Origin of the sequence: Pseudomonas sp. NPDC077186 (assembly GCF_044543505.1) — a bacterium.
Taxonomy (GTDB): domain Bacteria; phylum Pseudomonadota; class Gammaproteobacteria; order Pseudomonadales; family Pseudomonadaceae; genus Aquipseudomonas.
Genome location: NZ_JBITWE010000001.1, coordinates 339,025 through 450,978, shown reverse-complemented (window position 1 = coordinate 450,978; position 111,954 = coordinate 339,025). Strand labels below are relative to the sequence as shown.

Here is a 111,954-nt window from a genome sequence, read left to right as displayed (position 1 = left end):
CGAGGCCACGGCGAAGGCGATCAGCGCCTTGCGGTTCCAGCCGCCGTCGAAGTAGTAGGCCGAACCGACCTCGGCGCTGAACAGCTGCTGCAGGTCGAGCTTGCCGCGGCGCACCAGGTAGTAGTCGGCGACGATGATGCCGTACAGCGGGGCCAGCACGGCGCCCAAGGTGTCGACGAAGGCGGCGATGCCGACATTGCTGATGAAGGCCACCCACAGCGCGCCGATGAAGAAGGCGATGGCCGCGGTGATGAAACCTCCGGTGCGTGCGCTGATATGCGCCGGCGCCAGGTTGGCCAGGTCGTAGGCCGGCGGGATGAAGTTGGCCACCAGGTTGATGCCCACGGTGGCGGCGAAGAAGGTCAGCGCGGCAATGATGGTCAGGCTCAGGTTGTCCACCCGCGCGACGATGTCGGTGGGGTTGGTCAGCGTCTCGCCGAACACCACCACGGTGCCAGCGGTGATCACCAGGGCGATCAGCGAGAAGATCGCCAGGCTCACCGGCAGGCCGAGGAAGTTGCCGATGGTCATCTGCTTCTCGCTTTTGACGAAGCGGGCGAAGTCGCCGTAGTTGATCACCACCGCGGCGAAGTAGGCGACCATGGTGCCGACCACGGCGAAGAAGGCGGCCACCGGGCCGGCGGCATACTCGCCGCTGCCGTCGAAGATGTTGCCCAGCTCGCCGAGCAGGCTGGGGCCGGCCTGGTACCAGATCATCGCCATCAGCGCGATCATCACCACGTAGACCAGTGGCCCGGCCCAGTTGAGGAACTTGGTGATCCAGTCGATGCCACGGATGAACAGCGCCACCTGGAACACGCAGACGATCAGGTAGGACAGCCAGCCGATGGCGGTCATGCCGAGGAAGGTGGCCGGTGCCTCGGGCTGCAGCAGCGAGTTGAGCAGCAGCGCCACCGCGGTGGAGGCGAAGTAGGTCTGCACGCCGTACCAGAAGATCGCGACTATGCCGCGCACCAGGGCCGGGAAGTTGGCGCCGCGCACGCCCATGCTGGCACGGGCGAACACCGGGAAGGGAATGCCGTACTTCACGCTCGGCTTGCCGGTCAGCTGCACCAGGCCCATGACGATGAAGCCGGCGAGGACGATGCCGGCCAGCACCGCCCAGCCGTTGAGCCCGTAGGAAATGAACAGGGTGGCGGCCAGGGTGTAGCCGAACAGGCTCTGGATGTCGTTGGACCAGACGTTGAAGATCTCGAACCAGCCCCATTTGCGTTTCTCCGGGGCGAGCGGGGCGAGGTCCTCGTTGTGCAGCGAGGTATCGATGTGCTTGATGCGGAATTCTTCGGCGTTGGACATGGACAGCTCCCAATGTTGTTCTTGCGCCTTGGCGGCGTATGAGGAGATTTGTCTGCAGGTTCCGTTCCGTTTTTGTGGACGCTGCTCGGCCGATCTTGTGTATACAGCCGTTTCGGCAAAATTTCAGAAGGAACCTGATTGCCTTGTACACATAAAATACGCCGCTGAATATGGCTTTCTGACAAATTGCACACAAAAATAGTGTTTTTTGTGTGCAAAAACTTGACCTTGTGGTCAATTGTGTGGTTGCAAGTAGTTGATGGAGAAGCCGGATAGGACGGCCAGATCCTGCACCGATGCGGTGCCGGGGCTGGTGCGCAGCGCCCGGTTGGTGCGCTGGTTGAAGCCGCTTCGATAGCGGCAGTGCGTGCGTGGAGCGGGCAACATCCGTAGGGTGCGCCATGCGCACCAGGCATTTATCGATCCAAAGAAAAAGGGGGAAGGGCGCAAGGCCCATCCCCCTTTTTACCCGGCCGCCGTCCCTACCCGACGTCGGCCAAGTGCGGTGCGGCAGCGGTCAGAAGTGGTACTTGACCAGTGCCTGGACGGCGGTCTGGTCGAAGCCGTCGGTGGAACCGTCCACCGGCTTCACGCCGTACTTGTTGTGCCACATGTTCACTTCGGTGCCGACGTAGAGCTGGCGCTCCTTGCCGAACAGCGCCTTGCCGGCGTCCCACTTGACCTGGATCGAGGAGCCCACCGAGGTCTGGGTGCCGGCGTCGCTGGACGGCGAGCGCCAGTCGACGAAACCGTCGACGACGAAATCCTGCTCGCCCAGGCTGAAGGGGTAGGCGGCGGAGACGGTCAGCTGAGTGGCGTAGCCGTTGCTGTCGCTGTCGGCGAAGAAGGTGTGGTTGTTGATCTTCACCCGGTACAGGTTGGTCTTGAAGAAGGCGAAGCCGGGCACGTCCCAGTCCAGGCCGACGCCGTACAGGTAGTTCTCCGGGCCGGGGCCGCCTTCACCCTTCTCGTAGGTGAAGGCGGCGTAGACGTCCTTGATCGGGCCGGCGGCCAGCTTCTGCCCGGTCAGCCAGCTCAGGCTGACGCGCGGGGAGAACTCCATGTAGTAGAAGGAATCCTTGTCGTGCTGGCGGAAGGTGCCGTTGTCGAAGCTGCCGCGCGACTGCACGTTGTCGGCGCGGATGTAGTCGAGGAAGTAGAACACGTCGCCCCAGGCCCAGCCGCTGGCGTGCTCGAAGGTGAAGGTGGTCTGGGTGCGCTGCTCCTCGCCATTGAAGTTCATGCGCTGGAAATTTTCGCCGTAGAGGTAGGACAGGCTGTTGTCCTGCCAGTAGAGCAGGTCGCCGGCGAGCGCCTGCTGGCCGGAGAACAGTCCGGCGGAGAGGGCGAGGCAGTGAGGCAGATGCTTGAGTTTCATGGGTTTTCCTTATTGTTGGAGTGCAAGCGGGTGGCTCCCGGCGGCGCGCCGCCGGGAGGGGAAGCGAGGTTGGCGGTCAGCTCGGTCGCGCGTCCGGGGTCAGGTCGCGGCTGAGGGTCTTGAGGCTGCCGTCGTCGACGGCCTCGTCGTCCTGGCGGTTCTGCAGCACGGTGTGCAGGTGCGCCTCGGGGTCGTAGTCGTCTTCCTCGACCTCGTGGGTCTCGTCGGGCAGGAAGATGTTCAGCACGATGGCGCTGAAGGCGCCGATGGTGATCGGCGAGCCGAAGATGTTCTTCAGCACGTCGGGCATGTGCGACAGCACGTCCGGCACGCCGGCCACGCCCAGGCCCAGGCCCAGGGAGATGGCCACGATCAGCACGTTGCGGCGGTGCAGGCCGGCTTCGCTGAGGATCTTGATGCCGGCCACGGCGACGGTGCCGAACATGATCAGGGTGGCGCCGCCGAGCACCGGCTTGGGCATCAGCTGCAGCACCGCGCCGACCACCGGGAACAGGCCGAGCAGCACCAGGATGCCGGCGATGTAGAAACCCACGTGGCGGCTGGCCACGCCGGTGAGCTGGATCACCCCGTTGTTCTGGCTGAAGGTGGTCATCGGCAGGCTGTTGAACATGGCGGCGACCGCCGAGTTGCAGCCGTCGGCCAGCACCCCGGACTTGATCCGGCGCATGTACAGCGGGCCCTTGACCGGCTGCTTGGAGATGATCGAGTTGGCGGTCAGGTCGCCGGCGGTTTCCAGCGGGGTGATCAGGAAGATCACCGCGATCGGCACGAAGGCGATCCAGTCGAAGCCGAAGCCGTACTTGAACGGCTGCGGCACGCTGATCAGCGGCACTTCGGCCATGTTGGCGAAGTCCACCCGGCCGGTGAACCAGGCCACCGCGAAGCCGAGCGTCAGGCCGATGATCACCGCCGACAGGCGCAGCACCTGCGAGGAGGCGCGGTTGAGCAGGACGATGGTGCCCAGCACCAGGCCGCCGAGGGCCAGGTGATGCAGGGCGCCGAGGTCCGGCGCGCCGTAGCCGCCGGCCAGGTCGGTCATGCCCACCTTGATCAGCGACAGGCCCATCAGGCAGATGATGGTGCCGGTGACCACCGGGGTGATCACCTTGCGCAGCTTGTTGATGAACTGGCTGAAGGCGATCTCGACGAAGGCGGCGCAGAAGCAGATGCCGAACAGCGTGGCGAGTATCTCCTCCTCGCTGGCGCCGCGGCCCTTGACGATGAAGCCGGCGCTGAGCACCACGCTGAGAAAGCCGAAGCTGGTGCCCTGCAGGCACAGCAGGCCGGAGCCGATCGGGCCGATGCGCTTGGCCTGGACGAAGGTGCCGAGGCCGGAGACGAACAGCGCCATGCTCACCAGGTAGGGCACGTGGGCGCCGAGGCCGAGGGCGCTGCCGACGATCAGGGTGGGGGTGATGATGCCGACGAAGCTGGCCAGCACATGCTGCAGCGCCGCGAAGATGGCAGGGGCGAAGGCTGGGGTGTCGTCCAGCTGGTAGATCAGGTCGCTGTTGCCGGACGGCGCAGCTGGGGCTTGGGTGTTGCGGTCTGTGGTCATGTCATAGCCTGCCAGTTGTTTTTATATGGTCATGGGCTTACACGAGGCTTCACGGCACCTCTGCTCTGCTCGAAGGAAAACTGTCCAATCGGTCAGAATGTGTCGACTATACAACTTGTGGACATGGTTAAAAACAATTTATTTATGGATTGTGCACAAAAAACTGAACCGCCGGTCAGCTTGCGCTGCCGGCGGTTCGGCGGGGTGTAGGGTTTGCGCTTGAGTCGTTCCGGCGCGAAGCAGGGGCCTAGGGTGGACATGGCGCAGCCTTGTCCGCCAATGTCCTTTCGCGGCGCGGCGGTGGACAAGCCTTGGGCATGTCCACCCCTCCGGGTCGGCGCGCTTCCAGCGCATTCTTGTGGAGCCGCGGCCCGCAGGGGCCACTGATGGCAGGCTATAAAAAAATGCCGCGCCCAGTCACGGGCGCGGCATGTGTGGCAATCAGTTGGTCTGGGCGCCCTGGGCGATCCAGCTGCCGATCAAATCGCGCTCGTCCTGGGTCATCTGGGTGATGTTGCCCAGCGGCATGATCTGCGTGGCCACGGTCTGCGCATGGATCTTGGCCGCCTGCGCCTTCATCTGCTCGGGGGTGTCGAGCATGAAGCCGGCCGGCGCGGTGCTGAACATCGGGCTGCTCGGGGTGGCCGAGTGGCAGACGGTGCAGCGCTCGTGGATCACGCTCTCGACCTTGGCGAAGTCGGCGCTGCCAGTGCTCGCGGTTGCGTCGGCTGCGGCGCTTTCGCTGGCGGCGGGCGCTGCGGGGGCGGCTTCGCTGACTTCCTCGACCTTGGCCAGGGTTTCGCTGGCGGCCTGTTCGACCACGGCCACCGGAGCGGCGGTCGGCGCCTGGCGCACCGGGGCGGTGACGTAGGCCAGGCAAATCATGCCCAGTGCCGCGGCCGGCAGGGTCCAGACGTACTTGCTGCTGTCGTGGCGGGTGTTGAAGTAGTGGCGTACCAGTACGGCCAGGATCGCGATACCGGCCAGGATCAGCCAGTTGTACTGGCTGCCGTAGGTGCTCGGGAAGTGGTTGCTGATCATGATGAACAGCACCGGCAGGGTGAAATAGTTGTTGTGGCGCGAGCGCAGCAGGCCTTTGGCCGGCAGGGTCGGGTCAGGCGTGGTGTTGTCTTCGATCGCCTTAACCAGCGCGCGCTGGGCCGGCATGATGGTGAAGAACACGTTGCCGACCATGATGGTGCCGATGATGGCGCCGACATGGATGTACGCCGCGCGGCCGCTGAATATCTGGCTGAAGCCATAGGCGGCGGCGATGATCAGCACGAACAGCACGGCGCCGAGCAGGGCCGGGCGCTTGCCCAGCGGCGAGTCGCAGAGGAAGTGATAGGCCACGTAGCCGGCGATCATCGAGCCGAAGCCGATGACGATGCCCATGGCCGGTGCCAGTTCGACGCCCGGCTTGATCAGGTACAGGCTGGGGTTGAGGTAGTACACCACCAGCATCAGGGCGATGCCCGACAGCCAGGTGGCATAGGCCTCCCATTTGAACCAGTGCAGGTTCTCCGGCATTTTCGGCGGAGCCAGCTTGTACTTTTCCAGGTGGTAGATACCGCCGCCGTGAATCGCCCAGAGGTCGCCCGACAGGCCCTCGCGGGGATTGCTGCGGTTGAGGTTGTTCTCCAGCCAGACGAAATAGAAGGATGCGCCGATCCAGGCGATGCCGGTGATCATATGGATCCAGCGGATGCCCAGGTTTAGCCATTCGGTGAAATGTGCTTCCACGATCTGTACCTCTTTCCCGGGGGAGGCACGCCAGCCCCGGGCTTCTCTTATTGGTGGGGGTTGAGGAGAAGGAGCTCGTCCTCATTGAAGAAATGCTCATCGCAGTTGTTGCCGGAACCACTGCGATCAACCACCAGGAAGTCATCCCGCTTTTCGATCGTCAGCACCGGGTGGTGCCAGACGCCGCGATGGTAATTGATGCCCTGCCTGCCATTGCTGAGGAAGGCACGGACGGACCCTGATACAGGTACATCGCCAACGGGCGCGACCACGATCAGAAAGGGGTTGCCGAGCAGCGGAATGAAGGCCTGGCTGCCCAGCGGATGGCGTTCCAGCATGCGGATGGTCAAGGGCATCTGCAGCGCCTCGGCGCTGAAGATGCTGATGATGGCCTGATCCTCCGGCTGCGCGGTCTGCACCGTGGCCAGCTTGTGATAGCGGCGGGTGGAGCCGTTGTTGATCATGAAGAAGTCGCTGCCGTTGGTTTCGATCACGTCACCGAAAGGGGCGAAGGCTTCTTTGCTCAGGGGCTCGATGGTCAGGCTACGCATGGCTGTTCTACTTGTTCTGCTCGGTTGAATGGGACTGCGGCCTTACAGCTGCTGCAGGCGGAACATGGCGATCTTGTTGATCTCGGCCAGGGCGGTCTGGAATTCCTGCTCCGGCGTGTTGTGAATGCGCTCCTCGAAGGCGGCCAGTATCTGATGGCGGTTGCTGCCCTTGACGGCCTTGATGAAGGGGAAGCCGAACTTGGCCTTGTAGGCGTCGTTGAGTTCGGTGAAACGGGCGAACTCCTCGGCGCTGCATTCGTGGATGCCGGCGCCGGACTGCTCGGCGGTGCTGGAGGCGGTCAGCTCGCCGCGCACGGCAGCCTTGCCGGCCAGGTCCGGGTGCGCGTTGATCAGCGCCAGCTGCGCCTCATGGCTGGCGGACAGGAGGATGTCGGCCATGCGCTGCTGCAGGCCGTCGATCTCGTCGACGGCTGCGTCCAGGCCGAGATCGTAGGCCTTCTCGGCGACCCAGGGCGAGTGCTCGTAGATGTCGGCGAAGGCGGCAACGAAGGCCTCGCGGCTCAGCTGGGACGGGGTCAGGGTCTGGAAACGGCTCATTTGCTGCTCTCTTGTTCGGCGGTCGCACGGAAGGGGTGGGTGGCGTGCCAGTGCTTGGCGATGTCGACGCGGCGGGCGCACCAGACCTTGTCGTGGCTCTTCACGTAATCGAGGAAGCGTGCCAGCGAAGCCAGGCGCGCCGGGCGGCCGAGCAGGCGGCAGTGCATGCCGATCGACAGCATCTTCGGCGCGCCGGCCTCGCCCTCGGCGTAGAGCACGTCGAAGGCGTCCTTGAGGTATTCGAAGAAGTCGTCGCCCTTGTTGAAGCCCTGCACCTGGGTGAAGCGCATGTCGTTGGTGTCCAGGGTGTAGGGAATCACCAGGTGCGGTTTCTCCGCGGTGCTGGCCGGGTCCCAGTAGGGCAGGTCGTCGTCGTAGGTGTCGGAGTCGTAGAGGAAACCGCCTTCCTCGCGCACGATGCGCCGGGTGTTCGGACCCAGGCGGCCGGTGTACCAGCCCAGCGGGCGCTCGCCGGTCAGCTCGGTGAGGATGCGGATGGCCTCGAGCATGTGCTCGCGCTCGGTGGCCTCGTCCATGTTCTGGTAATCGATCCAGCGGTAGCCGTGGCTGCAGATCTCGTGACCGGCGGCGACCATCTGGCGGATCGCCTCGGGATGACGCTGGGCGGCCATGGCCACGGCGAACACGGTCAGCGGAATGTCGTGTTTCTTGAACAGGGTGAGCAGACGCCACACGCCGGCGCGGCTGCCGTACTCGTAGAGCGACTCCATGCACAGGTTGCGCTGGCCCTGCAGCGGCTGGGCGGCGACCATCTCGGAGAGAAAGGCCTCGGATTCCTTGTCGCCATGGAGGATGTTGCGCTCGCCGCCTTCCTCGTAGTTGAGCACGAAGGACAAGGCGATGCGGGCATCGCCCGGCCAGTGCGGATGCGGAGGGGTGTCGCCGTAGCCGATCAAATCGCGTGGGTAATCAGCGCTCACTGCAGTCTTCCTATCTGGAACGTTGCGGTCACTGCGCGCCTCGGGATCGGATGGCCGCGCGACCGGGATGGCTAATTGTATACAAAGTTAGTTGCCGTTTGTAAATCGACTTTTCGTCATTTTCTTCCCTGCTCGAGCAAGCAAGAAACTTGCCTGATTGGTCAGCTATGTGCTCCGCTGCTGGCGCGGCTGCTGAGTTGCATGCCGATAGGATGTGAGCGGGTCGGTTGTCGGGTCGGGCCTTTCACTGGATTTATTGTGTACAATTTTTGTGTAAAGTGTTTTATATTCGTCCTGCGTGCTATCCTGCCAGAGCGTCGGAGCACTGCGACGAGCCGATTTCAACAGAGTAGAGGAGGTGTGGTGTCCGTGTAGCCGCAGGCCGCGACGGGCGCCCGAGAGCCATGGGACGTTTGACTACGCATGTACTGGACGCCGCGCACGGTTGTCCGGGGAGTGACATCAAGGTCGAGCTGTACCGCGTCGAAGGCGCGCAGCTGGAGCTGATCAACAGCGTTACCACCAACCACGACGGCCGTTGTGATGCGCCGGTGCTGCAGGGCGAGGACTATCGCACGGGCGTCTACCAGCTGCACTTCCACGCCGGCGACTACTACCGCGCCCGCGGCGTGAAACTGCCGGATACGGCGTTCCTCGATGTAGTGGTGCTGCGCTTCGGCATCGACGCCGGCCAGGAGCACTATCACGTGCCGCTACTGATTTCCCCCTACAGCTACTCCACCTACCGCGGTAGCTGAGTGACTGGCGGGCCAACTGCCCGTCAGACGAATGCTTGTCACCCTCAGACTCGTTCGAGTCCTTACGCCCGCTCACACTGCGGGCTTTTTTTTTTGCTCGCGTGTAGGGTGCGCCGTGCGCACCGGAACCCCACGCGGCAGGCTGCAGCGCGTCGAATCCGGTGCGCATGGCGCACCCTGCCGAGCGACCCGTCGCCCGGACGAAATCCGGGGCCGGCGATATGCTTGCAACGAGCGCGCCTACCTGCGGTTGACGGGCCAAACGAAAAACCCCGGCACGCCGGTAATACTGTTCACTTAAGGTCGTGCGCGCTTTGCTCCTCTCTCACATTTATGGGAGAGGGGCCGGGGGAGAGGGCTGAAAACACCGCGAAACTGCCAGTTTTCCCCTCTCCGAACGCGGCCCGCCCTAACCCTCTCCCCAGAGAGGCGAGGGGACTGATCGTGTCCGTCCGATGCTTAATTGAACAGCTTTACCGCATGCCGGGTTTCTTTATGGCCATGTCTCCGTTGGCCATTGCACCTCTGTAGGAGCGGCTTCAGCCGCGAAATTCGCGGATAAATCCGCTCCCGTAGCATCGACCCGTAACGGGGGCATCGCCTTCTTCATGGGAGCAACTGGTCGAAACCGCTCTCGATCATCCTGGGCGCGAGTGCTTCAGGCCTGCGCCAGCTCGCGATCCATGGCGGCGATGCAGTCGCTCATCGCCTGCTGGCAGCGTTCGATCAGCGCCGGCATGTCGTCCAGGCTGAGGCCGGCGGTGGGGATCGCCGGCAGCGAACGGATCAGGATGCGGCCGCTGTCCCAGCGGTTCAGGCGCATGGCTTGGGCATAGTTGCTGACGCACACCGGGATGATCGGCACGCCGGCGGCGATGGCCATCTGGAATGCGCCTTTCTTGAACGGCAGCAGGCCGTGCCCCAGGTTGCGCGTGCCTTCGGGGAATACCCAGATCGAGGTGTCGCGCTGGCGCAGGGTTTCGGTGGTGGTCAGCATGGCGCGCTTGGCGGCGGCCGGGTTGCTGCGGTCGATCAGCACGTTGCCGGACAGCCAGTACAGCTGGCCGAAGAGGGGCAGCCACTTCAGGCTCTGTTTGCCGATGCTCACGGTGCGTCGCGGCACCACGCGACCGAGCACGTAGAGGTCGTAGTTGGACTGGTGGTTGGCGATGATCACGCAGGCGCGCCGATGCTCCCGCAGTGGGCGCACCTCGGTTTTAAGCTTAAGGCGCAGCAGGCACAGGGCCGGCAGGGAATAGAGGCGGGCACAGAGGCGGCTGTTGTCCGGGTTGAACGGTCGGCACAGGCCGATCAGCAGGCCGACCAGCCCGGCGAGGATGAAATGCACGCCCATCAGCAGCATGCGCAGAACGAAGAGCATTATTGGTACGACCGTCAGGGAAAAAGGCCGCGCAGTGTACGGGCGTTCACTCTGTCGGGCAATTGCGCCGAACGGCCGGCTGGCGAGCGGCAATATCCGGGAATGTCGGCCTCGCGCGCGCCCCTTGGCTCGGCGCGGTCTCCATCGTGTTCGTGCGGGGGCTGCAGCCCCGGCGGTCATCGCCCGGCAACGACAAGCCGGCGGCAAAGCGATTAAACTCGTCGGGTTTTTGCCGACCCGGATTCCCCGTCATGCAGCACCCCGCCGAACACTCCCCGCTGGGCAAGTCCAGCCAGTACATCGCCGAATACAGCCCCGCGCTGCTGTTCCCCATCCCGCGTGCGGCGAAATGGGCCGAGCTGGGCCTGGATGGCGAGCACTTGCCGTATCGCGGCGTGGACTACTGGAACTGCTACGAGCTGTCCTGGCTGCTGCCCTCGGGCAAGCCGGTGGTGGCCATCGGCGAATTCGCCATCCCGGCCGACTCGCCGCACATCATCGAATCGAAATCCTTCAAGCTCTACCTCAACTCGCTGAACCAGACGCCCTTCGCCACCTGGGACGAGGTGCAGGCGACCCTGGTGCGCGATCTCTCTGCGGTGGCCGGCAAGCCGGTGGCGGTCCGCCTGCGCAGCCTGGCCGAGGTGGCCGACGAGGGCGTGGCGGCCTTGCCCGGCGTCTGTATCGACGAGCTGGACATCAGCGTCAGCCAGTACGATCAGCCGCAACCCGAACTGCTGCGTTGCGACCCGGAACGCGTGGTGGAGGAGAGCCTGCATAGCCACCTGCTGAAGTCCAACTGCCCGGTCACCGGCCAACCGGACTGGGGCAGCCTGGTGGTGCAGTACCGCGGCGCGGCGCTGGATCACGCCAGCCTGCTGGCCTATCTGGTGAGCTTTCGCCAGCACGCCGACTTTCACGAGCAGTGCGTCGAGCGCATCTTCCTCGACCTGCAGCGCCTGCTGCAGCCGCAGAGCCTGACGGTCTACGCGCGCTACGTGCGTCGCGGTGGGCTGGATATCAATCCCTACCGCAGCAGCGAGGCGCTCGCCGCGGACAATGCCCGCCTGGTGCGTCAGTAGTCGACGGCAGGAACGGCTGCAGTGCGCGTGCCCGGTAAAACCCAGTGACGAAAAATGCCGCTGCCCCGGCAGCGGGCGAGCGGCATTCGGCGTCGTAGCCCGGATGCAATCCGGGTTGCGGTCTGGGCGATGTTCCTGACCAGGGGCGTGGGCGTTCAGATGCCCATATTGGCCAGGCTCTGCATGATATTGCGCAGGGTGCCGGCGAGGGTCGGGTGGCTGGCTTCGAAGCGCTCCACCGCGAGGTTGACGCCGTCGACCAGGGTGGCGTCCGGTGCGGCCGCCGCCTGGCGCGCCAGTTGCAATTCGATCTCCTGGGTCAGGACGTAGAGCGATGCCCGTTCTTCCTCGCTGAGCGGTGGATCCTGGGCCAGTTGGTCGCGCAGGGTTTCCAGTTGCTGCTGCAGGTCGCGTGCTGGCATGGGGTTCTCCCTTGTCTGAAGACATAGGCATTGACCTCGGACTGCCGTCGAAGGTTTCGGCCTGAGTTCAAGGGTACTCCAAGCCTGCCGGCTTTGCCTGATCTCGATCAAACCGCTTCAGGGCTTTTCCCCCTTGCGGCGGCGCATGCCGATATCGGCCAGGCTTGGGCCGATTTCGCCGAGGTGGTCGATCACCGAGTGGCTGCCCAGGCGATACAGCTGCAGCGTGGCCTGCGCCCGCAGGTGTTCGCGCTCGCCGTCGCTCAGGGCTTGCCAGTCGGCCGGCGCCAGGCCGCACAGCGGGCCGCAGGCGGCCAGGCCGATAGTCCAGCAGCCGGCATTGAGCCCGGCGCGCAGCAGCAGCGGGTTACCGCTGACCAGGATGCAGCCGTCGAGGCGCTCGACCTGCAACTGGCTGAGTGCCTGCCAGCAGGCGTCCGGCGCCGGCCAGGGACGGGCGCTGCGCCCGCTGCCGGCCGCCAGCGGCGCGGGCAGGGCCTCGGCCAGGCGCGCACTGGCGTCCGCGGGCAGGCTGTCCAGCCAGGCGCAGGGCGTGCCCTGAGCCTGCAGTTGCTGCAGCAACGGCGCGGCGCCGGGGGTAAGTTCGGCGTGCTCGTCGGCGACGGCCGCCAGCATCTGCTGCAGCGCCTGCCGTTCCTGGGCCTGCGGCGCCCGGCCGAGCAGTTCGCTCAGGGCCTGCTCGGGGTAGTGGGCGCCGGCGGGCAGCTCGACATCGGGGTGCAGGCGCTGCAGGGCGACCGGCAGGGTGCGGGCGCCGAAGTCGACCAGGCCGCCCGAGAGTTCGAACAACACCGCGGTAGGCGGTGCGAGGGTGGGGCTGGTGTGTGGCATGAGGTGCATCCCTGGCAATGGTCTAGGCCACTCTAGGGCGCACAGATGACCAAAGGATGACCGGGCGATGACGCCGCTCAGCCTCCGCCGAGCAGGGCGCGCAGGTGCTCGGGCAGGGGCACCGCGCGTTCGCGGGCATGCTCGACCCAGACCAGCTTGCAATAGCCCTCGCCATAGCAGCGCTGCGGATCTTCCAGGGTCGACAGGCGGTGTTCGAGCACCAGGCTGCTGCGCCCCAGGGCCCCGGCGTAAAGCTCTACCACCACGGTGGCGGGGTGAACCACGGGTTTCAGGTAGGTGTGCTGCGTCTGCAGCACCACCGGGCCCTGCGGGGCGTCGCTCATCGCCACGCCGACGCGTTCGAACCAGGCGACCCGCGCTTCTTCCAGGTATTGCATATAAAGGCTGTTGTTGACGTGCCCGTAGCTATCCATGTCGCCCCAGCGCACGGGGATGTGGGCGGTGTGCAGAAGCATTTTCTCGATCATCGGGGTTGTCCGCTATGCTGCCATCAGGGGGCTCAGGCTATATACTGCGCGGCCTCGGCGACCGCTGGCGGGTCGCCACACTACTTTTCTCAAGGAGAGACTGCAATGCATGTGATCGGTGCTCGCTGGATCGTGCGCCTCGGCGGCCTGATGGTGCTCGTCGGCCTGGGTCTGCTGCCTGCGATGGCGCAGGCCGCCTCGGAGGACGATCCCTGGGAAGGCTTCAACCGCGCCATGTTCCGCTTCAACGACACCCTCGACACCTATGCGCTCAAGCCCGTGGCGCAGGGGTATCAGGCGGTCACCCCGCAGTTTCTGGAGGACGGCGTGCACAACGTGTTCGGCAACCTGGGCGATGTCGGCAACCTGGCCAACAACCTGCTGCAGGGCAAGCTGCACGACGCCGGGGTGGATACCGGGCGCCTGATCTTCAACACCACCTTCGGCCTGCTCGGCTTCTTCGACGTGGCCACGCCGATGGGGCTGCAGAAGAACGACGAGGACTTCGGCCAGACCCTCGGCGCCTGGGGCCTGGGCAGCGGCCCCTACCTGGTGATTCCGTTCCTCGGCCCGAGCAGCGTGCGCGACGCCACCGGCAAGCTGCCGGACAGCTTCCTCGAGCCCTATCCCTATATGGGCCACGTGCCGACGCGCAACGTCACCCGCGCCGTGGATGTGGTCGATACCCGCGCCAGCCTGCTGTCGGCGGAGAAGCTGATCAGCGGCGACAAGTACATCTTCATCCGCAACGCCTACCTGCAGAACCGCGAGTTCAAGGTGCAGGACGGCCAGGTCGAAGACGACTTCTGAGTTTGGCGGGCATGAAAAAGGCGGCCCTTGGCCGCCTTTTTCGTAAGTGCAGATGTCAGCTCATCGACAGAATGGCCAGGCCCAGCGACTGGCGGCCGTCGCCCAGATCGGCGATACGCACCACCTCGGCCTGGGCGTCGAGGCCGGCCAGCTCGCTGTGTTCGGAGGGGATGTGGACCTTGACCCGCTCGCCCATGCTCAGCGCGACCTCGGCCTCGAGTTGCATGCCGGTACTGGACAGATCCAGGCACAGCGCGGAAATTTCCCGCCCGCCATGGTGCAGGGTGACTGGCGCTTCCAGTCGCATGCGGATGTAGTCGCGTTTCTCGCTGTACGCTCGATCACTCTGACTCATGGACGCCGTCCTCTTGTTATAGGGCTCTTCCGCGGTTCTTATAACCCTCGCCGATTTGCCCTGTAAAGTCGCCGAACGACGACAGGCGCCGGCTTGAATCGCTCGGCGGATGGGAGTACCGTCTGCCCCTTGAATTCGCCCTGGCGCCGCCTACGCGGCGCCGCGCCACGGGCCGTCACCCAATTGCCCCGGCGCAGTTTGCCTGGATACCCCATGCACAAAACCAGTGCCACTCTGCTGATCATCGATGACGACGAAGTCGTGCGTGCCAGCCTCGCGGCCTACCTCGAGGACAGCGGCTTCAAGGTGCTGCAGGCCAGCAACGGTCTGCAGGGGCTGGAAGTGTTCCAGCAGGCCAAGCCCGACCTGATGATCTGCGACCTGCGCATGCCGCAGGTCGATGGCCTCGAACTGATCCGCCGGATCAATGCCCTCGGCGTCGAGGTGCCGGTGATCGTGGTGTCCGGCGCCGGGGTCATGAACGATGCGGTGGAGGCCTTGCGCCTGGGCGCCGCCGACTATCTGATCAAGCCCCTGGAAGACCTGGCGGTGCTCGAGCACTCGGTGCGCCGCGCCCTCGATCGCTCGCGCCTGCGCCTGGAAAACCAGCGCTACCGCGAGAAGCTGGAAACCGCCAACCGCGAGCTGCAGGCCAGCCTGCACCTGTTGCAGGAAGACCAGAACGCCGGGCGCCAGGTGCAGATGAACATGCTGCCGGTGACGCCCTGGCACGCCGACAGCCTGACCTTCGCCCACCAGATCATTCCTTCGCTGTACCTGTCCGGCGACTTCGTCGACTACTTCCGCGTCGACGAGCGCCGCATCGCCTTCTACCTGGCCGACGTGTCCGGCCACGGCGCGTCCTCGGCCTTCGTCACCGTGCTGCTCAAGTTCATGACCACCCGGCTGCTCTACGAGTCGCGTCGCGGCGGCCTGCTGCCGGAGTTCAAGCCCTCGGAAGTGCTCGGCCACATCAACCGCGGGCTGATTAACTGCAAGCTGGGCAAGCACGTGACCATGCTCGGCGGGGTGATCGACGAGCAGAGCGGGCAGCTGACCTACAGCATTGGCGGCCACCTGCCGTTGCCGGTGTTGTTTGAGAAAGGCGAGGCCCGTTATCTGGAAGGCCGCGGGCTGCCGGTGGGCCTGTTCGAGGAGGCCGAATACGCCGATCACGTCATGCCGCTGCCTGAGTCGTTCAGCCTGACGCTGTTGTCGGACGGCATTCTCGACCTGTTGCCGGGCGAGACGCTGAAGGACAAGGAATTGGCGCTGCCACAACTGGTTAGCCAGGCTGGCGGCAGTCTAGACGGTTTGCGTCAAGTTCTCGGTCTGGCCAATCTGGGCGAGATGCCGGATGATATCGCCTTGCTGGTGTTAAGCAGGAACCTTGCATGAATCCTGGGATAAGCCCCGGTCGTATCCAATTCGCCGAGCAGGACGGGACCTTCGTCCTCAAATTCGTCGGCGAAGTGCGCCTGACGCTCTGTTCGGCGCTGGATGCCACGATTGAAAAGATCTTCACCGCGCTGAATTTCTCGGCCATCGTCATCGATCTGACCGAAACCCGCAGCATCGACAGCACCACCCTCGGCCTGCTGGCCAAGCTGTCGATCCTGTCGCGGCAGAAGGTCGGTCTGTTGCCCACCGTGGTCACCACTCACGACGACATCACCCGCCTGCTGCAGTCGATGGGCTTCGATCAGGTATTCAATATCGTCGACCGGCCGGTGCCGTGCCCGGAGGCGCTGGACGATCTGCCGTCGCAGGATCAGTCCGAAGAGGTGGTCAAGGCCAAGGTGCTGGAGGCCCACCGCATCCTTATGGGGCTCAACGACTCCAACCGCGAGGCTTTCCACGACCTGGTCAGCGCCCTCGAACGGCACTGACAGGCGAACAATGCAAAGGGGCGCCCGCATGCAGGCGCCCCTTTTTGTTGCCTGCCATCCATGGCGGCTACCCTTCGGGCCGTCGCAAGCGACGTCAAAAAACGCTCCTGGCGTTTTTTGCGTTTCAGGCCTTGGCGGCGAGCAGCGCTTCGAGCTTTTCCTGGTCGCGGGCGAACAGGCGGATGCCTTCGGCGAGTTTCTCGGTGGCCATGGCGTCTTCGTTCAGCGCCCAGCGGAAGGCACTCTCATCCAGGCTGCGGCGGGCTTCGCCGGCGGCGCCGGGGGCCAGTCGGCGGCTCAGCGGGCCCTGGTCGTCGGCCAGTTGCTGCAGCAGCTCCGGGCTGATGGTCAGGCGGTCGCAGCCGGCCAGTTGTTCGATCTGGCCCAGGTTGCGGAAGCTCGCCCCCATCACCACGGTCTGGTAGCCGTTGGCCTTGTAGTAGTCGTAGATGCGCGCCACCGACTGTACGCCGGGGTCCTCGGCGCCGACGAAGTCGCGGCCCTCGGCCTTCTTGTACCAGTCGTAGATGCGTCCGACGAAGGGCGAGATGAGGAATACCCCGGCATCGGCGCAGGCCTGGGCCTGGGCGAAGGCGAACAGCAGGGTCAGGTTGGTCTGCACGCCGGTTTTTTCCAGCTGTTCGGCGGCGCGAATGCCTTCCCAGGTCGAGGCGATCTTGATCAGCACCCGTTCACGGCCGATGCCGGCCTGCTGGTAGAGGTCGATCAGGCGCTCGGCGCGGCGCAGGGTGGCGTTGGTGTCGAAGGACAGGCGGGCGTCCACCTCGGTGGAGATACGCCCGGGAATCACCTTGAGGATTTCCTGGCCGACGGCCACGGCGAAGTGGTCGCAGGCCAGGCCGAGGTCGCCTTGGCCAGCAGCCACGGCGCGCTCCAGCAGCTCGGCGTAACGCGGCAGCGCGGCGGCCTTGAGCAGCAGCGAGGGGTTGGTGGTGGCATCCACCGGTTGCAGGCGGGCGATGGCGTCGAGGTCGCCGGTGTCGGCAACCACGGTGGTGAACTGCTTGAGTTGTTCCAGCTTGGAGGTCATGACGGAGCCTTGTCGTTGCGGATGTCACGACCTTACCCGAGGCGCCTGGGCGGCTCAACGGGCAGCGAGGGGCGTCGCGCTGACAATATTTACGCTTGCGGGCTGCGCTTTTTCCCATCTCATCCGTCTTACTAGATGAATCTCGGAAAACAGACCCGGTCGGTGGAGTCCGGCCGCGGACCCGTCATCAAGGAGCCAGTCCATGTCGCGCCCAGCCACAGCCCCGTCCACGCCGCACACCGCCCCCGATAGCCGCCAGTTCCGCCAGCTGCTGCAGGCGGTCGGGCTGCGCTGCAGCATGCCGCGGCTGAAGGTGGTCGAGGCGCTGTACGGCGCCGACGACGAGCAGGGGATATCCAGCCGCGAGTTGCATCGCCAACTGAGCGAGGCCGGCGAACCGCTGTCGCTGGTCAGCGTGCGCCAGGTGCTGCGGCGCATGCAGGACAAGGGCATGGTCCAGGTCGTGGGCCGCAGCCGCTACTGCCTGGCGCCGCTGGATCAGTGCCCGCGCAGCAGCTCGGCGGCCTGATCGAGCAGCGCCAGCGGATCCTTGACCTTGTGGATGTCCACCGATAGCCGCTGGCGGAAACGCCGCGCGCCGTGGAAACCCTGGGCCAGGCCGAGCACGTGGCGGGTGATGTGATGCAGGGTCCCGCCTTCGCGCAGGTGCTGCTCGACATAGGGGCGCAGGGCGAGCAGGGCGTCCATGCGGGTGATGTCGCTGTCCGCGGCGCCGAATAGACGGCTGTCCACCTGCGCCAGCAGGAAGGGATTGTGGTAGGCCTCGCGGCCGAGCATCACGCCGTCGAAGGTCTGCAGGTGCGCCTCGCATTCCTCCAGGGTCTTGATGCCGCCGTTGAGGACGATCTCCAGGTCGGGGAAATCCTGCTTGAGTTGGGCGGCGACTTCGTAGCGCAGCGGCGGCACCTCGCGGTTCTCCTTCGGCGACAGGCCTTCGAGAATGGCGATACGCGCGTGCACGGTGAAACTGCGGCAGCCGGCATCACGCACCTGGCCGACGAAGTCGCACAGCTCGGCATAGCTGTCGCGGCCGTTGATACCGATGCGGTGCTTGACCGTCACCGGGATGCTCACCGCGTCCTGCATGGCCTTGACGCAGTCGGCCACCAACCCCGGATGGCCCATCAGGCAGGCGCCGATCATGTTGTTCTGCACCCGGTCGCTGGGGCAGCCGACGTTGAGGTTGACCTCGTCGTAACCGTGCTGCTCGGCCATCTTGGCGCAGGCGGCGAGGTCCTGCGGATTGCTGCCGCCCAGTTGCAACGCCAGCGGATGCTCGCACTCGCTGTAGCGCAGGAAGCGCTGGCGATCGCCGTGAATCAGCGCACCGCTGGTGACCATCTCGGTGTAGAGCAGGGCATGGCGCGACAGCTGACGCAGAAAGAAGCGGCAATGGCGGTCGGTCCAGTCCATCATCGGGGCGACGGAGAAACGGCGGGACAGGGGAGGGCGCATGGTTTCTGGCTTTGAGGTTGATTCTAGAGGCATTGGTTCAGGTCGATTGAAGGCCGAAAAGGCTCGTTTTTGCCCGTTTTTGCGCATGTGGTGCTAAAATTTAGCACTGATAAATGCATTTTAAGCACTGGTGATGAGCGATATGGGAACGATCACTCGGCGCGTGAACAAAAGCGGGCAGACCAAGTACACGGTTCAGATTCGGCTGCGCCGCAAGGGAGTCATAGTCTACCAAGAAAGCCAGTCCTTCGATCGTAAGCCGGCTGCCCGCGCCTGGATGATGAGGAGGGAGGCCGAGCTTGCGTTGCCCGGTGCTCTCGAAAAGGCTTCGCGGGAAGATGTGCCGCTCAAGAAAATCATTGAGCGCTATCTGGAGGAGTACGAGCTGATCCGCCCGCTCGGAACAACGAAGCGAGCTACCTTGAAAGCGATCAGTGGAACTTGGCTAGGCCAGGTCGCTGATGTCGATCTGACAAGTCAGAAGCTGGTTGAGTATGCGCAATGGCGAATGGGCAAGGAGGGCGGCGGCGTTCAGGCCCAGACCGTTGGGAACGATCTCGCGCACCTTGGTGCGGTCCTGTCTGTCGCTAAGCCTGCCTGGGGGTATGAGATCGACGCGAGCGCCATGACTGATGCGCGCAAGGTGCTGCGTAAACTGGGTATGGTAACTCGGAGTCGAGAGCGTGATCGGAGACCGAGCGGGGATGAGTTGGACAAATTGCTTGCCTACTTTTTCGATCTCCAGGCACGCAGGCCTAGCGCGATACATATGCCCAAGGTCATAGCTTTTGCGATCTTCTCGACGCGTAGGCAGGAGGAAATCACGCGGATTCGCTGGGAGGATCTGGATGAGCGGCGGCAGGCGGTGCTTGTTCGGGATATGAAAAATCCTGGGCAGAAGATTGGCAATGATGTCTGGTGTCATCTGCCGGAGGAGGCTTGGCAGATTATTCAGAGCATGCCTAAGTCTTGCCGAGAGATATTCCCGTACTGCTCGGACTCAATTTCTGCGGCCTTCACTCGTGCCTGCAAGTTTCTGACTATCAAGGATCTGCACTTCCATGATCTGCGCCATGATGGCGTGAGTCGGCTCTTCGAGATGGATTGGGATATACCAAGGGTCGCGAGCGTATCAGGGCATCGCGACTGGAACTCCATGCGTCGTTATACCCATTTGAATGGGCGAGGAGACCCCTACAAGGATTGGCCTTGGCTGGAAAAAATCATTGGAGCCCCTGTAGTGCTGGGTGCGCGGGTGGCGCTTGGCCCTGCAGGAGATCGAGGGGGTGCGCTTCAGGCGAGGCGCCGTCGATCCATCAACTGATCCTGCTCTCTGATTGCAGCCTCTCGCTGTCTATCGATGTAGGCAGCGAGATCCTCCAAATGCACGCCGAGGTTGGCCTTCTGCGAATTCGCGCCCAGTCGTATCACGGGAAGGTCTATTTCTCCCATCAGGCGCTTGCGTTTGAACTTGTCTACCGAAAGGCCAAGGAAATCTCGGCAGACCCATTCGATAGGAATTACGGCCTGTCCGTCGTACTGAGCCATCAGCAAAAACAGTGTTTTCATTGCTCCATGCCATAGCACCATTCCAATGGATTCAGCCTATTGGCGTTAGGTCTGATGGCAAACAAGCTAAGTCGTAGATGGGCGCGGGGGAGCGGGTGACGCCTTGGACGGCGTCGGCACCGTTGGTGAAACGGCGCCAAGGGTCGGTAAATTGTTATTGCAGCCAGCTTTCGACGACGTCAGCGCCGAACTCTTCTTTCCAGGCTTTCAAGACTTTGTGGTTGCCACCTTTGGTTTCAACAACTTCGCCGGTCTTGGGGTTCTTGTAGCGTTTTACCTGGCGAGGACGACGCACTCCAGAGTCCTGTTTGCTGAGCTTGCCGACTTTGGTTTGCGGGTCGAGGATGGTGATGATGTCGCGCAGGCCTTTGTCGTACTTGGACATCAGGGCGCGGAGCTTTTCCTCGAACTCCATTTCTTTCTTCAGGCCATCATCCTTCTTGAGAGCTTCCAGCTCTGCCAGTTGAGCGGCCAGTTGCTGTTCAAGGGCACGAAATTCGGCAAGCTTCGACATTCTATGTGCTTCCTTTTATATGGCTGATCTGATTATTAACTATAACTCGATTCCACGACTGTTGCAGATAATAAAAGTGAGGGTTGCAGCGTGGGCAGAAATATCACCCTTGAGGAGGGGGCCGGCTGCTTCTATTGATGTCGTGTCTTCGGCACAATGCCAACTTGCATCCCAAATGGATTGAATACGCTGTTCAGGGTCTGCACGGTTGGATTTGATTCGTCATGCTCCAGTTGACGGAGGGCGCGCAGGGAGAGTTTGCACATTTGCGCGAAACGGGCCTGCTGCAATCCGGTGATTTCCTTCCGCAACTTGCGCACAGCCTGGCCGATGCTCATCTCGCCCGATGCCAGTTGGGTCTGTATTTCGCTCAGAATACGGTTGCGCTCGATGATGTCCATTCAGACAAGCCCCCATCGGCTGAGTCGTTGCTGGAGGTTTCGCAGTGCAATACGCGGATGATTCATGGTGGAGTCTGGTAGCCCCTGATCGCTCAGTAGGTCGGGAAGGGCGAGGAAGTTGTGCGCTGCGCCTCTGAGCCTTTCATATAGAACATCTGCGTCGGTCCATTGCCTTAATGCAGCACAGGCTTGGCGCCAGTTGACCTCGCCGGCAATCTCTATAGGTTGCGGCCATTTTGTAGTGCGAGTGATGCCTTCATCATCCATCACCATGGGGGCAAGGTCGTAGACGGGGGCGAGTTTCAGGCCCGTGCTGTTTCGCAAGATCGACGTATTGCGGCCATGGTTGTCCGAATTGCCAAGGATCTGGTTGAGTAAGTCGCGCTGTAGATACTCAAAGATCATGTCGTCAACCTGCGCGCCTTGCCCCGTCTGTTGCCACAGCCTGGCCAGGTGCTTCAGGGCGTCGGTATGCAGCAGGTAGCTGCCCGGCACGGTCACTCCTGCCAGTGAGTAAAGGGACTCCATGGCGCTGCGCTCCACACCCGCGGCGCTAAGATGACGGTCAAAACGACGCATCCACAGGCTAGGTTTACGGCCTTCCTCCAGAGCCAGGCCTTCGGCAGGTACAGTATCCAGGCCAAGTTGCTGAATGGCCCTGTAGAAGCAGAACTCGCTACGCAGGATGTCTTGGTCGGTCTGCCTAGCCTGGTTTCGCGCGAACTTCACGAACCAGTGGCAGGTTGCATAGGCATCCGGCAGAGCCGCATCTGGGTGCAAGGCACCTTCTCGGTCTTCAGTCAGCAACAGTTTGGGCGCTTCGCCACCCGCGCCAGTGGCGCCGCCGATAGCCGCACCCTGCTCGTAGGCGTATTCCAGAAAGCGCGAGTCGCGGTTGATTACTTCTTCGCGAGAGAAACCCAGCAGCGGACTTCCTTGAAGTGCTAATGCCGCCTCCTTGATGCGCAGGTTGCCCACTGGCGCCGGGGCGCATCGACTCAACAGAAATAGGTCCAGTTCCAGATTCTTGGGTTTCTGTTCGCCCAAACGCTGGAGTAGGAAACGGCGTGCGGCGCCTGCGGGCAATATGTCGTGCAGGAATGCGGGAGCAGCGGTGCCCCGATAGGAGTCCCAACCCAACGGCACTGTGGCGCTAACTGCATGCTCAAGGCGGCTGCCGATATGCTCCAGCGTCTCAAGCAGATATGTCTGCTCATAGCCAAAAGAGCACACCCCTGCCAGACCTGCCTCGGGCTGCTCGAAGTTGAGGTGCATGGCGTCATGCCAGGCATGGCCGCTGTACAGTTGCAGGGTGAGAGAGTGCATATAGGCTCCGGCACTTTAATGCCTTTAAAGCTACTGGTTGTCACAGATAAAGGCAATAAAATGCCGTAAATTACTCCTGGTCCAGATTTAAAGAGCACTTTAGTGCCGATTTGTGGGGTCTGATCAATAGCGATTTCCAGGCTTGATCGCAATGGCTGGCTTGCGACAAAGCGCTCAATCTCAAGAGGTGGATTCCGTGTTGGCCCTCCTGAACACTCGGTCCCTCGCCATAAACGCCTCCAGCATGTGCGGGATGAGCGCTAGCGCATCGACTTCTTCGCCATAGGTTTGCGAGTGCAGCGCCGCGTAGCGCTCGAGGTCAACCTTCAGGCTGGCCGGGCAGGTGAAGGTCAGCTTCAGGTTCTCGGTTTTCGGCAGCGGGCCGAGGCGCAGCTTGGTCGTGCTCATTGCGGGCTCCTCTGGTGGATGGAGAAAGGCTGATAGGGGGGCAGCACCAGATCTCGGTTGACGATCACGCGCAGGGGCAGTCCTGGGCGCTGGGTCAGCGTGGGTTGGATATCGAGGTTGCGACGGGTAACCTCCTGGCCAACCTGATTCACCGTGTCCTGCAGGCTGTCGCGCCCGGCGATGATGATGCGGTCGCCATCGGTGCGACTGGTCGGTGCCGCCAGCTCGGCGCCGATACCCAGCAGGCTGGTCATGGCCGCGCCGGCGACAATCCGATCCCAGTGCCAGTCGACGCCATCCTCGAGACCGGCATAGCCGGCAGCGTCGGTACCGATCAGGTTGTCGAGTTGGAAGGACGAGGTGTCCGGCAGGATCACCCGCTGCCACACCACCTGCACGCGGCTTTGCCCGAAGCTCACTTGGCTGTTGTAGCGACCCAGCAGGCGCGCACCTTGCGGAATCAGCACATGCTGGCCGGTGGCGCTGTCGTAGACCGGTTCGGTCACCGTGGCGATCACGTCGCCGGGTAGATCCGATTTGATACCGGTGACCAGCGCCGCCGCGATGACGGTTCCGGCCATCACCTGGTAGGGCGAGTCAGGCATCTGCAGCAAGCCGGAATTACGGATTTGTGCATTTACGGATTTACTGAGAAACGCCTCGTTCCGTTTCTGCCGGGTCGGCGCTCCTGCGGTTGCGGCTACCGCGCCTGACGAGGCCATACCCAGGATCATGGGATCGGGTTGGGCGCCCCCAGTGGGTACGACGTTCGATTTTCTCGCACCGCCGGTTTGGAAAAACACCGAGGACAGCGCCGCTTCCTCGGCCTCCTTGAGCCGCGCAAGGCGCTCGGCTTCAGCGGCATCCGGACCATGGCTGTAGCCCTGCGCTTGGTGCTCGGCCCTGAGGATAGGCCCGCCCAGATCGCCGGGCAGCGGCGGGCCTAGTTGCGGTATTTCGGGAGCAGGTGGACGCGGCAGCTGCGAGTAATCTGCCGGCAACTGCTCCAGCCCCTCGGAGCGCGCCACCCGGTCGACGTTGTATAGCTCGTTCGGCTCGGCGCCCTGGCGGTGCTGCTGCGGTTGTAGCGACCACAGCATGGCTCCGAGTACCGCAGCCGATAGGCCGCCGACCACTGCTGCCAGCATGCGCGGATTGAGTCGGGTGACCGGACGCGGCTTGGCGCGCAGCTCCAGCGACTCCGGCGCTTCCTTGGGCGGTAGCGAGTTAGCCGGGCTTTGGATGTCGTCCTTGGCCGTCATGCTCAGCGCCTCCGTAACACGCCATCGGTGCGCTCGATCCGCACCACGTCACCCTTGTCGGCGCCCAGGCGCAGCTCGGCCGCGCCGAACAGGCGGTCGACGATGTAGTAGGGCGAGCGGAAGCGGTAGTTAACCAGCTGTCCGTCGCCTTCGGGGCCAATTACGAACAGCGGCGGCAACTCGCCCTGGGCGATGCCAGCGGGGAACTGGATATACACCTTGCGGCCGTCGTCGAAGGCACGTAGCGGCTTCCAGGGCGGGTTGCTGCCGCTGATCGCATAGCGAAAGCGCAGCTGCTCCAGCGCCAGGCCGGTCTCCACCGGCGCTGCGGCCTGGGCGGTGCTGGCGTGGTGTTGCAGGGCAAGCATGCGATCCTTCGGATAGTCCCAGGACACCGACGCCATCCAGGCGTGCTCGGTGGAGGTCAGCTCGATCAGGTAGGTGCGGCGCGTGGTGGTGATCACCAGGTTGGTCTTGAGGTCGACCCGCGTCGGTTTGATCAGCACGCTGGTGCGTAGCTCGTCGCCGCTGCCACTGGAGGTATCACCGACGATCCAGCGCACCGTGTCGCCGGCGGCCACGGTGACCAGCTCCTCGCCGGGCTGCAGGTTGATTGCCGTCACCCGACCCGGGCTGGTGTACACCTGATACAGCGCGCCATCGGAGTAGGGCCAGACCTGGATGGCGTTGATATAGCCCTCCCGGCTCGGCGCCACACGTGCCTCGCGATTGGCACGCGAGACCCGCGCACGCTCATCAGCCGGTTCCTTGGCTGGCTTGCTGCGCTGAGTTTCCGGCAGTGGCTTGAGCTGGGCAGGCAGGGCCAGAGGCTTGGGGACTGCCACCACCTCGATCGGCTTGGGCGGCTCTGGTAGACGCTGCGCCTCGACAGGTTCGTCCAGGGCGATTACCGGTGGCTGCTGACTAGCGCAGCCGGCCAGTAGGCTCAGCAGCAGAGGGCAGATACAGAGCTTCAGGGCGGTTTTCATGGTTTCTTGGCTCCTTCCGTAGTGTCCAGCTCACGGCTCCAGGACAGGCCGTTGACGTAGATGCCGAGCGGGTTGCGGCGCAGTTTTTCCTCGGTGCGCGGAGGCTGCAGCACCAGCGAGATCACCGCGGTCCAGCGCTCCAGGCCGGCGGCTGAACCATTCACGAAACGGCGCTCGATCCAGCGCACCTGGAACGAGCTGTCGCTGGCACGCACCACACTGGTGACTTCCACCGATACCGACTCCTTGCCGACCCGAGTGAAGGGATCGTTGGCGCGGGCATAGTCGTTGAGGGTGGCCGCGCCGCGGTCGGTGGTGGAGTGATAGGCCTCCAGCCAGTTCTGCCGGACCACCACCGGATCGATTGATATCGAGCGCACCTGCTCGATAAAGCGCGCCAGGTGGTGCGCGATCTGCGCATCCTGGGGCTGGTAGGGGCTGGCGGCTTCGCCGAGGGCGCGTACCTGGCCGAGGTTGTCGACCTCCACCACGTAGGGCGTCACCATCGACTGCGCCGAACGCCAGACCAGCCCGCTGGCCATCAGCAGCGCCAGGCCCAAGCAACCGAAAGCCATCAGCCGCCAGTTACGTGCCTGCGCCAGGCTGCTGCCCATGCGTAGATCCCAGGCCTGTGCCGCGGCCTGGTAGGGCGTGATGGGTTGAGGGGTATCGCTGTAGCGCACCCGTGGACGTCTGAATCGCATCCTTGTACTCCTTTACGAACTCGATGGGTCGCGGATCTGCGGCCCGGGTGATGAGCCACCGCCATCGCCACCGCGCAGGGTGTGGACGACCGTATTGGTGGCCTGCGAGAGTTGTTGTCTGCGCTGCAGGCGCCTGGCCCAGTCGGGCTGTTTGGTCGGGGCAGTTGCAGGATCGGAAGCGGCGGGCGCGCCGCTAGCTGCAGCGCTGGAAGAGGCTCCTGCCAGAGAGCGAGCGCCACCCATTGCCAAGCGTGCTGCACCGGGCGCCATACGGGCGCCGGCCAATACCGCTCCGCCGACACCTGTTGCTACTGCAGCAGCACCTGCTGCCATACCCGCCGCGCCGAGTGCGGTACCGGCTGCTGCACCAGCACCCAGTTGTGGTGCGCCGGAGACCAGCCCGGTGGCGATGCCTGGGCCGAAGATGCCCAGGCCGAGCAAGGCCAGCGAGGCGAGCATTACCACCAGCGCATGGTCGATGGAGGGCTCGTCCGGCACAGCCTGGAACTCGGCGAACAGCCCGCTGCCAATGCCGACGATCACTGCCAGCACCAGCACCTTGATGCCGGACGCGACCACGTTGCCCAGCACCTTCTCGGCGAGAAAGGCGGTCTTGTTCCACAGCGCGAAGGGCACCAGCACGAAGCCGGCGAGGGTGGTCAGCTTGAATTCGACCAAGGTCACGAACAGCTGAATGGCCAGGAAGAAGAAACTGACGATCACCACCAGCCAGGCGAGAAACAGCACCAGGATGCTGTGCAGGTTGCTGAATACTTCGGGAAATCCACTGAGGGAGCTGATCTGCTCAAGCAGCGGCCCTCCGACATCAACCCCAATCGCGGCCAACCGCCCCGGCTGCAGAAACTCCGCATGACTCAACCCGGAACCTGAGGCCAGCAGACCCAACCCGGCGAAGGAGTTGAAGACGATCTTCGCCAGCACGTTGAAGTTGCCGATGATGAAGGCGAAGGCGCCTACATAGAGGACCTTGCGAATCAGCTTGGCGCTGACATCCTCACCGCCCATGGCCCAGAACAGCCCGGCCAGGGTCATGTCGATCACCACCAGGGTCATGGTGAGAAAGGCCACCTCACCGCCGAGCAGGCCGAAGCCCGTGTCGATGTACAACCCGAACACTTCGAGGAATCGGTCGATGACGCTGACGTCGTTCATTGTACGTTCTCGTCGAAGCTTGGCGGGATCGCGGGCAAGTCGGTAGGCCGGACAAACTCGCCAGGCCGGGCGCAGCCGGAGTAGAAGCGCTCAGCCGAATCGTCTTGCCGTGCCACGACGCCATCGTCGCCATGCCCGCAAGCAGCCAGCGCGAGCAGCGGCAGCAGTGCCAGGATTTTCATGTGGGGCCTCCCTACCGATAGAACTGCACGGGGTAGGGGGTGTAGGGCGTGCCGCTGCCCATAAAGCGCCGCCGCCGTTCGCGCGCCTCCTCGGCCGCGGCAGCCTGGCGGGCCAGCTCCAGGGCGATGGCCCGGTTCTGGGTGATCTGCAGCTGCTGTGCCTGGATCGACTGCTTGGCCTGCAGGGCCAGCAACTGGTTGGTGGCTTGGGCGGCCTGCAAGGCGCCACCCGCGGATTGGCTCTGCTGCACCAGCGCGGCCAGGGCGCTCTCGTCCTCGGCCAGGTTCTGCGTCACCTGCGCCTGCACGCGCAGGGCGGTGTGGAGCCCGTCGAGCCCCTGTTGCCAGCGCTCTCGGGCTTCCTCGGCCAGGCGCTGGCTGCTGACGTCGCCGGTGTACTCGGCCGGATAGAGGCGGGCGAACTCCTGATCCAGGCGCTGCACCTCGTAGGCCAGCCCCTGGGCCTCGGCCAGCAGCCGCTCGGTACTGGCCAGGCTCATGCGCAGGCGGTTGAGCACGTTGTAATCCAGGCGCGCCAGGTGGCGGCTCTGGTTCAGCAGCATCTGGGTCTCGTTCTGCAGTTGGCGAACCTGGTTGTTGACCATCTCCAGGGTGCGTACCGCGGTCAGGGTGTTCTGCGCCAGGTTGGTCGGGTCGATCACGGTGAAGGCGCTGGCCGGCTGCAATACCAGCAGGCCCAGCGTCAGCAGGGCGGCGGATGGATAACGGCGGATTCGGTGATTCATGGCAGGCACTCCTTGCGTGACGAGGGATAAGCGGTGAGCAGGTCGGCGGCCCAGTCCAGGCCGCGGTGACGCAACCAGGCAGGGGCGAAATCGGCGGTGCCGGACGCCTGCAGGATGCGGTCGATCTCGCGCTGCTCGGCCGGGCTTGCCGAGGCGGCGAAGGACAGCGTTACCGGCCCCAGGTCGAGGTCGAATAGGCGATTGCCCAGGCGCGACTGGTAGTAGTAATCACGCTTGGGCGTGGCCTGGGTGATGATCTCGATCTGCCGGTCGTTGAGGCCGAAGCCTTGGTAGATGCCGCGGACCTGCGGCTCGCCCGCCTGCGGGTTGGGCAGGAAGATGCGACTGGCGCAGCTCTCGATAATTGCCGCGGCGATGCTGGAGTCCTTGATGTCGGCCAGTGACTGGGTGGCGAAGATGACGCTGACGTTTTTCTTGCGCAGGGTCTTGAGCCACTGACGGATGCGCGCGGCGAACAGCGGGTCGTCGAGAAACAGCCACGCCTCGTCGAGGATCATTAGGGTCGGCTCGCCGTCGAAGCGCTCCTCGAAACGGGCGAACAGGTAGCTCAGCACGGCGGCCACCGCCGCCTTGCTGTGCATCAGTTCCTCCATCTCGAAGCACTGCACATCGGCGCTGCCCAGCCGATCCTGATCGGCATCCAGCAATGCGCCATGAGCACCGCCCAGCACGTAGGGTTGCAGCGCCTGGCGCAGGACGTTGTCCTGCAGCAGCACCGAAAAACCGGTCAGTGTGCGCTGCGCCTCGGGCGCGCCAGCCAGGCTGTCGAGTGCCGTCCACAGCGCAGCCTTCTGCTCGGGGCCGACGGCCACGCCTTCCTGCAGCAGTCGAGCCTCCAGCCACTCGGCGGCCCAGGTTCGGTATCCCGGCTGATCGATGCGCGCGAGGGGTTGGAAGGCCAGGTCGCCATCGCCTCCGAGGTCGTAGTGCTCGCCACCCAGGCCCAGCACCGTTGCGCGCAGCGAACGCCCCATATCGAACAGAAACAGGCGCGCGCCCGGGTAGCGGCGAAACTGCAGGGCCAGGGTCGCCAGCAACACCGACTTGCCCATGCCGGTAGGGCCGGCCACCAGGGTGTGGCCGACGTCGCCGACATGGGTGACCAGGCGAAACGGCGTCGCGCCATCGGTGCGGGTGATCACCAAAGGCGGGCCATCCAGATGTTCGTTGCGGGTGGGGCCGGCCCAGACCGCCGAGACCGGCATCAGGTGCGCCAGGTTGAGCGTGGAGATCAGCGGCTGGCGGACATTGGCATAGGCGTTGCCGGGGATCGACGACAGCCAGGCCTCCACCGCATTGAGGCTCTCGGCGATGGTGACGAAGCCGCGTCCCTGGATTACCCGCTCGACCCGGCGCAGCTTTTCGTCCGCGACCTGGGCGTCGTCATCGCTCACCGTCACGGTGGCCGTCACATAGCCGAATGCGACTTGGTCGGCGCCAAGCTCCTGCAGCGCCGCGTCGGCATCGCTGGCCTTGTTCGCCGCATCGCTGTCGAGCAGTGGGCTTTCCTGCTGGAAGATCGCTTCGCGCAGCAGTGCCAGGACGCCCTTGCGCTTTGCGAACCACTGCCGGCGTAGGCGCACCAGTTCCTTCTCGGCCTCGTCCTTGTCCAGGCAGATAAAGCGGGTCGACCAGCGATAGGCGAAGCCCAGGCGGTTGAGGTCATCCAGCACGCCGGGCCAGGTCGAGGTGGGGAAGCCACGTACCGACAGCGTGCGCAGGTGCTGCTCACCCAGGCGTGGCGCCAGGCCCGTGGTCAGGGGACTGTCGGCCAGCAGGGCATCGAGGTGGAAGGGCACCTCGGGCACCGCCACCCGCTGGCGAGGGGTCGAAATCGTGGCATGCAGGTAAGTCAGCGTCTGGCTGTCATCGAGCCAGGCTAACTCCGGCATCACTCCGTCCAGCAGGTCGAAGAAACGATCCGTCTCGGCGACGAAGGCGGCCAGCCGTTCGCGCCAGTCGACACCACGTTGCGCCCGGTGCTCGTAGAGCAGGCCGGCGGCGCGCGAGCGCGACTCCTCCGGCGGCAGGTAGAGCAGCGTCAGGTGGTAGGTACTCTCGAAGTGGCTACCCTGAGCCTCGAAGGCCGCGCGGCGCTCCTCGTCCACCAGCCAGGACAGTGGCTCGGGAAAGTCGCCGTTGGGGTAATGCGCCGCCGCCAGGCGCTCGGCCTCGACAAACAGCGCCCAGCCCGAGCCGAGGCGACGCAGGGCATTGTTCAGGCGCGCCGAGGTGGCCACCAGTTCGCCCTGGGTGGCACTGTCCAGGTCCGGCCCGCGAAAGCGCAAGCTGCGTTGGAACGAGCCGTCCTTGTTCAGCACCACGCCGGGCGCGACCAGGCCGGCCCAGGGCAGCCAGTCGGCGAGCTGGGCGGGGCGGCGCTGGTATTCGGTGAGGTTCAGCATGGCGGCGCTCCTCACACATCCAGCAGCGGGGGCTGCTTGATATGCCGGGCGAACACCTGGAGGAACTGCGGGTCCAGGCGGGCACCCCATACCGCCAGCGAGTGGCCGACCAGCCACAGCGCCAGGCCCGGCAGCCACAGCTGCAGGCCCAGACCGACCACGGCCGCCAGGGTACCGTTGAGGATCGCCACGTTGCGCGGCGCGCCGCCGAGCAGGATCTGCTCGGCCAGCGAGCGGTGCAGCGGCACCTCGAAGCCGGGGATGAGTTCGCGCTCGCCGTTCATGCGACCACCGCCCCGCCGGCAAAGCTGAAGAAGCTGAGGAAGAACGACGACGCGGCGAAGGCGATCGACAGGCCGAAGACGATCTGGATCAGCTTGCGAAAGCCGCCGCTGGTGTCGCCAAAGGCCAGCGTCAGGCCGGTGGAAATGATGATGATCACCGCGATGATGCGCGCCACCGGGCCCTGTACGGATTCGAGGACTGCTTGCAGCGGTCCCTCCCAAGGCATGCCGGAGCCAGCAGCGAGCACCGGCAGGGAGGCGCCTAGGCAGAGGGCTCCGAGCAACAAGGCGCCGATGAGGCGACGACGATTAGCAACGCGGGGATGGCAGGCAGTCATGGCTGTTTTCCTGAGTAAGCGAAGGAATGAATGCGGGGGCGATGGAGGTGAGTTGATAGCCGCGCTCGTCATAGCCGGTGACGCGGGCGATCTGCTGGACATAGCGCGCGCGGCCACGGCCGGCGAGAAACACCACCAGGTTGACCGCCTCGGCGATCAGCGCCCGCGGCGCTGTCAGGGCGACTTCCAGAATCAGTTGCTCCAGGCGCAGCAGTGCGCCCTGTGCAGAACCGGCATGAAGGGTGGCGATACCGCCGGGATGACCTGTGCCCCAGGCCTTGACCAGGTCCAGCGCTTCGCCGCCACGAACCTCGCCGACCACCACGCGATCGGGGCGCAGACGCAGCGTGCTGCGCACCAGATCAGCCATGGAGACCACGCCGGGCTTGGTGCGCAGAGCGACGTGATCGAGGGCCGGACATTGCAGCTCGACCGTGTCCTCCAGCACCAGCACGCGATCGCCGCTGTCGGCCACCTCGGCCAGCAGCGCGTTGGCCAGGGTGGTCTTGCCGCTGCTGGTGCCGCCGGCCACCAGGATGTTCTGTCGCTCGTGCACGGCCACGCGCAGGTGTTCTGCCTGCGCGGCGCTGAGGATGCCGTCGGCGACGTACTGCTGCAGCGGGATGACCCCGGCGGCGCGTTTGCGCAGGGCAAAGGTCGGCCCGGCTACCACCGGCGGCAGTATGCCCTCGAAGCGTTCGCCGGTTTCCGGCAACTCGGCGCTCAGCAGCGGCCGGCCACGATGTACTTCCGCGCCGACATGCGCGGCCACCAGGCGGATGATCCGCTCGCCGTCGGCCGCCGCCAGCGTGCCCAGGCGGGAGCGGCCGACTGACAGGCGATCCAGCCAGAGCACGCCGTCGGGGTTGAGCATCACCTCGACCACGTCTGGATCATCCAGGGCGGCAGCGATCAGCGGGCCCATCGCCGTGCGCAACATGCGTGTGCGACGATCCAAGGAGGTCGCCGCCGCGCTCAGCACGATGGAAGAGGAGCAGTTCATAGGCGCTCTCCAGTGGCCTGAGCCTCTGCCTGAACCTCCTCGTGCACCTCTCTGACCAGGCTGCGCCCGCGCTGCAGGTGACGCCCCAGTTGCTCGACGAATTGGCTGAAGCGCAGCTTGCCCTGCGCGCGCGCCGCCTCTTGGTGCGCTTCGGGCACCGGTGTGCTGACCGTGAGGAAGTAGCGCACGTAGAGCGCCATGGTCTCGATCAGGATGTGCTGGTCGCGTTCCAGGCGCTCGAACTGACGTGACAGGCGATCCAGGCGTTTGGCCATGGCCACCTCGCGCTGCTCGCCGGACTCGGGCGACAGCCAGGAGGCCAGCGCCGCGGCGATGATCGAGGACTTCGACACGCCCTTGGTGATCGCCAGTTCGTTCAGGCGCTTGGCATGCTCGGGTTGGATAAACAGGTTCAGGCGGGCTCGGCTCATAGGGCTATTCCATCGTCAGGGTCGAGGGCGGCCAGCCGCGCCACGCGCTGCAAGCGTGGATCCGGCTGGGTGGAGAAGGGCGCTGGGACGTCGTCCTCGTCGAGCAGCAGCAGGTCGCTGGCCAGCTCGTCGTGCTCCGGCAATTGGGCGAGTTCCGCCAGCTCGGGCTGACGACGCGGGCCGCCGTCCTCGACGGTCTCGTCCTCACTCAGGTCGGCCGGCGGCGCAACGACGGCCGCAGGCACGGCCAGGTCGCTCCAGTCGTCCACGCGTGGCGCCGGTGCGTCGGCGTAGTGGCCCGGCTGCAAGCGCGGTGCTGGCAGTACCCGACTCTGGAAGTTGGTATCGGTGTAGTAGCGCAGCTTCTTCGCGCGGATCGGTGCGAGTCCCGAAAGCATCACCACGGCCTCGTCGCTGGGCAGTTGCATTACCTCGCCCGGGGTCAGCAGTGGGCGGGCGGTTTCCTGGCGCGACACCATCAGATGGCCCAGCCAGGGCGCCAGACGGTGGCCGGCGTAGTTGCGCTGCGCGCGCAGTTCGGTGGCAGTGCCGAGGGTCTCGGAGATGCGCTTGGCGGTGCGTTCGTCGTTGGTGGCGAAAGTCACCCGCACGTGGCAGTTGTCGAGGATCGAGTGGTTCTGGCCGTAGGCCTTGTCGATCTGGTTCAGCGACTGCGAAATGAGGAAGGCGCGCAGTCCATAACCGGCCATGAAGGCCAGCGCCGTCTCGAAGAAGTCCAATCGCCCCAGCGCCGGAAACTCATCGAGCATCAGCAGCAGCTTGTGCCGACGTTCGATTCCGTCGGAGCCGTCGAGTGACTCGGTCAGACGCCGGCCGACCTGATTGAGGATCAGGCGGATCAGCGGCTTGGTGCGGCTGATATCCGAGGGCGGCACCACCAGATACAGCGACACCGGATGCTCGGCTGAGATCAGGTCGGCGATGCGCCAGTCGCAGCGCGAGGTGACCTCGGCCACCGTCGGGTCCCGATACAGTCCGAGGAAGGACATGGCCGTGGACAGCACACCCGAGCGCTCGTTGTCGCTCTTGTTCAGCACCTCCCGCGCCGCCGAGGCCACCACCGGATGCGGGGCATCGCCCAGGTGCGGCGTGCTCATCATCCGATGTAGGGTCAACTCGAAGGTGCAGGCCGGATCGGAAAGGAAGTTGGCGACGCCGCGCAGGGTCTTGTCCTGGCCTGCGTAGAGCACGTGCAGGATGGCACCGACCAGCAGCGCGTGACTGGTCTTCTCCCAGTGATTACGCCGCTCCAGCGCACCTTCCGGGTCGACCAGGATGTCGGCAATGTTCTGCACGTCGCGCACCTCGTGGGCGCCGCGACGCACTTCCAGCAACGGGTTGTAGGCGGCCGAGGCCAGGTCGGTGGGGTTGAACAACAGGCAGTGGGAGAAACGCGAACGCCACCCTGCGGTCAGGCTCCAGTTCTCGCCCTTGATATCGTGGATGACCGCCGAGGCCGGCCAGGAGAGCAGGGTGGGCACCACCAGGCCGACGCCTTTGCCCGAGCGCGTCGGCGCGAAGGTCAACACATGCTCGGGGCCTTCGTGGCGCAGGTACTGGTCGTCGAACTGGCCGAGGAACACACCCGCAGGCTGGGTCAGGCCGGCCTTGCGCACCTCATCAGAATCGGCCCAGCGCGCCGAGCCATAGGTGGTAACCCGCCGTGCCTGGCGCGCCCGCCAGATCGCCATGCAGATGGCCACCACCAATGCCAGTAGGCTGCTGCAAGCGGCGATGCTGCCGCCGACGTTGAAGATGTCCGGCGCATAGGCATCGAAGACGAACCACCACTCGAACAGACGCCAGGGGTGATAGACCGGTGTACCCAGCAACTCGAACCAGGGTGTCCCCAGGCGAGTCTGGTAGCCGAGCGCAGCAGCCGTCCACTGCGTGGCACCCCACACTCCGGACAGGGTAATGGCCAACACCACCAGCACCTGGCCGTACAGCACCGTCGTTGCATGCATCCCTGAACCCAACCTCCCTGGCAAAACGCACGGCACGCCGATGTGCCGCGGGCGAGAGGTTCGGTACTGGAGGAGTAGGGGTCAAAGACCGTTTCGAGGAAGATTGATGCTGGGGTGACAACAGTTCTGGCTGTGGCGATTGGAAGGCAAGCAATGCCTGATGCAGTGCACAGGTTTACCAAGGCGCAGAGGCGGGGCGAGGTTAGGCCTTGGCTATTCGCGCTGCGCCCTCCTGATACGATGGATGATGGTGCCCAGGACCAGTACCACCAGCGGCGCGGCATAGAGGCTGGCGTCTCGCGGCGAGAGGTCCAGGCCCATGCTGCGCGCGCCTTCGTAGAGCAGCTTGAAAAGGCTCAGCAGGTAGTAGCTGATGGCGATGATCGACAGCCCCTCGACCGCCTTCTGGATCTTGATCTGGGTGGTGGCGCGTTCGTTGAGGCTGTGCAGGATGGCGCAATTTTGCTCCTCCACCTCCACCTGCACGCGGGTCTGCAGCAGTTCGCCGAGGTTGGCCACGCTCTCGTTGACCCGCTCCAGGCGCTGCCGGGTGGCCGAGCAGTAGCGCACGGTCGGGCGGAAGCGCCGCTCGATGAACACGCCCAGACGTTGGCGGCCCTGGACATGCACCTCGCGCAGTTCGGCGATACGCTCGAAGACGATCTGCGCATAGGCCTCGGTGGCGCTGAAGCGCTGGCGGGTCCTGGCGGCCTGGCGGACGATGCGTGCCGAGAGGTGGGAGATGCTCTTCAATATCTGCCGGGCGTCGCTGCTGGAATGAGCGTTCTGGTCGGACAGTTCGGTGAGCTCGCGCTCGTAATCCCGCAGCACCCTCGCGAGGTCCTTGGCCACCGGCAGGGTGAGCGAGGCCATCATGCGGTAGGTCTCGATCTCCAGCAGACGGCGGACCATGCGCCCCAGGCGGTAGGCATTGAGGTTGTGGTTGACCAGGAGGATGCGGTTGACGCCGTCCGGCGTCAGGCGGAAATCACTCCAGATCACCGCGTCGCCGGCGCCGACCTGCGAGCCGCAGGGGTCCTTGAAACCGTAGCGCGCGGTGCTGCCTTCCCATTCCTCGGCGGACTCCACCAGCACCTGCGAGCATTCGATCAGCAGCTCCTCGTGCCCCTGGATTAGGGCGGCGAGGCTCTCCGGCAGCGGCGGCCAGAACTCCGCGCGAGCCTGCTTGGGCACGACCATGGTGAGGGAGAGGAACTCGGTGTGCCGCTCCCACTTGGTCGCGTATCCATCCAGGCTGACCAGCCCCTGCAGGGCGTCTGCGGCCTGGTCGTCGAGGGCCTCGACCAGGCGATCCAGCGCGTCACCGCGCTCCAGTAGTGTCAGGTGATAGACATGGGCCGGCTCGTTGAAATAGATCGAGGGGCGCGCGTGCAGCTCGTCATGCAACTCGCTGCGCATGGGATGCATCGTCTGGCTGGTGTTCACTGAACTCGGGTCCGGGCGGGTTGGCGGAATCGACGCGGGCCGCGGTCCAGGGTGATGCGCACGACCTAGGCGGCCCCGCGACACCCTACGGACCGCCGCTGTTATCTGGACGGACGCCGGATCGTGGCGAGACGGCACACTATGGCGCTGACCAGCGCCAAGGCATCAGGCCGCCGCTCCGGTAGGAGCCGCGCCCCGCGGCGAATAGGTCCGTTCAGGCGACTGAAAGGCGTCGCTCCGGGGCACCCAGCATCGCCCAGCCGATCCATCCGCCCGCTCCCGCCGGTTCTCTCGTAGGGTGGAGCGCGCTTTATCGATCCACCGCATGCGCCTGCGGTGGATGTAATAAGCGACATCCACCCGCCATTTAGAGCAGCGGCAGGCCGAGCACGGCGCGGCACTCATCGAGCGAGCGCTGCTCGGTGGCGGCATAGAGCTGCAGCTCGTCGAGCACCGTGGCGCCCAGGGCCGCCTGGAAGTCCGCTTGGTTGGAGCTGATTGCGTAGCTTGCCTGGGCGTTGTCGCCGAGGTTGGATTGGAAGATCCCCGCCGCGCTGACCGGCAGGAAGTCTTCGTACACCAGCGGATCGAAGCGGATATGGCCGGCGGCGATCAGCGCCTCCAGGGTCTGCGGACGCTCGCTGGCGACACGACCCTGCTCGGTGACGCGGTAGCGGAAGTAGGCCAGACCTTCGGTGCGCATCTGCGCGTAGCTGTCGGGGAAGGCGCGAAAGTGCTTTGCCAGCAGCTCGCCGTACAGCGCGGCATTGGGTTCGCTAGGCGCTTCCCCGAGTTCGGCGCGGGCGGCATTGAGCAATTGGTCGTAAAGGGCGCGGCCCTTCGGGGTCAGGGCCGCGCCGCGCTGTTCGATCTCGCCGAAGCGGGCGGTGTGGCTGCCGTCGGCGCCCTGCTGGTCGGTGAAGGCGACCTTCTCCTGCAGCGCCTTGAAGCTGGTCTGGCGCAGCAGGATCGGGCAACGGCGACGGGGCGGACCTTCGACCACGGCCTTCGGCGTGATGCCGCGGGTGGGCATGCTGGCCTGGATCTGGTCGATGTCCAGGGTACGCGGCGTCAGGTGATTGATATGCGGCCCCTTGAATGCCACCACGTCGGCGATCAAGCGGTGCTGGGCGTGCAGCTGGTCGTACTCGGCGGCACTGACGGTGGCCTGGGTGTGCCAGCGGAAGGTCTCCAGGGCCTGGGTCACGAACTCCCTGGCGTCCGCCTCATTCAGACCACCATCGGTCTCACACTGCTCGATCAGTTGCAGCGCTCGCGGCGTGAAGATATTGCGCTTGGCCAGCAGGCGCGCGGCCAGGTCGCGCAGCTCGGGGTTGTCGATCAGTTCCAGGCGCAGCAGTGAGGTGAACACGCGGAACGGGCTGTGCTGCAGGGCGGCCTCATGCACCGCGCGGAAGGCCGTGGAGTGGACCGGCACGCCAGCCGGACTGAGGTCGTAGTATCCCACCGGCTGCATGCCCATTACGGCGAATAGACGGCCGATGGTGGCCAGCTCACTGGCGGTGCCGACACGGATGGCGCCGTGACGCTCCATGGCCAGGCGCTCCAGTTCGCCGCTGTGTTGCAACTGTTCGGCGATTTCGGGGCTGTCTTGCAGCAGCTGCTGGTTGACTTGTTCGACCAATTGCAGGAGATCGCCATAGAGCGGGACTTCTGCCTTGTACATATCGGACATGGCACGAGAGAACTGCGCGCGAATCTCGGATGGATCGATGAACGCCGGTTTGCTCATGATCAAGCAATCTCCTGGAAGGCATGGGTGGGTTGAAGCCTGGGCATGGATCGGATTTTGGGCAGCGGCGCGGCGCGGTACAAACGACATCTTCTCAGTACTTCATTCGCTGGGGGAATGAATGATCGCTGTAGATGGAGTCACTGCTGCAACGAGCAAGGCATCTATTCCAACAGGTGCGTAGGGCTATAAAAAACAACCCCCGGCAAGCTGGGCCGGGGGCTTAGAGCAAAGGGGGTCAGGGCCGGCACAAGTGCCGTTTCAACGCCTGGATGGGGTGGGGCAGCGATAGCGCGCTGAGGCGCTCGGCCTGGCTGCGGCAGGAGTAGCCGTTGGCCAGCAGGCGTGCGGGGTCGATGTCGCCTTCGACCCGCTCGCGCCAGGACAGGTCGTAGATCCGCTCGGAGGTCTGCCGGTTCGCCGCCTCGTGCCCATAGGTGCCGGACATGCCGCAGCAGCCCAGCGGCAGGCTCCTGAGGTTCAGGCCCAGGTGCTGGAACACCTGGGCCCACAGTGCCGTCGCGGCCGGAGCGTTGGTCTTCTCTGTGCAGTGGCCCAGCAGATAGTAGTCCGCGCCGGGGTTGGCCATGTTGACGTCCAGCCTGTCCAGATTCTGCGCCAGCCATTCCTGCGGCAGCAGCACTTCGGGCGCCGCATCGCCCAGGAGCTTGTGGTACTCCTGGCGGTAGACCAGGGTCATGGCCGGGTCCAGGCCCACCAGTTGCACGCCATGGCCAGACAGCGCGTTGAGCATTGCTGCATTCCGGCGCGCGGCCTTGTCGAAGGCGCCAAGGAAACCCAGCACCTGCTGCGGCTTGCCGTTGGGCAGAAAGGGCGCGAGCAACACCAGGAAGCCTAGGCGCGAGAGCACCTCGATCAGATCCGCCAGTACCTCGGTGTCGAAGTAGCGGGTAAAGGCGTCCTGCACCAGGATCACGCTGCGTTCGCGTTGCGCTGCGGTCAGTCGGCGCAGGTTTTCCGGCGTGGCCTCAAGCACGTCCCAGCGCTCTAGCGTCGCCTTCAGGTCGAAGCGACTGAGCAGCGGGCTGTCGACCATGCCGGCGTAGCGGCGCAGCACGGCCTGGCTCAAGCCCAGCTGCATCAGGCCGTTGTACAGCCAGGGCAGCTTGGCGAAATAGGGGATGCTGTACTCCAGCGAGCCGATCAGATAGTCCTTCAACGGGCGCAGGTAGCGGCTGTGGTACAGCTCGAGGAAGCGCGAGCGGAATTCCGGCACGTTGACCTTGACCGGGCATTGCCCTGCACAGGATTTGCACGCCAGGCAGCCCGACATGGCCTCGAACACCTCGTGGGAAAAGTCCGCCTCGCCGCGGCGCTTGCCCAGGCTATTACGGATGCGCGCCGGCAGCGTGCGCAGGGTCGCCAGGCCACGGCTGCGCTCGGCCGCCTGCAACACATCGACCCCGGCCTGGCCCTGCAGGCGCAGCCATTCGCGCAGCAGCGAGGCGCGGCCCTTGGGCGACTGGGTGCGTTCGCGGGTGGCCTTCCACGACGGGCACATGGCGTCGTTGGGGTCATAGTTGTAGCAGGCGCCGTTGCCGTTGCAGTGCATGGCCGCGCCGTAGCTGCTCCACACGCGCTCGTCGATCTGCCGGTCGAGGTCGCCGCGCAGCGGCACTTCGTCGACCTTGGTCAGCTCGCTGCCAGCCGCCAGCGGCGTGGCGATCTTGCCGGGGTTGAGCTGGTTGTCCGGGTCGAAGGCGCTCTTGATCGCCTGCAGCGCCGGGTACAGCTCGCCGAAGAAGCGCGGCGCGTACTCCGAACGCAGGCCCTTGCCGTGCTCGCCCCAGAGCAGGCCGCCGTATTTGTGGGTGAGGGTGGCCACGCCATCGCTGATCGGGCGGACCAGCGCCGTCTGGGCGGGGTCTTTCATGTCCAGCATCGGGCGTACGTGCAGCACGCCGGCATCGACGTGACCGAACATGCCGTACTGCAGCTGATAGCCGTCGAGCAGGGCACGGAATTCGGCGATGTAGTCGGCAAGTGCCTCGGGCGGCACGGCTGTGTCTTCGACGAAGGGTTGCGGGCGCACTTCGCCGTCCACGTTGCCCAGCAGGCCTACCGAACGTTTGCGCATGGTGTATACGCGCGCCACGGCAGCGGCGCCACGGGCGATGGTGTGGCCGATGCGCTGCACGCTGGCATCGCTGCTCAGGTGGGCGGTGAAACGCTCGACCTGCTCATCCAGCGCCGCGGCGTCGTCACCGCTGAACTCCACCAGGTTGATGCCTTGTGTCGGGATGGCCGGATTGGCCGGGAAGTACTCGGCCACGTCATGCCAGACGATGTCCTTCATCGCCAGATTGAGCACCCGCGAGTCCACCGTTTCGATGGACAGCGGTGCCATGGCCATCAGCGCCTGGGCATCTCTGAGCGCGTCCATAAAGCTGGCGTAGGACACATTCACCAGCACCGAGTGCTTGGGGATTGGCAGCACGTTGAGGGTCGCTTCGACGATGAAGCCGAGCGAACCTTCCGAGCCGCAGAGAATGTTGTTGAGGTTGAAGCGGCCGTCGGCGTCGCGGATGTGCGCCAGGTCGTAGCCGGTCAGGCAGCGGTTGAGCTTGGGGAAGCGCTGTTCGATCAGCCCGGCGTGTTGCTCGTGTACCTGCAGCACGGCGCGGTGCACGTCGCCGAGGCGGCTGTCGTCCTGCAGCGCCTGTTGCAGCGCGTCCTCGCTGAGCGGGGCGCTGTGCAGGCGCTCGCCGCCGAGCAGGATGGTCTGCAGTTGCAGCACGTGATCGCGGGTCTTGCCGTAGGTGCAGCTGCCCTGGCCGCTGGCGTCGGTGTTGATCATGCCGCCGATGGTGGCGCGGTTGGAGGTCGACAGCTCCGGGGCGAAGAACAGCCCGTGCGGCTTGAGCGCGGCGTTGAGCTGATCCTTGACCACGCCGGCCTGCACGCGCACGCGGCGCCGCTCGGGGTCGATCTCGAGGATGCGGTTCATATGCCGCGACAGGTCCACCACCAGGCCGTGGGTCAGCGACTGGCCGTTGGTGCCGGTGCCGCCGCCGCGCGCGGTGAGGACGATGTCGCGGTACTGCGCTTGCGCGGCCAGGCTGGCCAGCAGGCGCACGTCTTCGTCGTGCAGGGGAAACAGCGCCGCTTGTGGCAGGCGCTGGTAGATCGAGTTGTCGGTCGCCAGCACGGTGCGGCTGCCGTGGTCGGGGGCGATTTCCCCCTGGAAGCCAGCCTGCATGAGCGAGTCGAGAAAGGCGCGGTAGTGCCTCGTGAGCGCTGCCGGTGGAGCTACTTGGGCAATCATGGTGCTAGCGGATACCTGCCAGGCAGTCTTCGATAATGTCCAGGCCCTGCTCGAACAGCGCCGGCTCGATGGTCAACGGCGCCAGCAGGCGCACGATATGCCGGCTCTTGCCGCTGGGCATCAGCAGCAGGCCGCGCTCGCGGGCCGACTCCAGCAAGGCGGCGAGTTGCGTGGTGCCGGGCTTGCCGTCGGTCGTCAGCAGTTCGATGCCGCGCATCGCCCCGGTGCCGGTCAGCCGGCCCAGGCAGGGCGAGATCGCCCGTTCGCGCCAGCTGGCGTAGCGGCGCACGATGGCCTGCTCCTGCGCCTCGCCCCAGGTCGCCAGGTTGGCATCGCTCATCGCCTCCAGGCTGGCCAGCGCGGCGGCGCAGGCCAGCGGGTTGCCCGAGTAGGTGCCGCCGAGGCCGCCCTTGGGCAGGGTGTCGAGCAAGTCCTTGCGGCCGACCACCGCACCAAGCGGCAGGCCGCCGGCGATGCTCTTGCCGAGCAGCAGCAGGTCCGGCTCGATGCCCAGACGGCTGAAGGCGAAGCGCTGCCCGGTGCGACCGAAGCCGGACTGGATCTCGTCGGCGATCAGCAGGATGCCGTTGGCGTCGCATAGCGCGCGCAGGCGCTGGGCGAACTCGGCGTCCATGGCCAGGAAACCGCCTTCGCCCTGTACCGGCTCGAAGACGATGCAGGCGACTTCGTTGATATCGACCTCAACGCTGAACAGCCGCTCCAGCGCCTGCAAGCCTTGCTCGGCGCTGACGCCGGTATCCGCGCTGGGGTAGGGCAGGTGGTAGACCGGGCCGGGCAGCACGCCGACGCGCTGCTTGTACGGGGCGACCTTGCCGTTGAGGTTGAGCGTGGCCAGGGTGCGACCATGGAAGCCGCCGTCGAAGGCGATCACCACGCTGCGTCCGGTGGCGGCGCGGACGATCTTCAGTGCGTTCTCCGCCGCCTCCGCGCCGCTGTTGGTGAGCATGCCGGCCAGCGGGTAGCTGAGCGGGATGAACGCGGCGAGGGCGTCCATCAGCTGGCGGTAGCCGCTGTGCGGAACTGCGTTGAAGGCCGAGTGGGTCAAGCGCTGGGCCTGCGCGCCGATGGCCGCGACCACGCCAGGGTGGCAGTGGCCGAGGTTGAGTACGCCGATGCCGCCGACGAAATCGATGTAGCGCTTGCCCTCGGTGTCCCAGACCTCGGCGTTGCGGCCGTGACTGAGGGTGATCGGGTGCACGATGGACAGCGAGGCACTGATGGGCGACGTGCTCATGCGCGGCCCTCGGGCAGCGCGGAGGCATGAAATGACATTGCGGCGTTCCTCGTCGAAGGGGGGATTTCCTTCTATGAAAACGAGGAAGGCCGAGGCTGCACAAACGAAAAAAAATTACCGGGTCATTCCAAGGATTCAGGAACTAGCATGCCCCTGCCGGCCATGCGCCTTGTCCAGTATCCAATCGACAAAGCTTCTGACCTTGGGAATATCGATCGACTGCTCGGCATAGGCCATGTAGTGCGAGCCTTCGCTGGGCTTGTGATGCACCCAGGGAATCACCAGCTTGGCGTCGTCCAATTCGTCCTCGACCAGAAAACGCGGAACCAGGGCGATGCCGCAGCCCGCGCGAGCGGCGCGGATGCACATGTAGAAAGTGTCGAAACGCGGCCCGTGGTAGCTGTGCTCGGTGTCGATGCCCTGTTCCTCGAACCATTCGTGCCAGGCCTCGGGGCGCGACGTGCACTGCAGCAGGACGAACTCGGCCAGCTCTGCGGCGCCTCGTAGCGAACGTCCCTGCAACACGTCCGGCGAGCACACCGGCACCACCTCCTCGCCGAACAGCTCGATGCAGGTAGCCCCCGGCCAGGAACCCTGGCCGTAGAAGAAGGCCACGTCCGCCTTGGCCTGCACCAGATCGAAAGGCTCCAGTTCGCTCCTGATGTCGAGGTGGATATTGGGGTGGCGCTTGGAGAAGCCCTTGAGGTTGCTGATCAGCCAGCGCGCGCCGAAGGTCGGTTGGGTGGCCACCCGCAGCACCTCGGTTTCGCCGCCGTAGGAGAGGATGTAGCGGCTGGAGATATCCACCTGGGTAAGGATCTTGTTGACCTCGGCCAGGTACAGCTCGCCTGCCGGGGTCAGCTGCAGGCGCCGGCGCACGCGGTGGAACAGCAAGTGCTGGAGCATGTCCTCGAGTTGGGCGACCTGTTTGCTCACCGCGCTCTGGGTCAGGAACAGCTCTTCGGCGGCGCGGGTGAAGCTCATGTGACGGGCGGCGGCCTCGAAGCACTGCAGGGCGGTCATGGTGGGCAGCAGGCGCTTGGGCATGGTGGTCTCGCGGGCAGGTGGACGGTGAGTTCATTCTGCTGGGGAATGATGTGGTGCGTAAAGGTCGTTTGTTGGCCTGCGCAAATCGGTTCGATACTGACCCCCGTCAATGAACCCCAGCGCTCAGCGGATGTAGGAGAACAACATGGTTGGCGAGCTGCTCAACACCCTCGGCGTGCAAGCCCACGCGTACCAAGGCGGCGATCATGCCGTGCACAGTCCCATCGATGGCAGCCTGATCGCCTCGATCAGCCTGGAAAGCGCCGACGCCGTACCGGCCAAGGTGGCGGCGGCGCATCAGGCCTACCTTAGCTGGCGCGACGTCCCCGCCCCACGCCGTGGCGAACTGGTGCGCCTGTTCGGCGAAGTGCTGCGCGAATACAAGACCCAGCTCGGCGAGCTGGTGTCGATCGAAGCCGGCAAGATCACCCAGGAAGGCCTGGGCGAAGTGCAGGAGATGATCGATATCTGCGACTTCGCCGTCGGCCTGTCGCGCCAGCTGTACGGCCTGACCATCGCATCCGAGCGTCCGGGCCACCACATGCGCGAGTCCTGGCACCCGCTGGGCGTGGTCGGAGTGATCAGCGCCTTCAACTTCCCGGTCGCGGTCTGGGCTTGGAACACCTCGCTGGCGCTGGTGTGTGGCAACTCCGTGATCTGGAAACCGTCGGAGAAGACCCCGTTGACCGCGCTGGCCTGCCAGGCGCTGTTCGACAAGGCGCTGGCGCGTTTCGGCGATGCACCGGCGAACCTCAGCCAGCTGATCGTCGGCGATGCCAAGGCCGGCGAGGCGTTGGTGGACGATGCGCGCGTACCGCTGGTCAGTGCCACCGGCAGCACCCGCATGGGTCGTGCAGTCGGCCCGCGTGTTGCCGCGCGCTTCGCCCGCAGCATCCTCGAGCTGGGCGGCAACAACGCGATGATCCTCACCCCCAGCGCCGACCTCGACCTGGCTGTGCGCGGCATCCTGTTTTCCGCGGTGGGCACCGCCGGCCAGCGCTGCACCACGCTGCGCCGCCTGATCGTGCACCGTTCGGTGAAGGACGAAGTGCTCGCCCGGGTCAAGGCCGCCTATGCCAAAGTGCGCATCGGCGACCCGCGTGCCGGCAACCTGATCGGCCCGCTGATCGACAAACAGGCCTTCGACGCCATGCAGGACGCCCTGGTGCGTGCGCGCGACGAGGGTGGTGCGGTGTTCGGTGGCGAGCGTCGTCTGCAGGAGCAATACCCCAACGCCTACTACGTTGCCCCGGCCATCGTCGAGATGCCGGCGCAGAGCGAAGTGGTGCGTCACGAGACCTTCGCGCCGATTCTCTACGTGCTGGCCTACGACGATTTCGAGCAGGCGCTGGCGCTGAACAACGAAGTGCCGCAGGGCCTGTCGTCCTGCATCTTCACCACCGATGTGCGCGAGGCCGAGCGTTTCCAGAGCGCCTCGGGCAGCGACTGCGGCATCGCCAACGTCAACATCGGCACCAGCGGCGCGGAGATCGGCGGGGCGTTCGGCGGCGAGAAGGAAACCGGCGGCGGACGCGAGTCCGGCTCCGATTCCTGGAAGGCCTACATGCGCCGCCAGACCAACACCATCAACTATTCCCGCGAGCTGCCCCTGGCTCAGGGGATCGTCTTCGACTGACCCAGCGTTCGCCATGCCGGCCAGGGTCGGCATGGCGTTCCCTCATCGACACCGAGAGTCAGTAGCCGTCGACCGTTACACGGCGGCCTCTGCCCGCGCGCACCAAGGGCGGCACAGGCCGTGAATGCAGAGCAATAACAACAAGAGAGGCTCGCCATGAGTGCTACACCCCTTTTCGCGTACTGCCCCCATAAAAACAGAGGAGTTTGACCTTGGACGCTCATAAAGCAGTGACCAGGGAGGCGCCGTCCTTTGCTGTGGCAGTGGCTCCCCTCGTAATTACCGCCATCTTGCTGATGGTCCAGTTCTTCGTCTTCGAGGATTTCACCCCCCATGTGCCGCTCGCCCTCGGCGTGCTGGTGTGCGGACTCTTTGCGGTATGCCGGGGCACGCCCTGGTTCAGCATCGAGGCCTCGATGTTCAAGGTGGTGCGCATCGGTATCCCGGCCATCTTCATCCTGATGTGCATCGGCATGCTGATCGGCTCGTGGATCGCCTCCGGCACCGTGCCCACGCTGCTCTATTACGGCTTCGGCTACCTGTCGGCCGGCAGCTTCCTGGTAGTGACCTGCCTGCTTTGTTCGCTGATCTCGCTGATGACCGGCACCTCCTGGGGTACGGTCGGTACCGTGGGGCTGGCGCTGATGGGCGTGGGCGAAGGCCTGGGCGTACCGGCCTACCTGACCGGCGGCGCCATCGTTTCCGGTGCCTTCTTCGGCGACAAGATGTCGCCGCTGTCGGAAACCACCAACCTGACGCCCGCCGTGTGCGGCACCGATCTCTGGAGTCATATCAAGGGCATGTTGCCGACCACCGTGCCGGCCATGCTCATCGCCCTGGCGCTGTACGCCTGGATAGGTTCCAGCTATGCGGGCAATGTGGTGGATGCCAGCGGTATCGAACTGATGCGTGCCGGCGTCGAGCAGCATTACCGGATCGGCCTACTCACCCTGCTGCCGCCGCTGGTGGTGGTTGTCCTGGCGATGCGCAAGGCGCCGGCCCTGCCGGTGATGTTCGCCGGGGTAGTTCTGGCTGCTGGCGTGGCGGTGTTCTACCAGGGCATTGGCCTGAAGGAGCTGACCAACGTGCTGCAGAACGGCTTCGTCAGCCAGACCGGCGTCGCTTCGGTGGACAAGCTGCTGTCCAAGGGCGGCATCATGTCGATGACCTGGGTGATCACCCTGACCTTGATCGCACTGGCCTTCGTCGGCGCCCTGGAGGCCCACGGAACCCTCGACGCCATGCGCAAGAAGCTCGACCAGGTGATCAAGGGCCGCTTCGGCCTGGTGCTGAGCAGCCATACCAGCGTGCTGGGTGTCGGCACCCTGGTGGGCGATGTCTACACCTCGTTGGTACTGCCGGGGCAACTGCTCAAGGACAAGTACGCGGCCATGGGCTACAAGCCGACCGTGCTGTCGCGCAGCATCGAGGATTGCGGCACGCTGTGCTCGCCGCTGATTCCCTGGAACATGGGCGGGGCGTTCGTCTCCTCCTCGCTGGGTGTGCCGACCCTGCTGTATGCGCCGGTGGCGTTCGCCTGCTGGTTGTCGCCTGTGATAGGTCTGATCTGGGCCGCCACCGGCAAGTTCATGCCGCGGGTCGAGGCGCAGTCGCCGGCTGAAGCCAATGCCGCTGCCGAACATTACCGGACAGCCGCGCCGCAGCGTTAAACGAGCAAGCCAATCCCCCGGCGTGCCGGGGGATTATTTATTTACCGCGCTAACTGATGTGGATGTTGAAGAGGTAGATGACATGACGGTTTTTCATCAACAGTGCCTCTGGGAAAAGGCAACGCCCGAGCGGATCGAGGCCGGTACGCTGCGCGGGGTGGTCAAGGTCGATGTCTGCGTTATCGGTGCTGGCATCACCGGGCTCAATGCTGCGCTGCGCCTGCTGGAGCAGGGCAGGACGGTGTGCCTGCTGGAAGCCCATGAAGTCGGCCACGGCGGTTCCGGGCGTAACGTTGGCCTGGTCAACGCGGGTACCTGGATCAAGCCGGACGACGTCGAGGCGGTACTCGGCAAGCAACGTGGCGAGCGCCTCAACAGCGCGCTGGGCCAGGCGCCGGCCGAGGTCTTCGCACTGATCCAGCGGCACGCCATCGACTGCCAGGCGCGGCACCAGGGCACCCTGCACATGGCGCACAACGACGCCGGGCTGGACGACCTGCGCGCCCGCGAGTCGCAGTGGCAGCGGCGTGGGGCGGACGTCGAACTGCTCACTGGCGCTGTCTGCGCCGACTACTGCGGCACCGACAAGGTCACCGGCGCGCTGCTCGACCGCCGCGCCGGCACCATCAACCCGATGGCCTACACGGTCGGCCTGGCGCAGGCGGTGCAGCGCCTGGGCGGCGCGCTGTACCAGCATTCGCCGGTCAGCCAACTGCAGCGCCAGGGCAGCGACTGGCTGGTGCGTACCGCGCACGGTGAGGTCTGCGCCGGCCAGGTGGTGATCTCCACTGGCGCCTACACCGAGGGCGAGTGGACCGAGCAGCGGCGCAGCTTCTTCCGCGGCTATTACTACCAGGTCGCCTCGGTGCCGCTGAGCGGCGCAGCGGCCGACGAGATCCTCAAGCACGGCCAGGGTTCCTGGGACACCCGCACGGTGCTCAGCAGCATCCGCCGCGATGCCGAGGGCCGGCTGCTGCTGGGCAGCCTGGGCAAGGCGAGCAACAAGCCGGACTGGTTCGTCCGTCGCTGGGCCGACCGCATCCAGCAGCACTACTTCCCCGCGCTGGGGCGGGTGGAGTGGCAGATGCACTGGACCGGCTGCATCGACTTCACCCCGGATCACCTGATGCGCGTGTTCCAGCCGGCTGCCGGCCTGGTCGCGGTGGCCGGCTACAACGGCCGCGGCAACACCACCGGCACGCTGATCGGCAGGGCGCTGGCAGACTTTCTGCTGAGCGACGATCCAGAGTCGATGCCGCTACCCTTCGAGCCGATGCAGGCGGTATCGGTGCCGACGCTGAGAAGCTATCTCTACGAAACGGGTTTTTCCCTCTACCACGCCGGACAGTGTCTGAAAGTGGTGCTTTGAACTGCATAGGCTTCGCAAAGAGTAACCTGCCGTGGGGGCGCTCTATAAAAGGGCTCAATGCCCCCCAAAAATCGCCCCAGCGGTGAAGCAGGGCATATAGCCTCGTCGGTCGAATGGCACTCCATAGAAGGTAGCGACAGTTTCCGGTGCCAACAGCCAATCTGATCTCTATTAACGGTAGTTTCGGGAAGAAACAGTCACTGATGGCCTACGCCCTATAGGCAGATTGCTCTGCATGCAAGGCGGTGCGGCCATTTTTTTTAGAGCAGATACCGCACGATCACACAGAGTTCTGCACAGCTCTAATACGCAACAGAGAATCAGCTTGCCCGATAGCGGTTAGGCAGTTTGATATTGAATTTGATCGCCAAGGCACGCAGCACAAACGCAACCATAAAACCGCCAAGCAAATCGTAGCTATTCGAGTGACCCAGGGTGCTGAGACCGTAGTAGGTAACAGAACCTGCCAGGGTGGTTGTTATATACAGTTCTTCGTTCATGAGGGTCAGATTGCTGCCACACAACACATCGCGGGCAATCCCGCCAAATGTGGCGGTTACAACACCCATGCAAATTGCGATCAGCGGCGAAGCCTCAGCCGCCAGGGCCACTTCAGTGCCCACCGCCGCGAACAAGGCGATGCCGATGGCATCCATCCAGAGCAAAGCACCGGTCAGCGAAGTCAGCCTGGGCGCAACGAAATAGGTGGCTGCAGAAGAAGCAAGGCAAATCACAATCCAGATAGGTTCTCTAATCCAGAAAACAGGTAGATTCCCCATCAGCACATCACGCAACGTGCCGCCCCCAATACCCGTGGCAGTTCCAATCAGCATAAAGCCCAAGATATCCATCTTTAGCCTCGCTGCACTCAGCGCTCCGGAAATGGCAAAGACGGCCACCGCACACAGCCCCATGATATTCACTACAGCGGTAAGGTCGAACAACACAAAACTCCTCACTTACAACAAAACAACCATATTCAGTATTGCCTTGCGCCAAGGCAAATGGCGCGGCGGGGGAGGCCGGCGAGGTGCCGCTGCACAACGCTGGTTACGACTTCAATGACGCCATCCTGGTTACCGGGGCGCGCTACTTCGCGGAGCTGGCGCGGGTCAGCCTGCCGCGCTGAAGCTCAGCCAGCGGCGGTTGAGCACCCGCAGGGTGCTGGGCTTAGGGGCGCTCAGCCGGAACCCGCTCCCAGCAGCCGCGCCTGTATCGAGTCCAGCGAAGCCTCCAGTTGCGTCAGCCAGCCGGCTTCCTGTAACTGCGACAGGGCCTGTTCGTTCAGGCCGCCGGGGGGTGCCGCTTCGCTCAGTAGCGTCTCGAATGAGAGTGCCTGGTCGGCCATGGCCAGCGTGGCCAGGGCGTGGAACATCGAACTGACATATCCCCTGGCCTCCGTCGGGTCGAGTCCCTGGTTTTCCAACCAGCGTCCGATGGTGGCCTGCAGGGCGTAGAAGGGTGCTATTTGCGCGGTGACCACCGCCAGGCTGCGCAGGGCTGCCTCGTCCGGTGCGGCAACCGCAGTGCCCAGTGGCGCAAACAGGCTGCGCAGTTGTGGATCTGGAGGGGTGAAGGCGATGGGGCCCAGGTGCAGTGCGACCGGGGTGAGCGGGATGGCCTTGAACAGCGCCACTGGCATCCCGATCAGGGCCTGAGCTTGTGCCAGCGACAGGGTGGATACGCAGTTCACCACCTTCTGCCCTGGGCTGAAGCGCAACTCGGCCAGCACCGCCTCGGCAATATCCGGCTTGACCGTGATAAACACCCAGTCGCAGTGGTCGACCACCGCCTGGTTGCTGTTGGCGAGCGTCACCGGCGTATAGGTCGCCACGAGCTGTTGCGCGCGTTGCGGGTTTCTCGGCGAAACCCAGATAGCCTGCGGCGTGTGGGCGCAGGTGCATAGGCCCTGAATGACTGCCTGGGCGATAGCGCCGGTGCCAATGAAACCGATATTCATGATTGCCGCCTGGTGAGGTGGGTAATCGTGGGCTGGGGAGTAGGGGATATACCCCCAGTATTGCGAGCTAACGGATATAGCTGCCGCCATTCACATCCAGGGTCGCCCCGTTGAGCGAGACCTGGGATGGACGCAGGGTGAAGGCGACCAGCTCGGCGATTTCCTCTGGGCTGGCCATGCGTCCCACGGGGATGTCGGCGGTCGCCGCCGCCTCGCCGAATTGTGCGACGAACTGCTCGGCCATGTCGGTTCGGACCCAGCCGGGGGCGATGGCCACGGCCACCACGCCGTCGGCTGCCACGCTGCGAGCGAGTGACTTGGTCAGGTTGATCAGCGCTGCCTTGCTGGCGCCGTAAGGCAAGGCATCGGCTGCGTAGCCACGCTGGGCCGCGCGACTGGCCATGTTGACGATGCGTCCGCCGCCGTGGGCGCGAAAGTGCGCGACGGCCTCGCGACACAGGTCGGCGGCCGCGAAGAAGTTGATCTGGAACTCCCGCCGCCAGGCCGCGCGCCACTCGGGCGAGGAGGCCTGCAGGGCAATCTCGGTACGAATGCCGGCGTTGTTGACTAGACCATGGAGTCGTCCTCCGGCCAGTGCCAGGGCGGCCTGCCACAACTGTTCGGCGCCGTCGTCCAGGGTCAGGTCGCCCTGTACGATCCAACCCTGGCCACCGATCCTCTCCAGCAAGGCTTGAGCGCCGCGCTCGTCACGGCTGTAGTGAATTACCGGGCGGGCACCTTCGCTCGCCAGGCGTTCTACGATCGCCGCGCCGATGCCGCCGGAACCACCGGTGACCAGCACAGCCTGACCGGCCAGATGGCCTGTGCAAACTTGCATCTGTGTTTACCTTCCTGGGCTTGGGGTATGAAGCCATTACCGTTGCTGCGGCCGAGGCGCCGACAGGCCGCGTGTCTGCTGCCTGTCGAGGCCGATCACACCGAGCGGGTCAGACCGCCGTCGACGCGGATGTTCTGCCCGGTGATATAGCCGGCCCCGGCGCTGGCCAAAAAGCCGATGGTGGCGGCGATTTCCTCGCTGCGGCCATAGCGCTTCATCGGCACGCTGGCGCGACGCTGTTCGGTGGCGGGCAGGCTGTCGATCCAGCCGGGCAGCACATTGTTCATGCGCAGGTTGTCGGCGGCATAGGTGTCGACAAATATCTTGGTGAACGACGCCAGGCCGGCGCGGAACACCGCCGAAGTGGGGAACATGTCGCTCGGCTCGAAGGTCCAGGCGGTGGAGATGTTGATGATCGAGCCACCTTTCTGCCGCTGCATGATTGGCGTGACCAGGCGGGTAGGGCGGATCACGTTGAGCAGGTAGGTGTCCATGCCGCGCACCCAGTCCTCGTCGGATATCTCCAGGATCGGTCCGCGCGGGCCATGGCCGGCGCTGTTGACCAGTACATCTATGCGCCCCCACTGCTGAACCACCTGATCGACCAGGCGCTGGAGGTCTTCGTTGGACTGGTTCGAGCCCGTCACGCCGATACCGCCCAGTTCCTTGGCGAGCGCTTCGCCCTTGCCCGAGGAGGAAAGAATCGCCACGCGAAATCCGTCCTCGGCCAGCTTGCGGGCGGCGGCGGCGCCCATGCCGCTGCCACCGGCGGTGACGATAGCTACTTTGTCTGCTGACATTTGCCGTACTCCTTAAATTCAGGGGGCGGAACGCCGGCATGTGCTGCCTGCCGGCGTCGCCGATCAATGTGCGGGTTTTGCCGTCTGGAGGGCGTTGCCGCTGCGTTCGGCGGCTGCGGATTTTTCGTCGGTAGTGCCGTACTCGTGCTCCCAGAAGTCGGCGTCTTTCAGACCGATGCTGCTGGGCTTGAAGGTCGGTTTCTGGCCGGCCTTCCTCTGCTGCTCATAGTCCTTCAGGGCTTTGAGTGCCGGCCGGGTCAGGAACAGGATGACGGTCAGGTTGACCCAGGCCATCAGGCCCATGCCCAGGTCGCCGAGGGCCCATACCGCCGCCGCCGTCTTGATGCTGCCGTGGTAGATGGTCAGCAGAAGGAGCAGCTTCAGTCCGACGCTGCCCAACAGATAGGCTGCGCGCGATTTGCCCAGCAGGTACGCCAGACAGGTTTCGGCCTTGTAGTAGTAGGACAGCAGGGTAGTGAAGCAGAAGAAGAACAGGGCGGCAGCGAGGAAAATTTCGCCCAGGCCGGGTAGGGCGGACTCGATCGCCAGCTGCGTGTAGAGCGAAGGCTGCGTGCCGATGTTCTCGATGCCGGCCGGTTTCACGTCGTACATGCCGGTGACCAGGATCATCAGGGCGGTGGCGGTGCAGATCAGCAGCGTGTCGATATACACCGAGAAGGCCTGCACCAGGCCCTGCTTGACCGGGTGGGAGACTTCGGCTGCGCCAGATTCGAAAGTCTCGCTGCCTATGCCCGCGCCGTTGGAGTAGACGCCACGTTGTACACCGAGGGCGATGGCCGAGCCGATCAGCCCGCCGAAGGTGGCGTCCAGGCCGAAGGCGCTGTTGAAGATCAGCGCAAATGCTTCCGGCACCTGGCCAAGGTTGAATGCCAGGATAAGAAGGCAGGCGAGGATATAGCCGATGGCCATGAACGGCACCATGATCTCGGCCGCCTTGGCGATGCGCTTGGTGCCGCCGAGGATGATCAGTGCGAGCAGGCCGGCGATGGCGATGCCGGTAACGGCCGGCGCGATGCCGAAGGCCTTCTCCACCGACAGCGCCACAGTATTGGCCTGCACGCCGGGCCACAGGCAACTCATTACGATCAGCGTGAGGGCGGCGGACACTATCGCCAGCCACTTCATCTTCAGGCCTTTCTCGATGTAGTAGGGCGTGCCGCCACGGTATTGGCCGCCCACCTTGGTCTTGTAGGTCTGGGTCAGGGTGATTTCGATAAAGGAGGTAGCGCTGCCGAGGAAGGCCGCCGCCCACATCCAGAACACCGCGCCAGGGCCGCCCAGGGCGATGGCGGTGGCCACGCCGGCGATATTGCCAGTGCCGACCCGGCTGCCCAGGGACAGGGAGAACGCGGCGAAGGAACTGACCCCGGCGTGGGAGTCGCCGCCCTGGAAGGCCAGCTTCAGCATGTCCTTGAACAGGCGGACCTGAACGAAGCGGGTGACCACGGAGTAAAGCAAGCCCAGCCCGAGAAAGGTATAGACCAGGGCGGAGCTCCAGACATAGCCATTGAGCTTGCCTACCAACTCTTCCATTACGTTCGCCTCTTATATTTATTCGTGAGTTCTAGCCGATCTGACGCCAAGAGCTGCGGGGGGCTCAGTGGGTTGGCCGCGTTCCCATCTGTGTAGGATAGGTTGAGCAAAGCGATACGCATCCCCACTGCTCCCCGGGTATTGCTGCACTCAACTCAGGTTGCGTTGATAAGTCGCCACTCTTTGTCCGCCTTCTGCGTAATCTTTCGGTGGCATCCCCTGATAAGCCACAGGGCCACCGAGGTGGCCCTGTGGGTGCGAGCGGTAACGAAACAAAAAAAGCCGACACAAAGGTTGTTCCGCTACCGCTCGTACTCGGTGACCACCAACTGGGCTTAGCCGTTGCTGGGGAAGGCGAACTGCGCCGCCTCGTGCGAGGCGCGCTTGGGCCAGCGCTGGGTGATGGCCTTCTTGCGGGTGTAGAAGCGCACGCCGTCCGGGCCGTAGGCATGCAGGTCGCCGAACAGCGAGCGCTTCCAGCCGCCGAAGCTGTGGTAGCTCACCGGCACCGGCAACGGCACGTTGACGCCGACCATGCCCACTTCGATTTCGTCGCAGAACAGCCGTGCGGATTCGCCGTCGCGGGTGAAGATGCAGGTGCCGTTGCCGTATTCATGGTCGTTGATCAGTTGCATGGCCTCTTCCAGGCTGCCGACGCGAACGATGCACAGCACCGGGCCGAAGATCTCTTCCTGGTAGATGCGCATGTCGGCAGTCACGCGGTCGAACAGGGTGCCGCCGACGAAGTAGCCATTCTCATGGCCGGCGACTTGGTAGCCACGGCCATCGACCACCAGCTTAGCGCCGGCGGCAACGCCGTCGTGGATATAGCCGACCACCTTGTCACGCGCGGCGGCGGTGACCAGCGGGCCCATATCCAGGCCGCACTGGGTGCCGGCGCCGATCTTCAGCGCCTGGATCTGCGGCACCAGTTTGCTCACCAGCGCATCGGCGATCTGGTCGCCCACGCACACGGCCACGGAGATGGCCATGCAGCGCTCGCCGCAGGAGCCGTAGGCCGCGCCCATCAGCGCGCTGACGGCGTTGTCCAGGTCGGCGTCGGGCATCAGCACGGCGTGGTTCTTGGCGCCGCCGAGGGCCTGCACGCGCTTGCCGCGCTTGGTGCCTTCGCTGTAGATGTACTCGGCGATCGGCGTCGAGCCGACGAAGCTCAGCGCCTTGACCTCGGGCGCTTCGATCAGTGCATCGACCGCGTCCTTGTCGCCGTTGACCACATTCAGCACGCCCTTGGGCAGGCCGGCCTGGTTGAGCAGCTCGGCGATAAACAGGGTGGAGCTGGGATCACGCTCGGACGGTTTGAGGATGAAGCAGTTGCCGCAGACGATGGCCAGCGGGTACATCCACAGCGGCACCATGGCCGGGAAGTTGAACGGGGTGATGCCGGCGACCACGCCGATCGGCTGCAGGTCGCTCCAGGCGTCGATGTTCGGGCCGACGTTGCGGCTGTACTCGCCCTTGAGGATCTCCGGGGCGGCGCAGGCGAACTCGACGTTCTCGATGCCGCGCTTGAGCTCGCCGACGGCGTCTTCGAGGGTCTTGCCGTGCTCGGCGCTGATCAGCGCGGCAATTTCGTTCTCGTTCTGCTCCAGCAGTTGCTTGAAGCGGAACATGATCTGCGCGCGCTTGGCCGGCGGGGTGTTGCGCCAGGCCGGGAAGGCGGCCTTGGCGGCGTCGATGGCCAGTTGCATGGTGGCGCGGTCGGCCAGGCCCACGGCTGCGGTGGAGTCGCCGGTGGACGGGTTGAATACTGCGGTGGTGCGGCCGTTGCAGGTAACACGCTGGCCGTTGATGAGATGGGGGATATGGCTCATTGAAGGCTCCTCAATAGAAATCTGGCGTAGGGTGGATGACGCTCTTTTCATCCACCGTTTCGGGTTCGGTGATTGGTGGATGGGTAAAGCGTCATCCACCCTACGGTGATCGGTGTTCGCTTAATCCAGCTTGTTCAGGACTTCACCAACGGCGTTGAACAGGCGGTCCAGTTCCTGCGGCTGGGTGTTGAAGGTCGGCCCGAACTGCAGGGTGTCGCCGCCGAAGCGTACGTAGAAACCGGCCTTCCACAGTTTCAGTCCGGCCTCGAACGGCCGCACCACGGCATCGCCGTCGCGCGGGGCGATCTGCAGCGCGCCGACCAAGCCGCAGTTGCGGATATCGACCACGTGCTTGGCGCCTTTCAGGCCATGCAGGGCGTTCTCGAAGTACGGCGCCAGCTCGGCCGACTGCTGGATCAGGTTGTCCCGCTGCAGCAGTTCCAGGGTGGCCAGGCCAGCAGCGCAGGCCACCGGGTGCCCTGAATAGGTGTAGCCGTGGGTGAACTCGACCATATGCTCCGGCGCGGCCTGCTGCATAAAGGTCTGGTAGATCTCGCTGCTGGCGATCACCGCGCCCAGCGGCACGGCGCCGTTGGTGATCTGCTTGGCGGCGTTGATGATGTCCGGGGTCACGCCGAAGAACTCGGCGCCGCTCCAGGTGCCCATGCGGCCGAAGCCGGTGATCACTTCGTCGAAGATCAGCAGGATGTTGTGCTGCGTGCAGATTTCGCGCAGGCGCTGCAGGTAGCCCACCGGCGGCACAATGGCGCCGGCCGAACCGGACACCGGCTCGACTATCACCGCGGCGATGTTGGAGGCGTCGTGCAACTCGATCAGCTTGAGCAGTTCGTTAGCCAGCTCGACACCGCCGGTTTCGGCCATGCCACGGGTGAAGGCCATGCCCGGCTGCAGGGTGTGCGGCAGGTGGTCGACGTCCATGAACTGGCCGTACATCTTGCGGTTACCGCCGATGCCGCCGAGCGAGGTGCCGGCGATATTGACGCCATGGTAGCCGCGGGCGCGGCCGATGAACTTGGTCTTGGCCGGCTGGCCCTTGAGGCGCCAGTAGGCCTTGGCCATCTTCACCGAAGTGTCGGCGCACTCGGAGCCGGAGCCGGTGAAGAACACGTGATTGAGCTCGCCCGGCATCAGGTCCGCGATCTTCTCGGCCAGCTGGAACGACAGCGCGTGGCCGTACTGAAAGGCTGGCGAGTAGTCGAGGGTGCCGAGCTGCTTGGCCACGGCCTCCTGGATTTCCTTGCGCGAGTGGCCGGCGCCGCAGGTCCACAGGCCGGACAGGCTGTCGAAAACGCGGCGGCCCTGGTCGTCGATAAGGATATTGCCCTCGGCCGCCACGATCAGGCGCGGGTCGCGCTGGAACTGGCGGTTGGCGGAGAACGGCATCCAGTGGGCATCCAGCTTGAGCTGGCTGGCGAGTGGGGAAGGGGTCTGCAGGGCCTGGTTCATGATGCGCATCCCGAAGGTGGTAGGTGCGATCAGCTTGTAACGAACCAATAGGTGAGTTAAATCTATATTTGTTTAAATTTAGATATTGGAAAACTCACCTATGCCCAAGAAAGCCCCACTGAGCCAGGTCAGCGATTTCGAACTGCGCCTGCTCAGGTTGTTCAAGACGGTAGCCGAATGCGGCAGCTTCGCCGCGGCCGAAGGGGCGCTGGGCATCAGTCGCTCGGCCATCAGCCTGCACATGAGCGATCTGGAAAAACGCCTGGGCATGCGCCTGTGCCAGCGCGGCCGCGCCGGCTTCGCCCTGACCGACGAGGGCCGCGAGGTGCTGCGCGCTGGCGAGGCGGTGCTGGTGGCCATCGAGGGCTTCCGCAGCGAGGTCAACCAGATGCATCAGCAACTGCGCGGCGACCTCAACGTCGGCATCGTCAACAACCTCGTCACCCAGCCGAAGATGCGTATCACTCGTGCGCTGCAGGCGGTGCGGGCACAGGGCACCGGGGTGCGCATCAACCTCAGCATGAGCACCCCCGGCGAGATCGAGCGTGGGCTGCTCGATGGACGGCTGCACGTCGGCGCCATGCCGCTGATCACGCCGCTCTCCGGGCTCGAATACAGCCTGCTGTACGAGGAGCGCTCGAACCTCTACTGCAGTCGCGAGCACCCCTTGTTCCCGCGGGCAGCCGAGGTCAGCAACGAGGAACTGCGCAGTGCCGACGCCGTGGTGCCGAGCTACCGGATGAGCGCCGAGGCCATCGGTCTGCACCAGCTGCTCAACTTCGCCGCCTCGGCGACGGACCGCGAGGGCATCGCCTTCTTGATCCTCACCGGCAGCTACATCGGCTTTCTGCCGGATCACTACGCAGCGTCCTGGGTGGAGAAGGGGCTGATGGCGCCCTTGAGCCCGGATCGTTTGTTCTTCGATGCCAAGCTGGCCGTAGCCGTGCGCAAGGGACGCCGGCAGAACCTCATCCTCGAGCGTTTTCTCGACGCCCTGCAGCTGCCCCAGTAACTCCCGCCTATACCCCTGATTCTCCTGAATTTTCCGAGTCGAGCCGGCATTCGCTGGCTCGACCGTACGGTCATTAATTTGAAAAAAATCTATGCGCCGTGTTGACAGGGTGTTTTTCTCGGTCCTAATCTGCATGCAGCGCTGCACACAACAAAGCACACGATGAAACACACAGCGCAAAATCGTTCGCTATTACTTCTGCCTACAAAAACAACTTATCGGTGAGGTGCAACATGGCTCGGTTTTTCCCACGCTCCATCCGTAATGTGATCGCCAGTGCAGCTGCAGTCGGCGCATTGCTCGCTCAGGTCCCGGCTCAGGCGGCCGAAACGCAAATCTGGAAAGACATCCAGAAGGCTGGCGTGCTGCGCTGCGGCGCGGCGGTGGCCGCTCCCTACGTCATGCGGGACGCGGCTTCCGGTCAATACAGCGGCTACTTCGTCGATCTGTGCCGCGACTTCGGCGAGAAGGTGCTGAAGGTCAAGGTAGAGTTCGTTGACACCAGCTGGGACAACATCGTCGCCGGCGTGCAGAGCAATAAGTGGGACATGGCCATGGCGCTGAACCAGACGCCGGAGCGCGCTTTGGCGCTGGCCTTCTCGGTACCTGCGACCGAGTATCAGGTCTCCCTGCTGGTCAACAAGGACAACCCGAAGTTCGCCGGCGCCGGTAACAGCGTTGCCGACTATGACAAGGAAGGCGTGACCTTCGCGGTGATGTCCGGCACCGCAGGGGACAAGCTGATCTCTGCTGCGGTGAAGAACGGCAAGATCATGCGCCTGCCGGGCATGGACGAAACGCGTATGGCGGTGATGTCGCGCCGCGCCGACGTACTGGTCGATGCCAACGACACCAATCACCTGTTCGCCCTGGCCAATCCGGGCTGGACCAAAGAGGTTCTGCCCGAGCCGGCCCTGGCCAAGCAGGGTGTCTCCTTCGGTCTGCGTCGCGACATTTCTCCGGCCGACCTGCAGGTGCTGAACATCTACCTGACCCAGCGTCGTGAAACTGGCGAGATCGATGCGCTGATCGACAAGGCTTCCGCCGAAGTCAACGCAGCAGCCCAGGCCGCCCAGTAATCCCTGCTTAGAGCCGAGGGCGACCCGCCAGGGCAGCCCTCCCGGAGACGCTTCCATGAATACTCCCCGTTTGGTGGCTGCCCAGCCACAGTCCGCTCACGCCTCCAGTTCGGTGTCGGGTGGCGATTTCATCCAGTTGCGCGGTGTGTGCAAGTCGTATGGCGAACAACTGGTGGTGATGGACAACCTCGACCTGGACATGCGCGCCGACGACAGGCTGGTGATCATCGGCCCGAGCGGCAGCGGCAAGAGCTCCCTGCTGCGGGTGTTGATGGGGCTGGAGGGTATTCAGGGCGGCACCATCAGCTTCCAAGGCAAGCCCTATATCGCCGGTGGCAAGGGCTGCGGCAAGCCGCTCAACGAGAGCTTGCGCACCCAGATTGGCATGGTCTTTCAGCACTACACCCTGTTTCCGCACCTATCGGTGCTGGGCAACCTGATTCTGGCGCCGACCAAGGTGCACGGCCTGTCCAAGGCCGAGGCCACCGAGAAGGCGCGTGCCTACCTCGCCCGCCTGGGCCTGGAAAGCAAGCTCAACGCCTATCCCAGCCAGCTGTCCGGCGGCCAGAAGCAGCGCGTGGCGATCGCCCGTGCGCTGATGCTCGAACCCAAGCTGATGCTGTTCGACGAGGTGACCTCGGCGCTGGACCCGGAAATGGTCATCGAGGTGCAGAACGTCATGCTGCAACTGGCCGAGCAGAAGATGGCCATGATCATCGTCACCCACGACATGCACTTCGCCCGGCACATCGCGACCCGCGTGGTGTTCTGCGCCAACGGCAAGGTGGTCGAGCAAGGCCCGCCGGAGCAGATCTTCACCCAGCCGAAGGAAGCCCGTACCCGCGAGTTCCTTGAAAAAGTCCTGCACCTGGACTGAGGGCGGCCGCCATGAACTATCAATTCGATTTCCACTTCCTGACCGGCAGCTTCGACGTGCTCTGGGATGGTCTGAAGGTCACCCTCGAGCTGGCCCTGGTCTCCAACCTGATCGGCCTGGTGCTGGGTTTCGGTCTGTGCCTGATGACGCTGAGCCGCTGGTTTTTCATCCGCTGGCCAGCGCAGCTGTTCATCGAGTTCTTCCGCTGCACCCCGGCGCTGCTGCAGATCGTCTGGTTCTTCTACTGCGTGCCGATGCTGTTCAACGTCTTCATCGACCCGGTGGCCATGGGCTTCCTGGCGCTGGGACTGAACCTCGCGGCCTTCAACTCCGAAGCCTACCGCGCCGGCGTGCAGGCGGTACCCAGGGAACACTTGGACGCCTCCATCGCCCTGGGCCTGCGGTCCTGGCAGCGCACCTTCTACGTGGTACTCCCACAGGCCCTGCGCAGCGCATTGCCGGTGCTGATGACCAACGGCATCGGCAGCCTGCAGCAGAGCGCGCTGGTGGCCATCGTCGCGGTCTCCGACCTGATGTACGTGGGCAAGAGCCTGGCCACCGAGGCCTATCGCCCGCTGGAAACCTACACCCTGATCGCCCTGATCTACTTCGCCCTGTCGCTGCCGATCGCGCAGCTGGTGCAGTACATCGAGCGCCGTCAGGAAGCCGCGGCCGCGCACTGAGGAGAACGTCATGAATATCGATTTTTCCGTCGTTTTCCCCTTCTGGAGCATCCTGCTCAAGGGGCTGGGCCTGACCATCGCCATCACCCTGACCTGTGCAGTCCTGGGCAGCCTGGCCGGCTTCGTGATCAGCCTGCTGCGCAATGTGCGCAACCCGCTGATCCGCCTGCCGATCACCCTCTATGTGGAGTTCTTCCGCGGCACGCCGCTGCTGATCCAGCTGTTCTGGGTGTTCTTCTGCTTCCCGGTGGTGTTCGGCCTGACGCTGTCGCCCTACGTCTCGGTGATGCTGGCGCTGACCTTCTATATGGCGGCGATCACTAGCGAGACCTTCCGTGGCGCGCTCAAATCCATCGCCAGCGAGCAGCATGACGCCTGCACGGCGCTGGGCCTGACCCCGCGGGTCAAGGTGCTGTTCGTGATCTTCCCGCAGGCCCTGCTGCGCGCCACGCCGCCGCTGCTGTCGAACGTGGTCAGCCTGTTCAAGGAGAGCGCACTGATCTCCTCGGTGGGTATCGCCGATCTGATGTTTATCGGCCAGAACATTTCCAACAGTACGGCGCGGCCGGTGGAGTTCCTCACTGCGGTCGCCGTCATCTACTTCCTCGTCGCGTTCCCCCTGACCCGCCTGGTCGGCGTGGTCGAGTCGCGGATGCTGCGTCGCTACGCCTACTAACCCCCCTAGCTCTACCGGAGATATCACCATGCAACTGAAAGGCATCCTGCCCGCCATCGTCACCCCCTTCGACAAGAACGGCGCCGTCGATCACGAGATCCTCGCCTCGATCCTCGAACACCAGCTCAAGGCCGGCGTCAGCGGCTTCGTCCCGCTCGGTTCGACCGGCGAGTACTACGCACTGACCAACGAGGAGCGCCGGCAGATCCTGGCCACCGTCAAGGAAGTGGTCGGCGACCGCGGCACCCTGATTGCCGGCGCCAACGGTTCCTGCACCCGCGAGGTACTGGAGCAGGTGCAGCAGACCGTCGACGCCGGCTACACCAACCTGCTGATCGCCCCGCCGTACTACGCGCTGCCGTCGCAGGAAGAGCTGCTCAGCCACTACCACGCCATCCTCGAAGCCTTCCCGCAGATCAACGTGGTGCTCTACAACTACCCGGTGCGTACCAACGTCGAGGTGGGCATGGGCGTGATCGAGGCGCTCAAGGATCATCCGCGCGTGATTGGCATCAAGGAAAGCAGCGGCAACCTGCTGCGCGCCATCGAGATCGGCGAGAACTACAAGGGCAAGATCCAGCTGTCCTGCGGCTCGGACGACCAGGCGCTGGACTTCTTCATCTGGGGCGCCACCAGCTGGATCTGCGGCCCGGCCAACATCTTCCCGGAGAAGGTAGTGGACTTCTACAACAAGTTCACCGCCGGCGACCTGGCCGGTGCCCAGGACGTGATGCGCAACCTGTTCCCGATCATGGCCAACCTGGAAAGCGGCAAGTTCGTGCAGAAGGTCAAGTACGGCGCCGAACTGGCCGGCTTCAAGGCCGGCAATGCCCGTGCGCCGCTGCTGCCGCTGACCGATGACGAAAAGGCCGAGTTCCGCCGCGTCTTCGAGGCTTCGCAACGCTGATGCTCGAGCCTGCCGGCCCTCGCGGGTCGGCAGGCCCAATGGCGCAGCACGCGGCTGGTTGTGGCGGTGTTGCGCACTGTTGGACACCGAATATTTTCCGGCGCTGTCTGCATTCTGACAGCGTCTGCCGGGTTGATGATGAGCAACCCTGCTGTACTGGTTCTACCTGCGATGAATTCGTCACCCATCGGTTACCCCAAGTGAGCGTCCTATGAACTCTTTACCCGCTGCAAACCCTGAACAGGCCGTCGTCATCGGGGGCGGCATCGTCGGCGTCTGTTGCGCGCTGTACCTGCAGCGCGAAGGTTATCGGGTGAACCTGGTCGACCCGGCAGCACCGGGCGACAGCACGGCCAAGTGGAGCTGCGGACAGATGGCCGTCAGCGAGGTCATCCCGCTGTCCAAACCCGGCATCCTGAAGAAGATCCCAGGCTGGCTGCTGGATCAGAAGGGCCCGCTGGCCCTGCGTCCGAGCGCGCTGCCGGGCATCCTGCCGTGGTTCCTGCGCTTCGTGGCCAACGCCCGCCACGCCAAGATCGTCGAGATCGCCCAGGCCATGACCACCCTGACCGAGCATGTCTACGAGGACTACGCGCCGCTGCTCGACGCCTGCGCGGACAAGGCCCTGCTGGGCGAGCGACCGATCATCGAGGTATTCGACTCGCCCGCCGGCGTGGCCCACGAGCGCCCGCACCTGGAGTTGCGCAAGTCGCTGGGCTTCGCCTCCGAAGAGCTGGACGCCGGCGCCATCGCAGAGCTGGAGCCGAGTCTGGCCGGCAAGTTCCAGCACGGCCTGCTGTTCCCCGACTGGCGTGCAGTCAGCGACACCGAAGGCTTTATCGCCGCTCTGACGCAAAGCTTTATCGACCAGGGCGGCGTGCGCGTGCGCGAGCAAGCCAGGCGTATCGACAGCGTCGCCGACCGCGCCAGCGGCGTGACCCTGGCCAGCGGCCTGCGCCTGCCGGCCGAGCACGTGGTGGTAGCCGCCGGCACCGGCTCGCGACAGTTCTTCGAGCAACTGGGGGTGGATGTGCCGCTGGCCGGCATCGCCGGTTACCAGGTGGTGCTGCCCAACCCCGGCGTCGAGATCCGTCACTCGGTGATCTATGCCGACGGCGGCTTCTGCTTCGCCCCGATGACCCGCGGCCTGCAGATTGGCGGCACCATCGAGTTCGCCGGCGAGGGTGCCGAGCCGAACTTCAAGCGCGCCGACATCATCTTGGAGAAAGCCCGGCGCATCCTGCCCGAGCTGCAGACCGCCAGGCTCGAATACGGCGTGGGCTATCGCCCGTTCCTGCCGGATACCAAACCGATCATCGACCGTTCGCCGCGTCTGCCCAACGTACTCATGGCCTTCGGCCATGGCCAGTTGGGCCTGACTCTCGGTGCCACCACCGGACGGCTGATCGCCGATCTGGCAGCGGGGCGGCCCACTGCCCAGAACCTGACCCCCTTCAGCGCCAAGCGCTTCGCCCTTATTGGAGGACTCGCATGAACACGTACGACCAGCTTTATATCAATGGCCAGTGGGTGGCGCCGGTTAAAGGCGGCATCTTCGAGAGCATCGACCCGAGCAGCGAAGAGCGGCTGGCTGCAGTCGCCGCCGCCACTGCCGAGGACGTCGACCTGGCCGTCAGGGCCGCCCGCCGGGCCTTCGACGAAGGCCCTTGGCCGAGCATGAGCGGCGCGGCGCGCGCCGCCGTGCTACGCAAGATCGCCCAGGGCATCCGCGACCGCCAGCAGGAGCTGGCCGAGCTGGAAGTGCGCGACAACGGCAAGCCGCTGCCCGAGGCGCTCTGGGACATCGGCGACACCGCCGGCTGCTTCGATTTCTACGCCGACCTCGCCGAAGACCTCGACGGTCACAGCGAGCAGCCTGTGGCGCTGGCCGACGAGCGCTTCAGCTCGGTGGCGCGCAAGGAGCCGGTGGGCGTCGCCGGCGCCATCATTCCGTGGAACTTTCCCATGCTGATGGCCGCCTGGAAGGTTGCCCCGGCGCTGGCCGCCGGCTGCTGCATGGTGCTCAAGCCGTCCGAGCTGACCCCGCTCACCGCCCTGGAGCTGGCGCGCATCGCCCACAAGGCCGGGCTGCCGGCCGGCGTGCTCAATGTGGTCACCGGTCTGGGCCCGGATGCCGGCGCGCCGCTGGCCGAGCACCCCGGCATCGACAAGCTGGCCTTTACCGGCAGCGTGCCGACCGGCAGCCGGATCATGCAGGCCGCCGCCAAGGACATCAAAAACATCAGCCTGGAGCTGGGCGGCAAGTCGCCGTTCATCGTCTTCGCCGACAGCGATGTCGAGGCCGCCGTCGAGTGGATCATGTTCGGCATCTTCTGGAACCAGGGCCAGGTCTGCTCCGCTACCTCCCGCGTGCTGGTGCAGCGCGAGCTGTACGCGCCGCTGATCGAGCGCCTGAAGCAGGAAGCCGAGAAGGTGCGCATCGGCAACGGGATGGAGGAGGGCGTGCTGCTCGGCCCGCTGGTCAACCAGAGCCAGTACGACAAGGTGCGTGAAGCCATAGTGCGTGGTCGCGAGGAGGGCGCCAAGTTGGTCTACGGTGGCGAGCGGCCGGCCGGTTTCGCCAAGGGCTTCTACCTGCAGCCGACCATCTTCGCCGACGTACCAGAGGACAGCTGGATCTGGAACGAGGAAATCTTCGGCCCGGTGGTGTGCATCCGGCCGTTCGACGACGAAGCCGAGGCGCTGCGCAGCGCCAACGACTCGCGCTTCGGCCTGGCCGCTGCGGTGATGTCCAAGGACCTGCCGCGCGCCGAGCGCGTCGCCCGCAAGTTGCGCGCCGGCATCGTCTGGATCAACTGCTCGCAGCCGACCTTCACCGAGGCGCCCTGGGGCGGTTACAAGCAGAGCGGGATCGGTCGCGAGCTGGGCGAGTGGGGCCTGAACAACTACCTGGAAACCAAGCAGATCACCCGCTACGACAGCGAGCAACCCTGGGCCTGGTACATCAAGTGAGGTAAGCGCCATGCGCTGGAAGAAAACGCTGCAAATCGTCGATGTGCACTGCGAGGGCGAGATCGGCAAGGTCATCACCGGCGGCGTACTCGGCGTCCCCGGCGCGACCATGCTGGACAAGATGAACCACATTAACGAGGTGGACGACAGCCTGCGCCGCCTGGTGATGCTGGAGCCGCGCGGCTGCCTGCAGATGTCGGTCAACCTGCTGCTGCCGCCGACCCGACCGGAGGCGCAGGCGGGCTTTATCGTGCTGCAGGCCGACAAGGCCCATCCGATGTCCGGCAGCAACTGCATCTGCGTGGTCACCGCGCTGCTGGAACTGGGCATGCTGCCGATGCAGGAGCCGGAAACCACCGTGGTGCTGGACACCCCGGCCGGCCTAGTGACCGCCCGGGCGCGCTGCGAAGACGGGCGCTGCCTGAGCGTATCGCTGGACATGGTGCCGTCGTTCGTCGAGCACCTGGACCTGGCCATCGACACCGAGGCGTTCGGCAGCATCAAGGCCGATATCGCCTTCGGCGGCGTCTACTACGCCCTGGTGGACGTCGAGCAGGTCGGGCTGAGCATCGCCCCGGAGCACGCCCGCGAACTGGCCGCCGCCGGGGTGGCGCTGAAGGAGCTGATCAACCGCCAGGTCAGCGTCCAGCACCCGTTGTTCGCCGCGCTCAATGACGTGGCCTACGTGATGTTCCGCAATCGCCTGGATGGCCGCACCTACCAGACCTGCACCACGTTGCCGCCGGGCCGCGTCGATCGCTCGCCCTGCGGCACCGGCAGCTCGGCCAACCTCGCGACGCTGGCGGCACGTGGTTTGGTCGAGGAGGGCGACCAGTTGGTCTCGCGTTCCACCATCGGCGGCGAGTTCCAGGTGCAGCTGCTTGGCCGCAGCGAGGTCGGCGGCCGGCCCGCGGTGTTGCCGCGGATCACCGGACGCGCCTGGATCTACGGCATCCAGCAACTGGGGGTAGACCCGGACGATCCCCTGGCTGCGGGCTTTATGCTCAGCGATACCTGGGGCCCGGCCTTTCCCCAGTGAGTGCGTCACACCGGGGCGGGCCAGTCGGCCCGTCCGAACCAGCGGGAGCAGTGCCATGGGCGTAGTCGAGATCAAGGCGGAAGGTAGTGCCAAGCGACACGGCGGTCGCTATATCTACGAGGCGCTGCGCAGGCAGATCCTTACGCTGCAACTCAAGCCCGGCGCACAGTTGGACGAGGTGTCGCTGGCGGCGCAGTTCGGCGTGTCCCGCTCACCGGTACGCGATGCCCTGGCGCGGCTGATCAGCGAAGGGCTGGTGACCATCTTGCCCAATCGCACCATGCTAGTGACACCCTTCGAAATCGAGGAGTTTCCCAACTACATCGCTGCGCTGGACCTGACCCAGCGCGCGGTGACCCGGCTCGCCGCGATCAACCGCACCGAGCAGGATCTGCAGCGCATCCGCCAGGCCAATGTCGCCTATGTCGCGGCGTTGGGGCAGGGCAGCTTCGAGGCCATGTCCGAGCTGAACAAGGCCTTCCATATGGAGATCGCCAGGGCAGGGCACAATCCCTATTTCACCAGCTACTACGAGAAATTGCTGGGCGAGGGCCAGCGCCTGCTGCACCTGCACTTCGACTTCATCGTCAGCTCGCAGGGGCTCAGTGGTGCCGATCAGGACCACGACAGCATCATCGAAGCCATCGCCAACCGTCAGGCGGACCTGGCCGAGCAGGCCTCCCACGAGCACACCGTTCTGTTCCGTGATCGCTTCCTGGAATTTATGAAGCAGAACCTTACCAAGAGCGTCTCGATCCGCTAGCCGCCACGACTATTTTGCCGAAAGCCGAGGAATCGCCATGTTCAAACCCGTGCTGGCGCTGATGAACCGCGCCCGCTATCTGCAGAAATTCGCCATCATCCTGGCGGTGTTTCTGCTGCCGTTCTGCTGGCTGGCGCTGGACAAGCTCGGCGGTCTGTACCGCGAGCTGCAGGACGCCCAGAAGGAATTGCAGGGGCTGGCGGCGATCAAGCATTACCTGCCACTGTATCGCGCTTCGCTGGAACTGGTCGGCCTGCAACTGGTCGGCCATGCGCGCGAGAGTGAGGCGCTGAGCACCGCCCTCGCCGAGCAGCAGCAGGGCTTGCAGCGCGCCGCGCAGGCGTTGAACGAACAGCTGGCGGCCGCGTCGATGGCGCCGGTGGATGCCGCTGCCCTGGTCGGCCAGACCAAGGCGCGCGGTGACCTGCCGGTTGGCGCGCTCTACGCTGAGCTGCTGCACGGCCACGCGGATCATGTCGCGCGACTCAAGGACATCGCCCGCGACACCTACCTGAGCCAGGACCGCGACGCCGAGGTCAGCCGCGCCGTCGACCTGCTGCTTGGCACGGCGCTGCCGCTGTACCAGACTCTGTACCAGACCCGCGCCTTCGCCTGCTACGTCACCGCCTATGGCTATCTGGATTCCGCCTCGCGCACCAGCATCCTCAGCCAGGCCGGCAACCTCGACCCCTTCACCCAGGTCGCCGCCGGGGCGGGCGCCGCACAGGCCCGCGCGCAGATCGTCGAGGCCGCCACGCAGGCGCGCGAGCTGTACGAGAGCACGATCATCGCCGGCTACGCCGCCAGTGCCTTCTACGACGAAGACTCGACCGCGCTCTGGGCCGAGCGCTGGCAGGCCTACGCGCCGCTGCTCGACCGACTCGACAGCGCGACGCAGCTGCTGCTGGACGATACGGCGACGATTCTCACCGCGCGTATCGCCGCCCGCGAGCGCACGCTGCTGGGCTGGAGCGTCGCGCTGCTGCTGGTGATCGCTAGCCTGATCTACCTGTTCGTCGGCTTCTATCTGTCGGTGCGCGGCTCGATCCGTCTGATCACCGATGCCACCTGTCGGCTGGCCGACGGCGACCTGCGCTACGGCATCCGTGCCAACGCGCGCGACGAGCTGGGCGACCTGGCCGGTGACTTCAACGTCATGCGCGAGCGCATGCGCGCGCTAATCGCCGAGGTGGTGCAGTTTTCCGACGCCACCCACGGCAAGGCCGCGCAGGTCAGCGCCACGGCGAGCCACTCGCAGCTCGCCGCAGCACGTCAGGCCAGCGAGCTGGAGCTGATCTCCACGGCCATGGCCGAGCTGGTGGGCAGCGTGCAGGAAATCAGCCGCAGCTCGCACTCCACCTCGGATCGCGCCAGCCACGCCAGCGCCAACTGCCGGGATGGCGGGGCGAAGATCGAGCGGGTCATGGGTAGCATCGATGCGCTGTTCGCCGAACTCGACGAGTCGATCGCGACCATTGCCGCGGTCGAACGCGAGAGCCAGGAGATCGCCCGGGTAGTGGAGATGATTCGCAGCGTCTCGCAGCAGACCAACCTGTTGGCGCTCAACGCCGCCATCGAGGCCGCCAGGGCCGGCGAGCAGGGCCGCGGCTTCGCCGTGGTCGCCGACGAGGTGCGCAGCCTGGCCACGCATTCCCAGGGGCTGACGGGGGAGATCGACGGTACCATCGAGCGCCTGCAGCGCGAGGTCGGCAACGCGGTGCGGCGCATCCGCGCCACCCACGACAGCGCCGGCGAGGTGGTGCAGCTGACGCGGCTCGCCGCCGAGGCCTTCGCCGATATCACCGAGGGCATGGCGGTGATCGTCCAGCACAACCTGCAGATCGCTGCAGCGGCCGAGCAACAGGCCGCGGTAGTTGAGAGCGTGGAGCGCAACACCCGCGAGATCCGCACCCTGAGCGGCGCGACGCGCGAATCCGCCGACGACATGGTGCGTGCCAGCGACGCGGTGGCCGAGCTGACCGGCGGACTGCATCGGCTGGTCGGCCAGTTCAAAATGTGACGCATAGGGGCACGGCCGCTGCGCCAAGCCGATGGTCTGGCGCGGCGGCCTTGCGTTACTCTTGGCGGCATTCGCCCGCCGCGCAGTCGGGCAACAGGTAATGGCAGGAACCAGCGATGAGCAACGATGCAGTAGAAGCGGAATGCAACGGGCGCCGCCATGGCGGACGCTACATCTACGAAGAGCTGCGCAAGCAGATTCTCACCCTGAAGCTCAAGCCCGGCTCGCCGCTGGACGAGGTGTCGCTGGCCGCCCAGTTCGGCCTGTCCCGCTCACCGGTGCGAGACGCCCTGGCGCGCTTGATCACCGAGGGGCTGGTGACCATCTTGCCGAACCGCACCACTCTGGTTACGCCGTTCGAGATAGAAGAATTTCCCAACTACGTCGCCGCCCTCGACCTGATCCAGCGCGCGGTCACCCGGCTCGCGGCGTTGCAGCGCACGGACGACGACATGCAGCGCATCCGCGCCGCCGAAGATGCCTATATGGCGTCGATATCCAAGGGCGACTTCCAAGCCATGACCGAGCTGAACAAAACCCTGCATCTGGAGATCGCCCGGGCCGGCAGAAACCCCTATCTGACCAGCTACTACGAGCGGCTGCTGGGGGAAGGTCAGCGCCTGCTGCACCTGCATTTCGACTTCATCATCAGCGCCGCCAGCTCGTCTGGCCTGGGGCGCGATCATGAAGAGATCGTTGAGGCAATCGCTGCTCGTGATGCCGATGCAGCCGAGAACGCCGCGCATGAGCACACGATGCTGTTCCAGCGCAGGTTCTTGGACTTTATGCAGCAGAACTTGACGGCGAAGATGAATATTTCCTGATTCTCCTCCTCATGTGCTCCAGGAACATGCAGCAACCGCTGGTGCCTTCTGTCTTTGGCCTTGAAGCTCGTGACGGATTTCATTTCGGGTGGTGTTTCAATCAGGGGGCGGAGCTATTCGGCAATCAGGGTTGTAATGCGGTTTACGCTGATGATCTGCTCACACCAGATCATCTCGAAATGCGCGGCCTGGATGATCGATGTAACAGGTCGCGGCGTCATCAGTGCCCAGCAGGTGTGGCCCGGGGCTCGAACCGAGTGGTAGCGCAGGCCTGGGTATCCCGCTCGTTTCACTTCGCTTCCCAATCGATTTGAGTGTGCGTAGTCGTCCGGCGCATAGATGGGGTCTGAAAGCGGCAGTGCGGTGGCGTCCCTCATCCCGCTGTCGCTGAAGCTGGCAGTCAGCCCCCTGAAGACGAAACGCTCATAGTTGAGCTCCGGCACATTCGACCAGTAGTGCTCCTGGTGATGACGCACCTCGGCAATCGCGGTGTCCATCCTGTCGGCCAAGTAGAGCACGCCGTAGTTGCCGTTGCTGAAGCGCGAGCCGGCCGGGTTCACGTGGGTGAAGGGCGCTGTCGCATAGGAGCAGCCGGGTATGCCGAACGGGATCTGGTCGCGGGGAATCAGCTCCAGGCGACCAATCTCGTTCTGCAGCCGTGGATTGGTCAGCGCCTGGATCTGATAGAGGGCTTCGAAGTCCTCGGCGTCAGCGACATCGTCGAACAGGGCAATGGGCGGAAATTTGGAGTTGACCAAACGGTATGCCTGCAGGCTTTCACCTTCCAACATGGGAAGGTCTCCGAGCATCACCACTGGGCACCTCGCAGTGCGTCGATCCGCCGGAATGTCTCGTACAGCGAGATCATGTCGCCCTGCGCCATGATGTCGAGCGGCTTGCGGCCGTTGAAGAACTCGTTGCGGTTCTCCATCGTGGGGAAGCCGTAGACGTTCTCGGGGTTGTCGAACACAACGCGCAGCGCTGCGTGGATGTTCAACACAAGACTGATGCGCTGCATCTGATCGGAGTCCAGGCTCACCGCCCACGTCGAATCCTTCTGACTAGCGCGGGTGTAGGTGCTGCGGGAAATCCGCAGCACCCGGCAAGCCTGCTCGCAGGTGGCCTTCCACTTGTCCAGAACATTCAGCGCGGCACGAAGGCCGGCTGCGCACTGGGTTTTCGAGAAGTCCTGAGTTTGGATAGCAGCAGCTGTCATGGAGAGCCCTCGGTGTAATCTGTAGGTCGAAATATAGCATATTTGATTCTGCAGATCGATTGTGGCTACTTCACTGGCGCTGCTTCTAGCGTCCATTGTCAGTGTCCGAGCTGAAGAATTGGACGGGGTGAGGAGTGTAGGGTGTGCCTTTGCCCATAAAACGTATGCGCTGGGCATCGCTGACGGCGTTGCACTGAGCCTCACCCAATTTTGCTCGACTGTCCCGGCACTGCAGCCGCAGTTCCTTGAGCCGCTCGGGATTCTCTGCAAGCGCTTCAGCCGACTCAAACGGCATCGGCTTTTCGCACGCGCTCAACAGCAGGGCAGTCAGTAGCAGTGACATCTTCTTCATCAAGCGATCTCCTCGTGGGATGTGTGATCAGGCAGTAGCGCCTTGCTTTCCGCCGGGCTCACCCGCCCGATAAACCGCGCCAGTTGCTCGGCCGGCTCGCCTTCGCGACGAATCAGGTAGGTGGTCAGCATCGCGGGGCAACCGGCCAGCGGCCGGGCCACGACGTCCGGGTTGTTGAGCTCGGTGATACGCGCCAGGCTGGAGAAACCCAGGCCGTAACCTGCTGCCACCAGCGCCATCATCAGGTCCAGGGTCGGTACGCGGTCGGCGATGGTCAGACGCGTATCCACTGCGCCGAGCACCCGCTGCAGCTGTTGCCAGAACCCTTCGCAGACCTGCGGATCGCAAAGCACCAGCGGGTAGCGCAGCACCTCGTCGAGTGGTACGCGTCGATAGGTCAGCAGCGGGTGGCGGGCAGGCACCGCCACCACGAGCGGATCGAACCAGACCGGCTCGGCTACCAGCCCTTCGCCCACCTCGTCGGACTGTGCGAGCCCGATATCGAAAAGGTCGTCGTTCAGGCCCCGGACCTGTTCGCTGAAGGTGACTTCCGACAGGCAGATCTCTACCTCGGGTTCTTCCTCGCGGCACTGGGCGAGTAGGGCGGCCAGGCGTGCCTGGGGTATGCCATCGGACAGCGCGACGCGAATACGCCCGCGATACCCGGCAGCCGCACTCTTGACGCTGGCCTTGGCTTGGTCGACCACGGCCAGCACCCGGCGCGCTTCTTCCAAGAGCACTTTGCCGGCCCAGGTCAGGCGCGTGCGCCGCGTGGTGCGCTCGAACAACTGGACGCCCAGGCGGTACTCCAGTTCCTTGATGATCCGCGACAGGGGCGACTGTTCGATATGCAGGCGCGCGGCGGCGCGGGCGAAATGCAATTCTTCAGCGACGGCGATGAAACAGCGAAGGTGGCGCAGTTCCACGGCCTTTCCTCCGTCAGTTGTAGGGTTCGGCTTGCACGTCGCCGTTCCAGCTCGGCTGGCGACGCAGGTTGACGATCTGCAGCAGGGCGCCCAGCGCGGCGACACCGCCGGCGCTGGCGGCCAGGGTCCAGGTGGGCATTTGCAACAGCAGCACGAAGCCGCCGGCCGCGGCACCGATGGCGCTGCCCAGGTAGAGCGCCGACTCGTTCAGGGCGATGGCCAGGTTGCCGTCGCCCTGGGCCTGGCGCGCCAGGATCAGCTCGTTGTTCTGCGGTACCTGCAGCGCCCAGCCGACCGCGCCCCACAGGGCGATGGGCAGCATCACCAGCCAGGTGCTGAGTGCAGCGGCCAGCGGCAGCACGAACAGCGATACGGCGAGGATCAGCATGATGGCGAAGGTCAGCACCGGTCCCTTGATTCGATCCACCAGCGGGCCGATCAAGAAACTGCCCAGCACGCCACCGATACCCCAGACCCACAGGTAGGGGGTGACCGAGCGCACCGCGCCGTAGGCCGGGTCAGCCAGCAGCGGGGCGATGAAGGTGTACATGCCCAGGCTGGCGATGGCGGCCAGCAGCGACACCAGCAGGATGACCAGCACATGGCCGTCGCCAAGGATCGCCAGCTTCTGGCCCAGCGTGGTGGCGGTGGCTGCCGGTAGGGAGGGGAGCTTCAGCAGCAGGCCGAAGAAGGCCACCAGGCCAAGCACGGTCACCAGCCACAGGGCGGCCTGCCAGCCGAGCTGTTCGGCGATCAGCAGGCTGAGCGGCACGCCCAGCACCACGCCGCTGGCCATGCCGCCCATGATGATGGCGATGGCCTTGCCGCGGCGTTCCGGAGTGGACACCGCGGCCGAGGCGCCGATGCCCATGGCCAGGTAGACGCCGGCACCGATACCGGCGATAGCGCGCCAGACCATCAGCGCGGTGAAGCTCTCGGCCAGTGCGCTGGCGGCGTTGGCGATGACGAACAGGCCCAGGGCCAGCAACAAGCCGGCGCGCTGACGATGCGCCGGGGTCAGGGCGACGAAGATCGGCGAACCCAGACCGTAGGCCAGGGTGAAGGCGGTGACCAACTGGGCGGCCACCGCGACGGAGACCGCGAACGAGGCCTCGATCATCGGGATCAGCCCGGCGGTGACATAGGAGGCCATGCCGAGGGCGAAGGCCCCTAGTGCTATGAGGTAGATGGATGATTGGTTGGGTGTGTGCATGCTCGGACTCGCTTGCGTTGCAGGAACGCGTGGGTGGTACAGCGGAGGGATACGGCCCCGCCCCGGGGCCACATCCGGTTGGGGACTAGAGTTCGAGGCTGACGTCGTACTCGTTCAGCCAGGTGTTGAGGCCGACCGCCAGCTCCATACCCATGCGCTCGTACATGGGTGAGACGCTGCCGAGCGGCTTGGCCAGGGTCTGCTGGATACGGCCGCTGTCGAGCAGGGGCGTCACCGGCGCGTTGCGATCCGCCTGGATGGCGGCCAGGGCATCACGCAGGGCCTGCTCGTAGGCCGGGTCCTGGGTCGAGGGGTAGGGGCTCTTGATCCGCTCGCTGATCGATTCGGGCAGCAGGTCGCGGGTCGCCGCGCGCAGGATGCTTTTCTCTCGCCCGTCGAAGGCCTTCATCGCCCAGGGGATGTTGAAGGCGTACTCGACCAGGCGGTGGTCGCAGAAGGGCACCCGTACCTCGAGGCCGACGGCCATGCTCATGCGGTCCTTGCGGTCGAGCAGGGTCTGCACGAAGCGGGTCAGGTTGACGTAGCTCATCTGCCGCATGCGCTGGTCGACAGCACTCTCGCCGGGTAGTAGCGGCGCTTCGGCAAGGGCCTGGGCGTAGCTGTCGCGCAGGAAGCTGTGCATGTCGAGCTGGGCCAGCAGGCCCGGGTCGAACAGGGTCTTGCCGTCGAAGTACTTGCCAGTCACCGAGGACAGCCAAGGGAAGGTGTCGGCCTGGATCGCCTCCGGATCGTGGAACCAGCGGTAGCCACCGAACACCTCGTCCGCGCTCTCGCCTGATAGTGCCACCGTCGAGTGCTTGCGCACCTCCTGGAACAGGCGGTAGAGCGACGGCCACATGTCGCCCCAGAATGCTGGTGGCAGATCCAAGGCGCGGACGATCTGCGCACGCAATGCTGTGTCGGCCAGCTCGTGACTGTCGAGGACGATCTCCTGGTGGCTGGAGCGAATCTTCTCCACCAGATCGCGCACGAAGGGTGCATCCGGCGTGCCGCGCACGGCGTCGCCGGTGAAGCCGCTGCCATGGTCGACGAAGTCGACGGAGAAGGAGCGGATGTTCTCCTTGCCGGCAGCGAGCAGCTTCTTCGACGCCAGCGCGGTGATGATCGAGGAATCCAGCCCGCCGGAGAGCAGGCTGCAGAGCGGTACGTCGGCGACGATCTGGCGGTCGACGATGTCCTCCAGCAGGTCGCGAGTATGGCGGATGGTCTCGTCCAGCGTGTGTTCGTGCTCGCGCGCCTGCAGCTTCCAGTAGTGGCGGCGGCCCAGGCCCTGGCAGTTGATACGCACGATCTCGCCCGGCATCACCTCGCGCATGCCGTCGAACACGGCATGGCCTGGTGTCTTCACCATCTCCAGGATCTCGCGCAGGCCATCGGCGCGCACTTTGCGCGGTACCAGCGGGTTGGCCAGCAGCGCCTTGGGCTCGGAACCGAACACCACACCATCTGCGGTGGGGAAGTAATACAGTGGCTTGACGCCCATGCGGTCACGGATCAGCAGCAGCTCCTGTGAGCGCAGGTCCCAGATGGCGAAGGCATACATGCCGTTGAGCCGCTCGACGAAGGCCTCGCCCCATTCGACATAAGCACGCAGCACCACCTCGGTGTCGCTGCGGGTCTCGAAGCGGTGACCGAGTCGCTGCAGCTCGGTGCGCAGCTCGCGGAAGTTGTAGACCTCGCCGCTGTAGGTGATGGCGGCGACCTCGCGCGGGCCACCGTGCATAGCCGTCATCGGTTGGCGGCCGCCCTCCAGGTCGATGATCGACAGGCGTCGATGGCCCAGGCCGACCGGGCCGTCGATCCACAGTCCGCCGGCATCCGGGCCGCGCAGGGCCATGGTGTCGGTCATGCGCTGCAGGGTGTCGCGTTGCGTTTCGAGGTTCTGGCTGTAGGACAGCCATCCAGCGATTCCACACATAGTCGTTCTCCTTGTGATTGAGTTACCCGAGGCTTTCCAGGTCGCTGTCCTCGGCCAGCAGCACGCGCGTCTCGCCATGGACGTAGCGCGCCGCTGGTGGGATTTGGGCGTGGATTTCCAGGTCGTTGAGCAGGCGCTGCAACGCCACGGCTGTATCGAGGCCGGCGAAGGGCTGGCGGGGCGGCTCCTTGAGCGCTACGGCGCGTACCACCTGCAGGCATAGCCGCGAGAGCTTGTGCAGGGTGTCCAGGCCTGGCTCGTCGGGGGCGGTGGCGAACTCGTGCAGCAGCTCCTCGGCGCCGTTGGTGCCGCGCGTCCAGATACGCAGCTGGTCGTGATCCCAGCGCGGGGTGTCGAACACCAGGCGTGCATGGATCAGCCTGGCGTCGCGATCGACGAAGCTGAAATCCACGGTGCGCTGACGCACGATGTTGACGAAGCTGCTGTAGCCGCTGACCGCTGCTTCGCCCAGGCGGGCGGTGAGCAGCACGCTGTCGAGCACCTCGCTGCCGGAGATCGAGAAGTCCGAGCGCACGCCGAGCACGCCCTGCAGGTGCGGCTGGCCGGCGCGTGGGCAGATCCAGCCGAGCAGGTCCAGGGCGTGGATCACCTCGCTGGTCACGCCGCAGGTGGGGCGGTAGTCGTTGATGCGATCCTTGCCCCAGTGGAAGTGGGCGCGCACCAGTTGCCAGTCGTGGTGCTCGACCCATTCGCGCAGCTGCCGGCTGGCCTCCGAGTAGCGTTCCACCAGATCCAGGGCAAAGCCGCCGACCTGCTCCAGTGCGGCGAGCAGCTCGTCCAGGTCGTCACCGGGCGTGACCAATGGCTTCTCACAGAGCACGAAGCCCCGGTAGCCGGCCAGTTGCTTGAGCACGGGCGCATGGCTGTGGTCGTTGACACTGACCACCACGATGTCCGGCGCGAACGCCTGCAGCGCCCGGCCGACGCTGTCGAAGTAGGGCAGCTCGGTCGCTTTCTGCCGGCGCCCGACATAGGCCAGCGACAGCGGCAGGCCGGTGCTCGTGGCGATATGCTCGAAGGCGCGGCGGTAGCGGTTGCCGGCGTAGCCCAGGCCGATGATCAGGATCTTCATGCCGAGGCCTCCTGACGAATCAGCAGGCGCTCGTCGCTGACGGCGAAGCCCAGAGCTTGGTACAGCGAGCCGGCGGCCTCGGTACTCTGCAGCACCACGCAGCCGACGCCGCGGTTGGCGAACCAGCGCAGCAGGTGCTGCATCAGCTGCCGGGCGATGCCGCGGCCCCGCCACTGCGGCTCCACCACCACCGATTGCACCCAGCCGGACAGGCCGTTTAGGCAGCCCGGCGCCGGCGCGCGCTGATCGATGATGGCCGTTGCACAGCCCAGCAACTGGCCGGACTCCTTGTGCTCGGCGGCGAGGACCTGCACACAATCACTCTCGCTCAGGCGGCTGCTCAGCCAGGTGCGGTAGGCCGCTCGCCAGCGCGCCGCGTCCTCCGGCGTCTTGCTCGAATAGCTGGCGGTGGTGCCGTCCAGCAGATACGCGCGCAGCTCCACCAGGCCGGCCAAGTCGGCCAAGTTCGCCGGGCGCACGGTGAGGAAGGACTGCTCCATCTCAGGCCACCTCCGCAGCAAGTACCTCGGACGCCAGCGGGATGCTGAAGTGGTCGAAGGTCTCGCGTAGCGACAGCGCCAGGTGCTCAATCTGCGCATCGCTGTGGTTCGGCGTGGCATTGACGCGAAAACGTTCGGTGCCCACCGGAACCGAGGGGTAGTTGATTGGCTGCAGGTACACGCCATGGGTATGCAGCAGGCGTTCGGCCGCCGCCTTGCAGCGCTTAGCCTCGCCTACCAGCACCGGTAGCACGTGTGTCTGCGAGCAGGGCATCACCGGCACGTCATAGTGCTTGAGCCGCTCGCGCAGCTTGGCGGTCTGGCTGTGCAGGCGATCACGCTCGAGGCGGCTGGCCTTGAGATGCTCGACACTGGCCAGGCAGCCTGCAGTGATCGCTGGCGGCAGCGAGGTGGTGAAGATGAAACCGGTGGCGAAGGACCGAACGGCATCGACGATCACCTGGGTCGAGGCGATATAGCCGCCGATTACGCCGAGGGCCTTGGCCATGGTGCCCTGGATGATGTCCACCTGATCGGCTACGCCCAGTTCGGCTGCTATACCGGCGCCGCGTGGGCCGTACATGCCCACGGCGTGCACTTCGTCGAGGTGGGTGAGGGCGTTGTAGCGCTTGGCGATCGCAACGATTTCGGCGATAGGGGCAATGTCCCCGTCCATCGAGTAGATCGACTCGAAGACCACGATTTTCGGCTGACCCAACGGGTAGCTGGCGAGGATCTGCTCGAGGTGGGCGACATCGTTGTGGCGGAAGATCTTGCGCTCGTTGGGCGTCGAGCGAATGCCGTTGACGATGGAGGCGTGGTTCAGTTCGTCACTGATTACTACGCAATCGGGGATACGCCGCAGCAGACACTGGAGGGTGGCGTCATTGGAGCCGAAGCCGGTGGGGAAGACCAGTGCCGCTTCCTTGTCGTGCCAGTCGGCCAGGCTCGCCTCCAGGCTGGCGTACAGCTCGTGCGAGCCGCCGATATTGCGCGAGCCGCCGGAGCCGGCGCCGTAGGTCTCCAGCGCGTCGTGCATCTGTTCGCGCACGGCCGGGTGCTGCGACATGCCGAGGTAGTCATTGCTGCACCAGACCACCACCGGATCCTGCTCGCGACCGTCCAGCTTGGCCAATGGATACTGGCCACAGATGCGGCTGAGGGTGGTGAAGGTGCGGTACTGGTTGGAGGACTTCAATGTCTCCAGTTGTTCCCGAAGAAGTGCTTGGTACATCCGTTTATCTCCTTAGCGAGTTGATGACACGTCTCTGTGTGGTTCCTCATCTAGCAAGAGCCCTGGCGCGGGCATTTGCGGCCAGGTCGGGGTATTCTTCTCGGGATTTATAGGGGTTACAATTTGACTGTTTATCCTAGTACTGGAGGTAACCGGATGAGCGCGCCCCGCACAGCCGAACGCACTCGGGTAGAGCTGGCCGAATTCCTGCGTAGTCGCCGCGAACGCATTTCGCCGGAGGAGGTGGGCCTGCCCGCCGGTAGTCGACGGCGCACGCCTGGGCTGCGCCGCGAGGAGGTCGCGGCCCTGGCCGGGGTGGGTTTGTCCTGGTACACCTGGCTGGAACAGGGACGGGATATCAGCGTGTCCGCGACCTTCCTCGACAACCTTTCTCGCACGCTCAAGCTGGATGCCACCGAGCGCCGCCACCTGTTCCTGCTCGCCCACCAGCGTCTGCCGCCAGAGCCGGGCAAGACCTGGTGCACGGTGCCGGCGCTGATTCACCGGCTGATGGGGGATCTGCCGTCACGTCCGGCCTACGTGCTCAATCTGCGTTGGGATGTGCTGGCCTGGAATGCTGCGGCAGATCGGGTGTTCGGTTTCTCCGCGCTGCCGGCGGATCGCCGCAACCTGTTGTGGATGCTGTTCACCAGCCCGGCCATGCATGCGCTGTTCAATCCCTGGGAAGAGCAGGCGCTGCAGATCCTCTCCAGCTTCCGCCGCGACTTCGTGCGGGCGACCCAGGATCCGGATATTGCCGCGCTAGTGAGGGACCTCGAGAAGGCCTCGCCAGACTTCAGAGACTGGTGGCGGCAGCAGGACATCCACGGCCCGTGCCAGGGGATACGCCACCTGCACATCGAAGCGGTCGGCCAGGTGGTGTTCGAGCACACCACGCTGACCATCGACGAGGATCGCCACCTGCGCCTGGTCTACTACGCGGCCAAGGAGGGCATGCCGCAAAGCCGATCCTTCGAGCAGTGGCTGCAGCAGGAGCCGGCGCTGGTCTAAGCCCCGGCGCCTGTTGCTCAACCAATCGACGGCCCGCGCTGGCGACCCAGTTGCCAGGATGCGCTGTTGCCCTGGATCACCGCCGACACGCTTTGCCCGAGCCGCTGCTCGATCACCGGCTTCCACGGCACCAGGCTGAAGCCGATGCCATCGTCGAGCAGGGCATAACGGCCGCTGGCCAACTGTACGCTGCGCCGATAGATCCCGCTGACGCGCTGGCCCTCAACCGCCGGGCGGTACTGCATGCCCGTCTGCGCCGAGATCTCAAGTGCCGTTGCGGTCAGCTCCCGCCCGCGCAGGGTGGCCAGCAGGTTGCGTGCGAGTATCACGCGTTGGCCCTGGCGTTCGGCCAGGCCCTGATCCACCAGGAAGTCCGCGCGCTGCCGCAATGCTTCGCGCACCTCCTTGCCGAAACCTTGGTCGACCAGTTCGCGGTTGCCGCCGATCAGCTGCTGATCCAGCCAGGTCGCGCCGACGGCACGCACCTGTTGCTCGAGGGGCAGCGGCGTGCGCAGTTCGACGGCGACGTCGCCCAGGCGGCGGGCATCATGTTGCCGGCCTTGCTCGGGCAGATCGGCCGGCACCCGCCAGACGCCCTCGGCCAGCCGTTCGACGATACCGGCCCGGCGCAGGACTTCCAGGCGCCGTACATGGCGCTCGACCAATGCCTCGGGATCCTGTTCTTCGACTGCCTGTGATCGTGCCAAGGCCAGGTGGTGATCGCTGCGATAAATGCCGTCCGCAGCCAACGCAGTAATCGACCTATCCACTGTGCGCGGCTCGCTCAGGCTGCGCGTCTCCACCAGGCCACCGATGGGGTAGTCGGCCAGTTCCGCGTGGGCTGGCAGGGCCAGATAGTGGGCCTTGCCGTCGAGTCCGTCGACCACCAGATAGCCGCGATCATGCAGCTCGTCGTCCAGCCCCTTGGCGACGATCCGGCCGACCACAACAGAACCATCCTTGCCCGGCTCAGATACCGCCAGCTCGCGCTGCACGCTACCCATGGCCCGCTGCATCGTTCGCACGATATCGCCACGCTCGCCCATGGCGCGCAGGGTCACTTCGATGTCGTCACGTAGGATCCATTGTCCTGGCCGAACCTCACGAGCCAGCTCAAGCCTCTGCAACTGCTGCAGGCGGCCGATCAGCAACTGTCGGCGCGGATGGTTGGCGAGCCCCTTCAGGCTGAGCACGCCAGCTTGGCGTTCACGCAACAGGGTGCGATCCAGAGTGGTGAAACGCTCCTGCTGCACCTCGCGCTGCAGGCTCTGCTGGATCTCCAGCTCGGTGCGCGGACCGAGCCATTCGGTGGCCAGCTCCGAGGCGCGGTTGCGCATGCCCTCGGCGATGTAGTCGCGGGCGATCACCAGGTCCTTGCCGGTATCGTCCTTGCCGCGCAGGACGATATGGGTGTGCGGGTTGTCGGTGTTCCAGTGGTCGACCGCTACCCAGTCGAGGCAGGTGCCAAGATCGGCCTCCATCCGGCTCATCAGGTGGCGGGTGTAGGTGCGCAGGTCGTCGAGCTGCTCGGCATCCTCGGGCGAGACGATGAAGCGAAACTGGTGGCGGTCATCCCGGCCGCGCTCCTCAAAGGCATTGAGGTCGGCCTGGTCGGTCAGTGGCCCATAGGCTTGGCCCGGATCGCCCTCGCGACTGACGCTGTCGCGTTCGATGTAGCGTAGGTGGCTGAGCGTCGAGCGCTTGCCGGCCTGGCGCAGGTTTACCAGGCGCGTTTTGATGGTGACGCGGCGGGCGTTGGACGGCAGTTGCTGCGTGCTGAAGCGAGCGGCGACATGCCCGCGGCCTAGCCGAGCGCCGGGCTGGTGGCCCGCCTTGCGCGGCTTGCTGGTGCCGGCCTTGTTGGCCTGGCGCAGCACCTGGTTGACGAAGGGTTGGCCGCGTTGCTGCGGCTTGCCCGGCTGCGGGCGAAAGCGCAATTCGTCATCCGGACGGCTTCCCTTGCTCATGTTTGGAGTCCTCCAAGTTGATCGCAGTACGGCGTGTCAGGCACGCTTCTAAGCCAGTGTTGCTGTGGGGCGAACACGATTTCGGCACCTGGCGGCACCGGCGTTGTGTCGCCGCCAACCCCCGTGCAGACTGCTTTCCGGGCCAACGAAGTGCCGCCCCCTTTTATCTTGCCCTCCGCTTTTTCCGTGCCTTTGCGCTGCTGAGTTGGGTAATCAGGAGAGGCAGGACGGCGACTTCCAAAGCTCCTGACCGGCAGGCAAGGGCAGAGTTATCTGCAGCCAGGTGGCCCGCGAGTGCGAACATCGAGGGCATGCACTTGGCATACGGATCGACACAGAAACGGCCAGCTCATCGACTCGACTCCAGCCACAAGGGCTGCGCCCGACCGATCACCGCATCGACAGACAACGGGCCGAAGTAGCGGCTGTCGAACGACGCCGGATTGCTGCTGTTGAGCAGGAACAGCTCGTCGCCAACCAGGCGCCGACAGGCTTGCCAGTTTGGCAGCGCGCGAACCTGTCGATCCCACCTCAAGCGCTTAGCCACTAAGTCACCATCGATACGTACCTGGCTGCCCTGTACGCATACCCGCTGCGGCGCCATCGCCGCCACTGTCTTCAACAGCGGCACGTTCGCCGGCAGGTAGCCGCGCTGAGCCGCCAGCGAGCTTGCCTCCGGCGGCAGGCGAACCAGCACCAGGTCGCCAGACGCCAACGAGTTGGCTGGCGAAATGCGGTACCAGCCGACGGGCACGCTATCGGACGCGTTGTAGACCAGCCGCGGTGGCGACGTTGTGAGCGCCGCCCAACACAGGGCAAACAAGCTGCAGGCGAGCAGCGCCAGTGGCCACCGTACGCCGAGAGCACCCGGCGTCATGTCGTAGCCTCCGGAAACTGCTTCTCCAGCAGTTCGCGCAGCATCTCTGCCATGGTTACGCCACGGTCGAAGGCCGCCAGCTTGATCCGCGTGCGCAGTGCCGGCGTCACGTCCAGCGTTAGCCGGGCGCTGTAGCGCTCGACCTTGCCGTTGTCGATTCCAGCGCCTTGACGTATCCAGGCTTCGGCCTGTGGATCGGCCAGTGGGCGTGCACCGATACCGATGCGTTTTCCACTCATGGCGACCACCTCAGCAACTCGTCGACCAGGGTGCTGACCTCGCGCGCGGCGGCGCTGTCCGGCGCCAGTTCACGCGCCAGGCGACCGGCTGCCACGCTCTCAGCGAAGACGATACGCTGGCGTACTTCGGCCTGCAGTGCCGGTAGCGGTTGGTCGGCCAAGGCGCCGCGCGCTTCGCGGCCGATCACCGTGGTGCTGACGCGGCGGTTGATGGCAAATGCCGCGCGCAGCGTGGGCCTGAACACCTGCGCCTCGCGGATCAGGTTGACCATCTCCGCGCTGGCCCACAGGTCGTAGGGGCTGGGTTGCACCGGGATCAATACGCGATCCGCCGCCAGCAACGCCGAGCGGGCGAGGGCGGCGATGCGCGGTGGCCCGTCGATGATGATGTGATCGGCGCGACGAGCGAGCTCAGGGGCTTCCTGATGCAGCGTCTCGCGCGCCAGGCCCACGGCGCTGAACAGTCTTGGCAAGCCCTGCTGGCTGCGCCGTTGTGTCCAGTCCAGTGCCGAGCCCTGTGGGTCGGCATCGAGCAGGATGACGTTCTGTCCGCGCAGGGCCAGTTCGCCGGCGATATGGGTGGCGAGGGTGGTCTTACCCACGCCGCCTTTCTGGTTGAGCAGAGCGACGATCATAGCCGGATCTCCCCGGCCAAACTGCCCCGATCAGCACCTGTCCACACACAGGCGTTGCCCCAATAACAAGTTAGAGCTTTTAAGTTAGTAATGTTAGAGAGGGCTGAAAGGCGCGCCAGCCGTGGCTTGCAGAGGAGTTTGTGCGCCTGAAGGCACGTGCACCGCGCTCCTGATAGCACGGGCCGGCGTGCGCCTGAAAGCACGTCGGGATTCACAGCTTTTCCCGAAGTTATCCCCGTGCCGTCTACGGCACGGCGCGAAAGGCCAGCAGTTCGGTCGAGCGGGACAGGCGCACGACCTCCAGGCGATACCCGGGCAGCGACTGGCGGGCGACCAGCGCACGCAGGTCGAGGGCGAAGTCCGAGTAGCGCGCCGAGCTGCCGGATTTGCGGTACAGGTGGCGAAAGTCGAACTGCCAGCCGTCTTTTTGCTTGCCGCCATGCTTGCGCACCAGGCGATACAGCCAGCGCTCGATCCCGCCGGTGAGGCGGAAGTAGGCCGGGTCGATGGTCAGTACCAGGGCCTGATCGAGCACCCCGCTGTAGAACCAATCCGGCAGGATTAGCTCGATACCCAGTGGCCGACCATCCGCCGCGGCCAGCTCCCTCCACTCGTTGATCCAGGAGAAACGATGCAGGCGTCGGCCAGTGGTCTCGCGTATCGAGGTGGCCACGCTGGTCGACTGCAGCCGATCCAGCGCCGCCTTCAGGCGCTGGTAGTCGCGCAGCGAGGTGCCGCGGCCGATGAAGCGCAGGATCTGGTAGGGCGTCGCACGCATCAGCCGCGAAGTGGGAATGCCCGCATCGCGGGCCTCGACTAGCTGGCTGGCCGCCCAGATCAGGATGTCGGCATCCCAGATCGTGGCGATGCCATGCTCCAGCGTGCCCTCCACGCGGACCGTCACCTCGCCCGAGCGAAAGTCGATCGGCACGGTGCGTCGCGACTTGGCCAGCGAGAAGAACGGATGCGCCATCAGGTCCTGGGCGTCGCGCGGCGCCATATCCCCCGGCAGCGCTCGGAACAGATCCAGTTGCCCACACTGGGCAGGCGAGTCCTGAGAGTTGCGGCTCATGGACAAGGGCTTCACTGCTCATCACGCTGCGCTCCCGGGTGGCGGTCGAGGTACTCGGGATCGAAGGTGGTCTCGAAGCTGCGCTCACCCGCCCAGGCCTCGAGATCGGCGAGGGCGTACATCACCCGCCGGCCAAACTTGTGGAAGCGCGGCCCGCCGCCGATCACCCGTTGCTTCTCCAGCGTGCGCGGTGACAGCCGCAGGAAGGCTGCGGCTTCGTTGTTGGTGAGGTAGCGAGGGGCAGGGCAGACCTGTGGCGCTTGCGCGTCAATAGCGCCCCCTACGGGCCGCATGGCATGCGTCGTTGGCCCGGCCTTGCGGTACAGCGGGGAGTCGAGGTCGATGCGATGCGGCTGGCGGGAAAGATCAGTTGAGTACGACATGGTGTGTCCTCCGTTGACGTGGGAGGTGCACCGTGCGGCAGCCGTCGCGTTCGATCATGCCAGGTTGAGTCTGGGAGAATACGCAGGCAGGAGGGGCGAGGATTGATGCCGGGAAGGTCTGAACGCTGACCGGGTACGCCCATCTACGCGCGTCACCGGCTGCGGCACCCAAGCGCGCCAAGCCGCATTGGCGAAGCCCTACGGATTCACGGGGCTGCGGCTTTCCATAAAACCGGAAAACCGCATCGGCGGATTTCCGTAAATCCGTAAAAGCGTAAATCCGCTTCCCCACCAATCCGTAAATCCGTGGATACGGATCGACGGATTTGGGCAAAACCGTAAGACCGTAACGGTCTCAATCAGCGGGGCGCAGAGCCCGACTGCTCCAGACTGATCGCCGGGTGCGCGTGCCCGTGCATCAGCCTTCCGGGTGGGGCGCGCGGGTGGCCGACAGGACAGGGGCGCAAAAAACAAGGCACCGGGTCACCCCGGTGCCTTCTGCTGGTTTAGCGATTCCAGAACACATGCACCTGCTCGAAGCCGGTCTCCAGGGTGAACACGTCGCCGCTGTACTCCATGTCGCGGGCCATGGCGCGGTAGTCGATGTACATGGCCAGGTGCGGCGGAATGCGGGTGGTTTCCTCGGTCAGCTCTTGGGCGTAGTCGGCCAGCGAGCTGTAGCAGCCGCAATAGTCTTCCTCGGCCGCCTTACGCGCCTGCTCCAGGTCGTTGAAGTGAGCGAGCAGGGCGCCGCCGAACTCGGGGTACTCCTCGATAAAGCAGGCGATCTCGTGGGCGCTCTCGAGGCCCTCGTACTCGCCGAGGCGGTAGCCATCGAAGCCCTCGAAATCGTGGATGGCATACTCCTCTGCACCATCGACCGGCGAGGCCGCCAGCATGGCACTGACCTGCGCCTGGATGTCGTCCAGCTCCAAGGTGGCGTCGATCCAGACGCCATGCAGGTGACCGGCGTTGTAGGCGGCCAGGTCGGCAACGTAGATCCTGATTTCTTCGCTCATAGCTTTCGCTCCTTCGTCTTCAGGGTTCTGCGCTTGCGCTGCGCATGAACCCCTGCCGACTAGGGCGACTAAGGCGGTCGTGAAAAAATCAGGAAAAATCGCGGAGGCTCCACCCAGCGCAGCGGCCGGGTGGAAGCCGTCTATTTTTCTTGATTTTGAGGGGGGCAAGAACCCCTGCTATGAGGTAGTAGCGTCACCAGTGGTGACGGCGTCCAGAAGTACTTGCTACTTAATCGGCGAGGCGAAATGCCGAGGCCATTTGGCCTTGCTCTTTGACGCTGATCCCGAGCTTCTTGGCCGCAGGCCGCCAGAGCAGTCGGACCTTAGTGCGAAAGTCTTCGATGATCTCCAGAGCGTCTTGCTGCTTGAGTCGGAAGTAACCAGCCACCGACAGGGCCAGATCCAGGTCGAGCGCGTTGTCGGACTCGGAGACGTTGAGCTTCAGCCCATCGGCGTAGGGCACCGGATTCATGTCGTAGGCGGCGGAGAGCTGCCAGCCCTTGTCCGGGACGAGGATGAAACCATGGTTTCGCAAGTGGTCATCTGTATTGCTGACCAGCATGTTGAAAACGATCCGCTTCCACAGTTCCTGCAGGTCTGCCTCTGGCGTGGCACCGTGGCGCATCAGTACCTCGGCGATTTCCAGGTAGCTGACGCCAGTTGAGTGGTCCTCGCCATCGACGTGCTCCGTCATGGTCATCGCTGAGGCGAAGTGCAGCCGCTCGCCCGTCGCGGTGCGGTCGAAGCGTTTGACCATGAAACAGTGATGGTCGCTGGCGTACTTCCCCGCAGTGGCCTCTGCCACGCGCAGACCGCAGGCGTTTGCGAGGATATTGACCACCATCTCCCAGGCGCCGACATCGTGTTCGTCGTTGTTGCTGGGAAACTTGGCGATCCACAGGGCATTGTCCGGATCTACCACGCTGGCCTTTGGCCGGGCACCACCCAAGGAGCCGCCGGGGGCTATCAGCATCCTCAGCCAGTCCCGACCGTCGCTCATGTCCTCGCCCTGCTCGAAGCGCCTGGACGCCTCCTCAAGCTCGCGCATGCTGGTCATCGGCGGTGCGGCCGTGTCGTGGTGGTCGTCCAGAAACGGGCCATTAACATCAGTCTTGAAGCGAATGGCGCCCACACGGAAGCTGTCGTGCACGCCCAGCAGGTAGTCGGATTCGAACAGCTTCGAGCCTTCTGCGGCCACTCCAGTTCGCACATCTCGTTCATGGCGGCGTCGCATCAGCAAACGCCCCCAGTGGTCTGGCGAGGCGTCGGCGAAAAGGCCGAAGGTCGCGGTGCCTTGTGCGGGGAACTGGCGGCCAGCGAAGGGCTGGAGTCTCGGGTCAAGCAGTGCCTGATGTGCCAGGCCGGCTAGTGCCGAATCGACGAATTCGAACTCGAACCGCTCGCTGCCACGTGTGCGCCAGCAATGCAGGGTGCCAAGCTTCTGTGGACCAGCGAGCCCCGCCCAATCGGCGAAGACTAATATCTGGCTAGCCATCGAGTTCTCCCATCAACTGAGCCGCCAGGTCTGCACCGGTGATGATTTTCTTATCGGCCGGTTGTGCCTTGGAAGTCGCCCGTTTGCCAGCGTTGGACGGCGGACGCTGAGATTTGGCGTCTGCCAGCTTAAGCGAGCTTGGTACAGTAGGGTTCTGGGGCTGTCGTTGAGGGGCGGGGCGGTTTGCAGCAGCCGTTGGGCTCCTGGCGGCCCGGGACTTTGCAGGCGACAGTGCCGTGTCCTGCAAGTGGCGGCCCAGTTCATCGTTCAGCGCGACCTGGGCGAGGTCTTTTTCCAGCCCCAGCACTTGCAGCACGGCCATGTAGGCGCCTAGGGTCACGCCTGCACTGCCTTGCTCAAGAGACCTGAGTGTCGGCAAGGACATCCCGGCCCGCTCAGCCATCTGCTTGGCAGTGATTTTGCGGCGCTTGCGCGCAAGCATCAGGCGCTCGCCCAATTCCTCGAGCAGCCGGTCAGATGCCGGCAGTAGTGGGGCGGTTCGTTTTGCCATGGGAAAATATTCTTTCATAAAGGAAGAAAAGGTGAAGAGATAATAGCATCTATGCTCTCTTGATTCGTGGGTGCTAGTGGAAAAATATAAATATTCCTTCACTTTTATATTAAAAGTGAAGGAATATTTATATTTCAGCCTTCTGTTGAGTCAGGTCGGCTTACAGCCGACTATCAGGACTGCCGCGAACAGATTCGCTGGTGAATGCGGCTTAGGAATCCAACCTCAAAGGCGCGCCTTTCCATCGCGCATGGCAGCAGATCGCGCTCGGCGATCATGACTGCCCAGAGCCAGCCGCTACGGGCGTTGTCGAGCCAGGTCTGGGCCAGCTTGACGCCTTGGTTGAATGCCTGCCGGCAGTCAGCCGTCCAGGTGATTTCCATGCCAGGGTGGCCGTCGTGTGGCGGCAGGCAGGTCATGATGCCTTTGCTCATCTGGCACCTCCTCGCACTTCTGAGAGGGCTCGGCGATAAAGCACGACCATCTCGTCGAGCAGATCTAGGGCGGAGTAAGCAGCGATGCGCACCCGCAGATCTGCCGGCTGCAGCCCATCAGGTTCAGCCAGTTGATCCAGCAGGTTGCCGAGCATGACGCCACGTAGTTCAGCCGCAGCTTCAGAGCGTAGGGGAGAGCGTTCGGACTCATGCAGCGGGCTTCGCTGCAGCGGAAAAGGTAGAACGCAGGATTCGAACTCAGCCATGGCGCACCTCCAGCAAGGAGGTGGACAGCAAGACTGGCAGCCCAAGGCGGAGCCCTTGGGTAAAAAGGTGGTAGCGCATTTTCCTTATGCTCCTCGGTTTGATTAAGGAGCTGCCACCAACCGTTCTGACGCAGTATGGTGGCAGACCGTACGGGGGTCAGAAACCGGTAACCGAGGGAACCGGCCAGGCAAAAGCCTGCCCCGCACGGCCTGCCATAGAAAAGCGATAGCAAACACTGAAGTGTTCACCGCTTCGCTATGACGCAACCGCGCCCTCGATTGATCGGGTTCTGACGCCCGGCCGTGGGATTGACCACGACGGGCGCACTCTAGCCCGAGGGTTTCAGGATGGCAACCTACTGTGGCGTAGTCGGATGTCCAGTTTCGTGCCGCCGCCCTATAGGTCACTTGGTGGGGTAGGTGAGGGGAGTACCCTGCTTGTGGTTTTCGGCTTACGCGTCGGCCAACTCGTACCGGAGGCCGAACTTCTGTTGTAGCTAATACGCCGCGTCACTGGATATTGTCGCGCGCACTCTGCTGACCTTGGCATTGGAAAGGCAGCTATTAGTAGGGGCTCTTCTTAGGGCTGTTGCACAGACACTGAGCTGTGATTTTTCAACTTCGCTGTAACGCCAGCTCGTCTCGTCGATCTAGTTGAATGCCGGCACGCAAAACACCTTTGCCCGGCTAACCCAGATCACCCGAGGATACGCACATGACGATGAAATCCACCGCAGCTACTGGTGCTGCTATCGCTTTCGCTGCTGCTGCCATGTTTGCAGGCATGTCCGGCACTGTTGTGGCGGCTGAAGAGGCCAAGGTGCATTGCTACGGCGTCACATCCTGTAAAGGCCAGAACGACTGCAAGACCGCCGAAAACAGCTGTAAAGGCCAAAGGGTCACGGCTTCAAGGTCATGACCAAGGCCGAGTGCGATGCGGCAGGCGGTACTGTCGGCGAGTAAGTGAGCTGGGGCGACCGCTGTGCGGTGGCCCCGCATCACAGGCAAGGAGTCAGAGATGAATGCTCAACGCGGCAATCTGGGTTTTGGCTTGGGCCTGCGCAGTACCTATTACCAAGCCATTCTTGAGCAGCAGCCGGCCATCGACTGGTTCGAGATCGTCTCGGAAAACTACCTGGTAGCGGGCGGCAAGGCTCTCTACTTTCTCGATGCCATCGGCGAGCAGTACCCGCTGGTGATGCACGGCGTGTCGCTGTCGATTGGCGGCCCGCATGAACTCGACCGCGACTACCTGCGCCAGCTCAAGCACCTGGCCGCGCGGGTGCAGCCGGCGTGGATCTCCGATCACCTATGCTGGAGCCGGGGCAATGCCCACCAGCTGCATGACCTACTGCCGTTGCCCTACACCGAGGAGAGCCTGCAGCATGTAGCGGCACGGGTGCGCCAGGTGCAGGACGTGATCGAGCGGCCGCTGGTGCTGGAAAACGTTTCCAGTTATCTGCGCTGCGCCGATGACCAGTTCAGCGAGTGGCAGTTTCTCAGCGCCCTGTGCGAGCTCAGCGGCTGTGAGCTGCTGCTGGACGTCAACAATGTCTATGTCAGCGCACGCAACCATGGTTTCGATGCCTGGGCATTTATCGGCAGCCTGCCCAAGCAGCGCATCCGTCAGCTGCACCTGGCGGGCCACAGCGATTACGGTAGCTACCTGATCGACACCCATGATCAGCCGGTCAGTGCCCCGGTCTGGCAGCTCTATAAACGCACTCTGCAGCACCTGGGGCCGGTGTCCACGCTGTTGGAGCGCGATGATCACTATCCCGCCCTGGATGTGCTGCTCGACGAGCTGAACACCGCGCGCCGGTTTGCCGCTCAAGCGCTGCATGGAGCGCCGCGATGCGCCTGAGTGACTGGCAGGTGCAGGTACAGGCCTACCTGCTGAACCCCGACACCCAGCCCAACCCGGAATTGCGGGCCAGCCTGCTGGGCAGCGCCGTGCTGAGTGCCGAACAGGGGTTGGCGATTTACCACAACGCCTACCGAGCGCGCCTGCTGGAGGCCTTGCGTGGTGATTATCCGGCGGTGCATGGCTGGCTTGGCGACGAGGAGTTCGATGCCCTGGCCCTGGCCTATCTCAATGCGCACCCCTCGCAGCATTTCAGTCTGCGTTGGCTCGGTGCGAAGCTGGCGGCGTTTATCGATGGTTACCTGATCCCCGCGCAGGCCGCTCCGCTCAGCGAGTTGGCGCGTCTGGAATGGGCCTTTACCCTGGCGTTCGATGCGCCGGAAGGCCAGCCCCTTAGCCTGGCGCAGATGGCCGAACTGCCCGCCGAAGACTGGCCGGCGCTGCAGGTCCGTCTGTTGCCCAGTGCGCAGTGGCTGGCGTGCCGACATAACAGCCTGGCGATCTGGCGCGCGAGCAAGGAGCGGGGCGACTTCCCCGGCAGCCAGTTACTGGCTGAGGTGGAAACCTGTGTGGTCTGGCGCGATCAGCTCATCACCCGCTACCGTTGCCTGGCGGCAGATGAAGCCACTGCGCTGCGGGGTATGACCGAACAGGGGTGGACCTTTGCCGAACTCTGCGCCCAGCTCAGTGAGCTGGGCGAACAAGCACCGCTGCAAGCTGTAACCTGGCTGCGCCAGTGGCTAAGTGACGGGCTGCTGCAAGAGCACGCGATGGACTGACGGGGCATGCCACAGCGTGGATAGCTCGGTGAAGTTATTTACCGAGCTTCTAGCAACTATGTTTCTGACAGAAGCGTAAGATTTTCCAGGGTTCTAACGAAAGGCCAGATCGCGCAGGAACAAGGTGATTGGAGGGAACATGATGAGTAGTACCGACATCAGCAGCAAGATGAGGAAGAACGGCAAGCTGCCACGGATTACGTCGAAGTAGGGTCGTCGAAATATCGCTATAGCGGTGAAGATGTCGCAGCCGAAAGGCGGTGTGGCCGAGCCGATGGCCGCCTGCAAGGTGATGATGGTGCCAACCAGCACCGGATCAAGGCCGGACATGCGCACCGCCGGGGCGAAGATCGGCACGAGGATCAGCATTACCACAATCGGGTCGACAAACATGCAACCGATAAAGAAGGCGATCGAAATGATGATCAGCAGTTCGGTCGGCGAAGCCTGCATCAAACCAATACCGCTGAGGATCTGCTGGGGGATCTGAGCGAAGGATATTACCCAAGAGAAGGCCGAGCCGGCGGCCACCAGGATAAACACCACGGCGGTGATCAGCCCGGTGGACATTGCAATGCTCGACAGGTCACTGAGCTTGACCCGGCGAAAAATCAACACTTCCAGAATCAGCGCATAGAGCACTGACACCGCAGCTGCCTCGGTAGGGCTGAAGACCCCGGTGTAGATGCCACCGATGGTCATCACTGGTAGCAGCAGTGGCAGGAAGGCACGACGGCATGTGCGCAGCCGCTCATGCCAGCTAAATTTCTCGCTGCGGGGAATGCCTGCCAGCCGCGCGTAGAAGTAGCAGTAACCAGCCAGCAGCACCATCAGCAGTAAGCCAGGGCCAATACCAGCGATGAACAGTTCGGCCACCGATGTGCCCGAGACCACGCCGTAGATGATCATGCCGATGCTCGGCGGAATCAGCAGGGCGATATCCGAGGCGTTGATGATCAGTGCCATGGCGAAGCTGTCCTTGTACCCCTGTTGCAGCATCTTCGGCCGCATGATGCTGCCCACCCCGACCACGGTCGCCTGGGTCGAGCCGGACAAGGCACCGAACATCGCGCAGCTCAGAGCGGTGGTGACTGCCATGCCGCCCCGCACGTGGCCGACGAAAGCCATGGCGACATCCAGCAGTCTATTGGCCGTGGCCCCGCGAGTAATGATGTCGGCGGCAAGGATGAACATCGGTACTGCCACCAGGGCTGACGGACGGATGCCGGCGATCATCTGCTGGATTAGGAACTCCGGCCCCATGTTGAAGAAAAACAGGAAGCCGGCCGCTGCGGCCGCCAACAGGGTTGTCATCATTGGGAAGCCCGCCAGCAGCAGGACCAGCATGATCAGCAGAAGAGCAGTAGTCATATCCATGCTGTGCGTACTCAGGCTTGCGGGGGGAGGGGGACGTCGACATGCCGCGGCGGTGCTTCGCGGCAGCCGAGCAGTACCAGCAACTGAATGAAGGCGTGGCGCAGGAACTGCAGGCCACTCATACCCAAGCCCAGTGGAATGACCAGGTAGATGTAATGCAGCGGCAACTGTAACGCCGATGAGGCGCGGCCAACGCGCGCGGCTGATTGCACGTAACCAATGGATGCCCAGGTCAGCCACATCAGCAGGGCGGCGGTAAGCAGATTGATCAGCAGGAGGCTGGCGGCGGCTGGCTTGCCAGTCAACTGCTCGACGAAGGCGCTCATGCTGATGTGGCGGTTGTGCCGCGCGGCATAGCTGCAACCGATGAAGGTGACGAAGATGATCAGGAACTGATTGAGTTCCTCGGAGAAGTACAGGCTCTGGTTGAACAAATAACGGCCAAATACATTGCCGACCGAGTTTAGCGCCATCAGCAGGATCGCGCTGGCGAGGATAAACGCCTCGAGCTTTTCCAGCAGCCAGTCCAGTTTATGTAGCCAAGCCATTGCCACCTCCAGCCTGCCGCCACGGCGACAGGCATTTTTTTTGTTGTGGAGGCCAGACAGTACATCTGTGAAAAAATCATGTCAATTCAATATTTGAATCAGTACATATGTGCTATTTCATGGTGCATGAACTGCTTTGTGCGTCATTTCAGAACACGAAGTGCATGGGAGGAGGTATCTCCTCCATCAGCCCATTCAGCGTGGCCAGTCCAGCCTGAACGCGCGAGCGACTCTGTTCGGCGCCCAGGCTGATGCGTACGAACGGGTTGCTGCGATCGGCGGTGGCTAGGAACGGCTCCGCCGGAAAGATCATCACGCCTTCTTGGCGTGCCCGGCGGACGAATTTTTCCGGTTGCCAGTGCGCCGGCAGTTCGGCCCATATATGCATGCCGTTGGGATGGGCCTTGTAGCGGCAGGCGGTGAGCAGTTCGCAGGCCATCTGCTGGCGTGCCGCAAACTCCTGCTGCTGAAAGGTGATCATGCGGTCGAGGGTGCCGTCCTGCATCCACCAGCTGGCGATCTCGAAGGGCATCAGGGTGGCCATCCAGGTAGTACTGCGAAGTCGGCCTATGGCTTGCTGCACTAGGTGTGGCGGGGTGATCAGGTAGCCGGCGCGCATGCCAGGCAAGGTCACCTTGGTCAGGCTGGTGGCGTAGAAGCTGCGCTCCGGAATAAGCGCCGACAGTGGTGGGCTGCGGTCCGTTTGCAGCGCGCCGTAAACGTCGTCCTCCACCACCGTCAAGTCGTAGCGCCGGGCCAGCTCGGCGATCGCCTGACGTCGTTCCAGGCTCATGGTGTTGTTGTTGGGGTTGTTCATGGTCGGGGTGCAGAACAGCACCCGCGCGCTCCCCTGTCGGCAGGCGGTCTCCAGCGCTTCGGGCAGAATACCTTGGTCGTCTGTGGCCAGGCCTTTGAGATTGAAGTGCAGGGTTTGCGCCAAGGCCAGTAGCAGCATGCCCGTCTCGTGTTCGCAGAGTACCGTGTCACCTGGCTTGAGTATCGTCGTCATGGCAATAGTCAGGGCGTGCGCGGTGCCATTGCAGAACAACATGTGATCGGGGTTGGCCGGCATTCTCTGCTGGGCCAGCCAGGCGCAGACCACGTCACGGTGCAGGGTCAGGCCTTGGGTCGGGTGGAAGGACGTTATGAAATCATCGCGGCCCTCGCGGGACAGACGTTCGAGGCCCTCGCGGTAGAGCTTGACATGGCGGGCCGTGCACACTGGATGGGCGGTGGACAGGTCGATGCCCCGGCTGGGGTCATCGTGTTCGTCGGTGGACAGGTAGTCCGATTCGTGGCTGACGTGGCGGCTGCGTACGAAGGTGCCGCTGCCCACCTGGGCGTAGACGACGCCCTGCTTTTCGGCATGTGCGTAGGCGTTGCTCACTGTCTGCACGCTAACCCCCAGGACCTCGGCCAGCTCTCGGTGGGTCGGCAGCTTGCTGCCAGGCTGCAATGCGCCGGCATTGATTGCTTCACTGAGGGCGTTGCCGATGGCCAGGTATTTGGGCTGGCCAGAGCGGATGAAGGGCTTCAGGTCTATTGTCATAGTTCAATAAAGTCCTTGACGAAAAGTGTACTGATAATAAATATGTAGTCCATGCGGATTGACCTGCATTTGATGCGGTCACTCTAGCAGGTTTCAGTACATTGCATAACCGCCCGGCTGGTGCGGGCGGTTGGATAGAGACCTGAACGCCGTCGCGTTCATTTTCGAGATGCTGTCATGAGTGAAATCGCTTTGAATTTCAGCCGTGAAGAGTATGCCCAGCGTTTGACCAAGGTGCGTGCCGCCATGGCTGAGCGGGGGGTCACGACGCTGATCGTGCATGATCCATCCAACATGGCCTGGCTTACCGGTTATGACGGCTGGTCTTTCTATACTCCGCAATGCGTGGTGATTGGCCAGCACGGCAACCCGTTATGGTACGGCCGTGGCATCGATGCCAATGGCGCGCGTCGCACCGTCTACATGTCGGAGGAGGATATCGCCTCCTACAGCGACCGCTACGTGATGAACCCACCGCATCACGCCCTCGACTACCTGTGCCAGGAAATACTGTCGGCACGAGGCTGGACCAGCGGCACGATCGGCGTGGAGATGGACAACTACTACTACAGCGCCACTTCGCACCAGGCGCTGCAACGTGGTCTGCCGCAGGCACAGTTGGTCGATGCCACTGGCTTGGTCAACTGGTGTCGAGCGGTCAAGTCGCCGCTGGAAATCGAGTACATGCGTGTGGCCGCGCGCATCGTCGAGAACATGCATCGGGCGATCATCGAAATGGTCGAACCGGGTCTGCCGAAGAACGTGCTGGTAGGTGAAATCTATCGGGTTGCCTGTGTCGGTCACGAGGGTAAGTTCGGCGACTACCCAGCTATCGTGCCCATGTTGCCTTCGGGCAAGGACGCTTCGGCGCCGCACCTGACCTGGGACGATCGCCCGTTCAAGAAGGGGGAAGGTACCTTCTTCGAGATTGCCGGCTGCCACAAACGCTACCACTGCCCGCTGTCGCGCACTCTTTACTTGGGCGAACCGTCAGCCGCTTTTCGCAAGGCCGAGGAGGCGATCAACGCTGGCTTGGAGGCGGGTCTGGCGGTCGCCAAACCGGGCAATACCTGCGGTGACATCGCCAGGGAGCTGAACAGCACCCTGCGTCGTTACGGTTACGATCGCGGAGATAACCGTTGCGGATATCCAATCGGTCTGAGTTATCCGCCGGACTGGGGCGAGCGCACCATGAGCCTGCGTGAGAGCGATACCACGGTGCTGCAACCTGGCATGACCTTCCACTTTATGCCGGGCCTGTGGCTGGATGATTGGGGCCTGGAGACCACCGAGAGCATCCTGATTACCGAGAGCGGGATGGAAACCCTTTGCGACTTCCCGCGACAGTTATTCGTGAAGGCCTGAGATGAGTAGCGCAACCATGAATATTTCATCCGAAGCGGAGCTGCAGGCAAACACGCGATCGAGCGTTGCCGAGGTTCGTGCCACCACCCTCAGTGCCACGGTCGATTTCGAGCGAGACGGTGTGCAGCACGGCTTCCTCAAGCTGCCGTACTCCCATGACCAGTCGGCCTGGGGCTGCATCATGATCCCTATCAGCGTGGTGAAGAACGGCGTGGGTCCTACCGCGCTGCTCACCGGTGGCAACCACGGCGACGAATACGAGGGCATCACCGCGTTGCTCAAGCTGGCTGGAGAGCTGCGGGCAGAGGACGTCCAGGGGCGGGTGATCATCGTCCCGGCGATGAACTACCCGGCCGTGCAGAACGGCAGCCGTACCTCGCCGATCGACAAAGGCAACATGAACCGCTCTTTCCCCGGCAACCCTACAGGGAGCATGACCGAGCGTATCGCCGATTACTTTCAGCGGCACCTGATTCCGTTGTGTGACTATGCCTTGGATATACATTCCGGTGGCAAGACCCTGGACATCCTGCCGTTCGCCGCGGCCCACCGACTACCGGACGCACAGCAGGAGGCCAAGTGCATCGAAGGTGCACGCCTGTTCGGTACTGCCGCCAGCATGATTCTCTTCGAGCTGGATGCAGCTTCGTTGTACGACACGGCGGTGGAGTCCCAGGGCAAGGTGTTCGTCACCACCGAACTGCGTGGCGGCGGCACCAGTACCCCCGAAACCATGGCCCTGGCCGATCGTGGTGTGCGCAACTTCCTAAAGTTTGCCGGGATTCTCGCTGGCGAATTGGAGCTTGCCGACGAGCCGCGGCTGCAACTGGATATGCCCGATGCCAGTTGCTACGTGCAGAGCACCCATCGCGGCATTCTCGAACTCACCCGTAGCCTGGGCGATCGCCTCAAGCGAGGCGACCTCGTTGCGCGGGTACATGCGTTCGAGCGCACCGGCACGCCGGCCGTGGAATATCGTGCAGAACGGGATGGGCTCCTGGTTGCCCGACGTTTTCCCGCACTGGTGGACATCGGCGACACCCTGGCAGTAATCGCCGACATCGTCGAAAGCTAGAGGCCGGCAGGTCCGGTCGCAACCAAATGACAATAACAGCAAGCGGAGACCTCACCATGAGCACCCTAAGCACACTGAAGAAAATGGTCCTGACCGCAGCGATGGGGCTGACCCTGATTGGCCAGGCGAGCCTGGCGGCTGCAGAGGAATGGAAATTTGCCCTTGAGGAAATCAGCGGCAGCGTGCAGGACGCCTACGCCCAGAAGTTCAAGCAACTGATCGAGGATAAGAGCGGTGGCAAGATCAGCGTTACTGTCTATCCATACGGTGCGCTGGGCGAGTCGGAAGATCTCACGGAGCTTGTGGCTAACGGTGTCCTGCAGTTCACCCATGGCTCGACCGGCATTCTTGGCTCCACCGCTCCAGGCATGCAGGTGTTCTCGGTGCCCTACCTGTTATCCCAGGACAATGCGGTGAACCTCAAGCTGCTGACCGAGAGCCCAACAATCTACGGACCTGTTGCCGACAAGCTGAAGACCCGCAACCTACGTTTGCTGAGCATGTACCCGGAAGGCGATATGGTCTGGACCACCAACAAGGTGGTGCGCAAGCCGGCCGATTTCGCCAACGTGAAGATGCGGGTTATGGCCTCACCGATGCTGGTGGAAACCTATAAGTCGTTCGGTGCTGTCCCTACTCCGCTGCCTTATTCCGAGGTTTATGGTGCTCTGCAGCTGAAGATGATCGATGGCCAGGAGAACCCGGTTTTCGCCATCGAGGAAATGAAGTTCTATGAGGTCAACGATGTCATGACCTGGTCGGGACACCAACAGTTCACGGTTGCCGTCCTGTCCAGCGAGTCCTGGTACCAGGGGCTGCCTGCCGAGCAGCGTGCACTTATCGACGAGACTGTGGAGGAGTTGGCGCCTTACATCTTCGAGACCCAGGCCAAGTACAACGATGAGCGTCTGGAAAAGATCAAACAGGCCAAACCGGGTATCCAACTGGTGCGTCTGACCGAAGACGAGCAGGCGGCTTTCCGCAAAGCCAGTCAACCTATGCGCGAGAAGCTGGTGCAACTGGCCGGCCCCGAAGCCGGCTCTGTGCTCAAGGCCCTGGAGCAGGAAATCATGGAGCTGGAAAAGCAGTAACCCCTGTTGCCGGCGGGCCACTCCGCCGGTTTTTTTTGCAGTGTTGCTCTGTTCGGGGCGGGCCAACGTTCTGGGCAGGCATGCAGGATGGGTTAGGCGCAACGAGAGCCATGCTGCAGATCGATCCCAGCAACACTTATGCCGAGCAACCTCGCCCCCGTGGCGGGGTGCGGCCTTTTTCGCCGTGGAGCCGTTTATGCGTCTGGACAGCTATGACCTGAAGATTCTGCGCATCCTGCAGTGCAATGGGCGGATCACCAAGTCCAGCTTGGCCGAAGCCATCAACCTATCTATCAGCCCCTGCTGGGAGCGGGTCAAACGTCTCGAGGAGGCCGGAATCATTCGCGGCTATGGTGCCCAGCTGAATACCGAGATTCTGCTCAAACGTGCCTCGGTGATGGTCGAGATCAGCCTTAAACAGCACAACCGTGAAGCCTTCCAGCGTTTTGAAAATGCCATGCAGGAATGTCCTGAAGTCACCGAGTGCTACGCCACTGGTGGTGGCATCGACTATATTGTCAAGGTCATGGCGCGCGACATCGACCAGTACCAGCGCCTTATCGACCGCTGGCTGATGACCGATTTGGGCATCGAGCGTTACTTCACTTACATCGTGACCAAGACCATCAAACACAGTGAACCTCCGCTGATGCTAGACGGTGAAGAAGCCTAGCCGGCATTTCTGTAAGCCACCCTGTCCCCCCTTGATGCTGCCGTTTTGTCCCTGGCCCGTGGTGCAGAAAAAAACATCAGCACGCCACCGGCAAAGAAAAAAAACAGCCCACTCGCCCCCTTTGAAGAGAAAAAATCGCTGACTGGCAAACCCTAAAGTGGAAGCCGTAAACACGCACCACGCCTTGCGCCGCGAACCCGCTGCGCAAAGCAAGTAGAGGGGATACCGTCCATGCACATGCTTAAAGATCCACGCCTGGTTCGCCAGTTGGCCTACGTCAACGGTAAATGGGTTGCCGGTCACGAGGGGCGCGATGAAGCGGTCATCGATCCAGCCAGCGAAGAAACAATCGGGCGCTGCACCCAGCTGGACGCGAACCAGGTAGAGCACGCCATCGATTCGGCGCAAGCCGCCTTGCCGGCCTGGCGTGCGCTGTCGGTGGACGCACGTGGCGTGATACTCGGTAAATGGCACGATCTGCTGTTGGAGAACAAAGAAGACCTGGCCAGGCTGATGACCCTCGAGCAGGGCAAGCCGCTGGATGAGGCCCGTGGCGAGATCGACTACGCCGCGTCCTTCATTCGCTGGTTCGCCGAGGAGGCGCGGCGCGCTTACGGCGAGACCATCCCCAGCCACATTCGCGACGCCCAACTGGGCAGCGTACGCGAGCCGATCGGCGTTGCCGCGCTGATCACGCCGTGGAACTTTCCCTGCGCGATGATTACTCGCAAGGCCGCCGCGGCCCTTGCTGTGGGCTGCACTGTGCTGGTCAAGCCGGCTGGCGAGACGCCGTTCTCCGCTTTGGCCCTGGCCGAGCTCGCGGAACGTGCCGGCTTCCCCGCCGGAGTTTTCAACGTCATTACTGGCGAGCCGGAGATGGTTTCCCAGGTGCTCTGTGCCAGCGACAAGGTCAAGGCACTGTCGTTTACCGGCTCGACCCGGGTCGGCCGCCTGTTGCTGCAGCAGGCTGCAGCCACGGTGAAGAAGTGCTCGATGGAGCTGGGCGGCAACGCGCCCTTCATCGTCCTTCCAGACATGGACGTGGAGCAGGCTGCTCAGGCGGCGATCGACGCCAAGTTCCAGACCACTGGCCAGGACTGCCTGGCGGCCAATCGCATCTTTGTTCATCGCTCACTGTATGAACCGTTTCTGGCGGCCTTTGCCCGGCGCATGGGCGAGCTGACAGTGGGCAACGGTCTGGTCCGCGGGGTCAATCAGGGGCCGCTGATCAACGCCAAGGCGGTGGCCAAGGCCCAGGAACTGGTAGACGACGCAGTGACCAAGGGCGCGCGCCTGCTAGTCGGCGACCAGGGTCAGGCGCCGGGGCGCAACTTTTTCATGCCGACCCTGCTGGCCGATGTGACCGCGGATATGCGTGTGTATCGGGAAGAAAACTTCGCCCCTGTGGCCGGCGTGCTGGCCTGGGACGACCTGGAGCAACTGATCGCCCAGGCCAACGACACCGAATACGGTCTGGCTGCTTATGTCTACGGTCACGACATGCGACCGGTCTGGCGGCTGTTGCGCGGCCTCGAGTTCGGCATGGTCAGCGTCAACTCGGTGAAGATGACCGGCCCGCCCGTGCCATTCGGTGGCGTCAAGCAGTCCGGCCTCGGCCGTGAGGGCTCACGCCATGGCCTCGATGAGTACAGCCAGATCAAGTACTACTGCCTGGGTGGTCTGCCCAGTGCAAGCGGCAGTTGAGATCTGCGGCGGGCGTCATGCGCGATGCACCACCTGGCCAGCGCTCGCTACGTTTCCAATAACTGAAACCTACTGAATACGCGGTCTTCGCCGGAAAACCGCAACGGCACCAACCACAAACGAATTCCATGAGGGCACTGCCATGACCATCGACACCCAGAAGATCATCGAGATCGACCGCCAGAACGTGTTTCACGCCTCCACCCATCTCAAGCAACATGCCCATGGCGAGAGCCCGGCGCGGATCATCACCGGCGCCCAGGGCATCCGTATCCAGGATTCGTTGGGCAACCAGTTCATCGACGGCTTCGCTGGCCTGTACTGCGTGAACATCGGCTATGGCCGCAACGAGATGGCCGAGGCGATCTATGAGCAGGCCAAGCAACTGGCCTACTACCACACCTACGTCGGCCACACCACCGAGGGCATGGCAACCCTGTCCGAGCGCATCGTCACGCTCGCCGGCCAGGGCATGAGCAAGGTCTACTACGGCATGTCCGGTTCGGACGCCAACGAAACCCAGCTCAAGCTGGTCTGGTACTACAACAACATCCTCGGCCGTAAGGAGAAGAAGAAGGTCATCTCCCGCGACCGTGGCTATCACGGTTCGAGTATCGCCTCCGGTTCCATGACCGGCCTGCCGGTGTTCCACGCTCACTTCGACCTGCCGCTCGAGCGCATCAAGCACACCGTGGCGCCGGTCTACTATCGTCGTCCCGACGACGCCATGAGCGAACTGGAATTTTCCCGCTACTGTGCGCAGAAACTCGAGGAGATGATCCTCGCCGAAGGCCCGGATACGGTCGCGGCGATGATCGGCGAACCGGTGCTCGGTACCGGCGGCATCGTGCCGCCTCCGCAGGGTTACTGGGCGGAGATCCGCAAGGTGCTGGACAAGTACGACATCCTGCTGATCGCCGACGAGGTGGTCTGTGGCTTTGGCCGCCTGGGTGTCGACTTCGGTTCGCAGTACTACGAGATGAAGCCGGACCTGATCACCGTGGCCAAGGGGCTGACCTCGGCCTACCAGCCGCTGTCCGGGGTGATAGTCGGTGAGCGCGTCTGGCAAGTACTGGAGCAGGGCACCGATACCTACGGTGCCATCGGCCACGGCTACACCTATTCCGGGCACCCCATGGGCATTGCGGCGGCCATCGCCAACCTGGATATCATCGAGCGCGAGAACCTCACTGGCAATGCCCGGGATACCGGTGCCTACCTGCAGCAGCGCATGCAGCAGACTTTCGCCGAGCACCCGCTGGTCGGCGAGGTTCGTGGCATCGGCTTGCTCGCCGCTCTGGAGTTCTCCAGCGACCGTAGCAAGCGCCAACACTTCGACCCCAACCTCAAGGTCGGTCCGATGGTTTCCGCAGCCTGCCTGGAAGAGGGACTGATCGCTCGTGCCATGCCGCACGGTGACATCCTCGGCTTCGCCCCGCCGCTGGTGGTCACCCGTGGCGAGGTGGACGACATCGTTGCCCGTGCCGAGCGTGCGGTGAACAAGGTCACCGACAAGCTGATCAGTAGCGGCGCCTGGCAGGCCAAATAAGGCAACCAGGTAACGTGGCGGGGATTCATGGGAGTCTCCCGCCGCTTTGGTTTAAAGCGCTTCTCTGGGGATTGGCATGCAACAACAACTGAGCCTGCAGGATATCTACCGGGCCCGCCGGCGTATCGCCGGGCTGGCCCTGCGTACACCCTTGGTGCGCTCCGAAGCCTTGTCGCGGCGCTGGGACTGCGAAGTCTGGCTAAAGCTAGACTGCCTGCAGCCTACCGGCTCTTTCAAGCTGCGTGGCGCGCTCAATGCACTGCTCGGTCTTGAGCCCATACAGCGGGAACGTGGTGTGGTGACCATGTCCACCGGCAATTTCGGCCGCGCCCTTGCCTATGCTGGGCAGCACCTGGGCATCCCGGTCACGGTATGCATTTCGCACCTGGTGCCAAACAACAAGGTCGAGGCGCTGCGACAGAGCGGCGCCGAACTGGTAATCCATGGCGACTGCCAGGATGACGCCGATCGCGAGGCACGCCGCCTGCGTGATGAACAGGGGCTGGCCTATGTTCCGCCTTTCGACGATCCGCTGGTGATCGCAGGTCAGGGCACCTGTGGCCTGGAAATCATGGAAGAGCAGCCGGACATCGACCTGGTGTTCGCTGGTCTCTCAGGCGGCGGCCTTATCGCCGGCCTCGGCCTGGCGGTCAAGAGCGTCAACCCTGCCGCCGAGGTGGTTGGCGTGAGCATGCGCGAGGGGGCGGCGATGCTCGCCAGTCTCGCCGCCGGCCATCCGCTGCAAGTGCCGGAGGTGCACTCGCTGGCCGATAGCCTGGGAGGCGGTATTGGATTGGACAACGCCTGGACCTTGGCCATGACCCAGCGCTACATGGATCGCGGTTACAAGGTCGACGAGGCACAGATTGCCCGCGCCATGCTGCATTTCCTACATGAAGAAAAGATGCTGGTGGAGGGGGCAGCTGCCGTTGGCGTCGCTGCCGTCGAACAGCATCGTCTGGAGCTGTCGGGGCGGCGTGTGGCCTTTGTGGTCAGCGGCCAGAACCTGTCGAATGAAACCTTTGCCGAGGCCTGCCGCCTGGCTGGAGAGCGTCCCGATGCATATCTATAAGCGCAAGCAGATCGCAGAGCGGGTCAAGCTCGATGCGACTGCCCTGGAGGCGGTCGAGGCCGGCTTCGCTGCCCTTGGTCGTGGCGAGGTGGAGATGCCGCCGATCCTCAGCATGAACATCGCCGAGAGCAACGGTGAGGTCGATGTGAAGACCGCACATATCCGTGGCTGGCCGCGTTTCGCCATCAAGATCAGCCCTGGATTCTTCGATAACCCCAAGCTGGGTTTGCCCAGCCTCAATGGCCTGATGCTGCTGTTCTCGGCCAGGACCGGGCTGGTCGAGGCGGTGTTGTTCGACGAGGGCTACCTGACCGACATCCGCACCGCCTTGGCCGGCGCCATCGCCGCCAAGCACCTGGCCCGCGCCGATGCGCACAGCGTCGCGGTGATTGGCGCCGGTCTGCAGGCCGAACTGCAGGTCGCGGCCCTGCGCTTGGTTCGGGATATCCACGAGGTACATGTATACGCCCGCGACCACACCAAGGCCGAGGCCTATGCCACTCATATGCGTGCCCATCACGGCTTGCCGGTGACCGTGCACACCAGTGCCGCCAGCGCCTGCGCCGAGGCTGACATCGTGGTCACCACTACCCCGGCACGCGAACCGGTGCTGCGCTGGAGCGACCTGCCAAGGGGTATCCACGTCACCGCTATGGGTTCGGACAACCCGCACAAGAACGAGCTGGAGCCCACCATCCTGGCCAGTGCCGACCTAGTGGTGGTCGACCGCCTCAGCCAGTCGCAGGCCCTTGGCGAGCTGCATCATGCCCCGGCACTGCAGCGTGAGGTGTTCGAGCTAGGCAGCCTGATTGCCGCGGGCCGCTCCCTGCGCAGCAGTGCCGAACAGATCAGTGTGTGCGACCTGACGGGCACGGGTGTGCAGGATACCGCCATCGCCAACTATGCTGCGCGTCTACTCGAGGGAGTCTGAAATGAGCCTCTCTTTCGCTGACTTCCAGAGTCTGCAACGGATCTTCCCCTTCCAGCGCACAACGGATGACGGACATGTGCGCATCGGCCTGGTGCAGCTGGCCAGCGACTTCACCCTGGAGAACGAGTGGCGTCAACTGCTCGGCGAGCGGGTCGAGTTGTACAGTACGCGCACACCCTGCAGCCCTACCGTGACCACTGAAGGTCTGCGCGGTTTGGCGCAGAATCTTGCCCAGTCCAGCTCCCTGTTGGTTCCAGGGCTGGCGCTTGATGTGCTGGCGTTCGGCTGTACCTCCGGCAGTATGCTGATCGGCGAGCAGCAGGTGACTCGCCTGCTCAGTCAGGCTCATCCCGGGGTTCCAGTTAGCAATCCCTGGAGCGCGGTCAAAGCCGCCTTACGCGGCCTCGATGCGCGGCGCATTGCTGTGCTGACACCCTATATCGGTGAAGTGAACTACCCACTTCACCAGGGCTTGCAGCAGGCTGGTCACGAGGTGGTGGCCTTCGGCACCTTCGCCGTGCTGGATGACGCCGAGATTCCGCGAATCCCGGCTGCTGCAATCGAGGCGGCGGCACTGGAGCTGCTCGCCGGTCAACGAGTCGATGCGCTGTTTCTCGCCTGTACCAACCTACGTACCTTGGGCCTGCTTGATGCACTGGAAAAGCGTCTCGGTTTGCCGGTGATCTCAAGTAACCAGGCGCTGTTCTGGCACACCCTGCAACTGGCAGGCTGCGTACACCGACCGCAGGGCTTTGGCAGCTTGCTGGTAGACAGCTGGGGGCCGCGCTGAGAGGGGAGTGTGCAGCCGCTCATTCGATGGCCTTGAAGGAATACCGGGATGCGTGACAGACAGAAGGGTTTGCTGCTCACTACCCTGGGCATGTTGGTGATCTCTCCAGATGCCCTGGTGCTGCGCTGGTTGGCCGGTGATGCCATGCAGATCCTGGCCTGGCGCGGCCTGCTGATGGCGCTCGGGCTCGGCTTGCTGTTGACCTGGCGCTATCGTACTGAGCTGCCCAGGGCATTTCACCGGTGTGGCTGGACCGGCCTTGGCTGTGCGCTTTGTTACTGCTTCAGTACCCTGTGTTTTGTGCATGCTATGGGATTGGCCGGGGCGGCCAGTACGTTGCTGATCTTCAGTCTGTCGCCTCTGATTGCTGCCGCCTTGGCCTGGGTTTGGCTGGGCGAGCGCCTGGCCTTGCACACCCTGATGGCCATTATGGTGTGCCTGGGTGGCGTGCTGTTGATCGTCGTGGATGAGTCACCGGGCAGCAGCCTGAGCGGAAATCTTCTGGCCCTGGTGGCAGCCACTTTGCTGGCTGGTAATTTCACTCTGGCACGCAGCCAGCCGGCGGTGGACATGAGCCCTGCATTGATCCCCGGAGCGCTGCTGGTGTCGCTACTAGGTTTCGTCTTTGGTGGTACTCCGGACTTTGCCGTGCAGCAGTGGTTGGTGCTGGCAGTGATGGCCGGCGTGCTGCTGCCGCTGGCGTTTATGCTGATACAGCTGGGGCCGCGTTGGATCAGTGCCACTGAAGTGGGCCTGTTACTGCTTCTGGAAGTAGTACTGGGACCCTTGTGGGTCTGGTGGCTGCTCGACGAGGCTCCAAGCGGTCAGGTTTTGCTGGGCGGCACCATCATTCTTCTGGCCTTGTGCGGCCACAGTCTGCTGGGCTGGTGGAGTGGCTCTCGGCCTTTGGCCGCCTGAATATTCAGATCAGGATTGAGTATGTCGCCCGGGACATCCGTTCCAGCTTCTCACCTTGGCGAGCGTGCTTGATTAGTGCCTTTCTGCGTTCAGTTACAGAGTATCGTGAACTCATCTCATGTACGTCTGAATATGCAGACAAAGTCTCCATAGTGAGCGATCTCCATTATCAGGTGCTTGTTGGGTCGTCTCGAGCTTCGCCAGATAATCTTCAGTTACTTTTATGTGCCGCATGGTATTCGCGAAAGGCCTCGTGGATGTTCTGGCGCAGGTACCCGTCGTCCCAAGGCTTGGTGAGGAACTTGTAGATGGCGCCTTGATTGATCGCATCGGTCACCGATTTGAGGTCGGTGTAACCCGACAGCACGAGTCGGATGGTGTTCGGGTAGAGGTCCTTGACCCGACTTAGGAACTCGGTGCCGCTCATCTCCGGCATGCGCTGGTCGGAGAGGATCACCTGCACGTCGTGCTTGGCCAGCAACTCGAAGGCGTCCTGAGCGCGGGTAGCCATGAGGATCTTGTAGCCGTCGCGGCGCAGCAGGCGAGCAAGGGCGCGCAGGATGTTCTCCTCGTCGTCGAGCAGCAGCAAGGTCTGCTCCTGCTCCTGCTCCTGCTCCTGCTCCTTGCCGGTCGGATGGCCCGGTTCCAGGGTCAGCATGCGTGCGCGCAGGAAGTCCTGCAGCTCGGCGAAGGGCATCGGCTTGGCGAAATAGTAGCCCTGGAATTCGTCGCAGTGGCTCTTCTTCAGGAAGGCGAATTGCGGCTCGGTTTCTACCCCCTCGGCGATCACCTTCAGGCGCAGGTGGTGGGCCATGGAGATAATGCCCTGGGTGATCGCCGCGTCGTGGCGGTCGCTGATGATTTCCTGGACGAAGGAGCGGTCGATCTTGACCTTGTCGATGGGCAGGCGCTTGAGGTAGTTGAGGCTGGAGAAGCCGGTGCCGAAATCGTCGATGGCGATCTTCACGCCCAGGCGCTTGAGCTGGTGCAGGGTCTCGACGGCCCGCTCGGCATTGTGCAGCAGCACGGTTTCGGTGATCTCCAGCTCCAGCAGCTCGGCATCCAGGCCATGCCTGCTGAGCAGGGCGCTGATGCTGTCGACGAAGTTGCTGCGCTGGAAGTGCACCGGTGAGATATTCACCGCCACGCTCGGCCCGGTCATCCCCTGTTCGCACAGCGCCTTGATTTGCCGGCAGGCGGTGTCCAGCACCCACTGGCTGAGTGGGATGATCTGCCCGGTGTCTTCGGCGATGGGCACGAACAGCACCGGCGAAATGAAACCTCGGCTCGGGTGTTCCCAGCGCAGCAAGGCCTCGAGGCCAACCACCCGGCCGCTGCGGCCGTCGACCTGGGGTTGGTAGTAGAGGGTGAAGTCCCGGTTCTCGATGGCTTTCTGCAGTTCGTTGCGCAGCACCACGCGCTCGCCGACGCGCTGGTTGAGGTCGTTGGTGAACCACTGGTAGTTGTTGCGCCCTTCCTGCTTGGCCTTGTTCATGGCCAGATCGGCCTGCTGGATCAGTTGCATGGGCTGCTCCAGCAGGCCGTCACTGAGGGTGATGCCGATGCTCGCGGTGACGTGCAGGTCGATGCCTTCGATGCGGTAAGGCCGGGCGATATCGGCTAGCAGGCGTTCGGCAACCTGTAGCACGTCTTCCTCGCGCGCCAGGTCCGGCAGCAGCACGATGAACTCGTCGCCGCCCATGCGAGCCACGGTGTCGCCAGGGCGTACCTGAGTATTCATCCGAAGGGCCACTTCAATCAGGATTTGGTCGCCGAAATGGTGGCCCATGGAGTCGTTGACTGGCTTGAAGCCGTCCAGATCGATGAACATCACCGCCAGGCTGCGCTTGTAGCGTCGGGAAATCTGGCAGCCCTGGCGCAGGCGGTCTTCCAGTAGGGTGCGGTTGGGCAGGCCGGTGAGCACGTCGTGGCTGGCGTTGAAGCTCAACTCGTCCTGGTAGCGCATCTCCTCGCTGATGTCGTTCTGTACGCCGACGAAATGGGTCAGTTCGCCGCGTTCGTCGAGCACCGGCGAGATGTACAGGTCGTTCCAGAACGGGCTGCCATCCTTGCGGTAGTTGCGCAGCACCACATGGGCTTCGCTGGATTGCGCCAGGCCGTGGCGGATGACGTCCAGCGCGACCTGGTCGCGCTCGCCGCTCTGCAGCAGACGGCAGTTGTGGCCGATGACCTCGTGCGCGTTGTAGCCGGTGATGCGCTCGAAGGCCGGGTTGACGTAGATGATCGGGTGGTCGAACTCCTGCGCGTCGACGATCACCACGCCGTTGTAGCTGGCTTCCAGGCTGCGTTTGAGCAGGCGAAGCTGCTTCTCCGACTCCTTGCGTTCGCCGATGTCGCGCAGCGACAGCAGGCGCACCTGCTGGCCTTCCCAGTCGGTCTCGGAGAGCTGGATCTCCACCTCCAGCTCGTCGCCGGCCGGCGTCTGCAGGCTCCACTCGAAGAGGTCTTCGCTGATGTGCGGCAGGTCGAAGCGCAGCTGCAGCAGCTGCGCCTGACTGGCGTCGAACAACTGCTCGGCGGCCGGGTTGGCGTAGCGCAGGGCGCCTTCGCCGTCGACCACCAGCAGGGCGTCGCGGGTGTCGTCGAGCAGCTTGCGAAACGACTGCTCGCGCCGCGTGGCCTCCTCGCGCGCGCGCTGCTTCTCAGTGACGTCGATGGCCAGCACCAGGCAGCAGGGCTGCTCGTCGAACTCGAAGTCATGCACCAGCACCTCGGCCATGACCTCGTGGCCGGCCTTGTGCCGGTAGCGCCACAAGCCGGCCTCCGGGTTGGCGATCGACACATCGCGCAGGTTGGAGTTGAAGTAGGCGAGGAAGCGCTGCTGCTCTTCGCGGCTGCGGATATCCAGCACGCTCATCGCCAGGAACTCTGCCTGCGAGTAGCCGAAGAAGCGCGTCGCGGCCAGGTTGGCGGCGAGAAAACGCAGGTTTTCCTTGTTGAACACCCACATCGGCTCGGGATTGGACTCGAACAACAGGCGGTAGCGCTGCTCACTTTCCGCCAGCCGCGCGGTGGCCCGGCCGCGGTCGATGGCGTAGCGAATGCTGCGCAGCAGCTGGGTGCTGTCGAAGGCGCCCTTGACCAGGTAGTCCGCCGCCCCCAGGGCGATGGCGCTGGCGTCCAGGCGCGCGTCGCCCTGGCCGGTGAGCAGGATGATCGGTCGGCTGGCGCCGGCCTGGCGCGCCTGCTCGATCAGCTCCAGGCCCGATTCGGCGCCGAGGCGGTAGTCCACCAGGTACAGGTCGTGCTCCTGCGCGAGGATGCTGGCCAGGCCCTGTTGGTAATCGGCGCACCAGTCCAGTTGTAGCGGCGCGTCCGTCGCCTGGCGCAGCAAGTCGCGGGTGATGACGAAGTCGTCTTCGTCGTCGTCGATCAGCAACAGGCGCCAGTGGCTTTCGAGTCGGGTCATACAGGCTTGCCATCCACGGGGAGTTCGACGATTTCCAGCCAGTAGCGGCCGAGTGTCCTCACCACCTCGAGCAGGCCGGTATAGGTCACCGGCTTGGTGATGAACGAATTGCTGCCCATGTCGTAGCTGCGCAGGATGTCTTCCTCGGCCGACGAGGTGGTCAGCACCACCACCGGGATGCCGCGCAGCAGCGCATCGGATTTGATCGCGTGCAGCGCCTCGCGGCCGTCCATGCGCGGCATGTTGAGGTCGAGCAGGATCAGGCCGGGCAGCGGGTAGCGTTCCTCGTCGTCGTAGGGCGCATGCCGCCGCAAGTAGTCGAGCAGCGCCTCGCCGTCATGCACGAAGTGCAGCGGGTTGCCGATGCGGCACTCGGCGAACGCCTCCCGCGTCATCAGGCAGTCGTCCTGGTCGTCGTCGGCGATCAGGATGTGTACGGGTTGTTGTGCGTTCATTGCGTGGGTTTGTCCATTGGCGGGAAGCTGATGCGAAAGGTGCTGCCGACGCCGAGGGCGCTGCTGGCGGTGATGCTGGCGCCGTGGCGCTCGACGATCTTCTTGACGATGGCCAGGCCGATGCCGGTGCCGGCGTAGGCTTCGCGGCCGTGCAGGCGCTGGAAGGGGTTGAAGATACGGTCCAGGTACTTCTCGTCGAAGCCGATGCCGTTGTCGGCGATGCACAGGACCCAGGATTCGTCGCCCGGGTGTTCGGCATAGATGCGGATCAGCGGCTTTGCCCCGGCGTGCTGGAATTTCAGGGCATTGCTCAGCAGGTTCTGCAGCACCCGGCGCAACTGGCTGGCGTCGCCCCGCACCGGCGGCAGCGGCTCGCGTAGGACCTGCGCGCCACTCTGTTCCAGGGCGGTTTCCAGGTCCTGCAGCACCTGGTCGAGCAACGGGTCGAGGTCGAGCTTCTGCAGCGGCTGGCCGCGGGTATTGACCCGCGAGTAGTCGAGCAGGTCGATGATCAGCGCCTGCATGCGCGCCGCCGCCGAGGTCATGCGCTGTAGGTAGTCGCGGCCGTCGTCGTCGAGGCCGTCGCTGCGCTTGGCGAGGCGCTCGGAGAAGGCCTGGATCTTGCGCAGCGGCTCCTGTAGGTCGTGCGAGGCGACGAAGGCGAACTCCTCCAGCTCGCGGTTGCTGCGAGCCAGTTCGAGTAGCGTGCGTTTCAGTTGTTCCTGATTAGCTCGGCGTTCACTGACATCCTGAAAGTACACCGCCAGACCTTCCTCGGAGGGGTAGGCATGCACCTCAAACCAGCGCTGGAAGGGTTCGTAGAACGTCTCGAAGTGGCAGGCTTGGTTGTCGTGTCGGGCCTGGTGGTAGCGCTGACCGAGCTCGCTGTCGTAGGAGCCGGGGAAGGCTGTCCACACACTCTGCCCCAAGGTGGCGGCGGCGCTGATGTTCAGCTGCCGCTCGGCCTCGGGGTTGATGTAGGTGAAGCGCCAATCGTTGTCGAGGGTGTAGAAGGCATCGCTGATGCTCTCCAGGGTGGTCGTCAGGCGCTCGGCCAGGCGCTGCGCCTGCTTCAGCGCCTGCTTGCGCTCGCTGATGTCCTGCAGGGCGCCGGAAATGCGCACGATCTGCCCGTTGTCGTCACGCACTGCCTGGCCGGCCACCTGCACGTACAGGTGCCTGCCATGGGCGTCGAGCATCTCCACGTCGAGGTCGAAACCGATGCCCTGCTCGATGCAGTCCTCGACCGCCTCGGTCACCCGTTCGCGATAGGCTGGCGGGTAGAGCTGCAGGCCTTCGCTCAGGTCGGGCAGGGTGCCGACCGGGAAGCCGAGCAGGCTGTGCATTTCCTCCGACCAGACCACCTGGCGGCCGGGCAGCTCGATCGACCAGCCGCCGAGCTTGGCGATGTGGCCGGCCAAGCTCAGCAGCAGGCTATTCTGGCGCACCTGCTCGGCCACCGCGCGCTGCAGGCTGATGTCGCGGGCGGCGCAGTAGATCACCTGATCGTCGGCCAGTGCCGCGCTGAGTTGTAGCCAGAGCTGCTGGCCCCTGGAATCGTGCACGCGGATCTCCAGGTCCTTGACCACGGCACCGCGCTGCAGCTGTTCGATGGCATTCTCCACCAGGCGGCGATCCTCGGGATGGATCAGCTCCAGGTAGGGCTGGCCGATCAGCGCGCTTGCCGTATGCCGCAGGGTGCTGGCGAAGGCCGGGTTGACCTGGATGAACTGGCCCTGCTGGCCGATCATGCAGAACATGTCCAGCGACAGGTTGAAGAACTGGTTGCGTTCGCGCAGCGCCTGATCGGCCAGGCGCTGCGCGGTGATGTCGCGCAGTACGATGACCCAACCGCCGTCGCCGCTGCCGCTCAGCGGCCGGGCGTCGTAGAGCAGGGTGCGCGGGCGTTCGCCGTGCAGGACGAGTTCGCCCTGCACGGCCTCGTCGTCCGCCGTCGGCAGTGGCCATTGGCTGGGCTGCAGCGGTAGCACCTGGGCCAGCGACTGGCCGCTGAGGCCCTGCTCGCCCTGCTGCAACAGCGCCTGGGCCGCCGGGTTGAGGAAGCTCAGGCAGCCCCGTGCATCCACCGCCAACAGACCCTCGGCCATGCTGTCGGTGATCGCCGAGGTGAACTCCAGTTGCTGCTGCAAGCGCTGGTCGCCGGCGAGCACTTCATTGAACAGGCGGCTGTTTTCCAGCACCGACACGGCCATCTGGGCGAACTGCTGGGCAATCACCTGATCGTCCTCTTCGAACTCCCCTTCGTATCTGTCCGACAGCTGCAACAGGCCGAGGTTGCGGCCGTCCTTGTCGATCAGCGGCACGGCCAGCCAGCCGCGCATCGGCGGGTGCTTCCCGGCATGCTCGCCGAAACCGCACCAGTGCGGGTGGCGTTCCAGCTCGGCCTGGCTCAGGCGCAGCGGCTGGTTGTCCTGGCAGATCAGCGCATAGATGCCGCTGCCGTCCGGGCGCGTCGCGTAGCTGCGCCAGGCGGCGTACTTGTCCGACAGCGAAACGCCGCTGATCGACTGGGCCCAGTCGTCGCCGCGGGTCAGGCTGAGCACCGCCTGATGTGCGCCGACGACCAGACGTGCCTGTTCCACCAGGTAGTCGATCAGCGCCTGGTGGTCGAGCAGCTTGGCGGTGGCGATGGCCGCCGCACTCAGGCCGCGCAACTGCTCGGTCTTGCGTTCGGCGCGCTCCAGGGCCTGGTGCAGGGCTGCGGTCATATGTTCGCGTTCGCTGATGTCCTTGGCGATGGCGAAAATGCCGACGATCTGCCCGTCGACCATGATCGGCAGGTTGGTCATGTCCAGCGCCAGCTGCTGCCCGTCCGGGCCGAGAATATGGGTTTCGTAGCGCTGCGGGATGCCGGTGCAGGCGGCGGCGAAGTGCTGCTCGGTGCGCACGCGATCGGCCTTGGCGATCATCCCGGAGAAGTGTTCGCCGACGATCAGCACCTCGCCGATGCCGGTCAGTTGCACGCCGGCGCCGTTGAGGCTGAGGAAGCGGCCCTGCAGGTCGAGGGAGAACACTGGGTCGGGGTTGAAGGTGAACAGCGAGCGAAAACGCTGCTCGCTCTCCTGCAGGCGTTGGCGGTCGCGGCTGCGGGTGATGGCGATGGCCGCCAGCTGCGCGGCATTGGCCAGTTGCTGGATCTGCTCGTCGTCCGGCGCGCTGGGGCAGCTCTGGTAGATGGCGAAGGTGCCGAGCACCTGACCCTGGTGGGATATCAGCGGGAACGACCAGCAGGCCCTGAGC

Annotated in this window: 104 protein-coding genes and 2 pseudogenes (2 of these 106 cut by a window edge); 37 read left to right on the top strand and 69 right to left on the bottom strand. The window is 64.2% G+C overall.

Going from position 1 to position 111,954, the window contains the following annotated elements; all coding sequences use genetic code 11:
* The 7 genes from ACIGKL_RS02055 to puuE all read right to left on the bottom strand — a co-directional run.
* A protein-coding gene (locus ACIGKL_RS02055; protein WP_397485061.1) for an NCS1 family nucleobase:cation symporter-1 crosses the window boundary here: on the bottom strand, positions 1–1,317 show its 5' portion. It extends 150 nt beyond the left edge of the window; only the first 1,317 of its 1,467 coding nucleotides appear in the window; the start codon lies at positions 1,315–1,317; its stop codon lies beyond the left edge, outside the window.
* Between the two features lie 517 nt (positions 1,318–1,834).
* Entirely contained in the window at positions 1,835–2,695 is an 861-nt protein-coding gene (locus tag ACIGKL_RS02050; protein WP_397485060.1) for an outer membrane protein OmpK, read from the bottom strand.
* Positions 2,696–2,771: 76 nt separating this feature from the next.
* Positions 2,772–4,274 carry a nucleobase:cation symporter-2 family protein gene (locus ACIGKL_RS02045; protein ID WP_397485059.1) on the bottom strand — a complete coding sequence of 501 codons (1,503 nt, stop codon included), beginning with the start codon at positions 4,272–4,274 and terminating at the stop codon, positions 2,772–2,774.
* Positions 4,275–4,715: 441 nt separating this feature from the next.
* Positions 4,716–6,017 carry a urate hydroxylase PuuD gene (locus ACIGKL_RS02040; protein ID WP_397485058.1) on the bottom strand — a complete coding sequence of 434 codons (1,302 nt, stop codon included), beginning with the start codon at positions 6,015–6,017 and terminating at the stop codon, positions 4,716–4,718.
* Positions 6,018–6,064: 47 nt separating this feature from the next.
* Complete coding sequence (locus ACIGKL_RS02035; protein ID WP_397485057.1) at positions 6,065–6,568, bottom strand: ureidoglycolate lyase; 504 nt, start codon at positions 6,566–6,568, stop codon at positions 6,065–6,067.
* Between the two features lie 42 nt (positions 6,569–6,610).
* Positions 6,611–7,126: a 2-oxo-4-hydroxy-4-carboxy-5-ureidoimidazoline decarboxylase gene (gene uraD / locus ACIGKL_RS02030; protein WP_397485056.1), complete on the bottom strand. Its 516-nt coding sequence runs from the start codon at positions 7,124–7,126 to the stop codon at positions 6,611–6,613.
* Positions 7,123–8,067, bottom strand: a complete 945-nt coding sequence (puuE, locus tag ACIGKL_RS02025) for an allantoinase PuuE (protein WP_397485055.1) — start codon at positions 8,065–8,067, stop codon at positions 7,123–7,125. Before puuE ends, uraD begins: the two co-directional genes overlap by 4 nt.
* 404 nt (positions 8,068–8,471) lie before the next feature.
* Here puuE and uraH point away from each other — a divergent pair, with 404 nt between their 5' ends.
* Positions 8,472–8,825, top strand: a complete 354-nt coding sequence (gene uraH, locus ACIGKL_RS02020; protein WP_021443269.1) for a hydroxyisourate hydrolase — start codon at positions 8,472–8,474, stop codon at positions 8,823–8,825.
* A 658-nt stretch (positions 8,826–9,483) separates the two neighbouring features.
* Here uraH and ACIGKL_RS02015 read toward each other — a convergent pair.
* Positions 9,484–10,206: a 1-acylglycerol-3-phosphate O-acyltransferase gene (locus tag ACIGKL_RS02015; RefSeq protein ID WP_397485054.1), complete on the bottom strand. Its 723-nt coding sequence runs from the start codon at positions 10,204–10,206 to the stop codon at positions 9,484–9,486.
* Between the two features lie 251 nt (positions 10,207–10,457).
* Between ACIGKL_RS02015 and queF the strand changes: the two genes are divergently transcribed.
* Positions 10,458–11,288, top strand: coding sequence for an NADPH-dependent 7-cyano-7-deazaguanine reductase QueF (queF, locus tag ACIGKL_RS02010; RefSeq protein WP_397485053.1), 831 nt, complete (start codon positions 10,458–10,460; stop codon positions 11,286–11,288).
* Positions 11,289–11,443: 155 nt separating this feature from the next.
* Here queF and ACIGKL_RS02005 read toward each other — a convergent pair whose 3' ends face one another.
* The 3 genes from ACIGKL_RS02005 to ACIGKL_RS01995 form a co-directional block, all read right to left on the bottom strand.
* Positions 11,444–11,710, bottom strand: a complete 267-nt coding sequence (locus ACIGKL_RS02005; protein WP_021441956.1) for a DUF4404 family protein — start codon at positions 11,708–11,710, stop codon at positions 11,444–11,446.
* Positions 11,711–11,827: 117 nt separating this feature from the next.
* Positions 11,828–12,562, bottom strand: coding sequence for an HAD family phosphatase (locus ACIGKL_RS02000; RefSeq protein ID WP_397485052.1), 735 nt, complete (start codon positions 12,560–12,562; stop codon positions 11,828–11,830).
* Between the two features lie 77 nt (positions 12,563–12,639).
* Positions 12,640–13,050 (bottom strand): acyl-CoA thioesterase, encoded by a 411-nt coding sequence (locus tag ACIGKL_RS01995; protein WP_397485051.1) that lies wholly within the window; start codon positions 13,048–13,050, stop codon positions 12,640–12,642.
* Positions 13,051–13,155: 105 nt separating this feature from the next.
* Between ACIGKL_RS01995 and ACIGKL_RS01990 the strand changes: the two genes are divergently transcribed.
* Positions 13,156–13,860 (top strand): VacJ family lipoprotein, encoded by a 705-nt coding sequence (locus tag ACIGKL_RS01990; protein WP_397485050.1) that lies wholly within the window; start codon positions 13,156–13,158, stop codon positions 13,858–13,860.
* A 55-nt stretch (positions 13,861–13,915) separates the two neighbouring features.
* On the opposite strand, the gene ACIGKL_RS01985 is transcribed toward ACIGKL_RS01990, so the two are convergent.
* A complete protein-coding gene (locus tag ACIGKL_RS01985; RefSeq protein WP_397485049.1) occupies positions 13,916–14,215 on the bottom strand; it encodes a PilZ domain-containing protein in 300 nt (99 codons plus the stop codon).
* Positions 14,216–14,428: 213 nt separating this feature from the next.
* Between ACIGKL_RS01985 and rssB the strand changes: the two genes are divergently transcribed.
* Positions 14,429–15,613 (top strand): two-component system response regulator RssB, encoded by a 1,185-nt coding sequence (gene rssB, locus ACIGKL_RS01980; RefSeq protein ID WP_397485048.1) that lies wholly within the window; start codon positions 14,429–14,431, stop codon positions 15,611–15,613.
* A gap of 8 nt (positions 15,614–15,621) precedes the next feature.
* On the top strand, positions 15,622–16,104 hold the full coding sequence (gene rssC / locus ACIGKL_RS01975; RefSeq protein ID WP_031302906.1) for an anti-sigma factor antagonist RssC: 483 nt from the start codon (positions 15,622–15,624) through the stop codon (positions 16,102–16,104).
* Positions 16,105–16,228: 124 nt separating this feature from the next.
* Here rssC and tal read toward each other — a convergent pair whose 3' ends face one another.
* Entirely contained in the window at positions 16,229–17,155 is a 927-nt protein-coding gene (tal, locus tag ACIGKL_RS01970) for a transaldolase (RefSeq protein WP_397485047.1), read from the bottom strand.
* Positions 17,156–17,357: 202 nt separating this feature from the next.
* Here tal and ACIGKL_RS01965 point away from each other — a divergent pair, with 202 nt between their 5' ends.
* Positions 17,358–17,684 (top strand): transcriptional repressor, encoded by a 327-nt coding sequence (locus tag ACIGKL_RS01965; protein WP_397485046.1) that lies wholly within the window; start codon positions 17,358–17,360, stop codon positions 17,682–17,684.
* On the opposite strand, the gene dusA is transcribed toward ACIGKL_RS01965, so the two are convergent.
* Positions 17,654–18,664, bottom strand: a complete 1,011-nt coding sequence (gene dusA, locus ACIGKL_RS01960; protein ID WP_397485045.1) for a tRNA dihydrouridine(20/20a) synthase DusA — start codon at positions 18,662–18,664, stop codon at positions 17,654–17,656. The genes ACIGKL_RS01965 and dusA overlap by 31 nt on opposite strands.
* A gap of 109 nt (positions 18,665–18,773) precedes the next feature.
* Between dusA and ACIGKL_RS01955 the strand changes: the two genes are divergently transcribed.
* Positions 18,774–19,955, top strand: a complete 1,182-nt coding sequence (locus ACIGKL_RS01955; RefSeq protein ID WP_397486235.1) for a tyrosine-type recombinase/integrase — start codon at positions 18,774–18,776, stop codon at positions 19,953–19,955.
* Here ACIGKL_RS01955 and ACIGKL_RS01950 read toward each other — a convergent pair.
* From ACIGKL_RS01950 to ACIGKL_RS01845, 22 genes are all read right to left on the bottom strand, one after another.
* Positions 19,925–20,200 carry a pyocin activator PrtN family protein gene (locus ACIGKL_RS01950; RefSeq protein ID WP_397485044.1) on the bottom strand — a complete coding sequence of 92 codons (276 nt, stop codon included), beginning with the start codon at positions 20,198–20,200 and terminating at the stop codon, positions 19,925–19,927. The genes ACIGKL_RS01955 and ACIGKL_RS01950 overlap by 31 nt on opposite strands.
* Positions 20,201–20,354: 154 nt before the next feature.
* Positions 20,355–20,714, bottom strand: a complete 360-nt coding sequence (locus ACIGKL_RS01945; RefSeq protein WP_397485043.1) for a histone-like nucleoid-structuring protein, MvaT/MvaU family — start codon at positions 20,712–20,714, stop codon at positions 20,355–20,357.
* A gap of 131 nt (positions 20,715–20,845) precedes the next feature.
* On the bottom strand, positions 20,846–21,115 hold the full coding sequence (locus ACIGKL_RS01940) for a helix-turn-helix domain-containing protein (protein ID WP_397485042.1): 270 nt from the start codon (positions 21,113–21,115) through the stop codon (positions 20,846–20,848).
* A complete protein-coding gene (locus ACIGKL_RS01935) occupies positions 21,116–22,441 on the bottom strand; it encodes a type II toxin-antitoxin system HipA family toxin (RefSeq protein ID WP_397485041.1) in 1,326 nt (441 codons plus the stop codon).
* Positions 22,442–22,621: 180 nt separating this feature from the next.
* On the bottom strand, positions 22,622–22,849 hold the full coding sequence (locus tag ACIGKL_RS01930; protein ID WP_397485040.1) for a DUF2274 domain-containing protein: 228 nt from the start codon (positions 22,847–22,849) through the stop codon (positions 22,622–22,624).
* The gene (locus ACIGKL_RS01925; protein ID WP_397485039.1) at positions 22,846–24,111 is read right to left on the bottom strand and encodes a TrbI/VirB10 family protein; all 1,266 of its coding nucleotides are present in this window, start codon (positions 24,109–24,111) and stop codon (positions 22,846–22,848) included. Before ACIGKL_RS01925 ends, ACIGKL_RS01930 begins: the two co-directional genes overlap by 4 nt.
* A 2-nt stretch (positions 24,112–24,113) precedes the next feature.
* Complete coding sequence (gene trbG, locus ACIGKL_RS01920) at positions 24,114–25,100, bottom strand: P-type conjugative transfer protein TrbG (RefSeq protein ID WP_397485038.1); 987 nt, start codon at positions 25,098–25,100, stop codon at positions 24,114–24,116.
* Entirely contained in the window at positions 25,097–25,804 is a 708-nt protein-coding gene (trbF, locus tag ACIGKL_RS01915) for a conjugal transfer protein TrbF (RefSeq protein WP_397485037.1), read from the bottom strand. Before trbF ends, trbG begins: the two co-directional genes overlap by 4 nt.
* A 12-nt stretch (positions 25,805–25,816) precedes the next feature.
* Entirely contained in the window at positions 25,817–26,977 is a 1,161-nt protein-coding gene (gene trbL / locus ACIGKL_RS01910; RefSeq protein WP_397485036.1) for a P-type conjugative transfer protein TrbL, read from the bottom strand.
* Positions 26,974–27,159, bottom strand: coding sequence for a hypothetical protein (locus tag ACIGKL_RS01905; protein ID WP_397485035.1), 186 nt, complete (start codon positions 27,157–27,159; stop codon positions 26,974–26,976). Before ACIGKL_RS01905 ends, trbL begins: the two co-directional genes overlap by 4 nt.
* An 11-nt stretch (positions 27,160–27,170) precedes the next feature.
* Positions 27,171–27,905 (bottom strand): P-type conjugative transfer protein TrbJ, encoded by a 735-nt coding sequence (trbJ, locus tag ACIGKL_RS01900; protein ID WP_397485034.1) that lies wholly within the window; start codon positions 27,903–27,905, stop codon positions 27,171–27,173.
* The gene (gene trbE / locus ACIGKL_RS01895; protein ID WP_397485033.1) at positions 27,902–30,331 is read right to left on the bottom strand and encodes a conjugal transfer protein TrbE; all 2,430 of its coding nucleotides are present in this window, start codon (positions 30,329–30,331) and stop codon (positions 27,902–27,904) included. The genes trbJ and trbE overlap by 4 nt, the downstream gene beginning before the upstream one ends.
* 11 nt (positions 30,332–30,342) lie before the next feature.
* Positions 30,343–30,615, bottom strand: a complete 273-nt coding sequence (locus tag ACIGKL_RS01890; RefSeq protein ID WP_397485032.1) for a conjugal transfer protein TrbD — start codon at positions 30,613–30,615, stop codon at positions 30,343–30,345.
* Positions 30,612–31,025: a TrbC/VirB2 family protein gene (locus ACIGKL_RS01885; RefSeq protein ID WP_397485031.1), complete on the bottom strand. Its 414-nt coding sequence runs from the start codon at positions 31,023–31,025 to the stop codon at positions 30,612–30,614. The genes ACIGKL_RS01890 and ACIGKL_RS01885 overlap by 4 nt, the downstream gene beginning before the upstream one ends.
* Positions 30,925–31,893 (bottom strand): P-type conjugative transfer ATPase TrbB, encoded by a 969-nt coding sequence (gene trbB, locus ACIGKL_RS01880; protein WP_397486234.1) that lies wholly within the window; start codon positions 31,891–31,893, stop codon positions 30,925–30,927. Before trbB ends, ACIGKL_RS01885 begins: the two co-directional genes overlap by 101 nt.
* 59 nt (positions 31,894–31,952) lie before the next feature.
* A complete protein-coding gene (locus tag ACIGKL_RS01875) occupies positions 31,953–32,387 on the bottom strand; it encodes a CopG family transcriptional regulator (RefSeq protein WP_397485030.1) in 435 nt (144 codons plus the stop codon).
* On the bottom strand, positions 32,384–34,375 hold the full coding sequence (locus ACIGKL_RS01870) for a conjugal transfer protein TraG (RefSeq protein WP_397485029.1): 1,992 nt from the start codon (positions 34,373–34,375) through the stop codon (positions 32,384–32,386). The genes ACIGKL_RS01875 and ACIGKL_RS01870 overlap by 4 nt, the downstream gene beginning before the upstream one ends.
* Positions 34,376–34,588: 213 nt before the next feature.
* Positions 34,589–35,803 carry a DUF3422 domain-containing protein gene (locus tag ACIGKL_RS01865; RefSeq protein WP_397485028.1) on the bottom strand — a complete coding sequence of 405 codons (1,215 nt, stop codon included), beginning with the start codon at positions 35,801–35,803 and terminating at the stop codon, positions 34,589–34,591.
* 385 nt (positions 35,804–36,188) lie between these two features.
* On the bottom strand, positions 36,189–37,574 hold the full coding sequence (locus ACIGKL_RS01860) for a VOC family protein (RefSeq protein ID WP_397485027.1): 1,386 nt from the start codon (positions 37,572–37,574) through the stop codon (positions 36,189–36,191).
* Positions 37,575–37,812: 238 nt separating this feature from the next.
* A complete protein-coding gene (locus ACIGKL_RS01855; protein WP_397485026.1) occupies positions 37,813–40,860 on the bottom strand; it encodes an FAD-binding and (Fe-S)-binding domain-containing protein in 3,048 nt (1,015 codons plus the stop codon).
* A 4-nt stretch (positions 40,861–40,864) separates the two neighbouring features.
* Positions 40,865–42,115: an aspartate aminotransferase family protein gene (locus ACIGKL_RS01850; protein ID WP_397485025.1), complete on the bottom strand. Its 1,251-nt coding sequence runs from the start codon at positions 42,113–42,115 to the stop codon at positions 40,865–40,867.
* Between the two features lie 135 nt (positions 42,116–42,250).
* Positions 42,251–43,162 carry a LysR family transcriptional regulator gene (locus tag ACIGKL_RS01845; protein WP_397485024.1) on the bottom strand — a complete coding sequence of 304 codons (912 nt, stop codon included), beginning with the start codon at positions 43,160–43,162 and terminating at the stop codon, positions 42,251–42,253.
* Between the two features lie 145 nt (positions 43,163–43,307).
* Here ACIGKL_RS01845 and ACIGKL_RS01840 point away from each other — a divergent pair, with 145 nt between their 5' ends.
* From ACIGKL_RS01840 to ACIGKL_RS01830, 3 genes are all read left to right on the top strand, one after another.
* A complete protein-coding gene (locus tag ACIGKL_RS01840) occupies positions 43,308–44,798 on the top strand; it encodes an aldehyde dehydrogenase family protein (RefSeq protein ID WP_397485023.1) in 1,491 nt (496 codons plus the stop codon).
* A gap of 263 nt (positions 44,799–45,061) precedes the next feature.
* Positions 45,062–46,468, top strand: coding sequence for a Na+/H+ antiporter NhaC (gene nhaC / locus ACIGKL_RS01835; protein WP_397485022.1), 1,407 nt, complete (start codon positions 45,062–45,064; stop codon positions 46,466–46,468).
* Positions 46,469–46,550: 82 nt separating this feature from the next.
* The gene (locus ACIGKL_RS01830; RefSeq protein WP_397485021.1) at positions 46,551–47,837 is read left to right on the top strand and encodes an NAD(P)/FAD-dependent oxidoreductase; all 1,287 of its coding nucleotides are present in this window, start codon (positions 46,551–46,553) and stop codon (positions 47,835–47,837) included.
* 320 nt (positions 47,838–48,157) lie between these two features.
* Here the strand turns inward: ACIGKL_RS01830 and ACIGKL_RS01825 are convergent, their stop codons facing one another.
* The 7 genes from ACIGKL_RS01825 to ACIGKL_RS01795 all read right to left on the bottom strand — a co-directional run bounded on the left by ACIGKL_RS01825 (position 48,158) and on the right by ACIGKL_RS01795 (position 56,288).
* Entirely contained in the window at positions 48,158–48,781 is a 624-nt protein-coding gene (locus tag ACIGKL_RS01825) for a trimeric intracellular cation channel family protein (RefSeq protein WP_218582968.1), read from the bottom strand.
* A 236-nt stretch (positions 48,782–49,017) separates the two neighbouring features.
* Positions 49,018–49,797 (bottom strand): NAD(P)-binding domain-containing protein, encoded by a 780-nt coding sequence (locus ACIGKL_RS01820; protein WP_397485020.1) that lies wholly within the window; start codon positions 49,795–49,797, stop codon positions 49,018–49,020.
* Between the two features lie 67 nt (positions 49,798–49,864).
* On the bottom strand, positions 49,865–50,635 hold the full coding sequence (locus ACIGKL_RS01815; RefSeq protein WP_397485019.1) for an SDR family NAD(P)-dependent oxidoreductase: 771 nt from the start codon (positions 50,633–50,635) through the stop codon (positions 49,865–49,867).
* Positions 50,636–50,730: 95 nt separating this feature from the next.
* Entirely contained in the window at positions 50,731–51,435 is a 705-nt protein-coding gene (locus ACIGKL_RS01810) for an SDR family oxidoreductase (protein WP_397485018.1), read from the bottom strand.
* Between the two features lie 63 nt (positions 51,436–51,498).
* Positions 51,499–52,989, bottom strand: a complete 1,491-nt coding sequence (locus tag ACIGKL_RS01805) for an alanine/glycine:cation symporter family protein (protein WP_397485017.1) — start codon at positions 52,987–52,989, stop codon at positions 51,499–51,501.
* A 335-nt stretch (positions 52,990–53,324) separates the two neighbouring features.
* Complete coding sequence (locus ACIGKL_RS01800; RefSeq protein ID WP_397485016.1) at positions 53,325–54,821, bottom strand: CoA-acylating methylmalonate-semialdehyde dehydrogenase; 1,497 nt, start codon at positions 54,819–54,821, stop codon at positions 53,325–53,327.
* A gap of 120 nt (positions 54,822–54,941) precedes the next feature.
* Positions 54,942–56,288 carry an aspartate aminotransferase family protein gene (locus ACIGKL_RS01795; RefSeq protein WP_397485015.1) on the bottom strand — a complete coding sequence of 449 codons (1,347 nt, stop codon included), beginning with the start codon at positions 56,286–56,288 and terminating at the stop codon, positions 54,942–54,944.
* A 100-nt stretch (positions 56,289–56,388) separates the two neighbouring features.
* On the opposite strand from ACIGKL_RS01795, the gene ACIGKL_RS01790 reads away from it, so the two are divergent.
* The 13 genes and pseudogenes from ACIGKL_RS01790 to ACIGKL_RS01730 all read left to right on the top strand — a co-directional run bounded on the left by ACIGKL_RS01790 (position 56,389) and on the right by ACIGKL_RS01730 (position 69,141).
* Positions 56,389–57,300 (top strand): LysR family transcriptional regulator, encoded by a 912-nt coding sequence (locus ACIGKL_RS01790; RefSeq protein WP_397485014.1) that lies wholly within the window; start codon positions 56,389–56,391, stop codon positions 57,298–57,300.
* 233 nt (positions 57,301–57,533) lie between these two features.
* Positions 57,534–58,379, top strand: a complete 846-nt coding sequence (locus ACIGKL_RS01785) for a substrate-binding periplasmic protein (RefSeq protein ID WP_397485013.1) — start codon at positions 57,534–57,536, stop codon at positions 58,377–58,379.
* Positions 58,380–58,434: 55 nt separating this feature from the next.
* On the top strand, positions 58,435–59,256 hold the full coding sequence (locus tag ACIGKL_RS01780) for an amino acid ABC transporter ATP-binding protein (RefSeq protein ID WP_397485012.1): 822 nt from the start codon (positions 58,435–58,437) through the stop codon (positions 59,254–59,256).
* Positions 59,257–59,267: 11 nt separating this feature from the next.
* On the top strand, positions 59,268–59,939 hold the full coding sequence (locus tag ACIGKL_RS01775; protein ID WP_397485011.1) for an amino acid ABC transporter permease: 672 nt from the start codon (positions 59,268–59,270) through the stop codon (positions 59,937–59,939).
* Positions 59,940–59,949: 10 nt separating this feature from the next.
* Positions 59,950–60,615 carry an amino acid ABC transporter permease gene (locus ACIGKL_RS01770; RefSeq protein ID WP_397485010.1) on the top strand — a complete coding sequence of 222 codons (666 nt, stop codon included), beginning with the start codon at positions 59,950–59,952 and terminating at the stop codon, positions 60,613–60,615.
* Positions 60,616–60,643: 28 nt separating this feature from the next.
* Positions 60,644–61,522: a 4-hydroxy-tetrahydrodipicolinate synthase gene (gene dapA / locus ACIGKL_RS01765; RefSeq protein WP_206418030.1), complete on the top strand. Its 879-nt coding sequence runs from the start codon at positions 60,644–60,646 to the stop codon at positions 61,520–61,522.
* Between the two features lie 211 nt (positions 61,523–61,733).
* Entirely contained in the window at positions 61,734–63,017 is a 1,284-nt protein-coding gene (locus ACIGKL_RS01760) for an NAD(P)/FAD-dependent oxidoreductase (protein ID WP_397485009.1), read from the top strand.
* Positions 63,014–64,495, top strand: coding sequence for an aldehyde dehydrogenase family protein (locus ACIGKL_RS01755; RefSeq protein WP_397485008.1), 1,482 nt, complete (start codon positions 63,014–63,016; stop codon positions 64,493–64,495). The genes ACIGKL_RS01760 and ACIGKL_RS01755 overlap by 4 nt, the downstream gene beginning before the upstream one ends.
* A gap of 10 nt (positions 64,496–64,505) precedes the next feature.
* Positions 64,506–65,534 carry a proline racemase family protein gene (locus tag ACIGKL_RS01750; RefSeq protein ID WP_397485007.1) on the top strand — a complete coding sequence of 343 codons (1,029 nt, stop codon included), beginning with the start codon at positions 64,506–64,508 and terminating at the stop codon, positions 65,532–65,534.
* 55 nt (positions 65,535–65,589) lie between these two features.
* The gene (locus ACIGKL_RS01745) at positions 65,590–66,297 is read left to right on the top strand and encodes a GntR family transcriptional regulator (protein ID WP_397485006.1); all 708 of its coding nucleotides are present in this window, start codon (positions 65,590–65,592) and stop codon (positions 66,295–66,297) included.
* A 37-nt stretch (positions 66,298–66,334) separates the two neighbouring features.
* Positions 66,335–67,459: pseudogene (locus ACIGKL_RS01740) on the top strand (HAMP domain-containing protein); the annotation flags it as partial.
* Complete coding sequence (locus ACIGKL_RS01735; RefSeq protein ID WP_397486233.1) at positions 67,454–68,317, top strand: methyl-accepting chemotaxis protein; 864 nt, start codon at positions 67,454–67,456, stop codon at positions 68,315–68,317. The pseudogene ACIGKL_RS01740 and the gene ACIGKL_RS01735, both read left to right, overlap by 6 nt.
* A gap of 116 nt (positions 68,318–68,433) precedes the next feature.
* Entirely contained in the window at positions 68,434–69,141 is a 708-nt protein-coding gene (locus tag ACIGKL_RS01730) for a GntR family transcriptional regulator (RefSeq protein WP_397485005.1), read from the top strand.
* Between the two features lie 113 nt (positions 69,142–69,254).
* Here ACIGKL_RS01730 and ACIGKL_RS01725 read toward each other — a convergent pair whose 3' ends face one another.
* From ACIGKL_RS01725 to hemA, 9 genes are all read right to left on the bottom strand, one after another.
* Positions 69,255–69,950, bottom strand: a complete 696-nt coding sequence (locus tag ACIGKL_RS01725) for an RES family NAD+ phosphorylase (RefSeq protein WP_397486232.1) — start codon at positions 69,948–69,950, stop codon at positions 69,255–69,257.
* Positions 69,950–70,357 carry an antitoxin Xre-like helix-turn-helix domain-containing protein gene (locus tag ACIGKL_RS01720; protein WP_397485004.1) on the bottom strand — a complete coding sequence of 136 codons (408 nt, stop codon included), beginning with the start codon at positions 70,355–70,357 and terminating at the stop codon, positions 69,950–69,952. Before ACIGKL_RS01720 ends, ACIGKL_RS01725 begins: the two co-directional genes overlap by 1 nt.
* An 85-nt stretch (positions 70,358–70,442) precedes the next feature.
* Complete coding sequence (locus ACIGKL_RS01715; RefSeq protein WP_183894604.1) at positions 70,443–70,709, bottom strand: EexN family lipoprotein; 267 nt, start codon at positions 70,707–70,709, stop codon at positions 70,443–70,445.
* Positions 70,709–71,635, bottom strand: coding sequence for a LysR family transcriptional regulator (locus ACIGKL_RS01710; RefSeq protein WP_397485003.1), 927 nt, complete (start codon positions 71,633–71,635; stop codon positions 70,709–70,711). The genes ACIGKL_RS01715 and ACIGKL_RS01710 overlap by 1 nt, the downstream gene beginning before the upstream one ends.
* Positions 71,636–71,648: 13 nt before the next feature.
* Positions 71,649–72,848 carry an MFS transporter gene (locus ACIGKL_RS01705; protein WP_397485002.1) on the bottom strand — a complete coding sequence of 400 codons (1,200 nt, stop codon included), beginning with the start codon at positions 72,846–72,848 and terminating at the stop codon, positions 71,649–71,651.
* Positions 72,849–72,933: 85 nt separating this feature from the next.
* On the bottom strand, positions 72,934–74,787 hold the full coding sequence (gene asnB / locus ACIGKL_RS01700; RefSeq protein WP_397485001.1) for an asparagine synthase (glutamine-hydrolyzing): 1,854 nt from the start codon (positions 74,785–74,787) through the stop codon (positions 72,934–72,936).
* A gap of 22 nt (positions 74,788–74,809) precedes the next feature.
* On the bottom strand, positions 74,810–75,880 hold the full coding sequence (locus ACIGKL_RS01695) for a Gfo/Idh/MocA family oxidoreductase (RefSeq protein WP_397485000.1): 1,071 nt from the start codon (positions 75,878–75,880) through the stop codon (positions 74,810–74,812).
* Positions 75,877–76,380, bottom strand: a complete 504-nt coding sequence (locus tag ACIGKL_RS01690) for a GNAT family N-acetyltransferase (RefSeq protein ID WP_397484999.1) — start codon at positions 76,378–76,380, stop codon at positions 75,877–75,879. The genes ACIGKL_RS01695 and ACIGKL_RS01690 overlap by 4 nt, the downstream gene beginning before the upstream one ends.
* A 1-nt stretch (position 76,381) precedes the next feature.
* On the bottom strand, positions 76,382–77,614 hold the full coding sequence (gene hemA, locus ACIGKL_RS01685) for a 5-aminolevulinate synthase (protein WP_397484998.1): 1,233 nt from the start codon (positions 77,612–77,614) through the stop codon (positions 76,382–76,384).
* A 156-nt stretch (positions 77,615–77,770) separates the two neighbouring features.
* On the opposite strand from hemA, the gene ACIGKL_RS01680 reads away from it, so the two are divergent.
* On the top strand, positions 77,771–78,625 hold the full coding sequence (locus tag ACIGKL_RS01680; RefSeq protein WP_397484997.1) for a helix-turn-helix transcriptional regulator: 855 nt from the start codon (positions 77,771–77,773) through the stop codon (positions 78,623–78,625).
* 17 nt (positions 78,626–78,642) lie between these two features.
* Here ACIGKL_RS01680 and ACIGKL_RS01675 read toward each other — a convergent pair whose 3' ends face one another.
* The 11 genes from ACIGKL_RS01675 to ACIGKL_RS01625 all read right to left on the bottom strand — a co-directional run bounded on the left by ACIGKL_RS01675 (position 78,643) and on the right by ACIGKL_RS01625 (position 87,523).
* Entirely contained in the window at positions 78,643–80,592 is a 1,950-nt protein-coding gene (locus ACIGKL_RS01675; protein ID WP_397484996.1) for a DUF3363 domain-containing protein, read from the bottom strand.
* A 349-nt stretch (positions 80,593–80,941) separates the two neighbouring features.
* Positions 80,942–81,469 carry a S26 family signal peptidase gene (locus tag ACIGKL_RS01670; protein ID WP_397484995.1) on the bottom strand — a complete coding sequence of 176 codons (528 nt, stop codon included), beginning with the start codon at positions 81,467–81,469 and terminating at the stop codon, positions 80,942–80,944.
* Positions 81,466–81,708, bottom strand: a complete 243-nt coding sequence (locus tag ACIGKL_RS01665) for a hypothetical protein (protein WP_179572893.1) — start codon at positions 81,706–81,708, stop codon at positions 81,466–81,468. The genes ACIGKL_RS01670 and ACIGKL_RS01665 overlap by 4 nt, the downstream gene beginning before the upstream one ends.
* Positions 81,705–82,343, bottom strand: a complete 639-nt coding sequence (parA, locus tag ACIGKL_RS01660; protein ID WP_179572894.1) for a ParA family partition ATPase — start codon at positions 82,341–82,343, stop codon at positions 81,705–81,707. Before parA ends, ACIGKL_RS01665 begins: the two co-directional genes overlap by 4 nt.
* Positions 82,344–82,587: 244 nt before the next feature.
* Complete coding sequence (locus ACIGKL_RS01655; protein ID WP_397484994.1) at positions 82,588–83,415, bottom strand: replication initiator protein A; 828 nt, start codon at positions 83,413–83,415, stop codon at positions 82,588–82,590.
* Positions 83,416–83,426: 11 nt separating this feature from the next.
* Positions 83,427–83,708: a helix-turn-helix transcriptional regulator gene (locus ACIGKL_RS01650; protein ID WP_397486231.1), complete on the bottom strand. Its 282-nt coding sequence runs from the start codon at positions 83,706–83,708 to the stop codon at positions 83,427–83,429.
* A gap of 596 nt (positions 83,709–84,304) precedes the next feature.
* Entirely contained in the window at positions 84,305–84,817 is a 513-nt protein-coding gene (locus ACIGKL_RS01645; protein ID WP_397484993.1) for an antirestriction protein ArdA, read from the bottom strand.
* A 229-nt stretch (positions 84,818–85,046) separates the two neighbouring features.
* Positions 85,047–86,312 carry a type II toxin-antitoxin system HipA family toxin gene (locus tag ACIGKL_RS01640; RefSeq protein ID WP_397484992.1) on the bottom strand — a complete coding sequence of 422 codons (1,266 nt, stop codon included), beginning with the start codon at positions 86,310–86,312 and terminating at the stop codon, positions 85,047–85,049.
* A complete protein-coding gene (locus ACIGKL_RS01635) occupies positions 86,305–86,823 on the bottom strand; it encodes a helix-turn-helix domain-containing protein (RefSeq protein WP_397484991.1) in 519 nt (172 codons plus the stop codon). The genes ACIGKL_RS01640 and ACIGKL_RS01635 overlap by 8 nt, the downstream gene beginning before the upstream one ends.
* A gap of 173 nt (positions 86,824–86,996) precedes the next feature.
* Positions 86,997–87,257 (bottom strand): LasR-specific antiactivator QslA, encoded by a 261-nt coding sequence (locus tag ACIGKL_RS01630; RefSeq protein WP_397484990.1) that lies wholly within the window; start codon positions 87,255–87,257, stop codon positions 86,997–86,999.
* Complete coding sequence (locus tag ACIGKL_RS01625) at positions 87,254–87,523, bottom strand: hypothetical protein (protein ID WP_397484989.1); 270 nt, start codon at positions 87,521–87,523, stop codon at positions 87,254–87,256. Before ACIGKL_RS01625 ends, ACIGKL_RS01630 begins: the two co-directional genes overlap by 4 nt.
* A gap of 715 nt (positions 87,524–88,238) precedes the next feature.
* On the opposite strand from ACIGKL_RS01625, the pseudogene ACIGKL_RS01620 reads away from it, so the two are divergent.
* From ACIGKL_RS01620 to ACIGKL_RS01610, 3 genes and pseudogenes are all read left to right on the top strand, one after another.
* Positions 88,239–88,486 (top strand): annotated as a pseudogene (locus tag ACIGKL_RS01620) (hypothetical protein).
* Positions 88,487–88,541: 55 nt separating this feature from the next.
* Entirely contained in the window at positions 88,542–89,387 is an 846-nt protein-coding gene (locus tag ACIGKL_RS01615; RefSeq protein WP_397484988.1) for a DUF692 domain-containing protein, read from the top strand.
* Positions 89,378–90,166, top strand: coding sequence for a DUF2063 domain-containing protein (locus ACIGKL_RS01610; protein WP_397484987.1), 789 nt, complete (start codon positions 89,378–89,380; stop codon positions 90,164–90,166). The genes ACIGKL_RS01615 and ACIGKL_RS01610 overlap by 10 nt, the downstream gene beginning before the upstream one ends.
* Before the next feature lie 93 nt (positions 90,167–90,259).
* Here the strand turns inward: ACIGKL_RS01610 and ACIGKL_RS01605 are convergent, their stop codons facing one another.
* The 3 genes from ACIGKL_RS01605 to ACIGKL_RS01595 all read right to left on the bottom strand — a co-directional run bounded on the left by ACIGKL_RS01605 (position 90,260) and on the right by ACIGKL_RS01595 (position 93,640).
* On the bottom strand, positions 90,260–91,537 hold the full coding sequence (locus ACIGKL_RS01605) for a TRAP transporter large permease (RefSeq protein ID WP_036992045.1): 1,278 nt from the start codon (positions 91,535–91,537) through the stop codon (positions 90,260–90,262).
* A 17-nt stretch (positions 91,538–91,554) separates the two neighbouring features.
* Entirely contained in the window at positions 91,555–92,091 is a 537-nt protein-coding gene (locus ACIGKL_RS01600) for a TRAP transporter small permease (RefSeq protein WP_397486230.1), read from the bottom strand.
* Between the two features lie 148 nt (positions 92,092–92,239).
* Positions 92,240–93,640, bottom strand: coding sequence for a PLP-dependent aminotransferase family protein (locus ACIGKL_RS01595; RefSeq protein WP_397484986.1), 1,401 nt, complete (start codon positions 93,638–93,640; stop codon positions 92,240–92,242).
* 177 nt (positions 93,641–93,817) lie between these two features.
* On the opposite strand from ACIGKL_RS01595, the gene doeA reads away from it, so the two are divergent.
* The 10 genes from doeA to ACIGKL_RS01545 all read left to right on the top strand — a co-directional run bounded on the left by doeA (position 93,818) and on the right by ACIGKL_RS01545 (position 104,808).
* Positions 93,818–95,005: an ectoine hydrolase DoeA gene (doeA, locus tag ACIGKL_RS01590; RefSeq protein ID WP_397484985.1), complete on the top strand. Its 1,188-nt coding sequence runs from the start codon at positions 93,818–93,820 to the stop codon at positions 95,003–95,005.
* 16 nt (positions 95,006–95,021) lie between these two features.
* Positions 95,022–96,080: a N(2)-acetyl-L-2,4-diaminobutanoate deacetylase DoeB gene (doeB, locus tag ACIGKL_RS01585; RefSeq protein ID WP_397484984.1), complete on the top strand. Its 1,059-nt coding sequence runs from the start codon at positions 95,022–95,024 to the stop codon at positions 96,078–96,080.
* Positions 96,081–96,136: 56 nt separating this feature from the next.
* Positions 96,137–97,171: a TRAP transporter substrate-binding protein DctP gene (dctP, locus tag ACIGKL_RS01580; RefSeq protein WP_397484983.1), complete on the top strand. Its 1,035-nt coding sequence runs from the start codon at positions 96,137–96,139 to the stop codon at positions 97,169–97,171.
* Between the two features lie 196 nt (positions 97,172–97,367).
* Positions 97,368–97,844 (top strand): Lrp/AsnC family transcriptional regulator, encoded by a 477-nt coding sequence (locus ACIGKL_RS01575; RefSeq protein WP_397484982.1) that lies wholly within the window; start codon positions 97,368–97,370, stop codon positions 97,842–97,844.
* A gap of 231 nt (positions 97,845–98,075) precedes the next feature.
* Complete coding sequence (locus ACIGKL_RS01570; RefSeq protein WP_397484981.1) at positions 98,076–99,548, top strand: NAD-dependent succinate-semialdehyde dehydrogenase; 1,473 nt, start codon at positions 98,076–98,078, stop codon at positions 99,546–99,548.
* Between the two features lie 142 nt (positions 99,549–99,690).
* Positions 99,691–101,097, top strand: a complete 1,407-nt coding sequence (locus tag ACIGKL_RS01565) for an aspartate aminotransferase family protein (RefSeq protein ID WP_003449903.1) — start codon at positions 99,691–99,693, stop codon at positions 101,095–101,097.
* Positions 101,098–101,173: 76 nt separating this feature from the next.
* Complete coding sequence (gene eutB, locus ACIGKL_RS01560) at positions 101,174–102,169, top strand: hydroxyectoine utilization dehydratase EutB (RefSeq protein ID WP_397484980.1); 996 nt, start codon at positions 101,174–101,176, stop codon at positions 102,167–102,169.
* Positions 102,156–103,100, top strand: coding sequence for a cyclodeaminase (locus tag ACIGKL_RS01555; protein WP_397484979.1), 945 nt, complete (start codon positions 102,156–102,158; stop codon positions 103,098–103,100). Before eutB ends, ACIGKL_RS01555 begins: the two co-directional genes overlap by 14 nt.
* Before the next feature lies 1 nt (position 103,101).
* Positions 103,102–103,890, top strand: a complete 789-nt coding sequence (locus tag ACIGKL_RS01550; RefSeq protein ID WP_397484978.1) for an aspartate/glutamate racemase family protein — start codon at positions 103,102–103,104, stop codon at positions 103,888–103,890.
* Between the two features lie 48 nt (positions 103,891–103,938).
* Entirely contained in the window at positions 103,939–104,808 is an 870-nt protein-coding gene (locus ACIGKL_RS01545; protein WP_397484977.1) for a DMT family transporter, read from the top strand.
* A gap of 211 nt (positions 104,809–105,019) precedes the next feature.
* Here ACIGKL_RS01545 and ACIGKL_RS01540 read toward each other — a convergent pair whose 3' ends face one another.
* The 3 genes in view from ACIGKL_RS01540 to ACIGKL_RS01530 are tightly spaced (each overlapping or abutting the next) and all read right to left on the bottom strand, a layout consistent with a single transcriptional unit that may run on beyond the window.
* Positions 105,020–108,238, bottom strand: coding sequence for an EAL domain-containing protein (locus ACIGKL_RS01540; RefSeq protein ID WP_397484976.1), 3,219 nt, complete (start codon positions 108,236–108,238; stop codon positions 105,020–105,022).
* The gene (locus tag ACIGKL_RS01535; protein WP_397484975.1) at positions 108,235–108,693 is read right to left on the bottom strand and encodes a response regulator; all 459 of its coding nucleotides are present in this window, start codon (positions 108,691–108,693) and stop codon (positions 108,235–108,237) included. Before ACIGKL_RS01535 ends, ACIGKL_RS01540 begins: the two co-directional genes overlap by 4 nt.
* Positions 108,690–111,954, bottom strand: partial view of a PAS domain S-box protein gene (locus ACIGKL_RS01530; protein WP_397484974.1) — the 3' portion only. 2,159 nt of this gene lie beyond the right edge of the window; the window shows 3,265 of its 5,424 coding nt (coding positions 2,160–5,424); its start codon lies beyond the right edge, outside the window; the stop codon is at positions 108,690–108,692. The genes ACIGKL_RS01535 and ACIGKL_RS01530 overlap by 4 nt, the downstream gene beginning before the upstream one ends.

Bases quoted from the DNA above. Each gene is read 5' to 3' on its own strand.
- dctP (WP_397484983.1), top strand. From the start codon at position 96,137: ATGAGCACCCTAAGCACACTGAAGAAAATGGTCCTGACCGCAGCGATG.
- ACIGKL_RS01545 (WP_397484977.1), top strand. From the start codon at position 103,939: ATGCGTGACAGACAGAAGGGTTTGCTGCTCACTACCCTGGGCATGTTG.
- ACIGKL_RS01770 (WP_397485010.1), top strand. From the start codon at position 59,950: ATGAATATCGATTTTTCCGTCGTTTTCCCCTTCTGGAGCATCCTGCTC.
- ACIGKL_RS01800 (WP_397485016.1), bottom strand. From the start codon at position 54,821: ATGAGCCATATCCCCCATCTCATCAACGGCCAGCGTGTTACCTGCAAC.
- ACIGKL_RS01645 (WP_397484993.1), bottom strand. From the start codon at position 84,817: ATGAGCGAAGAAATCAGGATCTACGTTGCCGACCTGGCCGCCTACAAC.
- ACIGKL_RS01890 (WP_397485032.1), bottom strand. From the start codon at position 30,615: ATGAACGGCGAGCGCGAACTCATCCCCGGCTTCGAGGTGCCGCTGCAC.
- ACIGKL_RS02050 (WP_397485060.1), bottom strand. From the start codon at position 2,695: ATGAAACTCAAGCATCTGCCTCACTGCCTCGCCCTCTCCGCCGGACTG.
- queF (WP_397485053.1), top strand. From the start codon at position 10,458: ATGCAGCACCCCGCCGAACACTCCCCGCTGGGCAAGTCCAGCCAGTAC.
- trbB (WP_397486234.1), bottom strand. From the start codon at position 31,893: ATGTTGCGCACGGCGATGGGCCCGCTGATCGCTGCCGCCCTGGATGAT.
- ACIGKL_RS01750 (WP_397485007.1), top strand. From the start codon at position 64,506: ATGCGCTGGAAGAAAACGCTGCAAATCGTCGATGTGCACTGCGAGGGC.
- ACIGKL_RS02035 (WP_397485057.1), bottom strand. From the start codon at position 6,568: ATGCGTAGCCTGACCATCGAGCCCCTGAGCAAAGAAGCCTTCGCCCCT.
- ACIGKL_RS01940 (WP_397485042.1), bottom strand. From the start codon at position 21,115: ATGGACATCATCGAGCGCAACCGTATTCTGAGCGAAATACAGACCCAA.
- ACIGKL_RS01860 (WP_397485027.1), bottom strand. From the start codon at position 37,574: ATGAGCAAACCGGCGTTCATCGATCCATCCGAGATTCGCGCGCAGTTC.
- ACIGKL_RS01550 (WP_397484978.1), top strand. From the start codon at position 103,102: ATGAGCCTCTCTTTCGCTGACTTCCAGAGTCTGCAACGGATCTTCCCC.
- ACIGKL_RS01655 (WP_397484994.1), bottom strand. From the start codon at position 83,415: ATGAGCCGCAACTCTCAGGACTCGCCTGCCCAGTGTGGGCAACTGGAT.
- ACIGKL_RS01555 (WP_397484979.1), top strand. From the start codon at position 102,156: ATGCATATCTATAAGCGCAAGCAGATCGCAGAGCGGGTCAAGCTCGAT.
- dapA (WP_206418030.1), top strand. From the start codon at position 60,644: ATGCAACTGAAAGGCATCCTGCCCGCCATCGTCACCCCCTTCGACAAG.
- ACIGKL_RS01810 (WP_397485018.1), bottom strand. From the start codon at position 51,435: ATGTCAGCAGACAAAGTAGCTATCGTCACCGCCGGTGGCAGCGGCATG.
- ACIGKL_RS01665 (WP_179572893.1), bottom strand. From the start codon at position 81,708: ATGAGTGGAAAACGCATCGGTATCGGTGCACGCCCACTGGCCGATCCA.
- ACIGKL_RS01680 (WP_397484997.1), top strand. From the start codon at position 77,771: ATGAGCGCGCCCCGCACAGCCGAACGCACTCGGGTAGAGCTGGCCGAA.
- ACIGKL_RS01650 (WP_397486231.1), bottom strand. From the start codon at position 83,708: ATGCGGCCCGTAGGGGGCGCTATTGACGCGCAAGCGCCACAGGTCTGC.
- ACIGKL_RS01720 (WP_397485004.1), bottom strand. From the start codon at position 70,357: ATGACAGCTGCTGCTATCCAAACTCAGGACTTCTCGAAAACCCAGTGC.
- ACIGKL_RS01730 (WP_397485005.1), top strand. From the start codon at position 68,434: ATGAGCAACGATGCAGTAGAAGCGGAATGCAACGGGCGCCGCCATGGC.
- ACIGKL_RS01630 (WP_397484990.1), bottom strand. From the start codon at position 87,257: ATGAGCAAAGGCATCATGACCTGCCTGCCGCCACACGACGGCCACCCT.
- ACIGKL_RS01535 (WP_397484975.1), bottom strand. From the start codon at position 108,693: ATGAACGCACAACAACCCGTACACATCCTGATCGCCGACGACGACCAG.
- ACIGKL_RS01870 (WP_397485029.1), bottom strand. From the start codon at position 34,375: ATGCATGCAACGACGGTGCTGTACGGCCAGGTGCTGGTGGTGTTGGCC.
- ACIGKL_RS01785 (WP_397485013.1), top strand. From the start codon at position 57,534: ATGGCTCGGTTTTTCCCACGCTCCATCCGTAATGTGATCGCCAGTGCA.
- ACIGKL_RS01690 (WP_397484999.1), bottom strand. From the start codon at position 76,380: ATGGAGCAGTCCTTCCTCACCGTGCGCCCGGCGAACTTGGCCGACTTG.
- ACIGKL_RS01625 (WP_397484989.1), bottom strand. From the start codon at position 87,523: ATGGCTGAGTTCGAATCCTGCGTTCTACCTTTTCCGCTGCAGCGAAGC.
- trbJ (WP_397485034.1), bottom strand. From the start codon at position 27,905: ATGAATCACCGAATCCGCCGTTATCCATCCGCCGCCCTGCTGACGCTG.
- trbE (WP_397485033.1), bottom strand. From the start codon at position 30,331: ATGCTGAACCTCACCGAATACCAGCGCCGCCCCGCCCAGCTCGCCGAC.
- trbG (WP_397485038.1), bottom strand. From the start codon at position 25,100: ATGAAAACCGCCCTGAAGCTCTGTATCTGCCCTCTGCTGCTGAGCCTA.
- doeB (WP_397484984.1), top strand. From the start codon at position 95,022: ATGAATATTTCATCCGAAGCGGAGCTGCAGGCAAACACGCGATCGAGC.
- ACIGKL_RS01925 (WP_397485039.1), bottom strand. From the start codon at position 24,111: ATGACGGCCAAGGACGACATCCAAAGCCCGGCTAACTCGCTACCGCCC.
- ACIGKL_RS01640 (WP_397484992.1), bottom strand. From the start codon at position 86,312: ATGGCTAGCCAGATATTAGTCTTCGCCGATTGGGCGGGGCTCGCTGGT.
- ACIGKL_RS01790 (WP_397485014.1), top strand. From the start codon at position 56,389: ATGCCCAAGAAAGCCCCACTGAGCCAGGTCAGCGATTTCGAACTGCGC.
- ACIGKL_RS01885 (WP_397485031.1), bottom strand. From the start codon at position 31,025: ATGACGAGCGCGGCTATCAACTCACCTCCATCGCCCCCGCATTCATTC.
- ACIGKL_RS01670 (WP_397484995.1), bottom strand. From the start codon at position 81,469: ATGACGCCGGGTGCTCTCGGCGTACGGTGGCCACTGGCGCTGCTCGCC.
- parA (WP_179572894.1), bottom strand. From the start codon at position 82,343: ATGATCGTCGCTCTGCTCAACCAGAAAGGCGGCGTGGGTAAGACCACC.
- ACIGKL_RS01945 (WP_397485043.1), bottom strand. From the start codon at position 20,714: ATGTCGAAGCTTGCCGAATTTCGTGCCCTTGAACAGCAACTGGCCGCT.
- ACIGKL_RS01600 (WP_397486230.1), bottom strand. From the start codon at position 92,091: ATGGCTTGGCTACATAAACTGGACTGGCTGCTGGAAAAGCTCGAGGCG.
- ACIGKL_RS01965 (WP_397485046.1), top strand. From the start codon at position 17,358: ATGTCGCGCCCAGCCACAGCCCCGTCCACGCCGCACACCGCCCCCGAT.
- ACIGKL_RS01780 (WP_397485012.1), top strand. From the start codon at position 58,435: ATGAATACTCCCCGTTTGGTGGCTGCCCAGCCACAGTCCGCTCACGCC.
- tal (WP_397485047.1), bottom strand. From the start codon at position 17,155: ATGACCTCCAAGCTGGAACAACTCAAGCAGTTCACCACCGTGGTTGCC.
- ACIGKL_RS01845 (WP_397485024.1), bottom strand. From the start codon at position 43,162: ATGCCCAAGCGCCTGCTGCCCACCATGACCGCCCTGCAGTGCTTCGAG.
- uraH (WP_021443269.1), top strand. From the start codon at position 8,472: ATGGGACGTTTGACTACGCATGTACTGGACGCCGCGCACGGTTGTCCG.
- ACIGKL_RS01985 (WP_397485049.1), bottom strand. From the start codon at position 14,215: ATGAGTCAGAGTGATCGAGCGTACAGCGAGAAACGCGACTACATCCGC.
- ACIGKL_RS01615 (WP_397484988.1), top strand. From the start codon at position 88,542: ATGAATGCTCAACGCGGCAATCTGGGTTTTGGCTTGGGCCTGCGCAGT.
- eutB (WP_397484980.1), top strand. From the start codon at position 101,174: ATGCAACAACAACTGAGCCTGCAGGATATCTACCGGGCCCGCCGGCGT.
- ACIGKL_RS01605 (WP_036992045.1), bottom strand. From the start codon at position 91,537: ATGACTACTGCTCTTCTGCTGATCATGCTGGTCCTGCTGCTGGCGGGC.
- ACIGKL_RS01775 (WP_397485011.1), top strand. From the start codon at position 59,268: ATGAACTATCAATTCGATTTCCACTTCCTGACCGGCAGCTTCGACGTG.
- ACIGKL_RS01995 (WP_397485051.1), bottom strand. From the start codon at position 13,050: ATGATCGAGAAAATGCTTCTGCACACCGCCCACATCCCCGTGCGCTGG.
- doeA (WP_397484985.1), top strand. From the start codon at position 93,818: ATGAGTGAAATCGCTTTGAATTTCAGCCGTGAAGAGTATGCCCAGCGT.
- ACIGKL_RS01840 (WP_397485023.1), top strand. From the start codon at position 43,308: ATGGTTGGCGAGCTGCTCAACACCCTCGGCGTGCAAGCCCACGCGTAC.
- ACIGKL_RS01725 (WP_397486232.1), bottom strand. From the start codon at position 69,950: ATGCTCGGAGACCTTCCCATGTTGGAAGGTGAAAGCCTGCAGGCATAC.
- rssB (WP_397485048.1), top strand. From the start codon at position 14,429: ATGCACAAAACCAGTGCCACTCTGCTGATCATCGATGACGACGAAGTC.
- ACIGKL_RS01830 (WP_397485021.1), top strand. From the start codon at position 46,551: ATGACGGTTTTTCATCAACAGTGCCTCTGGGAAAAGGCAACGCCCGAG.
- ACIGKL_RS01565 (WP_003449903.1), top strand. From the start codon at position 99,691: ATGACCATCGACACCCAGAAGATCATCGAGATCGACCGCCAGAACGTG.
- trbL (WP_397485036.1), bottom strand. From the start codon at position 26,977: ATGAACGACGTCAGCGTCATCGACCGATTCCTCGAAGTGTTCGGGTTG.
- ACIGKL_RS01675 (WP_397484996.1), bottom strand. From the start codon at position 80,592: ATGAGCAAGGGAAGCCGTCCGGATGACGAATTGCGCTTTCGCCCGCAG.
- ACIGKL_RS02045 (WP_397485059.1), bottom strand. From the start codon at position 4,274: ATGACCACAGACCGCAACACCCAAGCCCCAGCTGCGCCGTCCGGCAAC.
- uraD (WP_397485056.1), bottom strand. From the start codon at position 7,126: ATGAGCCGTTTCCAGACCCTGACCCCGTCCCAGCTGAGCCGCGAGGCC.
- ACIGKL_RS02015 (WP_397485054.1), bottom strand. From the start codon at position 10,206: ATGCTCTTCGTTCTGCGCATGCTGCTGATGGGCGTGCATTTCATCCTC.
- ACIGKL_RS02005 (WP_021441956.1), bottom strand. From the start codon at position 11,710: ATGCCAGCACGCGACCTGCAGCAGCAACTGGAAACCCTGCGCGACCAA.
- ACIGKL_RS01760 (WP_397485009.1), top strand. From the start codon at position 61,734: ATGAACTCTTTACCCGCTGCAAACCCTGAACAGGCCGTCGTCATCGGG.
- ACIGKL_RS01875 (WP_397485030.1), bottom strand. From the start codon at position 32,387: ATGAGCCGAGCCCGCCTGAACCTGTTTATCCAACCCGAGCATGCCAAG.
- hemA (WP_397484998.1), bottom strand. From the start codon at position 77,614: ATGTACCAAGCACTTCTTCGGGAACAACTGGAGACATTGAAGTCCTCC.
- asnB (WP_397485001.1), bottom strand. From the start codon at position 74,787: ATGTGTGGAATCGCTGGATGGCTGTCCTACAGCCAGAACCTCGAAACG.
- ACIGKL_RS01930 (WP_397485040.1), bottom strand. From the start codon at position 22,849: ATGAGCACGACCAAGCTGCGCCTCGGCCCGCTGCCGAAAACCGAGAAC.
- ACIGKL_RS01595 (WP_397484986.1), bottom strand. From the start codon at position 93,640: ATGACAATAGACCTGAAGCCCTTCATCCGCTCTGGCCAGCCCAAATAC.
- ACIGKL_RS01935 (WP_397485041.1), bottom strand. From the start codon at position 22,441: ATGCACTCTCTCACCCTGCAACTGTACAGCGGCCATGCCTGGCATGAC.
- ACIGKL_RS02000 (WP_397485052.1), bottom strand. From the start codon at position 12,562: ATGCCACACACCAGCCCCACCCTCGCACCGCCTACCGCGGTGTTGTTC.
- ACIGKL_RS01795 (WP_397485015.1), bottom strand. From the start codon at position 56,288: ATGAACCAGGCCCTGCAGACCCCTTCCCCACTCGCCAGCCAGCTCAAG.
- ACIGKL_RS01805 (WP_397485017.1), bottom strand. From the start codon at position 52,989: ATGGAAGAGTTGGTAGGCAAGCTCAATGGCTATGTCTGGAGCTCCGCC.
- ACIGKL_RS01955 (WP_397486235.1), top strand. From the start codon at position 18,774: ATGGGAACGATCACTCGGCGCGTGAACAAAAGCGGGCAGACCAAGTAC.
- dusA (WP_397485045.1), bottom strand. From the start codon at position 18,664: ATGCCTCTAGAATCAACCTCAAAGCCAGAAACCATGCGCCCTCCCCTG.
- ACIGKL_RS01695 (WP_397485000.1), bottom strand. From the start codon at position 75,880: ATGAAGATCCTGATCATCGGCCTGGGCTACGCCGGCAACCGCTACCGC.
- ACIGKL_RS01905 (WP_397485035.1), bottom strand. From the start codon at position 27,159: ATGAAAATCCTGGCACTGCTGCCGCTGCTCGCGCTGGCTGCTTGCGGG.
- ACIGKL_RS01570 (WP_397484981.1), top strand. From the start codon at position 98,076: ATGCACATGCTTAAAGATCCACGCCTGGTTCGCCAGTTGGCCTACGTC.
- ACIGKL_RS01745 (WP_397485006.1), top strand. From the start codon at position 65,590: ATGGGCGTAGTCGAGATCAAGGCGGAAGGTAGTGCCAAGCGACACGGC.
- ACIGKL_RS01715 (WP_183894604.1), bottom strand. From the start codon at position 70,709: ATGAAGAAGATGTCACTGCTACTGACTGCCCTGCTGTTGAGCGCGTGC.
- ACIGKL_RS01865 (WP_397485028.1), bottom strand. From the start codon at position 35,803: ATGCATCCCATGCGCAGCGAGTTGCATGACGAGCTGCACGCGCGCCCC.
- ACIGKL_RS01820 (WP_397485020.1), bottom strand. From the start codon at position 49,797: ATGAATATCGGTTTCATTGGCACCGGCGCTATCGCCCAGGCAGTCATT.
- ACIGKL_RS01990 (WP_397485050.1), top strand. From the start codon at position 13,156: ATGCATGTGATCGGTGCTCGCTGGATCGTGCGCCTCGGCGGCCTGATG.
- ACIGKL_RS01705 (WP_397485002.1), bottom strand. From the start codon at position 72,848: ATGCACACACCCAACCAATCATCCATCTACCTCATAGCACTAGGGGCC.
- ACIGKL_RS01610 (WP_397484987.1), top strand. From the start codon at position 89,378: ATGCGCCTGAGTGACTGGCAGGTGCAGGTACAGGCCTACCTGCTGAAC.
- ACIGKL_RS01575 (WP_397484982.1), top strand. From the start codon at position 97,368: ATGCGTCTGGACAGCTATGACCTGAAGATTCTGCGCATCCTGCAGTGC.
- ACIGKL_RS01855 (WP_397485026.1), bottom strand. From the start codon at position 40,860: ATGATTGCCCAAGTAGCTCCACCGGCAGCGCTCACGAGGCACTACCGC.
- ACIGKL_RS01540 (WP_397484976.1), bottom strand. From the start codon at position 108,238: ATGACCCGACTCGAAAGCCACTGGCGCCTGTTGCTGATCGACGACGAC.
- ACIGKL_RS01635 (WP_397484991.1), bottom strand. From the start codon at position 86,823: ATGGCAAAACGAACCGCCCCACTACTGCCGGCATCTGACCGGCTGCTC.
- ACIGKL_RS01950 (WP_397485044.1), bottom strand. From the start codon at position 20,200: ATGAAAACACTGTTTTTGCTGATGGCTCAGTACGACGGACAGGCCGTA.
- ACIGKL_RS01755 (WP_397485008.1), top strand. From the start codon at position 63,014: ATGAACACGTACGACCAGCTTTATATCAATGGCCAGTGGGTGGCGCCG.
- ACIGKL_RS01815 (WP_397485019.1), bottom strand. From the start codon at position 50,635: ATGCAAGTTTGCACAGGCCATCTGGCCGGTCAGGCTGTGCTGGTCACC.
- trbF (WP_397485037.1), bottom strand. From the start codon at position 25,804: ATGCGATTCAGACGTCCACGGGTGCGCTACAGCGATACCCCTCAACCC.
- ACIGKL_RS01735 (WP_397486233.1), top strand. From the start codon at position 67,454: ATGCGCGAGCGCATGCGCGCGCTAATCGCCGAGGTGGTGCAGTTTTCC.
- ACIGKL_RS01850 (WP_397485025.1), bottom strand. From the start codon at position 42,115: ATGAGCACGTCGCCCATCAGTGCCTCGCTGTCCATCGTGCACCCGATC.